Here is a 115,343-nt window from a genome sequence, read left to right as displayed (position 1 = left end):
CACGATGCTGCGCAGTGCGTTGGCAAAGTCCAGGCCGATCTGCGGCTTGGCCTGGATCTGGTTGATGCCCTCGATCTGGTACTCGACCGGATCTTCCACCGTGATGATCTTGACGTCGGCGGTGTTGAGCTGGCTCAGCGCGGTGTACAGCGTGGTGGTCTTGCCCGAACCGGTCGGGCCGGTGACCAGCAGGATGCCGTGCGGTTGTTCCAGCACCTTGCGGAACTGCGGCAGGAACGCATCGGTAAAGCCGAGCCGATGGAAATCGAACACTACCGTTTCGCGGTCGAGCAGGCGCATCACCACGCTCTCGCCGTGCGCGGTCGGCACCGTGCTCACGCGCAGGTCCAGCTCTTTGCCCTGAACGCGCAGCATGATGCGCCCATCCTGCGGCAGGCGGCGCTCGGCGATGTTGAGGCGGGCCATGATCTTGATGCGGCTGATCACCGCGGCAGTGAGGTTGGCCGGCGGGCTTTCGCCCTCCACCAGCACGCCGTCGACGCGGTAACGCACCTTCAGCCGGCTCTCGAACGGCTCGACATGGATGTCCGAAGCGCGCAGCTCCACCGCACGCTGGATCACCAGGTTGACCAGGCGGATCACCGGCGCTTCCGAGGCAAGGTCGCGCAGGTGCTCGATATCGTCGACCGCGCCACCCTCGCCGTCTGCGGTTTCAACGATCGCGCCCATCGCGCTGCGGCCCTGGCCGAACCAGCGCTCGACCAGGTCATCGATCTCCGCACGCATGCCCAACACCGGCGTCACCGGTACGCCCAGCGCCAGCTGCACGGCCTGCTGCGGGTACGGATCGTGGGCGTCCGCCAGCCACAGCCGCACGCCCTGTTCATCCAGCGCCAGCGGGCATACATGGAACTGCTTGAGGAAACGAAGGGACAGCGGCAGGCCCTCGGCCAGGCCCTGGGGCGGTGAATCCGGCAATTGCTTGCCATCCAGCAGCGGCAGACCCAGCACCTCGGCGCTGGCCTGCGCCTGGTCACGTTCGGATACCAGCCCCAGCCGCACCAGCAGGCCGAGCAGGCTGCCGCCCGCCTCCGCGTGCAGCGGCCGAGCCCGTGCAAGATCGCCCTCCTTGAGGCGGCCACGCGCCAGCAACGCATCCAGGATGCGACCTTCGGCGTCGTCAGCGGCGGTTGCAGCAAGCGCGTTCACGTGACCCTCCTGTCAATCGGCTCGACTTTAGCAGTTACGCCGTGATTTCCGTCGCCCCGCCGCCCGCTTTCGTAAAAAGACGAAGCCCGTCACATGCGGGTGACGGGCTTCGGCCATTCAACTACCGCGATGCGCGCTTACTGCGTGGCGAGAATGCTCACGCCGCTGTATGCCGCTTCGCCCACCACCTTGATGTAGTAGGTGCCGGCAGTCGCTGCAGTTACGCGCACCGTTTCCGAGGTGCCCGGGCGGGTCGAGCGCGCATCGTTGTCGGTGGCACTCGGTTCACGGCCCTTGGCCAGGTACACCGATACGTTGCCGGTGCCGCCATAGGTGATGACGCTGAGCTGCTTGCCTGCCGCGGCCTCGAAGCTGTAAAGCACGCTGCTGCCGGCGGCACCACTCAACCCGCCGATGGCCACCTTGTTGGTCAGCGGCTTGGCCACCGGACCGCAGTTCTCGGTGCACGGCTCTTCCAGGGCCTTGTCCAGCGCGGCCTTGGCGTCGACGATGCCGGTGCCGATCGGGGTGGCGGACGGAATGCTGACCGGGAACGGACGTGCCGTTTCCTTCAGCAGGGTCCGCATGCCTGCCGGTGCGAGCGGGTCGCGGTTGGCGGCGATCAGCGCGCTCTGCACCAGCGCGGCGACGGCAGCCACATGCGGTGCCGCCATCGAGGTGCCGGCCTTGCCGCCCAGGGTGTAGCCCTCGGTGGAACCGGCTGCCGGCGGCGACGTCTTGCTGCTGGACACCGCCTGCCAGACATAGCCGTTCGGATTGCCGTCGGTGACGCCACCGCCCGGACCGGACAGATCGATGCGGGTACCGAAGTTGGAGTAGTAGGCCATGGCGCCGGTGATGCCGGTCGCGCCGACCGAGACCACGCCGTCGCAGTTGGCCGGGCGGGCGTTGGCGACATTCATCGAGTCGTTGCCGGCTGCCACCACCACCAGGGTACCGCGGTTGGTGGCACCGGTGATGGCCGCCTGGTAGGCCGGATCACAGCTGCCGGAGCCGCCCAGGCTCATGTTGATGATTTCGGCGGGATTCTGGTTGGCAGGGATGCCGGCCACGGTACCGCCCGAAGCCCAGGTGATGGCGTCGGTGATGTCCGACAGGGTGCCACCGCAGTAGCCGAGCACGCGTACCGGCAGCACCTTGGCCTTGTAGGCCAGGCCGGCGGTATGCAGGCCGTTGTTGGTGGCCTCGGCGATGGTGCCGGTCACATGGGTACCGTGCCAGCTGCTGTCACGTACCGGCGAACCGTCGTAGCAGGCGTTGGCAGTGGGCATCCAGTCACCGTAGTCGAGTGCACCCGGCACGCGGCCATCGGCGGCACGACGCGAGCGGCTGGCCTGGCTGATGAAGTCGTAGCCCTCCAGCAGGGTGCCGGCGGCAAAATCCGGGTGCTCGGGCAGGATGCCGGTATCGAGCACGGCCACCACGATGCCCTCGCCCTGCGAGACGTCCCATGCGGCCGGTGCGTTGACGCCGCCGACCGGGTTGTGGAAGTGCCAGTTGTGGCTCTGGTAGTACGGATCATTGGGCACGAAGTTGGGCGACGCATCGGACTTCGCGACGGCGTCAGCGCGCGGCGACGACGCGGCATCGATCGGATACATGACGGCGTCGGCCACCGCATATTCGACGGTCGGGTCAGCCTTCAGTTCGCCCAGCACCTTGTCCAGCTCGGCGCGCGCGATCCCTCCCTGCAGGCGGATCAGATCGGCACCGATGCCAAGCTTGCGGGCCACCTGCGGGCGCAGCGCGGCACTGCGCGCAGCCGCGCTGGTGCCTGCCGGCACGGCGCGCGCGATGGCCGAGTTGACCACGGCCAGCTTGGCGTTTGCATCGGCAGCTGCGGCGCTGCCAGCGCGGTACTTCACGATGATGCCATCAACCTGCTGCGTCTTCGGGCCGGACAACGGCGCATTTGCTTTCAGGTCGGCGGCCTGTGCCAGGCCAACACCGGTCAGCGACAGCACGGCGGCTGCCAACACATTGATGCGAAGGTTCTGCTTCTTGATCACGTCGAATTCCTCTTCTGGGTCATGGATCGAACCAACACTGCGGCCATCATTCCTTGACGACTCCCGGCCGGCCCAGCCGGGATTGCCGTGACCTCCCCCCAGGCCCTCGTTGCAGGTGCTGCGCCGGCGTGGGTGGCCGCCGGCGCGATGGAGTGGCTTACCAGCCGAAGCCGGCACCGACGCCGACCGAGCTGTCGTCGCTGCTGAAGGCACCGCCGACCGTCACCGTGGCGCGATCGCTGATCGCACGCTGGTAACCCAGCGACAGTGCCGATTCGCCGCCCTGGAAGCCGATGCCGACGCCGACCCGGTTCTGGGTACGGATGCCGGCAGCACTGGTGGCCATGTTGAGCATCGCCGCGCTCATCGCGCCCTGGCGGTCGATGCGGCGATCCATGTGCCGCAGGCGCCCGTCGACCTCGCCCTTGAACACATCGAAGCTGTCGGCGACGGCCTGCACGCGGCTGTCGGTGTAGCTGTTGGCGGTGGCCATGCCACGATCGAGCTGGCCCTTGTTGACCGCATCGGTGGCGGTGGTACCGGCTGCCACGTTGGTGACCTGGCGCTCGTTGCCTTCGCTGCCCACCGACACCGTATTGGCACGATCGGCAACCGAGCCCTGGCCCAGCGCCACCGCGTTGGCAGCGGTGGCACTTGCGCCCTGGCCGATGGCAGTGGACGAGGCGCCGCTGGCCACCGCGCCGTCGCCCATGGCGACCGCGTTGAGCCCCGATGCCGGGGTGCCCACCGGGATGCCCGCACCCGCCGCCGCAGCGGTCGGCGTGCCCTGCACGCGCGCGGTGCTGGCCGGTGCCGCATCGGCCGTCGCCGGGGCTTCGGCAACGCTGGCCAGTGCGCTTTCATCCAGCGAGGCACTCATCGAACGCAGGCTGGCCGTTCCCGAGCGCGTGCCACCGGCGGTGCGGCGGTCGATCTCGCTGACCTTGCGGTCCAGCGCACCCAGCGCATCGCCGACGTTGCTGTAGGTGGCACCCTGGATCACGTAGTTCGGCGCCACGAACACGCCCTGCATGCCGACGCTCGCGCCGCCCCCCAAGAAGCTGGCGGCATCGCTGAGCGACTGGAACAGCTGGCCGCCATTGATCGCCTGGCGGCTGCCGGCGGCGATGCTGCCGGCACCGACGTTGTCGATGGTGGTGCCCTGGAAGCCGGACAGGGTCAGGCGGTCACGGCTGGCGTCGTCGTAGCCGACCGCACTGGCCGCCGTGGTCTCCACCGTGGCGATGCGCGAATCGAAATCACCGACGCGGGTTTCCACTGCGCCCACGCGCTGGTTGGTGACATTGAGCTGGGAGCCGGTCACCGCGTCGCTGCTGCCGGCAGCAATGCGGCCATCGGCCACGTTGACGATGCGGCGCGTGGCCGGGCCATCGGTGGGGTTGCCACTGCCCACCGACACAACATTGGCATCCAGCGCACGTGCTCCGGCACCGATTGCAACCGAGTTGACGCCGACCGCTCCCGCGCCGGCGCCAACGGCCAGTGCACCGGAGGCAGACACCGTGGCATTGGCACCCAGCGCGATGCTGCGTGCGCCCGCCGCATTGGCCACCGAGCCCATCGCTACCGAATCGGTACCGATGGCGTTCGCGGTTCCCGTGCCATTGGCGCGGAAATATCGGTTGGTGGTGTTGGCGGTGAACGCAACGGCGTCCAGCTGCCCGCGATTCACTGCGTCATTGATTTCGGTACCGTTGGCGACATTGGTGACCTGCCGGTTGTTGACGGCACTGCCGACGGACACGGTATTGGCACGATCGGCCACCGAGCCTCCACCCAGTGCGACACTGCCGGCAGCCGAAGCGTTGGCACTGACACCCACCGCCGTGGCATTCAAACCGGTGGCCTTGCTGCCGTAACCGACCGCAGTACCCAGGCGGCCGCTGGCTTCGGCATAGCTGCCCAGCGCCGAAGCGCCATCGGCCGAGGCACTGGCGCGGAAGCCACTGGCCTGCGACTGCGTGCCGGTAGCCGTGGACTGCGCACCGTTGGCCGTGCTGTAGGGCCCCTTGGCCTGGGCCCCGGCGCCAGTGGCGCTGGCGCCGGTTTCGCTGGCGCTGGCGCCGCTGCCCAGCGCAACGCTGTCGACACCACTGGCCTGCGCAGCATTGCCCAGTGCGGCAGCGTTGTTGCCGGTGGCCAGTGCATCGAAGCCGACCGCGGTGGCGTTGGCGGCCATGGCGTTGGCGCCGCTGCCCAGCGCAGTCGCACCGTTGCCGATCGCATTGGCCGCATTGCCGGCCGCCAGCGCATTTTCACCATCGACCAGTGCACCTGCCTCGCCATCGGCATTGCCGCTGGCCTGGAACTGGCGGCTGGTCTTGTCGGCCACGCTGGCAACGGCGTCGAGCTGGCCCTTGTTCACCGCATCGGTGGCTTCGGTACCGGCGGCAACGTTGGTGACCTGGCGTTCGCTGCCGGCCTTGCCAACGGCCACCGTGTTGTCGCGGTCAGCCTTGGAACCGGCACCGAGCGCAACGCTGTTGCTGCCATTGGCGGTGGCGTTTGCACCCAGCGCCGTGGCGTTGGTACCAGCCGACCAGGCATTCCAGCCGATGGCCGTAGCGTAGTCCTCGGTGGCCCACGCACCGGCACCGAACGCCGCCGCACCGGTGCCACTGGCACGCGATGGGATCAGGCCGAAGAAGGTGCTGCCGCCGATCGCCACGCTTTCCGCACCGCTGGCTTCACTCGACTGACCCACCGCAACCGCGCCGGTGCCGGCCGCGGCCGCGCCGAAGCCCACCGCCGTTGTGTTGGCGCCGCTGGCCGCCGAGCCATAGCCCAGTGCGGTGCCGAGGCGACCGGTCGCTTCGGCATAGCCACCCACCGCTGTGGTGCCATCGGCGGAGGCCGCGCTGCGGAAGCCGCTGGCAAGGGACTGTGCGCCACTGGCGTTGGATTCAGTACCGTTGGCGGTGCTGTAGACACCGCTTGCCTGTGCACGCGCGCCCACCGCGCTTGTCCCCACTTCGCTGGCGCTGGCACCACTGCCCAGGGCCAGGCTGTCCTCGCCGGTGGCCTGTGCGGTGCTGCCCAGTGCCGCCGCGTTGGTGCCGGTCGCCAGTGCATCGATGCCGACGGCGGTGGCGTTGGCGGCCAGCGCATTGGCACCACTGCCCAGCGCGGTAGCGCCGTTGCCGATGGCGTTGGCCGCATCACCGGCGGCCAGCGCATTGTCGCCCTCCACCAGCGCGCCGGTTTCACCATCGGCATTGCCGCTGGCCTGGAACTGCCTGCTGGTCTTTTCCGCGGCGGCGGCTACGGCATCGAGCTGGTTCTTGTTGACCGCATCGTTGCCCTGCGTGCCATCGGCCACGTTGGTGATCTGGCGGGTGTTCCCGCCGCCGCCCACCGACACGGTGTTGTCGCGGTCCGCAATCGAATCCGCACCGAGCGCCACGCTGTTGGCCGCGCGCGATTCCGCCGCATTGCCCAGCGCGGTGCTGTTGATGCCTCCCGACCAGGCGCCACCGCCCACCGCCGTGGAGTAGTTGCCCGAGGCTTCGGTGGCCAGCGTGCCGAACAGCGAACCACCAATGGCGACGCTGTTGGTGCCGGTGGCCAGGCTGCCCTGGCCGGTGGCGGTGCTGTAGGCGCCGGACGCCTGCGAATCGCCGCCCAGCGCCACGCTGTTGGAACCGGAGGCATTGGCGAAGTTGCCAAAGGCGGTGGCATTGAAGGCCGAAGCCTGTGCATAGCCGCCGATGGCGGTGCTGTAACCACCGGTGGCTTCGGCACCGATACCGAACGCTGCCGCAGCCGTGCCGCTGGCCACGCTCTCGCTGCCGACCGCGGTGGCACCACTACCACTGGCGTTGCTGAAGTAGCCCACGGCTACGGCTTCTTCGCCGGAGGCTTCGGACAAGGCACCGATGGCGGTGCTGCCCGCGCCGCTGGCGATGCTGGCCGCGCCGAACGCCGCACTCTGCTCACCGCTGGCTTCGCTTTCCGCACCCTGCGCGGTGGCGTATTCGCCGGTGGCCTGTGCATTGGCGCCTACGGCACTGGCATTGGCGGCGGTCGCCAGCGCGTTGAAGCCGATCGCCTGCGCGTTGCCGGCCAGCGCATTGGCACCGCTGCCGAGCGCGGTGGCGCCATTGCCGATGGCGTTGGCCGAATCACCTGCGGCCAGCGCGTTGTCGCCCTCCACCAGCGCACCCGCCACATCGTCGCCGTTACCGTTGGCCTGGAAGAAGCGGCTGGTGGTCGTGGCGGTGCTTGCCACCGCGTCCAGCTGTGCCTTGTTCACCGCATCGGTGGCCTGGGTACCGGCGGCAACGTTGGTGACCTGGCGCTCGTTGCCGCTGCTGCCCACCGACACCGTGCGTGCGCGGTTGGCGACCGAGCCCGCGCCGAGTGCGACGGCGTTGCTGGCAGTGGCATTGCTGCCCGCACCCAGCGCGATCGCACTTTCGCCGCCGGCCACCGTGTTGGTGCCGATGGCGATGCTGTTGATGCTGTTGCCCAGCGCCTGGAAGCCCAGTGCCACGCTGTTGTCGCCATAGCCGAAGGCACCGCGGCCGACGGCGGTGGCGCTGGTGCCGTTGGCCCAGCTGTTGTAGCCGATCGACGTGGCGCCAGCGCCGCTGGCCCACGCCGCGTTGCCGAACGCGGAAGCGTTGGTGGCGGTCGCCCACGCACCGGAACCGAAGGCGCTGGCGCCACTGGCGGTGGCCCAGCTGTAGCCGCCCACCGCGGTACTGTCATCGCTGCTGGCGAACGCACTGTCACCCACCGCCACCGCATACGCGCCGGTTGCGCGCGACTTGCCGCCGGCGGCGAAGCTGTTGTCACCGCTGGCCTTGGCCGCATTGCCGAAGGCGCTGCTGGCAGCACCGGTGGCCTGCGCAGCGCTGCCGACTGCCGTGGCATCGGCCACGGCCGTGGTACCCACCTGCTGCGCCTTGCCATCGGCACCGATGATCGGCTGGTTGAACTCGTCGTAGGCCTGGCCCAGGCCACCAATGGCGACGCCGCCGCTGCCGGTGGCCGTGCTGTTGCGGCCCACCGCCACGCTGTCATCGCCGATTGCCGACGCGGCCGCGCCATGCGCAACCGCGCCAGCACCGATCGCGTTGCTCGACGAACCGGCCGCGATGGCCCCCTCGCCTTCCGCCAGCGCGCCGGCATCGCTGTCGGCTTCCGGCTGGGCCTGGAAGAAGCGCGCGGTGCTGTCGGCGATGTTCGCTACCGCATCCAGCTGCGCCTTGTTCACCGCATCGGTGGCTTCGCTGCCTGCAGCGACGCTGGTGATCTGCCGCTCATTGCCGGCGCTGCCCACCGCAACGCTGTTGGCACGCACCGCTTCGGAGTTCGCGCCCAGCGCGACACTGTTGGCGCCGCGTGCAGTGGCGTAGTAGCCCACCGCAGTGCTCTGCGCACCACTGGCCCAGGTCTGCGCGCCGAGCGCACTGGCGTTCTCGCCCGGCGCATAAGCGAAGTAGCCCAGTGCGGTGGCTTCGGCACCGGAGGCTTCGCTGAGGCTGCCGTTGGCCACGGCACGGTCGCCGCTGGCGATGGCGCCTGCGCCGACCGCAGTCGCCGATTCACCGCTGGCCTGGGTCTGTACGAAGAAGCCCAGGCCGGGAATCAGGTCGGCCGGGCCACCGATGGCAACGCTGCTGGTGCCCGTGGCATTGCTCTGCGTACCCAGTGCCGTGGAGTAATCACCGATGGCATTGGAGACCGCACCGAACGCCGACGCCTGCGCGCCGGAGGCATAGGCCCCCACGCCATAGGACGATGCGGCAAAGCCGCTGGCATCGGCGCTGGCGCCGACGGCCGTGCCACCCACGCCGGCACTGGTGGCGCCGGTGACCACCGGCACGCCACCACTGGTGATCAGCGGATTGCCGTTGGCATCCACCGCAGCGCCACCCACGGCCACGCTGCCCGGTCCGTTGGCCTGCGCGTTGTTGCCGAATGCTGCGCTGTTCGGGCCAGAGGCCAGCGCGTTGTTGCCCACCGCGGTCGCGTTCTGCGCAACGGCGGTGGCACCGGCACCGACCGCCGTGGTGCCGTTGCCGATGGCGTTGGCGGCCTCGCCGGCGGCCAGCGCGTCATCACCTTCAGCCAGTGCGCCGGCATCGCTGTTGCTGCTGCCGGTGGCCTGGAAGCGCTTGGCGGTGGCATCGGCCACCGCGGCAACATCCTTCAACTGGCCGACGTTGACCGCATCGGTGTCCTCGGTGCCGGCGGCAACGCTGGTGATCTGGCGGGTCAGGCCGTATTCGGCGGCACCGACGGATACGGTATCGACACGGTCGGCCAGCGAGCCGGCGCCCAGCGCCACGCTGCCAGTAGCGACCGCGGCGGAATTGGAGCCCAACGCCGTGCTGTACTCACCGACCGCCGTGCTGAACGCACCGACGGCAATCGAGGCTTCGTTGGCGGCGGTGGCGCCGCGACCCAATGCAGTACTGCCGGGACCCATCGCCACGGCACCGCCACCGACGGCGGTCGCACCGTCTGCGGTGGCTTCGGACAATGCACCCAGTGCCGTTGCTGCGCCGTTCTCGCTGGCGGCATACGCACTGGCGCCGATGGCGGTATCGCCAAGGCCGAAGGCTGCCGCGCTCTGCCCGACCACTACGCTGGCATCACCGATCGCCAAGGCGCCCTGGCCGAACGCGCTGGCGCCGATGCCGGCCGCGATGGCCTGGGTGCCGATGGCGGTGGTGGCGTTGGCCAGCGACTGCGCACCGGCACCGGCGGCCAGTGCGCCCTCGCCCTGGATCTTCGCCGCGTCGCTGTCATCGCCTGCGCCGTCGGCCTTGAAATAGCGGTCGCCGTCGGCGGCAACGTCGGCCAGCGCGGCCTGCGTGGCGCGCGCCTGCGCGTCCAGCTGAGCCTTGTTCACTGCGTCGGTCGCCTGCGTGCCTGCGGCGACGTTGGTGACCTGCCGTTCCTTGCCGGCATCACCGACGGAGACGGTGTTGGCACGCGTGGCCCTGGAGCCGGCGCCCAGCGCCACGCTGTTGGCCGCACTGGCACTGCTGTTGCTGCCGATCGCCACCGCATTGCTGCCCTTGGCCGTGGCCGAGCCTTCGATCAGGCACTTTTCGAGCAGCTTGCCGCTGAATGCCACGCAGGTGGCGCTACCGCCGATCTGCACCGACTGTGCGGTGGCAGGGCCACTCATGCCCAATCCCAATACCAGGCCCAGTGCCACCGCCAGCAGTGCGGGCGTGGCCTGTGTCGCATCGCGGCGCTGGTCGACGACCCCACCGCTGCTGCTGTCGGAGGAAGCCAGTTCCGAGGCCACCACCAACTGACCCAATGCTTTGTTCCAGACCTTGCGATAAATCCGATTCATCGGTACGGCTCCTGATTGGACTGGTTTTGGGCAAAGCAACGCCACCGCTGGGCTTTCCGGCCCAACGTCCCCTGGGGGCGTTTATTCGCGTGATTTACTGCGGGGTATTGCCGAACGGCGCGCAGCGACAGAAAACCGAGCGCGTGCGCCAACCGGTTACTGCGAAATGAATGATTCTGAAACGGGGTTCAAGTGTTAACGGCAACTTTGCAGATCGTCAAGACTTTGACACGACAAATCCTATTGCCGTGAAGCAGTTCACTTTTTCGCCTGTTTATAAAAGGATTTTGTTAGCGATGCGTGACGATACTTTGTCGCCTGAAAATCCATGTAACTAGCGGGCGCATCAGGATTTTCACGCGCGCAAAGAAAAAACCCGCCGGTCAACGGCGGGTTTTTCCATACGCGGCGGCATTGATGCGTGCGCGATGTGGTGCGATCAGCCGCACCACACCCGCGCGTTGCGGAACATGCGCATCCACGGCGAATCACCCTGCCACTCGGCCGGGGCCCAGCTCATGTTGAGCGCACGCGGGGTGCGTTCCGGGTGCGGCATCATGATGGTCACGCGGCCGTCGCTGCTGGTCAGGCCGGTGATGCCGTCCGGCGAACCGTTCGGGTTCAGCGGGTACTGGTTGGCAACGTTGCCGTGGCCATCGATGTAGCGCAGCGAAACACGGGCCGCGGCCTGGTCGACCGCGTTGTCGAACACCGCCTGGCCTTCGCCATGCGCCACTGCCACCTGCAGGCGCGAACCGGCCATGCCCCGCAGCAGGATCGATGGAGATTCCACCACTTCCAGCAGCGCGGTGCGGGCCTCGAACTGCTCGCTGGCGTTGCGGCGGAACTGCGGCCAGTGTTCGGCACCGGGAATGATGTCCTTCAGCTGGCTCATCATCTGGCAGCCGTTGCACACGCCCAGGGCAAAGCTGTCCTCGCGCGCGAAGAACGCGGCGAAGGCATCACGCAGCGCGCTGCGCTCCAGGATCGACGTCGCCCAGCCACGGCCGGCACCAAGCACGTCGCCGTAACTGAAGCCGCCGCAGGCGACCAGGCCGGTGAAGTCCTGCAGGGCGACGCGGCCTTCGATCAGGTCGCTCATGTGCACATCGAAGGGACGGAAGCCAGCACGTTCGAAGATATTCGCCATTTCGATCTGGCCGTTGACGCCCTGCTCGCGCAGCACGGCCACGCGCGGACGCGCACCCGTGCTGATGAACGGGGCGGCCACGTCTTCATTGATGTCGAAGCTGAGCTTGGGCTTCAGGCCCGGTGCGTTGAAGGCACGGACGATCTCACGCTCGGCATCGGCGTTGGCCGGGTTGTCGCGGCGCTTCTGCATGGCGTGGGTGACCGACCACCAGGCGTCGAACAACGCTTCCCAGCGCCATTCGGCCAGGTTCTCGCCGGCCAGCGACACGCGCACCACCGGTGCAGTGGTCGGCTTGGCAATGCGCTGTGCGCATTCGGTCAATGCATGGCGCTCGACCAGGTCGGCAAATGCCGCGCGGTCTTCGCGCGCGATCTGCACCACCGCACCCAGTTCTTCGTTGAACAGGCTGCGGAACGGATCATCGCCCCAGGCATCGAGGGTGATGTCCAGGCCCAGCCGCGAGGTGAAGGCCATTTCGCACAGCGCGGCGAAGGCGCCGCCGTCGCTGCGGTCGTGGTAGGCCAGCAGCAGGCCGGCCTGGCGCGCATCGCGGATCAGTTCGAAGAAGCCGCGCAGGCGCTGCGGGTCGTCCAGGTCCGGGGCGGCACCGGCGAAGGCCGGCAGGTCACCGTGGTCGGCATGCACCTGGGCCAGGATCGAACCGCCCAGGCGCTGCTTGCCGGCGCCGAGGCCGATCAGCCACAGCTCGCTTTCGACGTCGCGGTCGAGCAGCGGAGTCAGCTGCTGGCGCACGTCGGCGACCGGTGCGAACGCGGAGATCACCAGCGACACCGGCGACACGCTCTTGTGCGCCTCGCCCTGGTCGTGCCACTGCGCCTGCATCGACAGCGAGTCCTTGCCCACCGGGATGCTGATGTCCAGCTGCGGGCACAGTTCCATGCCCACGGCCTTCACCGCGTCGTACAGCAGCGCGTCTTCGCCCGGGTGGCCGGCCGCGGCCATCCAGTTCGCCGACAGCTTGATCTCATCCAACGCATCGACCGGGGCAGCGCACAGGTTGGTCAGCGCTTCGCCCACCGCCATGCGTGCCGAAGCTGCCGCATCGAGCAGGGCCAGCGGGGTGCGCTCGCCAATCGACATCGCTTCACCGGCCACGCCTTCGAAGTCGGCCACGGTGATGGCTACATCGGCCACCGGCAGCTGCCACGGGCCGACCATCTGTTCGCGTGCGGTCAGGCCGCCGACGCTGCGGTCACCGATGGTGACCAGGAAGTTCTTCGACGCCACCGTCGGGTGCGCAAGCACGCGCAGGCCCGCTTCCTGCAGATCCAGACCCGCGGTCTTCAGCGCCGGCCAGCGCGGTGCCGGCGGATGCGTAGTGTCGCGGTGCATCTTCGGCGGCTTGCCGAACAGCACGTCCATCGGCAGGTCGATCGGCGCATCGGCCGGGGTGTGGCCCGGCACGGCACCGTAAGCCACCACCAGGTGTTCCTCGGCGGTGGCCACGCCGACCGCAGCGAACGGGCAGCGCTCGCGGGCGCACAGCGCGGCGAACTCGGCCAGGCGCTCCTGGGCCACGCCCAGCACGTAACGTTCCTGGGATTCGTTGCACCACAGCTGCATCGGCGACAGCGACGGATCGTCGGTGGGCACCTTGCCCAGGTCGATCACGCCGCCGACGTTGGAGTCGTGCAGCAGTTCGGGGATGGCATTGGACAGGCCACCGGCACCGACGTCGTGGAAGAACTTGATCGGGTTGTTGGCCCCCATCGCCACGCAGCGGTCGATGACCTCCTGGCAGCGACGTTCCATCTCCGGGTTGTCGCGCTGAACGCTCGCGAAGTCCAGGTCCTCGGCACTTTCGCCGGAGGCCACCGAACTGGCGGCACCACCGCCCAGGCCGATCAGCATGGCCGGGCCACCGAGCACGATGACCGCATCACCGGCCTGCAGCTGGATCTTGTCGACCTGGATGCGGTCGATGGCGCCGAGGCCACCGGCCAGCATGATCGGCTTGTCGTAAGCGCGGACCAGATCGGCGCCTTCGGGCAGCTCGAAGCTGCGGAAGTAGCCGAGCAGGTTCGGGCGGCCGAACTCGTTGTTGAATGCGGCGCCGCCGAGCGGGCCGTCGGTCATGATTTCCAGCGCCGGCGCCATGCGCGGGTTCAGCGCGCGCGGCGCTTCCCACGGCTGCGGCAGTTCGGGAATGCGCAGGTGCGAGACCGAGAAGCCGGTCAGGCCGGCCTTGGGCTTGCCACCGCGGCCGGTCGCGCCTTCGTCGCGGATCTCGCCACCGGCACCGGTCGAGGCGCCCGGGAACGGCGCGATCGCGGTCGGGTGGTTGTGCGTTTCCACCTTGATCTGGAACGCGCTGGGCACCTGCGGCTCGCGGCGGTATTCGCCACTGGCCGGGTCCGGGCGATAGCGCGAGGCCGGATGGCCTTCGATCACCGCCGCATTGTCGCTGTACGCGCTGAGCGTGTGCTGCGGGGTCTGCTGGTGGGTGTTCTTGATCATCCGGAACAGCGAGCGGTCCTGCTCCTGGCCGTCGATGGTCCAGCTGGCGTTGAAGATCTTGTGCCGGCAGTGCTCGGAGTTGGCCTGCGCGAACATCATCAGTTCCACGTCCGACGGCGAGCGGCCCAGCGCGGTGAAGCGTTCGCGCAGATAGTCGATCTCATCCTGCGCCATGGCCAGGCCGAGGCGCTGGTTGGCAGCCTCCAACTGGTCCACCGGCACGCGTTCCAGCTCGCCACGGGCCGGCGCCGAGAACAGCGCCTGGCCCTGCTCCACGGTCTCCAGCACCGACTGCGTCATGGGGTCGTGCAGCGCCTTGACCAGCGCCTGCCGGGCATCGGCATCGGCCGGCCAGCCCTGCACATCGATGCGCAGGCCACGCTCGACCCGGCTGACCGGCTGACCGGCACCGCGCACCAGCTCGGTGGCCTTGCTCGACCACGGCGACAGCGTGCCCAGGCGCGGCACCACGATGCGGCTGACCGCACCGTCGGCGAGGGCCTCGGCCTGCGGCGCAGCTTCGAGGATGCGGCACAGGGTGGTCAGGTCGGGTGCGGTGCTGCCTTCGGGCTGCACGAAGTAGACGTGCCAGGCACCGCTGATGCGCAGGGAGGGAGCGATGGACTGCAGGCGGGATTCAAGACGTTCGCGGCGGAACGGCGACAGGGCGGGCGCGCCCTCGAGGACCATCATGTCCGGGGAACCGTAGTTGGGAAACGGGCCCGACATTGTACCGGAAGCGGGGGAAGGGCTTTGGCCGGGCGGCGCCCGGCACCCGCCGAAGCCAGGGCAACGGCAACGGCAACGGCCAGAGCAAAAGCTGGCCTCCCGTGGGATGGCGGGGTGGCTCCGGTTGCGGGGGACGCCGTGAATCCGTCCATGGGGGCTTGGCCGCGGCATCCATGCCGCGGACACCCCCGCCACCGGACCCACCCCGCCTTCGACAGATTTCGCGATCTGCGGTAGATCCACGCCATGCGTGGATGCTCGCCGGTAGTGCCGGCCGCTGGCCGGCAACCAGGGAAATCTCAGAAGTCAGGCATTGAAGAGCGCAGCGACCGGCTTCTGCTTTTGACTTTTTGTTCTGTCTTCCGTGGCTGGCCGCGCAGGAACCTGTCCGTGGCCGGGCGGGTGGGCTGCGCAGGGGCGTAAGCGCCATGGATGGCGCGCCCGAGCCTACAGGGACGTATTCACGGCGTCCCCTGCGCAGCCCACCCACCCGGCCAACCTCCAGAAATCCCCTGTTCGCGGAAAGCCCCAGCCACGAGGGGCTCCGCCGATGGCCGCCGACCGCGCGCAGCGCGCTCTCCGCCTGAATCCCGGAACCATGCGCTTGCTCACGGATTGACCACACAATTGATGACAACGTTGTCCCTACCTGGCGCCGGACTCTCTCCCCGGCCTCCCAGGTACCCCGTCCGCCCCCTCCGTCGCCTTCCCGGGCGACGCCCGGACCTGCGTCACGCGCGGCGCCATCGGGGCCCGCGCGCCCTTTGATCGGAGACTTACCCATGTACGACCCGATTGTGCGCAGTGCCGAACGTGCGACCCGAAGCTGTCGTCCCCGCCGCCTGGCCTGGCTGCTTGCCCTGGCCGCCGGTACCGCCGCCCTGCCCGGCCTGGCGCAGGCCGCCAGCTGTGCCGGCGTGGCCCAGTGGGACCAGGCCAAGATCTACCGGGCCGGCGATACCCTCCAGAAAGGAGGCGTCCTCTATCGGGCGAACCAGGACATCTGGAACGCGCCGCCGGACCATCCGGCCGGCGCGCCCTACTACACCAACCTCGGTGCCTGCGATGGCAGCGGCACCAACCAGCCGCCGGTGGTCAGCCTGACCTCGCCGGCCAACGGCGCCACCTTCAGCGCCGGCAGCACGGTCAACGTGACCGCCAACGCCAGCGACCCGGACGGCAGCGTCGCGAAGGTCGAGTTCTTCCGCGACGGCGCCTCGCTGGGCATCGCCACCAGTGCGCCGTATGCGGCCAGCTGGGCCAATGCCAGCGCCGGCAGCCACACCCTGCGCGCGGTGGCCACCGACAACAACAACGCCACCAGCAGCACGTCGACCATCACCATCACCGTCAACGCCGCCGGTGGGGATACCACCGCGCCGAGCGTGCCCGGTGGGCTGACGGTGGGCACGCGTACCGCCAACAGCATCGCGCTCAGCTGGAGCCCGTCCACCGACAACACCGGTGGCAGCGGCGTGGCCGGCTATGACGTGTACCGCAATGGCAGCCTGGTCGGTTCGCCGTCCAGCGCCAGCTATGTCGATGGTGGCCTGACCGCATCCACCACCTATCGCTACCGCGTGCGTGCCCGCGACAACGCCGGCAACGCGTCCGCCCAAGGCACCGAGATCAGCGCCACCACGCTGGCCGGCGACGGCGGCACCACCGGCAAGCGGGTCATCGGCTACTTCACCCAGTGGGGCATCTACGGCCGCAACTACCGGGTCAAGAACATCGACAGCAGCGGTTCGGCCGCACGCCTGACCCACATCAACTACGCCTTCGGCAACGTGCGCAACAACCGCTGCGAAGTGGGCATCACCCAGCCGTCGGATCCGAACAGTGGTGCCGGTGGCGATGCCTTCGCCGACTACACCAAGGCCTTCAGCGCCGCCGAGAGCGTCAGCGGCAGCGCTGATACCTGGGACCAGCCGCTGCGCGGCAACTGGAACCAGCTCAAGCAGCTCAAGGCCAAGTACCCGGGCATGAAGGTGCTGATCTCGCTGGGTGGCTGGACCTGGTCGCGCGGCTTCTCCAGCGCGGCACGCCCGGAAAACCGCCAGGCCTTCGTCGCCTCGTGCATCGATGCCTACATCAAGGGCAACCTGCCGGTGACCGACGGTGCCGGTGGCGCCGGTGCCGCGCTGGGCGTGTTCGACGGCATCGACATCGACTGGGAATACCCGGTGGCGTGCGGCATCGAGTGCGGCAAGCCGGAAGACAACGCCAACTTCACCGCGCTGATGGCCGAGTTCCGCCGCCAGCTCGATGCAGTGCGTCCGGGCCTGTTGCTGACGGTGGCGGTGGGTGCGGGCATCGACAAGATCCGCGTCACCGATCCGGCCGCGTACCACCCGTACCTGGACTACATCAACGTGATGACCTACGACTTCCACGGCGCGTGGGACGCGAAGACCAATCACCAGTCCGCACTGTTCGATTCGCCGAATGATCCGTCCACCGGCGACCAGAAGCTGTACAACAGCAACGACGCCATCGAGGCCTTCATCAGCCGAGGCGTTCCCGCCGCCAAGCTCAACCTGGGCATCGGCTACTACGGGCGTGGCTGGACCGGCGTGGCCAACGCCAACAACGGCCTGTACCAGACCGCGACCGGCGCCGCCCCGGGTACCTACGAGGCCGGCATCGAGGACTGGAAGGTGCTGAAGAACCTGGCGTGGCCGGGCTACACCGACAACACCGCCGGTGCCACCTGGATCTACAACGGCAGCACGCTGTGGAGCTTCGACACCCCGGCCAACATCACCCGCAAGATGGGTTACGTGAAGACCCAGGGCCTGGGCGGTGCGTTCGTCTGGGAGTTCAGTGGTGACGATGCGCAGGGCACGCTGACCAAGGCGGTCAGTGATGGCCTGAAGTAAGCAGAAAAGCCGGGGATGCGACACGCATTCCCGGCTTCCCACCTGTAGAGCCGAGCCCATGCTCTGCTGATGCTTCCGCAGCCGAGCATGGGCTCGGCTCTACAGGAAAAGGTCGGCGGTGATCAGCGCTTGGCCGACAGCTTTTCCAGCGCCGCACGCAGCTGTGCCGGCGGCAGGTAGCCCCCCAGCTGGGTGCCGTCGGGGGCGAAGATCGCCGGCGTGCCGTTCACGCCCAGCTGCTGGCCCAGTGCGTACTGCATCGCTACCGGGTTGGTGCAGTTCTTGGCCGGCACGCTGCCACCGCGCTTGGCGTTGGTCAGTGCCTGGCGACGATCAGCCGCACACCAGACCGAGATCATGTCGGTGTAGTCCTTGCTGCCCAGGCCCATGCGCGGGAACGCCAGGTACTCGACGGAGATGCCGTTGCGGTTGAGCTCGGCGATGTCCTGGTGCAGCTTGCGGCAGTAACCGCATTCGATGTCGGTGAACACGCTGATGGTGTACTTGGCGTTCGGGGCAGCAAACACGATGCGGTCGCCATGGTTGGCCTTGGCCAGCAGATCGCGGCGGTAGCCGAGCAGGCCTTCGCTGTTGGCCGGGCCCTTGGCGCGGGTGTCATACGGCTGCGACTGGAACAGGTAGCGGCCATCATCGGACACGTACAGCAACTGGCCGGACACGACGACCTCGCGGAAGCCGGGGAACGGCGCAGCGCCGATGTAATCCACCTGGAAACCGGGATTGAGCGCGGTCAGCGCGGCACGCACGGCCTGGTCGGCCGACGCGTTGGCGGCCGGGCTGGCCTTGGCCGCAGTGGTAGCAGGGGCCTTGGCGGCCGGCGGCGCGGGCTGGGCACAGGCCGTCAGGCTGAGCGCGCCGAACACGGCGGCGATGGCAAATCGGAGCATGGAACGGTCCGCGGCAGAAGAAGACCTCGGATTCTGACACAGCCACCGGCACCGGGCCGCGACGCCGCGCACCGCCCGGGGCCAAGGTTCAGGCCACCGCTCATCCACGCGGATGATGCCGGGCGTGCAGTTTCTGCAGGTGCTCGCGCGCCACCAGGGTGTAGATCTGGGTGGTCGACAACGAGCTGTGGCCAAGCAGCATCTGCAGCGCACGCAGATCGGCGCCACGATTGAGCAGGTGGGTGGCGAAGCTGTGGCGCAGGCCATGCGGGCTGATCCGCACCGGGTCGATACCGGCAATCTGCGCGTAGCGCTTGACCAGGTGCCAGAACGCCTGCCGGGTCAGCGCATGCAACGTCGCTTCGACAAACAGCGGGGTCTGCCCATCCGCCAAGGCCTGTACCCTGCCCTTGCCGACCAGCTGCGGCCGGGACTGCTGCAGGTAACGCTCCAGCCAATGCTGGGATTCCTCGCCCAGCGGCACCAGCCGCTCCTTGCTGCCCTTGCCGGTGACCCGCAGCACGCCCTGGCGCAGGTTGACCGCAGTGGCCGGCAGCAGCACCAGTTCGCTCACGCGCAGGCCGGCGGCATACATCAGCTCCAGCATGGCGCGATCGCGCAGGCCCAGCGGGCTGTCGACATCGGGTGCTGCCAGGAGCGCGTCGATCTGGCTCTCGGCCAGTGCCTTGGGCAGCAGCCGAGGCAGCTTGGGTGGGTCCAGCAGCGCGCTGGGGTCTTCGCTGCGGTCGCCCCGGCGCACGCCATCGGCAAAGAACGCGCGCAACGCCGACAACAGGCGGGCATTGCTTCGCGGCGACCAGCCATGCCGGGTGCGCCAGGCCAGGTAGTCGAACAGGCCGGGACGCTCGATGCCGGCCAGGCCACCGTCGCGCCCGTCCATCCAGCGTGCCAACCCTTCCAGGTCGCGCCGGTAGCTGTCGAGGGTGGCGCGGGCCAGGCCGTTCTCGGCCCAGATCGCATCGAGGAAACGCTGGATGCGCACGCTGTCATCGGCGCGCAGTTCCGGCAGTTGCTGCACCAGCTGGCGGCGTTCGGCGGGGGTGGAAACAGAAGCCATGCGTGCAGGATACGAGGGCCACTGCGGATGCGGCCAGCATTGCGTATGCTCGGCTCATGTCCCGTCCCGTCATTGATACGGTCCCTGCGGCCGCTACCGAGCTGCCCCGCCCACGCGCTTTGCTGCTGTGGCGTGCGCTGGCGATGGTCTACGACGCGCTGCCGGTGCTGGCGCTGTGGATGCTGGCCGGCACCCTGTTCACCCTGGCCTACACCTTCAGCGGCCACGCCCAGCGCGAGAACATTGCACCGTTCAGCGCCTGGCAGTGGCTGCTGTGGGCAGTGTGCTGGCTGATCACGGGGGGGTATGCCACGGCCAGCTGGCGCCGCGGCGGACAGACACTGGGCATGCGGCCGTGGCGGTTGAAGCTGGAATCGAGCGATGGCGCGCCCTTGCGACGCACGCAGCTTTGGCTGCGTTTCGCCGTGGGCACGTTGTCACTGCTGCTGGGCGGCCTGGGATTCTGGTGGGCGTGGATCGACCGCCAGCGACTGACCTGGCACGACCGCGCCAGCGGCACCCACCTGATGCGGATACCGAAGCGCTGATGCACGACCTGTAGAGCCGAGCCCATGCTCGGCTGACGAGCGGTGAGCGAAAAGCAGCCGAGCATGGGCTCGGCTCTACAACAATCACGATCAGCCCGATTTCCGCCGGAACAGCAATCCCGATACCGCCAGCATCACGATCGGCGGCAACGCATAGGCAATGCGGAAATCGAACTTCAACGCGCCGGCCATGCGGCCGAAGAACAGCTGCAGCAGCCAGAAGCCCAGCGCGAACAGGATACCGAGGAACAGGCGCTTGCCCATGCCACCACTACGCAGCGAGCCGAACGCGAACGGCACCGCCGCCAGGCACAGCGCCAGCACGTTCACCGGGTAGAACCAGCGGCTCCAGTACACGTCCTCGAAATCGCGCGCATCCAGGCCGTTGCGCTCGCGATAGGCGATGCTGGTGCTCAGTTCCGCCAGGCTGAGATTGCGTGGCTTGGCGATGCCGGTAGCCAGCGCCGCCGGGTCCAGCTTCGAATTCCAGGGCTCACGCGCCACTTCCTGGCGGGTCACCGAGCGCTCGCCGAAGGTGTCGCGGCGCACCCCGGTCAGTATCCAGCCGTCCTTGTCATGCTCGACGGTGTCGGCATGGGTCAACGAGGCGATCCGGCCGTCCTCGGCAATGCGGTACAGGCGCACGTCGCGCAGGATCAGCCGCGTGCCCTTGTCGCCCACCAGCTGCTCTTCGCCTGCGACGGCACTGAGGAAGGTATCGCCTTCGCGCGCCCACAGGCCCGAGTAGCGGCTGCTGGAAATGTCCCGCCCCCATTTGGCGCTGGACTTCAGCGCATCGGCGCGGTCCTGGCCCCAGGGGCCCAATGTCTCGGCGCTGAGCACCATCACTGCGGTCAGCAACGACAGCGCGATGGCCACCGATACGCTCAGGCGCTTCCGCGACAGGCCCAGCGCACGCAGCGCGGTCAGCTCCGAGGTCGCCGCCAGCTGGCCCAGGCCCATCAGTGCCCCGATCACCGCTGCGGTGGGGAACATCGTGTAGGCGCGGCGGGGCACCGTGTACAGCACCCATGCGGCGGCATGGCCCAGGGTGTAGCCGTTCTTGCCGATGTCCTTGAACTCGCCGGAGAACGCCATCACCACGTCCAGGCCGACCAGCACCGCCCAGGTAAGCAGTACGGTGGTGAACACCGACTGGCCCAGGTACAGATCGAAACGCATCGGGCGCAGCCTCATGCGCGGGCTCCCTTCGGGCGGCCCAGGCGGCCATCACGGGCATACATCCAGATCGCCAGCGCCAGCAGCGGCAGAGTCAGCCACCACAGGCCCAGCGCGGGCGGAATCTTGCCGTTGGCAATCCAGCCACTGCCGATGAACATCAGGTTGGTACCGACCATATAGGCCATCAGGGCCAGCATCATCCGGCCGTAGCGCTGCTGGCGCGGCGAGCTGCGGCCCAGCGGCACGGTCAGCAGGGCGAACGCCAGCGCGATCAGCGGTGGTGCCAGGCGACGGTGCAGCTGTGCCTGCGCCTGCGGGCGCTCGTCACCGATAAGCTTCAGCGTCGGCATCAGTTCCGGGTCATCCTCGGTGCGGGTCTGCGCGCCATCAGGCAGGGCCACGTCGTTGCGGGCGAAGGTCGCCAACCGGTAGTCCAGCGCACCGGCCACCGGACCTTCCACCTGGTGGCCGTCATCCAGCTCCAGGAAGCGCTGGCGGGTGCCCTCGAAGAACATGCGGCCGCCGTTGGCCGACACCACCTCCAGCCGGTCATCCTTCTGCCGCTGCAGGAACACCTTGCCCAGCTGGGTGCCATCGGGCGAGATCGAGGACAGGTAGACCACGCCGCCATTGGGCAGCTGGGTGAAGCGGCCCGGCTCCAGGCCGGCCATCAGCACGCTGCGGTTGGCCTCGACGATCATCTGCTCGGCCACCCGGCCGGCCCACGGGCCCAGCCACAGCGAGCAGGCGCCGACCAGCAGCACCACCGGCACCACCAGCATCAGCAGCGGCCGCAGCAGGCGCTTGGGGCCCACGCCAATGGCGGTGATGACCGCCATCTCCGAGTCCCGGTACAGGCGGGCGACCGCCAGCAGCAGGCCAAGCATCAGCGCCAGCGGCAGGATCAGCGGCAGGTAGGCGATGAACTGCAGGCCCAGCTGGGAGAACAGCAGCTTGGCCGGCAGACGCCCGTCGGCGATGTTGCCGAGGATGTCCACCAGCACGCCGCCTACGCTGACGACCAGCAGGACGATCAGGGTAGCCAGGAAACTCTGGACGAAATCGCCCAGCAGGTATCGGTCGAGCTTCAGCATGGGGCGGTGGTTTAAACTCTGGGGTTCGTTCGCGGTGCCGCCCAGTCTACTGTCTGGGCGTAAACGGCCTGCGATTGTACGGACTCGCCAATGGAATCTGCTCAATGGCCCTCGAATTCACCCTGAACCACGTTGCTCCGGCCGCCGCCACCGTCGATTGCCTGGTGGTCGGCGCCTACGCCGACCATACCCTGACCCCGGCCGCACAGGCCCTGGACGCTGCCAGCGGCGGCCGCCTGGCCTCGCTGGCCCAGCGCGGCGACCTGTCCGGCAAGACCGGCGCCACCACCCTGCTGCACGACCTGCCGGGCGTGACCGCCCCGCGCGTGCTGGTGGTCGGCCTGGGCGATGCCGCCCGCTTCGGCGTGCCGCAGTACCTGAAGGCCGTTGGCGACGCCGTGCGCGCGCTGAAGGCCGGCGCTACCCGCAGCGCACTGTTCACCCTGTCCGAAGTGGCCATCAAGGACCGCGACGCGGCCTGGGCGATCCGCCAGGCAGTGATCGCCGCCGATCACGCCGCCTACCGCTACACCGCCACGCTGGGCAAGAAGAAGGCCGACGACGCCGGCCTGGCCCAGCTGGCCATTGCCGGTGACGACGCCCAGGCCCTGGCCCAGGGCCAGGCCATCGCCGCCGGTGTCGAGTTCGCCCGCGAACTGGGCAACCTGCCACCGAACTACTGCACCCCGGCCTACCTGGCCGAAGTGGGCGTGAAGTTTGCCGGCGAGCACGACGGTGCCGAGGCCGAGATCCTGGATGAGACCCAGATGGAAGCGCTGGGCATGGGCTCGCTGCTGGCCGTGGCCCGCGGGTCGGCCAACCGTCCGCGTCTGGTCGTGCTGAAGTGGACCGGTGGCGGCGACGCCAAGCCCTATGTGCTGGTCGGCAAGGGCATCACCTTCGATACCGGTGGCGTCAACCTGAAGACCCAAGGCGGCATCGAGGAGATGAAGTACGACATGTGCGGTGGCGCCAACGTCATCGGCACCTTCGTCGCGGCCGTGAAGGCCAAGCTGCCGCTGAACCTCGTCGTGGTGGTGCCGGCCGTTGAAAACGCGATCGATGGCAACGCCTACCGTCCATCTGACGTGATCACCTCGATGTCGGGCAAGACCATCGAAGTGGGCAACACCGACGCCGAAGGCCGCCTGATCCTGTGCGACGCGCTGACCTACGCACAGCGCTTCGAGCCGGCCGCGCTGGTCGACGTCGCCACCCTGACCGGTGCCTGCATGGTCGCCCTCGGCCACCAGACCGCCGGCCTGATGACCAAGCACGACGACCTGGCCAACGAGCTGCTGGCTGCCGGCGAGCACGTGTTCGACCGCGCCTGGCGCCTGCCGCTGTGGGACGAGTACCAGCCGATGCTGGATTCGACCTTCGCCGACGTCTACAACATCGGCGGCCGCTGGGCCGGTGCGATCACCGCTGGCTGCTTCCTGTCGCGCTTCGCCGAAGGCCAACGCTGGGCGCACCTGGACATCGCCGGCGTGGCCAGCGATGAAGGCAAGCGTGGCATGGCCACCGGCCGCCCGGTCGGCCTGCTGAGCCAGTGGCTGCTGGACCAGGCCGCCCGCGCCTGATGCCGTACCCGACCCTGGCCGGCCCACGCCGGCCAGGGCCTCGCCCGGCACGACCGGGCTTCTGCCTGACCCGGACCCTGCCATGCCCCGCGCCGACTTCTACCTGATCGCCAAGCCCCGCTTCCTGACCGAGCCACTGCGCCTGGTCTGCGAGCTGGCACGCAAGGCCAACGACGCCGGGTTGTTCACCCTGGTGCTGGCCCGCGACCAGGCCCAGGCCGAAGAGCTGGACGAGCTGCTGTGGGCCTTCGACAACGATGCCTACATCCCGCACCAGATCGCCGGCGAAGACATGGACGAGGAAGAGGCCCTGGTGCTGATCGCCGTACCAGGCACCGGCGCGCCGGCACGCCCGCTGGTGATCAACCTGCGCGATGAGCCCTGGCTGGGCCAGTGCGAACGCGTGCTGGAAGTGGTCCCGGCCGATCCGGAAGCGCGCGAACCGCTGCGCGAACGCTGGCGCCAGTACAAGGCCGCCGGTTACGACCTGAACAAGCACGACATGTAAGCGCGCCCCGGCCCCCTTGATGGGCCGCCGCCGCGCCCTGATCCTTCAACGATTACCTCCTGGTTCCCCCGCATGACCCAACTCGCCTCCAGCTACGACCCGAAGTCCTTCGAGACCGACCTCTACGAGGCCTGGGAGAAGGCCGGCCACTTCAAGCCGTCCGGCACGGGCGAGCCGTACACCATCCTGCTGCCGCCACCGAACGTGACCGGCACGCTGCACATGGGCCATGCGTTCCAGCAGACGCTGATGGATGCACTTGTGCGCTACCACCGCATGCGCGGCTACGACACGCTGTGGCAGGTCGGTACCGACCACGCCGGCATCGCCACCGAAATGGTGGTCAGCCGCAACCTGGCGCTGGAAGGCAAGGGCGAGACCCGTGATTCGCTGGGCCGCGAAGGCTTCATCGGCAAGGTCTGGGAGTGGAAGCAGCAGTCCGGCGACACCATCGAACGCCAGATGCGCCGCCTCGGCACCTCCGCCGACTGGTCGCGCAGCACCTTCACCATGGACCCGCAGCCGTCGGCCGCGGTGAACGAAGCCTTCGTGCGCTGGTACGAGCAGGGCCTGATCTACCGCGGCCAGCGCCTGGTCAACTGGGACCCGGTGCTGAAGACCGCCATTTCCGACCTGGAAGTGGAGAGCGCCGAGGAAGATGGCTTCCTGTGGTCGATCGCCTACACGCTGGATGAAGGCCTGAGCTACGAGCACGTCGAGCGCGATGCCGACGGCGTGGAAACCCTGCGCGAAACCCGCGACTACCTGGTGGTCGCCACCACCCGCCCGGAAACCCTGCTGGGCGATACCGCGGTGATGGTCCACCCGGAAGATGAGCGCTACGCCCATCTGATCGGCAAGAGCGTGGTGCTGCCGTTGACCGGCCGCCGCGTGCCGGTGATCGCCGACGACTACGTGGACCGTGCGTTCGGCACCGGCGTGGTCAAGGTCACCCCGGCGCACGATTTCAACGACTATGAAGTGGGCGTGCGCCACGGCCTGCCGATGATCAACCTGTTCACCCCGGTGGCGGCGCTCAACGAGAACGCACCGGAGCGTTTCCAGGGCCTGGACCGCTACGCAGCGCGCAAGGCCGTGCTGGCCGAGCTGGAAGACCTGGGCATCCTGGTCGAGACCAAGGCGCACAAGCTGCAGGTGCCGCGCGGCGACCGTACCGGCCAGGTGATCGAGCCGTACCTGACCGACCAGTGGTTCGTGAAGATGGACGACCTGGCCAAGCGTGGCCTGGAACTGGTCGAGGACGGAAGCATCGCCTTCGTGCCGCCGAACTGGATCAACACCTACCGCCACTGGATGAACAACATCCAGGACTGGTGCATCAGCCGCCAGCTGTGGTGGGGCCATCGCATTCCGGCGTGGTTCGACGAAGCCACCGGCAACTGCTACGTCGGTCGCAGCGAAGACGAAGTGCGCGCGAAGAACAACCTCGGCAGCGACGTGGTGCTGAACCAGGAAAGCGACGTGCTGGAGACCTGGTTCTCCTCGCAGCTGTGGCCGTTCTCCACCCTGGGCTGGCCAAACGAGCAGGCCATGGCCGAGCGTGGCTTCGACCGCTACCTGCCGTCGTCAGTGCTGATCACCGGCTTCGACATCATCTTCTTCTGGGTGGCGCGCATGATCATGGCCACCGACAACCTGGTCGGGAAGATCCCGTTCAAGGACGTCTACTTCACCGGCCTGATCCGCGACGGCCAGGGCCAGAAGATGTCCAAGAGCAAGGGTAACGTGCTTGACCCGCTGGACATCATCGACGGCATCACCATCGACGACCTGGTCGCCAAGCGCACCGGCGGCCTGATGCAGCCGAAGATGGTGGAGAAGATCGAGAAGGCCACCCGCAAGGAATTCCCGGACGGCATCGCCGCCCATGGTGCCGACGCGCTGCGCTTCACCATCGCCGCGCTGGCCACCCACGGCCGCGACATCAAGTTCGACATGAACCGCGCCGAGGGCTACAAGAACTTCTGCAACAAGCTGTGGAACGCCAGCCGCTTCGCCCTGATGAACACTGAAGGCGCGGCCTTCACCGGCGTGCCCAAGCCGCGCACCGATGCCGAGCGCTGGATCCTCGCGCGCCTGGCGGCCACCACCGCCGAAGCGCAGGGCCATTTCGCCGCCTACCGCTTCGACCTGCTGGCGCAGTGCCTGTACGAGTTCGCCTGGAACGCGTTCTGCGACTGGTTCCTGGAACTGAGCAAGCCGGCCCTGAACGGTGCCGACGCCGCCGATGCTGAAAGCACCCGCCACACCCTGCTGTACGTGCTGGAAGCGCTGCTGCGCCTGCTGCACCCGCTGACCCCGTTCATCACCGAACAGCTGTGGCAGCAGCTGGCCCCGCGCCTGGGCCTGGCCGAAACCACGCTGTCGCTGCGCCCGTACCCGACCGCGGCCGAGTTCGAAGGCGATTTCGCCCAGGCCGAGGCCGACGTGGAATGGCTGAAGGCGGTGATCAGTGCGGTGCGCCGCGTGCGCAGCGAACTGAACGTCGCCCCATCCAAGCTGGTGCCGCTGCGCCTGCAGGCCGGCCTGGAACAGGACCGCCTGCGCATTGAACGCTTCAGCGCCTCGCTGTCGTTCCTGCTGAAGCTGGACAGCATCCAGTGGCTGGCCGAAGGTGAAAGCGCACCGCCGGCCGCCGCCGCAATCGTGGGTGAACTGAAGCTGCTGGTGCCGCTGGAAGGCCTGGTCGATCTCGACGCCGAGCGCGTGCGCCTGGACAAGGAAATCGCCCGCGTCGATGCCGAAAAGGAAAAGAGCGAGACCAAGCTGGCCAGGTTCACCGACAAGGTGCCACCGGCGGTGGTCGAGCAGGAACGCGTGCGACTGGCCGACTGGAATACCCAACTGGCCGGCCTGCGCGAGCAGCGCGCGAAGCTGTAAGCGCCGCGCTCTGGTGCGTGCCAGCCAAGGTTGGCAATTACCACGGCGGGAGAGGTTGGCATCTACCGATGCGGAATCGGAAACGCCGGGCAATGCCCGGCGTTTCCATTTTCCCGGCATGGCATCATCGCCCGATGCCTCTTTCCATCTTCCTGCTGGTCCTCGCGGCTGCGGCCCTGCACGCCAGCTGGAATGCGATCGTCAAACGCGGGCCGGACAAGCTCCTCGGCACCGTGCTGGTGACCGGCAGCGCCGCACTGCTGTCGGCGGCCGCCCTGCCCTTCCTGCCGTTCCCGGCCGCGCACAGCTGGCCCTGGCTGGCTGCATCCGTGCTGCTGCAGGTGACCTACTACGGCCTGGTGGCACGCTGCTACCAGCAGGTCGACATGAGCCTGGCCTATCCGCTGATGCGTGGCAGCGCGCCGATCCTGGTTGCACTGGCCGGCACCCTGCTGGGCGAGCAGCTGCCCCCTGCCGCGTGGCTGGGCGTGGTGCTGGTGAGCACCGGCATCCTGTGCATGGCACTGGGTGCACGTGGCGGCCAACTGCGCCTGCCACTGCTGACCGCGGCGATGATCGCCACCTACACCCTGGTCGATGCGCAGGGTGCGCGCCAATCCGGCAGTGCGCTCAGCTACACGCTGTGGTTGTTCCTGCTGTCGGGCATTCCACTGCCACTTTGGGCGTTGTACACCCGCGGTGGCGCGGTGCTGGACTATGCGCGCCAGCATTGGCCGCTGGGACTGGCCGGCGGCGTCGGCACCACCGCGTCCTACGCGATGGCGTTGTGGGCGATGACCCAGGCCCCGGTGGCGATGGTCTCAGCGCTGCGCGAATCGTCCATCCTGTTCGCGCTGTTGATCTCGGTGTTCCTGCTGCGCGAGCGGATCCCGCGTGCGCGCTGGCTGGCAGCGGCACTCATCGTGGGCGGTATATTGGCCTTGCGGCTGGCGTAGAGGTAGTGCCGGCCGCTGGGCGGCACCCCTTCTCCCTTACAACGGCGGCATCGCCTGCAGGTCGCCGTCGACCAGTTCGATGGCCATCACCACCGCATCCTCGCGGCCCTGTGCCGCCGGGTAGTAGCGTGGACGGCGGCCGATCTCGTTGAAACCTTCGCTGTGGTACAGGGCCAGCGCGGGTGTATTGGACGGACGCACTTCCAGGAACACGCGGTGCGCACCCCGGTTGCCCGCCAGCTGCACCAGTGCGCGCAGCAGTTGGCGACCCAGCCCACGCGACTGCGCCAGCGGATCGATGCAGATGTTCAGTACATGTGCCTCGTCGGCGGCAATGCTGAGCACGCCGTAGCCGATCAGCTGGCCATCGCGCTCCATCGCCAGTCCGGGATAACCGGCACGCAGGCAATCAACGAAGATGCCGCGGGTCCATGGGAACGGATAGCCACGCACTTCGATCGCCATCACCGCATTGAGGTCGCTCTCGCGCAATGCGCGCAGGCCGACCGGGCCGGGCTGGCTGACCGCGCTCATGCACTGCCCCGCTTGCGCAGGGCACGCAACTGCGGCCACAAAGCGCGCTTGGCGGCCGGATCCTGGCGCAGCTGGTCCAGCGGCCAACTGTCCATCAGCGCCTGCGTGGCGGGATCGTTGGGATTGCAGCCGGACGCACGCAGCAGTGCGATCTGCAGGCGATCCGGGAGCCGCACCGCCGGTTGCCGTGCATTGCCGCCCGGCAGCGGACGGACCGGTGCCGGCGCGGTATCCGGTGCGGTGATGGGGGTCTCGCGACGCGGCGGTGCCGGGCGTCCCTGATGAGGAGCGGCTGCGGCTTCGGCAGGGTGTTCCCGCATGGAGGCCGAACCCGCCCGCACTGGTTCCGCCGAAGCCGCTGCGGCCGCATCGGCTTCGGCCACGCTCAACTGCAGCGCGGCGTCCAGTTCGGCGGCCAGCTGGCCGTCGTGATACACGGTGTAACCCATGGCCTGCAGCCAGGCCTGCTGGGCCGGTGACCACAGCACGGGCAGGTCCTGGCTCACGCGGCCTCGGGCTTCTTGCGCAGGCGCTGCACGGCCCACATCACCGGGCCGGACAAGGCGTACAGGATGCCCACCGCGAACAGCACGCGCGGCAGATCGATGACCGCGATGGCGATCGCCACCGGTACCAGTGCCAGCACCAGGAACGGCACACGGTCGGAACGCCCCCCCTTGGCAGCACCGCCCTTGAAGCTCCAGAAGCGGATGCGGCTGACCATCAGCAACGCCGCGACGATCGTCACCGCCAGCGCCACATAGCGCAGCTGGTTGCCGTCCCAGCCCAGGTTGCCATCGGCGAAGGCCCAGACGAAGGACATCATCAGGCCGGCCGCAGCCGGGCTGGCCAGGCCGACGAACCAGCGCTTGTCGACCACCGCCACCTGGGTGTTGAAGCGGGCCAGGCGCAGTGCCGCGCAGGCGGCATACAGGAACGCCACCGCCCAGCCGACCCGCCCGAGCAGCGGGTCATCGAACTTCAGCCACGACAGCGACCAGTGGTACATCACCAGCGCCGGGGCCATGCCGAAGCTGACCAGGTCGGCCAGCGAGTCGTACTGCACACCGAATTCGCTGCTGGTACCGGTCAGGCGCGCCACGCGCCCGTCCAGGCCATCCATCACCGCTGCCACGAACACGGCGATGCTGGCATTGACGAAATCCCCGTTGGCCGCGGCGATGATCGCGTAGAAGCCGGCGAACAGGCCGGCGGTGGTGAACAGGTTGGGCAGCAGGTAAATCGTGCGCGAACGCGGCGGCGGTGTGATCGGGTCCATGGAATCCAGTTTAATCGACTTGCCAGTGCTCGGCGCCAATGCTGCAATCGGCGTTCTACGCCCATTCCATGGAGTTTGCCATGCGTGCCCTGTCCTGCCTTGGATGCCTGCTGCTGTTGGCCAGTGCCAACGCCGTGGCCGGCCCGGTCTATAAATGGAAGGACGCCAATGGCGTGACCCAGTACTCGGAGACCCCGCCGGCCGGCAAGAAATTCGAGACCCGCGAGCAGGCCCGCAGCCCTCAGGCCGCGGCCAGCGCCGAGACACCGGCCGCGCCGGTGCCGGAACAGTGCAGCACCGCCCGTGCCAACCTGGCCCTGCTGGAAGGCTCCGGCCAGGTGATGCACGACACCGATGGCGACGGCAAGCCCGATACCGCGTTGACCCCGGAACAGCGCAGCGCGCAGAAGGGGTTGGCGGAAGCGGCCATCAAGGCGTATTGCCCGGCGGAGTGAGGGTATCGGCAGGGCTTGCAGCCCTGCACCTGCTTCAAGCAACGGCAACGTCAACAGCCGGCTACGGGCTTTCTGTGGGTTTGGCGGGGCGGTGTGGGCTGGCAGGACACGCCGTAAACCCTTCCATGGGGGCTCGATGGCGCCATCCATGGCGCCAACGGTCCTGCCAGCCCACACCACCCCACCTCCGACAGGTTCCTGGTGACGGTGGTAGATCCACGCCATGCGTGGATGAATCTCCATGGAAATCGAATATTTCGAGAATTGATCGAAAAGCCGAGCATCGCTCGGCTCTACAAAAGGGCGACAGATCGCGGAAAACCGTCGAAGGCGGGGTGGGTCCGGTTGCGGGGGCGTGAGCGCCATGGATGGCGCGACCGAGCCTACAGGGACGTATTTACGGCGTCCCCCGCAACCGGACCCACCCCGCCATCCCACGGGAAGTCCGCCTTTGCCGTTGCTTCGGCAGTTGCAGTTGACGTTGCTTGAGGCGGGTGCAGGGCGCAGCCCTGCCAGTACCCCCACCCCGGCCGGGCTGGCAGAATAGGCGTCTCTGCCGTTATCCGAAGCCGACGATGCGCCTCTCCCAGTTCCACCTGCACACCACCAAGGAAACTCCCAGCGACGCCGAGCTCACCAGCCACCGGCTGATGCTGCGTGCGGGCATGATCCGCAAGCTTGCATCGGGCCTGTACACCTGGTCGCCGCTGGGCCTGCGCGTGCTGCGCAAGGTCGAGCGCATCGTGCGCGAGGAAATGGACCGTGCCGGTGCCGTGGAATTCCAGATCCCGACCATCCAGCCGAAGGAACTGTGGGAGCAGACCGGTCGCTGGCAGAAGTTCGGCCCGCAGCTGCTGAAGATCAAGGACCGCAAGGACCAGGTCTTCTGCTACAGCCCGACCGCCGAAGAAGCCGCCTGCGACTTCGCGCGCAGCGAGCTGTCCAGCTACAAGCAGCTGCCGGTGAACTTCTACCAGGTGCAGACCAAGTTCCGCGACGAGATCCGCCCGCGCTTCGGCGTGATGCGTTCGCGCGAGTTCCTGATGAAGGACGCCTACTCGTTCCACCTGCATGATGAATGCCTGGTGCGCGAGTACGAGAACATGAAGTCGGCCTACAGCCGCATCTTCACCCGCCTCGGCCTGGATTTCCGCATGGTGCAGGCCGACTCCGGTGCGATCGGCGGCGATGCCTCGCAGGAATTCCACGTGATCGCCGATTCCGGCGAAGACGCGCTGGTGTTCTCCACCGGCTCGGATTACGCGGCCAACATGGAAGCGGCGATCAGCGCCGATCCGGCCCCGCGTGCGGCCGCCGCTGAAGCGATGCGCAAGGTCGACACGCCCACCCAGAAGACCTGCGAGGACGTCGCGGCCCTGCTCGGCATCGACCTGCAGCGCACCGTGAAGTCGGTGGCGCTGGTCGCCGGCGAAGGCGACGCACAGCAGTTCGTGCTGGTGCTGGTGCGCGGCGACCATGAAGTCAACGAGATCAAGCTGGCCAAGGTCGCCGGCCTGGACGAGCAACGCTTTGCCAGCGAAGCAGAGATCGCCGAGTACCTGGGCAGCGTGCCCGGCTTCCTCGGCCCGGTCGCGCCTGCGAAGGCCATCCGCGTGGTCGCCGATCGCGAAGTGGCCGCGATGTCCGACTTCGTCGTCGGCGCCAACGAAGCTGGTTTCCACCTGGCCGGCGTCAACTGGGGCCGTGACCTGCCGGAACCGGAAGTGGCCGACATCCGCAACGTGCGTGCCGGTGACCGCGCGCTGGACGGCGGCGAACTGAAGATCGCCCGCGGCATCGAAGTCGGCCACGTATTCCAGCTCGGCCGCAAGTACGCCGAAGCACTGGATGCCACCGTGCTGGACGAGAACGGCAAGGCCGCGGTGATGGCGATGGGCTGCTACGGCATCGGCATCTCGCGCGTGGTGGCTGCCGCGATCGAACAGAACCATGACGATGCCGGCATCATCTGGCCGGACGCGATGGCGCCGTGGCAGGTGGTGGTGTGCGTGATCAACCCGAAGGGCGACGTTGCCGTCGCCGATGCAGCGTCCAGCCTGCTGCAGGAACTTCGCGACGCCGGCCTCGATGCCGCGCTGGACGACCGTGGCCTGCGCCCGGGCGCGATGTTCGCCGACATGGAACTGATCGGCATCCCGCACCGCGTGGTGGTGAGCGAGCGTGGCCTGGCCGCCGGTACCTACGAGTACCGCTCGCGCCGCGCCAGCGAAGCGGAAAGCCTGGACAAGGCCACCCTGCTGCAGCGACTGCAGGGCTGATCGCAGAAAGGACCGGGGCATGCCCCGGTCTTTTTTTGCGTTTCCGCCACGTCACCGATATTGCAGCGGACATAATCCGGTCAAAATCGACGCAATGCAGCCGGTACGTCGCCAAGCCCTGTCCTGTCTGCATTTGTGCTTGGAATAATTCATCTCTATTCTGTGCTGCGACGCCATGGACTGGCTCGTCCCGTCCACACATTAGTTTCCGGAGTAACCGTAAATGAGCATTGACCTGACCGGCCTGTCGGCACGCGAACTGGGCGCCCTGATCCGCACCGCCAAGAAGCAGCAGACCATCGTCGCCAAGCGCCGGCCAATCACCAAGGTCCGGGCCCAGCTGACCAAGCTGGCCAAGACCGAGGGTTACACCATCGAAGAACTGTTCGGCGGCGCCCCGGCCCCGCGCGCGCGCAAGGCCGCCCCGGCAGCCAAGGCACCGTCCAAGACCGCCGGCCGCAAGCTGGGCAAGGTGGCACCGAAGTACCGCAACCCGGCCAACCCGAAGGAAACCTGGACCGGTCGTGGCAAGCAGCCGCGCTGGATGGCCGAGCTGACCGCCAAGGGCAACAAGAAGCCGGAAGATTTCCTGATCAAGAAGGCCTGAGGCCAGGATCAGATTGCAATGAAAAACGCCGGCGGAAGCCGGCGTTTCTTGTTTGTAGAGCCGAGCCCACGCTCGGCTATCCATATGCAAAGCCGAGCATGGGCTCGGCTCTACAGGGTTTTGCGCGCCGGCATCAGCAGGTTGCCGAACAGCAGGCCGGCCACCAGCGCCATCACCACGTTGAGCACGGTGAGGAACACGCTCTGGCCAGCGCCGACATCCTGCTGCTGGACCAGGGTCAGCACGCCGCGCAGGCTGGTGCTGCCGGGCACCATCATGATGATGCCGGGCAGGCGGATGATCGCGCCCGGTCGGCCCACCAGGCGGCCAAACAGATTGCCACCGGCGGTCAGCAGCATCGCCGACAGGAAGATGCCGGCCGGCGCCCCCCAGGCGTGGCCGCCGAACTTGGAGATCGCATAACCGGCCACCGAGGCGGCGATTACCCAGGGATAGTCGCGGCGGTTGGCCTTGAACAACATCGCGAAGGCGAATGCTGCGGTCAGCAGTGAACCCCACTCCACCCACGGCCCCTGCGGCCGCGTGGCGCGGATCACCGGGTCCAGGCCGAGTACGTCGGCCAGGGTCACCGCGATCATCGCGCCCACGCTGAGCTTCATGATGGTGGTCAACGCGCCGGCGAAGCGCGCGGTACCGGAGACCCAGTGCTGGCTGGCGAGTTCATTGACCGCATTGGTCAGCGACATGCCGGGCAGCAACACCACCAGCGAGGCGATGATCACCGTGTTGAGGTTGAGTGCGCCGACAAAGGACGCGACCAGGGTTGCGACCATGCCGGCCAGCAGCGCCGCCAGCGCCTCGGCCGCTTCGCGGGTGGCCGGGCGACGGTCGGTGACCATGCCGAGCAGGCCGATCATCAGGCCGATGACACCGGCGGTGGCGATGTCCAGCCACGGCAGCTTCCACATGCCGGCCACGCCGGCAGCGCCGAGGGTGAACGAAAGGATGGTGCGCAACTTGCCGCGCCGGCCGGGATCCTTGTCCAGCTGGCGCAGCGCGGTGTGGCCCTGGGCGATGCTCATCCGGCCGTTGGACACTTCCTCGGCGATATGGTCGGCGACGCTGAGCTTGTGCAGGTCGTTCTCGCCAGGCGCCAGGCGGATCACGCGGGTGATGTCGCTGGAGCCGATCGCCTGTGCCGGGTCGCTGAAGCTGAGGATGATACCGGTGGGATTCGACCACGGTTCACAATCCAGATCGAGCTGGCGGGCCAGTGCCACCACTGCCGTTTCCAGGCGCTGGGCCGTGGTGCCGTAGCTGTGCAGGCGTCCGGCGATCTCGGAAACAAAGGCCACGCGCTGCGCGTAGGTGGCCTGGGGCGTGGGGATCGTGTGAGCGTCTGCGGACATGCGCCGTAGTATTACCTACTGCCGGGCCGCACTGGATAAATTCATCCGGGTTCGACGCGATGCCCCAGACAGAACGGTTATGCTGCGACCCGAATGGCCCAAGTGACCCCGAACCACGCCCCCCAGCTCGAACAGGACGCCCATGACCCGGGCCTGATCCGCCTGTCCGGCACCTGGACCTTGAAGACCGCGCTGGCCGCGGCCGAAGTCCTGCGCGGCGTTCCCGACACACTGACCGGCATCGACGCCACCGGCATCGAGAAGATGGATTCGGCCGGCGTGCTGCAGGTGCTGCGGGTGGCCCATCGCGCCGATCTCGGCGAGGACGCGTTGCAGTTCCGCCCGGATCACCAGGCGCTGGTCTGCACCATCGAGGAAGTGGCCGACGACCGGCCCAGGCCCAAGCGCGATTTCGGCGTGCTGGCCGCGCTGGAACGGCTCGGTGTCAGCGTCCATGCCACTGGCCACAATATCAAGGCGCTGTGCAGTTTCCTGGGCGAAAACCTGGTCAAGGCAGCCCGGCTGGTCAAGGAGCCCCGTCGCTTCCGACTGACCGCCACCGTGCACCAGATGGAGCAGGTCGGGCTGGACGCAGTACCGCTGGTGGCGCTGCTGTCGTACCTGGTCGGTGCGGTGATCGCCTTCCTCGGCTCGACCATCCTGCGCGACTTCGGCGCCGAGATCTACGTGGTCGAGCTGGTCAACATCGCCTTCCTGCGCGAGTTCGCGGTACTGCTGACCGCGATCGTGCTGGCCGGCCGCACCGCCAGTGCGTTCACCGCGCAGATCGGTGCGATGAAGGCGCGCGAGGAAATCGATGCCATGCGCACGCTGGGCCTGGACCCGATCGACCTGCTGGTGCTGCCACGGTTGATGGCGCTGCTGGTCACCCTGCCCCTGCTGACCTTCATCGCGATGGTTGCCGGCCTGGCCGGCGGTATCACCGTCGGCGCGTTCGACCTAGACATCCCGCCGCAGATGTACATCGCGCGCATGCACGAAACCATGGAAGTGCGGCACATGCTGGTCGGCCTGTCCAAGGCCCCGGTGTTCGCACTGGTGATCGGCCTGATCGGCTGCCTGGAAGGCCTGAAGGTGGAAGGCACGGCGCAGTCGGTCGGTGAACGCACCACCTCCAGCGTGGTGCAGACCATCTCGCTGGTGATCATCATCGATGCCTTCGCGGCGTTGTGGTTCATGCACATGGACTGGTGACATGAGCACGCATACGACTCCCGAAGAAATCCCCATGCAGGACGGCGAAGGCCACGACCTGGCCATCCGCGTGCGCGGGCTGGTCAACCGCTTCGGCAGCCAGACCGTGCATGAAGACCTGGACCTGGACGTGCGCCGCGGCGAGATCCTGGGCGTGGTCGGTGGCTCGGGCACCGGCAAGTCGGTGCTGATGCGTTCGATCCTCGGCCTGCGCACGCCCGACGCCGGACAGATCGAAGTGCTCGGCCGCGATGCGCGTGCCGACGATGCCGAGAGCCAACTGCACATCGAACGCAACACCGGCGTGCTGTTCCAGGATGGCGCCCTGTTTTCTTCGCTGACCGTGGGCGAGAACGTGCAGGTGCCCTTGAAGGAACACCACCGCGAATTGCCCGAGCGCTGGCACTACGAGCTCGCGCTGCTGAAGGTGAAGCTGGCCGGCCTGCCCGCCGATGCGATCAACAAGCTGCCATCGCAGTTGTCCGGCGGCATGCGCAAGCGTGCGGGCCTGGCCCGGGCGCTGGCGCTGGACCCGCCCCTGCTGTTCCTGGATGAACCCACCGCCGGCCTCGACCCGATTGGTGCGGCGGCATTTGACCGCCTGATCAAGACCCTGCAGGAAGCGCTGGGGCTGACCGTGTTCCTGATCACCCACGACCTGGACACGCTGTACGCGATCTGCGACCGGGTGGCGGTGATCGCCGACCGCAAGGTGGTGGCCAACGCGCCGCTGCCGGACATCGAGAAACTGGATCATCCGTGGATCCAGGAATACTTCCACGGACCGCGTGCGCGTGCCGCGCGCGGCGAACAGATCGAGAGTGCCTGAGCCATGGAAACCAAAGCCAACTACGTGCTGATCGGCGCGTTCACCCTGATCACCGGCCTGGCCCTGCTGGCCTTCGGCCTGTGGGCGGCCAAGTACTCCTCCGACCGTACCTGGCAGGAATACCGCGTGGTGTTCCGTGAGGCGGTGACCGGCCTGTCGGTGGGCAGCCCGGTGCAGTACAACGGCATCGCGGTCGGTTCGATCATCGAACTGAACCTGGTGCCGGACGACCCGCGCCAGGTGGTCGCACGCATCCGTCTGAACTCGACCACCCCGGTCAAGACCGATACCCGTGCCAAGCTGGCGATCACCAGCCTGACCGGCCCATCGATCATCCAGCTCAGCGGCGGCACGCCGCAGTCACCGGCGCTGACCACGGTCAACAAGGATCCGGCCCCGATCATCCCGACCACACCGTCGGCGCTGCAGAACATCACCGACGTCGCCAATCGCATCGTCGAGCGCATGGACCAGATCCTCAGCGACCGCAACGTGGCCTCGATCAATGCGACGCTGGCCAACCTGGAGACGATCAGCGGCGGCCTGGCCGACCGCGACCAGGGTACCCAGGCGCTGCTGCTCAGCGCGCGCGACGCCGCCCGCAGCCTGGACACCACCCTTAAGACCACCAACGGTACGATCGAGCGCCTGGACAAGAACCTGGTGCAGCAGCTGCCGGGCATCATCGACAAGCTGGACGGCACCCTGGCCAAGCTCGACTCGGCCGCCGGCAACGCCGATTCGATCCTGGGCGAGAACCGCGCCGCGATCAACAGCTTCGCCAACGATGGCCTCGGCCAGCTGGGCCCGACGCTGACCGAACTGCGCGGCCTGATCCGCGACCTGCGCCGGGTCAGCGACCGCCTCGAGAATAACCCCGCGCGCTATCTGCTGGGCCGCGACGCACCGAAGGAGTTCGAACCCAAATGAGCCCGATGCCCCTTCCGCGCCTGCTGCTGGCCGCTTCGCTGGCCACCCTGCTGGGCGGCTGCTCCATCCTTGGCAGCAGCGAGAAAACCGCAGTGACGCTGTACTCGCCCGCCGTGCAGGTGAAGGCCGATCCGGCGTGGCCGCAGGCCAGCTGGCAGCTGGTACTGGCCAAGCCCAGCGCCGCGCGCATGGTCGACAGCCCGCGCATCAACGTGCGGCCGACCCCGTCGCAGCTGGAGATCTACAAGGGCGCCAGCTGGGCGCAACCGGCCACCGACATGATAGAGGACACCCTGCTGCGTGGCTTCGAGGACTCCGGCCGCATCCGCGGCGTGGCACGCAGCACCGCCGGCATCCGCGCCGACTACAAGCTGTCCACCGACGTACGCCGCTTCGAGTCGGACTACCAGGGCCGGGCCACGCCGACGGTGGTGATCGAGGTCAACGCCAAGCTGATCCACGTCGCCGACCAGCGCGTGGTGGCCGACCGCACGTTCCGCCAGGCGCAGCCGGTCGGCAGCACCGATGTGCCGGCCGTGACCGCCGCGTTCGAGCGTGGCCTGCAGCAGCTGGCGCAGGACATGGTGGGGTGGACGCTGGTCAGCGGGCAGAACGATCAGCCGGGCGCCCTGCACTGATCAATGGCCGGCGTGCGCGCCACGGAGGGCGGGAGGGTCTCGATGGAGGCATGCGATACTCGACGCATCCTGGCTGCACCTGGCTGCACCGTCTCCCGATGACCTCATCCGTTTCCATCGCCGTCTGCACCTACAACGGCGAGCGCTTCCTGCAGGAGCAGCTGGACAGCCTGCTGGCGCAGACACGCCATCCGGATCAGCTCGTGATCCGTGACGATGCGTCCTCCGACGGTACCCTGGCATTGCTGCGTTCGTTCGTGCCTCGTGCAGAGGCCCTGGGCATCGCGGTGGACCTGCAGGTGAATGCCCGCAACGTCGGCTATCGGCAGAACTTCGACGGCGCGCTCCGCGCCTGTACCGGCGACCTCATTTTCCTGTGCGACCAGGATGACCTCTGGTACCCGGACAAGCTGCAACGTTTCTGCACCGAGTTCGATGCCCGCCCTGAGCTGCTGGCACTGCACAGCGATGCGCAACTGATCGACGGATCCGGCCGGATGTTGTCCAAACGGTTGTTTTCCGCGTTGGGGTACCGGCCTTCGGAGCATGTGCGGATGCATGCAGGCCACGGTTTCGAGCTGCTGCTCAAGCGTCCGCTGATGACAGGGGCGGCAATGGCGCTGCGTCGCCAGGTTCTGGACGATGCATTGCCTCTTCCTGCTTCGGGCTGGGTCCACGACGCCTGGATCAGCACGCTGGCGGCCATGCGAGGGGAGATCGACAGCTTACCCGAGCCGTTGATCGGCTACCGCCTGCACGGCAACAACCAGGTGGGGCTTGGCGACCAGGATGGCGTCTCGCGCGAGGTGAGGCGGGAACGCCAATTGGAGATCGAACGACTGCAGTGCGAGCAGCTGCTGGCCCGCGCACGCGCGCTGGGCCTGCCCGGATCGCGCCTGGAGTGGATTGAACGGAAGCAGCGGCACTTGACGGTACGCACAGGGATGGGCCCTGCACGCCTTCGCCGCATTCCCGCGGTGATGGCAGAGGTGTTCTCCGGCAACTACGGCTACTTCGGGCGTGGCCTGTTGACCGCCGCCATCGATCTGGTCCGGCGCTAGGCTCCGGTACGCGCGCCCGCCGTGCGTGAATGAATCCAGCGGAACGTCAGGTTGATCCGCTCCCCGCGAACCCGCGCCATCTTCGGGAGCGCGTGCTGGTAGAAGCGCTGGGTCTGCCCGCCCATCAACAACAGGTCTCCGTGGCCCAGGACGAACTCGGTCCTGCGCGCCGGCTCATCGCGCCGTCGCAGCAGGAAGCGGCGCGCAGCACCAAGGCTCACCGAAGCAATCACCGGTGCCGGCCCCAGCTCCGGCTCATCGTCACTGTGCCATCCCATGTGATCTCCCCCATCCCGATAGCGGTTCAGCAGCACGCTGTTGAAACGACCGATGTTCCCGTCCTGCAGCTGCTCACGCACGGCCTGCAGCACGGGCGGCCATGAGTACGGCACGAACTCGGCACCGGAGTAACGGTAGCGGGCCTGCGGGTCGCCGATCCAGCAGCTCAGCCGCGGCGACTCCACCCAGTTGCCGAACATGCGGATGCGATGTACCTCCCATGGCACTTCGGCCTGCAGCGCGGCCATCAGCCGGTCGGCGTCGGCCGCAGCCAGCCAGCCCGGCAAGTGCTGGACGTCCGCATCGGGCAGATCGTGGAGGAACAACATGGCGGCCCCTCAAGGAACAGGGCGGCGCTTGGCCGCCCCCGGAACATCAGGCACGCTGGAACGCGACGCCGGTCTTTTCCTTCAGTTCGTCATCGCCGACACCCGGTGCCGCTTCCACCAGCAGCAGCCCCTCGTCGGTAACGTCGAATACGGCCAGGTCGGTGATGATGCGATCAACTACGCCGACGCCGGTCAGCGGCAGCGTGCATTCGGCCAGGATCTTGTGCTCGCCATTCTTGGCGGTGTGCTCCATCAGCACCACCACGCGCTGCACGCCGGCCACCAGGTCCATCGCGCCGCCCATGCCCTTGACCATCTTGCCGGGCACCATCCAGTTGGCCAGGTCACCCTTGTCGGTGACCTGCATGGCGCCGAGAATGGCCAGGTTGACGTGGCCGCCACGGATCATCGCGAAGCTGTCATGGCTGCCGAAATAGCTGGCACCGGCGCGTGCAGTCACGGTCTGCTTGCCGGCATTGATCAGGTCCGCGTCGACTTCAGCGTCGGTCGGGAACGGGCCGATGCCCAGCAGGCCATTTTCCGACTGCAGCCACACGTCCACGCCTTCGGGAATGTGGTTGGCGACCAGGGTCGGCAGGCCGATGCCCAGGTTCACGTAGGCACCATCGGTCAGTTCGCGGGCGGCACGTGCCGCCATCTCATCGCGGGTCCATGCCATGTCAGTTGCCCTCCGCGCGGACGGTGCGCTGCTCGATGCGTTTTTCAGGGTGTGCGTTGTGCACGATACGGTGCACGTAGATACCCGGCAGGTGCACCTGGTCCGGATCGATGGCGCCCACCGGCACGACCTCCTCGACCTCCGCAATGCAGACCTTGCCGGCCATCGCGCAGGCCGGGTTGAAGTTGCGCGCGGTCTTGCGGAACACCAGGTTGCCAGCTTCGTCGGCCTTCCACGCCTTGACCAGCGCCACGTCGGCGCGCAGGGCGGTTTCCATCACGTAGTGCTTGCCGTCGAACTCGCGCGTCTCCTTGCCTTCGGCCACCACCGTGCCGTAGCCGGTGGCAGTGAAGAACGCAGGAATGCCTGCACCGCCAGCACGCAGGCGCTCGGCAAGGGTGCCCTGCGGATTGAATTCGAGCTCCAGTTCGCCAGCCAGGAACTGCCGCTCGAACTCCTTGTTCTCGCCCACGTAGGACGAAATCATCTTCCTGATCTGGCGCGTCTCCAGCAGCTGGCCAAGGCCGAAGCCATCGACACCGGCGTTGTTGGAGATCACCGTCAGGCCCTTGGCCCCGCTGTCACGCAGCGCGGCGATCAGCGCCTCGGGAATGCCGCACAGGCCGAAGCCGCCCACGGCCAGGGTCTGGCCATCGGCGACCACGCCCTCCAGCGCCTGCGCCGCACTGGCGAAGCGCTTGCCGCGCTTGCCGGTGGAAGTCACGTGTTCCATTTCTACAGCCCCACACGGGAAGAATGAGCGCATTCTAGCGCTACACCTGCCTACCGCTGGGATGCGCCGCAGCATGACGCCGCGGCGCGTTCCGGCTCAACGCGCGCGCGGCATCTTCGCCGTGGCGCGATGTTCCAGTGCCAGCAGCACTGCAAACCCCAGCAGCAGTGTCACCGGCATGCGGACACGGTCGACGCTGCTGCGCAGGTGCCAGTCCAGGTCATGTGGTGTTCCCAGGTAGACCAGGAACAGCAGCGTTGCATACGCCAGCGCCGCCAGCACGGCAACCGATGCCGCCGGAACCCGCAGCACCGGGCGCCAGAGCACCGCCAGCACCAGCAGCGGCACCAGCACCCAGACATCCAGCAGCAGGCGCCCGACGATCGGCAGGGTACTGCCCTCGCTGCCAAGCCGCGCCAGCAGCTGCACCTTCATGTCGCTTCCCGCCAGGTCATTGCCAACCCCTGCCTGCCCGACGGCCAGCTTCCATGCCAGCAGTGGCAGCAGGGCCACAACCGCGGCCAGGAGGATGTGCCAGCCCAGGCGACGCTCACGCAGCACACCTTCGCCCAGCACCACGGCCGTCAACAGGGCCGCAAGCACGGCCCCCTCGTTCTTCAACATCGACAGCACGGCCACCAGCAACATGAATGCGACCAGCTCGCGACTACCACCGTGCTTCCCGGACATGCGGTGGCGCATCGCTGTCGCCACGGCAGCGACGGCGTAGACCGCCACCAGCGGATCCATGTAGCCGTTGATCAGCATGTCGCGCGCCAGGCGCAGCAGCAGCACTGCGAACAGCACGCCGCACCAGCGCGAGCGGAAACTCGGGGCGATCAGCAGCAGTGCCGGCAGCAGCAGCAGCGGTGCCACCGCCTTGGGCAGCAGCTCGTTCCAGTGCCCAGCCAAACCTGCTGCACAGGCCATCAACAACGGAACCAGTGCAGGATAGTCGTTGTGGCTCCACGGCGCGTAATCATCCAGCTGGGCGTACAACGTGCCCTCCAGGTAGATCCGCTTGGCATGGAAGAGCCAGATTGAACGCGGGTCCCAGCCATCGCTGGGGCTTCCCAGTGCGATCAACACCAGCACCAGCACGGCCAGGACCAGAGGGGCGGTACGCAGGTCACGCACAGCCGGCAGGGCGAGCAGCGCGCTGAGCACGACCGCGCCAAATGCCACCTGCACCGGCCAGCCCATCAGGCCCACGGCGGCCAGGCCGTAGCAGAGAAGAATGGAGACCAGCATGGCCAGCGCCGCACGGCGCCCTGGTTCAGCGGCAGTCGGCAAGAACGACATCTCCGCTCCTCCCCTGGACGTGGCACTGGTCAACCAACGGATCACCGGCCCTCAGCAGGCGCTGCGGGGTATCGGTATCGCTGAACCGGACCGGATACAGCGCCTCCCACATGCGTTGCTGGATCAATGGGTCGTCCTTCAGCCCCTGCCCGAGTGAAAGCAGCGAGGGAGCGATCGGCTGCGCGCGCACCAGACCACGTGCATCCACCACCTCGCGTGGTACGGATGCCTCGAATCCCGCGTCCTCAGCGAAGGCCTGGCGCAGCAACGATGTCTGATAGTCAGATCGCTTGGCGACCGATACGAGGGAAGCGGCCAACAGCAGCGCCAGGGCCCCGGCAATCGCCAGGTCTCGGCGCGGAGTACGCGGGGGGGGAGAGGTGGAGGTCATGTCATCCATGAAACGTTTCAAGGAACCAACGGAAAAACCAATGCGCCAGCAGCACCCGGGCTATTGGCAACGGTAGTCGGACGGCATCCGGCTGTCGCGGAAAGGATCAGTGAGCGCATCGGTGTACTCCCCCATCAGCAGGCGATGGGTCGGCAGCAGGTTCTGCCGGTAGAAGCGGCCAAACGATGCGAGGCGCTCGCCGCGCGCGGTCAACCGCACACAACCATCATGGATCTGCACGGTTCCAGACTGCAGCTGCTCGGTCAGGCGCACTTCCACCAGGTGGTGCTCGGGGACGTACTCTTCGATGAAGACCTGCCGGAAGGCATCCTCGCGGATGCCGCCACCACGCTGCTGCAGCTTCTCCAGGATGTAGAAGGACAGCGAACGATCGATGACGGTCGGGACCGAAATCGCGAACACGTAGCCTCCCAGCAGCCAGATGGCGGCCAGCTGGATCAGCTCGAGGCGGCTGAAATCCCTGAACCACTTCAACGCGTACAGGCCCGCAAACACCACCACCACGGCGATCACCGCGTCGAGGATGCTGGCATACAGCACCACGTTCACGCGGAACTGGCGCATGTGGACGTAGTAGACCAGCAGCAGGGTGGCAATGAACGCCAGGGTTGCCAGCGCGGCACGCAGATACTTGTTCATTTGAACACCAGGAATTTGTTGGCAACGAAGCTGAAAGCCATCTGCATCCCCGTGGCCAATACGAATCCGATGCGATAGTCCAGACCCCATCGATCGGCCCAGACGTACATCACCAGCGCATGCAGCACGGCGATCGCCGCGTAGATCAGCAGGAACAGCGAGCCCTGCCGCGCCAGGCTGCCCTGCCTGCCATGGAAAACGAAGTAGCGGCTGCCGAGGAACGATACGGTGATGCCGAAGACCGCTGCAATCGCATTGGCCACCGCGGCCAACGGGATGTGCAGCACCTCAATGTTGAAGTGCAGCACTCCATAGTGCACTGCGGTGGCGAGCAGGCCATTGATCACGTAGCGGACGGCCTGTCCGCCCAGCGCATCCTTAGCCACTGCGGCGGCCGGCATGCAGGACCTCGTCGACGAACTCGCGATAGCTGCCCACGCTCATGACACCACCGCCGCGCATCATCCCCGACAACATCAGGATGATCAGCGTCAGTGCCGCGGTCTGCAGGAACACCAGCACCAGGATGCCGAATGCCAGCGAGAACCAGCCCTGCGATGCAAAGCCCAGCATCTTCAGCCCGGTGGCGACGATGCCGCCGATGATCGACAGTGCCGCCACCATGGTGCAGGCGATGCCCACGCGTACCAGCACATCCTCGGCAAACACCATCAGTGCACGGAATCCGTGCAGGGCCAGGCCGACGAAGTTCATCTTGCTGCGGCCGGCATAGCGCGGACCACGATCCAGCGCACAGGTCTGCACGCGCAGCTTAGAGCCCAGTACGCAGGCTGCAACGTGGATCCACAGCTCCTGCATCGATGCCAACCGGCGCACCGCCGGCATCTTCGCCGCCATGAAGTTGCCGAAGCTGATCTGGCGCCCGCTGAGCAGCGAGAACAGCAGCTTGTAGACAATGTAGAACGACTTGAACTTCAGCGATTCGACCCGGCTGCGACGACTGGCCACCACCACGTCGACATCGGCCGAATCCAGGCCCGCCACCAGTTCGGTGATGCTCTCCGGCGTATCCTCGCCATCGGAATCCATCACCACGACAATGTCATTGCCATCGAAGTGTTCGGCCACATAGCCCAGGCCGATGGCGATCGCACGCTGATGCCCGACATTGCGACGCAGGCGGATCACCACGCCCTCCAACCCTGAAGCCTCAATGGCGCTGATCGGCAATGGCTGCCGCACCGAGCCGTCGTCCACGGCCACCAAATAGGTGTCCGGGCCCTGGGTGCGGGCGAGCTCGACAAACAGCTTCGAGGAGGCTTCCAGATCCTCGTAGACCGGCATCACCACGATCTTTCGCATCGTCGCCACCTCAGGCCTGCAAGCGATGGCGGAAATAGGCGATGGTCTCCTTCAGGCCGTCCTCCAGGCCGACCTTGGGCTCCCAGCCCAGATCCGCTTTGGCCAGGCTGATATCCGGCTGGCGTTGGCGTGGATCATCCAAGGGCAGCGGGCGGTACTCGATCTTCGACCTGCCACCGACGAGGCGGAGCACGGTCTCGGCCAGTTCCAGCATGGTGTACTCGGACGGATTGCCGATATTGATCGGACCGGTGAGATCAGCTGGCGAGTCCATCAGCCGCAACATGCCTTCGATCAGGTCATCGACATAGCAGAAGCTGCGCGTCTGGCTGCCATCACCATAGATGGTGATCGGCTCGCCCTTCAGCCCCTGCACGATGAAGTTGCTGACCACCCGGCCATCATTGGGATGCATGCGCGGGCCATACGTATTGAAGATGCGCATGACCTTGATCTCCAGCTGGTGCTGGCGCCAGTAGTCGAAGAACAGCGTTTCGGCGCAACGCTTGCCCTCGTCATAGCAGCTGCGGATGCCGATCGGGTTGACCCGGCCCCAGTAGCCTTCTACCTGCGGATGGATTTCCGGATCGCCGTACACCTCACTGGTGCTGGCCTGCAGGATGCGCGCGCGCAGACGCTTGGCCAGGCCGAGCATGTTGATCGCGCCATGCACGCTGGTCTTGGTGGTCTGCACCGGGTCCTGCTGGTAGTGGATCGGTGACGCCGGGCAGGCCAGGTTGAAGATCCGGTCCACTTCCACATAGAGCGGGAACGTCACGTCATGGCGCATGAGCTCGAACCGTGGGTGGCCCAGCAGCCCATCCACGTTCGCCTTGCTACCGGTGTAGAAGTTGTCCACGCAGAGGACGTCATGGCCGCCCGCGATGAGCCGATCGCACAGATGCGACCCGAGGAAGCCCGCGCCACCGGTCACCAGCACGCGTTTCTGATCGTGAGTGAATTTCAAAGCAAACCTCGATCCTTCTGGAACAGCAGGCCAATCGGCGATGGCCACGCGGGCCATGTCCTCGGTCGTCAGCGCGCAATTGTATGCGAACTGCCTGCTGGCCATGGCCCATCGACGGGGAATCGGCCCGCCCCACTCCCATGTCGGCGCTACCCGCCGGGCGTCCCTGACTCACCGGCCGTTTGCAGACCCTCCCGCTATAATCAGGTTTCTCTATCCGGATGGACTGCTTCGATGCCCCTGCCCGCCTTCAAGGCCTATGACATCCGTGGCCGCGTGCCCGAGGAACTGAACGAAGACCTGGCTCGCCGCATCGGCGTGGCCCTGGCTGCGCAGCTCGCGCCGGGCCCGGTGGTCCTAGGCCACGACGTGCGCCTGACCAGCCCGGCGCTGCAGGACGCGCTGGCGGCCGGCCTGCGCGGTACCGGGCGGGAAGTGATCGACATCGGCCTGTGCGGCACCGAGGAAGTCTATTTCCAGACCGACCACCTGAACGCAGCCGGCGGCGTGATGGTCACCGCCAGCCACAACCCGATGGATTACAACGGCATGAAGCTGGTCAAGGAAAACGCACGGCCGATCAGCTCCGATACCGGCCTGTTCGCGATTTCCGATGCAGTGGCCGCCGACACCGCCGAGGCCCAGCCGCCGCGTTCCGGCCAGGTCGCCCAGCATGACAAGAGCGCCTACATCCAGCACCTGCTGAGCTATGTCGATGCCGGCAAGCTGAAGCCGCTGAAGCTGGTGGTCAATGCGGGCAATGGCGGCGCCGGCGCCATCGTTGACCTGTTGGCACCGCACCTGCCGTTCGAGTTCATCCGCATCTGCCACGAGCCGGACGGCAGCTTCCCCAATGGCATTCCCAATCCGCTGCTGCCGGAGAACCGCGCCGCCACCGCCGACGCCGTACGCGAACATGGCGCCGATTTCGGCATCGCGTGGGACGGTGACTTCGATCGCTGCTTCTTCTTCGACCACAGCGGCCGCTTCATCGAGGGCTACTACCTGGTCGGCCTGCTGGCCAAGGCGATCCTGGCGCGCCATCCCGGCGGCAAGATCGTGCATGACCCGCGCCTGGTCTGGAACACCGTGGACATGGTCGAGCAGGCCGGTGGCGTGCCAGTGCAGTGCAAGAGCGGCCACGCCTTCATCAAGGAAAAGATGCGTGCCGAAGACGCGGTGTACGGCGGCGAGATGAGCGCGCACCACTATTTCCGCGAGTTCGCCTATGCCGACTCGGGCATGATCCCGTGGCTGCTGATCGCCCAGCTGGTTTCCGGGAGCGGCCGTTCGCTGGCCGACTGGGTCGAAGACCGCATGGCAGCCTACCCGTGCAGCGGCGAGATCAACTTCAAGGTGGCCGATGCCAAGGCCGCCGTCGCGCGCGTGATGGAACACTTCGCCGCGCAATCGCCCAGGCTGGACCACACCGACGGCATCAGTGCCGACTTCGGCAACTGGCGCTTCAACCTGCGCAGCTCCAATACCGAGCCGCTGCTGCGCCTGAACGTCGAAGCGCGTGGTGACGCGTCGCTGATGCAGGCGCGTACCGACGAACTCTCCCGTCTCATCCAGCAGTAACCGAGGCCCGCATGAGCAGCATCCAGCCCGTCATCCTGTCCGGCGGATCCGGTACCCGCCTGTGGCCGCTTTCGCGCGAGGCCTACCCGAAGCAGTTCCTGCCACTGGCCGGCGAGCTGACGATGCTGCAGGCCACCTGGCAACGCGTCGCCCCACTGGCGGCGCGTGGTCCGCTGGTGATTGCCAACGAGGAACACCGCTTCGTTGCCGCCGAACAGCTGCAGCAGGTCGGGGCCGAGGCGGCCGCGATCATCCTGGAACCGGTGGGCCGCAACACTGCGCCGGCGATTGCCGTAGCCGCGCTGGAGGCCACCCGTGGCGGTACCGACGCGCTGCTGCTGGTGCTGCCCTCCGACCATGTGATCACCGACGAAGCGGCCTTCCGCAGTGCAGTGCAGGCCGCAGCAAGTGCCGCCGACGCCGGCAAGCTGGTGACCTTTGGCATCGTCCCGACCGGCCCGGAAACCGGTTATGGCTATATCAAGGCCGCTGATGGACAGGGCGTGCGCGCGGTCGAACGTTTCGTCGAGAAGCCCGACCTGGAGACCGCCACCGGCTACGTCAGCAGCGGTCAGTACTACTGGAACAGCGGCATGTTCCTGTTCAAGGCGTCGCGCTATCTGCGGGAGCTGGAACGCTTCCAGCCGGAAATGCTGGCCAGCAGCCGCCAGGCCTGGCAGCAGGCTCGCCGCGATGCGGACTTCACGCGCTTGGACAAGGACGCCTTCACCGCCGTGCCCTCGGACTCGATCGACTACGCGGTGATGGAAAAGACCGCCGACGCGGTGGTGATCCCGCTCGATGCCGGCTGGAACGATGTCGGCTCGTGGACCGCACTGCGCGATGTCTCGCAGCAGGATGGCGACGGCAATGCCCACCAGGGTGATGTGATCGCCATCGATTGCCGCAACACCTATGCCTATGCCCAGCGCCTGGTCGCACTGGTCGGGCTGGATGATGTGGTCGTGGTCGAGACCGACGATGCGGTGCTGGTCGGCAAGGCTGACCGCATGCAGGAGGTCAAGACCGTGGTGGCCAAGCTGAAGGCCGAAGGCCGCAGCGAGGCGACCTGGCACCGCAAGGTGTACCGCCCCTGGGGTGCCTACGACTCGATCGACAACGGCGAGCGCTTTCAGGTCAAGCGGATCACGGTCAAGCCCGGCGGCACGCTCAGCCTGCAGATGCATCACCACCGCGCCGAGCACTGGATCGTGGTCAGCGGCACCGCCGAGGTGACCCGCGGCAACGAGGTGATCCTGCTCAGCGAGAACCAGAGCACCTACATCCCGCTGGGCGTGACCCATCGCCTGCGCAATCCCGGCAAGCTGCCACTGGAGCTGATCGAAGTGCAGTCGGGCAGCTACCTGGGCGAGGATGACATCGTGCGGTTCGAGGACACGTACGGGCGCAACTGACGCGGCGCCCGCTGGTGGGTGCCGACTGTTGGTCGGGGCGGGTGCCGACCGTTGGTCGGCACGTCGCCTACCGGGTCAGGCAATCTCCGCCATCACCCGCTTCAGGCCGTCCTGCCAGGTCGGCAGCACGATGCCGAAATCCTGCTGCAGCTTGCGGTTGTCCAGCACCGACCAGGCTGGACGCTTGGCCGGGGTCGGATACTCGGAACTGGGAATCGCCTCGACGGTCGGCACCTTGACCAGTACGCCGGTGGCCAACGCTTCGGCGAAGATCGCCTCGGCGAACCCATGCCAGCTGGTCTGGCCATTGGCGGTAAGGTGCCAGGTACCAGACAGCTGATCCGGATGCTGCAGCGCCTGCGCGGTAACATCGGCGATCAGCGCGGCCGGGGTCGGCGTACCGATCTGGTCGGCCACTACCCGCAACGCATCACGCTCGGCACCTACGCGCAGCATGGTGCGCAGGAAATTCGCGCCGTGCGAGGCATAGACCCAGGCCGTGCGGAAGATCAGGTGGCGGCCACCGGCCGCGCGTACGGCATCCTCACCATCTCGCTTGCTGGTGCCATATACACCCAGCGGTGCAGTCGACTCATCTTCGCGGTACGGCGCGGAACCCTGACCATCGAACACATAGTCGGTGGAGTAATGCACGAACGGCACGCCATGCGCCGCACACCATCGTGCGATCACACCCGGCGCCTGCGCATTGGCAGCGAAGGCGGCCTCTGCGTCCTGCTCGGCACGATCCACAGCCGTGTAGGCCGCAGCATTGACCACGATCGACGGCTGCAGGCGGTCCAGCAGCGCCGGCAGACTGTCGGGCTGGCTGAAATCGGCCGTTTCGCAGGCACGGCCATCTGGCAACCGGCCACTGCGCGTGGTTGGCAACACCGTACCCAGTGGTGCCAAAGCGCGCAGCAGTTCCTGACCGACCTGGCCGTTGCCGCCGAAGACCAGCACCGTCATGGGGTGTAGACCGGCAGGCGGTCCTCAGCGATGTCCTTCAGGAACGGCGCGTTCTCGTCCTTGGCCGACAACGTCGGTGCACTGACCGGCCAATCCACGGCGATATCGGCATCGTTCCAGCGTACGCCAGCATCGGCCTCCTTTACGTAGACATCGGTGCACAGATAGTTGAACAGCGCCGTATCAGAAAGCACAGCGAAGCCGTGCGCGAACCCTTCTGGAATCCAGAACTGCCGCTTGTTTTCGGCGCTCAGGATCACCGCTTCCCAGCGTCCGAAGGTCGGCGAGCCGCGGCGGATGTCCACCGCGACGTCATAGACTTCACCCTGCAGCACCGAGATCAGCTTGCCCTGCGGGCGCGGCCACTGGTAATGGAGGCCACGCAGCACGCCCTTGCTCGACGACGAAACATTGCTTTGTACGAAGCCGCCCTCCAGCCCCGCCTCAGCGAACCGGTCGGCATTCCATGTTTCAAAGAAAAATCCGCGGGCATCGCCGAACACGTTCGGCTCGATCACTTTGCATCCAGCCAGACTCGTCTCGATGACTTTCACGGCACGACACCACGCTGCAACAGCTTGACCAGATACTGGCCATAGCCATTCTTGCTCAATGGTGCAGCCAGTTCCTCAAGCTTGGCCGCATCGATCCAGCCCTGCCCGAAGGCGATCTCTTCAGGGCAGCACACTTGCAGGCCCTGCCGGGTCTGGATGGTCTCGATGAAGTTCGAGGCTTCCAGCAACGACTGATGGGTACCCGTATCCAGCCAGGCGTAGCCGCGACCCAGTGCTTCAAGGTGCAGGTTGCTCTCTGCCAGATAGCGCTTGTTGAGATCGGTGATTTCCAGCTCGCCGCGCGGCGAAGGCTTCAACTCGGCCGCGTACTCGCTGGCTTTTCCATCATAGAAATACAGGCCGGTCACAGCATAGTTCGAACGCGGATTCTCGGGCTTCTCGACCAGATCGATCACTCTGCCATCCTTGTTGAACTCGGCCACGCCATAGCGTTCCGGATCATTCACCCAGTAACCGAACACCGTGGCACCTGCATCCCGCTGGTCGGCACGCCTGAGCACCTCGCGCAGGCCGGTCCCGTGGAAGATGTTGTCTCCCAGCACCAGGCAGCTCGGCTTGCCGGCCACGAAGTCGCGACCGATCAGATAGGCCTGCGCCAGCCCATCGGGGCTGGGCTGCACTGCGTACTGGATGTCCATGCCCCATTGCGAGCCATCGCCCAGCAGCTGCTGGAACAGAGCCTGTTCATGGGGAGTGTTGATGATCAGCACTTCGCGGATGCCCGCCAGCATCAGCACGCTGAGCGGATAGTAGATCATCGGCTTGTCGTATACCGGCAGCAGCTGCTTGCTGACGCCCTTGGTGATCGGATACAGCCGGGTGCCGGAGCCACCGGCGAGGATGATGCCCTTGCGCTGGGTCATGAGGTCTCCTGGGTTCAGGCCGCAGTGCCGATGCGCTGCAGACGGTAGCTGCCGTCGAGCACGCCGTTGACCCATGCCTGGTTGTCCAGGTACCAGTCGACGGTGAAGGTGATGCCCTGCTCGAAGGTGTAGGCCGGCTCCCAGCCCAGGTCGTTCTTCAGCTTCGACGCATCGATCGCGTAGCGGCGGTCATGACCCGGGCGGTCGGCCACGTAGGTGATCTGGCTGCTGCGCGGCTGGCCATCCTCACGCGGGCGACGCTGGTCCAGAAGCGCGCAGATGGCCTGCACCACTTCGATGTTCTGCTTTTCCGAGTTGCCACCGACGTTGTAGGTCTCGCCAACCTGACCCTTGGCCAGCACGGTACGGATCGCCTCGCAGTGGTCGGACACGAACAGCCAGTCGCGCACCTGCTTGCCATCGCCGTACACCGGCAGCGGCTCGCCGGCCAACGCCTTGGCGATCACCAGCGGGATCAGCTTCTCGGGGAAATGGTACGGGCCGTAATTGTTGGAGCAGTTGGTGGTCAGCACCGGCAGCCCGTAGGTGTGGTGGAACGCACGCACCAGGTGGTCGGAGGCGGCCTTGGACGCCGAATACGGCGAATTCGGCGCATACGGGGTGGTTTCGCTGAACTTGCCGGTCTCACCCAGGGTGCCGTACACCTCGTCGGTGGACACATGCAGGAAGCGAAACGCCGCGCCCTGCTCGGCCGGCAGGGCCTTCCAGTAGTCACGTACCGCTTCCAGCAGGCCCAGGGTGCCAACCACGTTGGTCTGGATGAAGGCGCCAGGACCATCGATCGAACGGTCCACATGGCTTTCTGCAGCGAAGTTCAGCACCGCATCCGGCCGATGTTCGGCCAGCAGGCGGGATACCAGCGCGCTGTCACCGATGTCACCCTGCACAAACACGTGGTGCGGGTTGCCGTCCAAGCTGGACAGCGTCGTCAGGTTGCCGGCATAGGTCAGTGCGTCGAGGTTGATGACCTTGATGCCACGGGCGACCGCTTCGAGAACAAAGTTACCGCCAATGAATCCGGCACCGCCGGTGACAAGCCATGTGGGCACTACCTGTTCTCCTGTTGATGATCCATGTGGGCCGCACCCGGCAGCCCGACTCAGCGCAACAGGATACATCGGGGGCACCTTCACTACTGCCCTCACACCGTGAACAACACGCAGGGCCTCGCGGATTCTGCTGCATCGCAGCAAAACCATACGCATTCGCATGGTGCCCCGTCACCCGCTAGAATCGGGATCCCACCCCCGAACCGGTTGCTGTGCGAGGACCGGACGCTCTCTCCGTTATTGAAGGACCCCGTACCAGATGAAAATCCTCGTCGCGTACAAGCGCGTGGTGGACTACAACGTCCGCATTCAGGTCAAGCCGGACGGTTCCGGCGTGGTCACCGACGGCGTCAAGCTGTCCCCCAACCCCTTCGATGAAATCGCCTTGGAAGAAGCCCTGCGCCTGCGCGACAAGGGCATCGCCAGCGAAGTCGTGGTCGCCACCATTGCTCCGGCCGATGCCCAGGCGCATCTGCGCAACGGCCTGGCCATGGGCGCCAACCGCGCGGTCCATGTGGTCACCGACCAGGCCATCCAGCCGCTGACCGCCGCACGCACCCTGCTCAAGCTGATCGAGAAGGAACAGCCGGACCTGGTGATCCTCGGCAAGCAGGCCATCGACGACGACGCCAACCAGACCGGCCAGATGCTGGCCACGCTGTGGGGCCGTCCGCAGGCGACCTTCGCCAGCAAGCTGGACATTGCCGATGGCAAGGCCACGGTGACCCGCGAAGTCGACGCCGGACTGGAAACGCTGGAAGTGGACCTGCCGGCCGTGGTCACCACCGACCTGCGCCTGAACGAACCGCGCTTCATCAAGCTGCCGGACATCATGAAGGCCAAGGCCAAGCCGCTGGAGACCCTGCAGCTGGCCGATCTCGGCGTTGAAGCCGCCGACACCTTCAAGACCACCCAGTACGCCGCGCCGTCCAAGCGCAGCAAGGGCGTGATGGTCAAGGACGCGGCCGAACTGGTTGCCGCACTCAAGCAGAAGGGGTTGCTGTAATGAGCAAGATTCTCGTCATCGCCGAGCACCACGACGGCAAGCTCAACGCCGCCACCGCCAAGACCGTCAGCGCCGCCGCCGCCATCAGCGGCGCCAGCATCGATGTGGTCGTGCTGGCCGCCGACCCGGCCGCCGTCGCCGCTGAAGCCGCGAAGATCGCCGGCGTTGCCAAGGTCCTGACCGTGGCCAACGCCGCCAACGCGCAGGCCATCGCGCAGGTCCTGGCGCCGCAGATCGCACAGCTGGCCAAGGGCTACAGCCACGTGTTCGGCCCGTCGACCACCTTCGGCAAGGACCTGATGCCGTGCGTGGCCGCCCTGCTCGGCGTCAACCAGGTCTCCGACCTGATGACCGTCGAAGGCAGCCACACCTTCAAGCGCCCGATCTACGCTGGCAACGCGATCATCACCGTGGAAGCCCCGGCCGACCAGATCGTGGTCGCCACCGTGCGCGCCGCGTCGTGGCCGGAAGCCGCCCAGGGCGGCAGTGCCGCCATTGAAGCGGCCAGCGTCGATGCTGCCCTGCCGACCCACACCCGCTTCATCGGCCTGGCCGCCGGTGCCAGCGACCGCCCGGACCTGCAGAGCGCCAAGCGCGTGGTCTCCGGTGGCCGTGGCGTCGGCTCGGAGGAGAACTTCAAGGTCATCTTCCAGCTGGCCGACAAGCTCGGCGCGGCCGTCGGTGCCTCGCGCGCCGCCGTCGATGCCGGCTATGTGCCCAGCGACCTGCAGGTCGGCCAGACCGGCAAGATCATCGCGCCGGAACTGTACGTGGCTGTCGGCATCAGCGGTGCCATCCAGCACCTGACCGGCATCAAGGATGCCGGCACGATCGTGGCGATCAACAAAGACGGCGATGCGCCGATCTTCGAGATTGCCGATATCGGCCTGGTGGGGGATCTGTTCACGATCCTGCCGGAGCTGGAGACATTGCTCTGATGAGGTGCGCTGGCAGTTGGATTCTGCTGGTCGCGGAAGAAGGCGCGCGCGCACGCGCGCCTGCCTTCCTGGCACGGCGGGGAACTGCGCCATGACAAGTACGCCGTTGGCCGGCGTCCGTGCTGGCTTCCGGAATTTACTGAAGCAGTACGCAGGCTTCTTCATCGTTTCAGGCACCGGGCTTGTAATCGCCGTGGGCCTGCTGTGGCTGCTGGTACACCTGGTACACCTGCCGGTGGGATGGGCCAACGCCATCGCAGATACCTCCGCGGCAACCTTCGTGTTTCTGGTTTCCCGCCAGAGGATTTTTGACGGCGCTGGCGGGCACGATGGGCTCAAGTATCTGGCATGGCTGGCCTGGCAGGCGGTTCACATAATGCTGATTTCGCTCGCCTTGGCTTGGCTGACGAGCACGTTCGGTCCTCGCTTGTACGACATTACGTCAGGCAGCCCGGAGACGCTTCTCAAGATTGCCATCACACCATTCACAATGACCCTCAACTTCGTTGTTGCTCGACTTCTTCTCCATTCCGGCAATGCCAAGGAAAATCCCTGATCCAGGCCTGCGAGACTCAATCAGCCGGCCTCCGTCTGGCCTGAGTGAAATGAGCCAACAGCGCTGATAGCTCCTCGGCATCCGGATCCCCGAGCCAAGGCAATCGTCCAACCCGGGGCAGGTGCGATTCCAGGGGAGGCGGGTCGCGCGCCTTCCATGCCAACGGGTCGCCAACCAGGGGCGGAGGATCATGGAGATGCCCTCATGTGATGTTAATATCTCCCGTCCTGTGACGCCATTGACCGCACCTTCGGTTCGCTCCCGCGCGGAACTTCCCTGAACCGTTGCCTGAGAGGTGTCGCCATCTTGCGGGGCGCCATTCAAATACACTGTTGCACGACCTATTCCCGCCGCGATCAGAAAGAGACGCATGAGCAGACACCTTGTCTTCATCCCCGCCTATAACTGTGCGCGACAGATTGCCCGTGTGCTCAGGCAGTTCGAATCGCTCCCGACTGGCTTTGTTGATCGTGTCCTCGTGATCGACAACCGGAGCACCGACGAGACGCTTCAGGTCGCATGCGACGCAGCCCGTCAGTTCACGAGCTGCGAGATTCAGGTCTGCCGCAACGTGGAAAACTATGGATTGGGTGGATCGCAGAAGGTGGGCTTCGCGCATGCCTTGGAGAACGGGTTCGAACGCGTAACGATTCTGCATGGCGACGATCAGGGGTCGATTGCCGATCTTGTCCCGGTGTTGTCCGGGGACAGCGTAAATCTGGATGCGCTGCTGGGCGCACGATTCATGCCCGGTAGCACCCTGCCTGGTTACTCCGCTTTTAGAACCTTCGGCAACGAAGTGTTCAACCTGCTGTTCTCGCTCGTGGCTCGCAAGCGGCTGCATGACCTGGGGTCAGGCCTGAACAGCTACCGTACTGCAATCTTCAGGGGTGGCTTCCATCTGCGCTTCCCGGATGACCTAACTTTCAACTACTGCATGGTGCTGGCTCACAGCCACCTGCGCCACAGCATGACGTTCTTCCCGATCACTTGGCGGGAGGACGACCAGATTTCGAATGTCAGACTTTTCCGCCAGGCATCAAAGGTGCTGGCACTGCTGGGCGCCTTCGCCTTGCGGCCACGCGCCTTTCTATCCAGGGATCACCGACAGCGCGTAACTGCGGATTACAGGACCGAGGTGATCTACCAATCGAGGACGGGGGCGTGAGGATATTTCCCCGCCTCCTCGACCTTGTGCTACCTGCGGCTGCGCTTGGGCTGGCCATCTTCTGGCTGACGACCCGCACCCACCTTGGCCCTGGAATCTGGGTAGCGGTGATCGCATACGCCATCTCTCATTTATTGCGCGTGTCGCGGCTGGTGATGTTTTTCATCTTCGAGAAGCCTTCGCTGGCAAATGTGTCGGCGACCCATGCATGGAGCACCTGGCTCAGTGCGGTGGCTCCATTCAAGCTCGGTGAGCTCACCAGGGCATGGGCCATCATGCGGCTCGCCCGCAAGCCTGCGGCTGGCTTGGCAGCCTATGCCAGCGAAAAGGTGCTCGATGCCTCGGTCCTGTTGTTGGCCATTCTGGCTCTGACTTCGAGCGGATACAGCGATGCAGCAATCGGCCTGCTCGCTGCGGTGCTTCTAACCGTGCTTCTGTTTGCACTTGCCGCCTATCTCACCAGTCGCGCAACTTCCACAGAACTTCGTCAGCTCATCCTGGTTGGCTCCAGCAGCGTGCGTGGACTGCATGCATTGACCTTGCTTAATACATTCGAGGCAGCCTTCAGCGCATTCCGGCAGATGATGGGCGGCCGCGTCCTTCTTCTGCTCCTGGTGACCATTGGAATCTGGATCCTTGATTTCACTGCGTTCTACCTTATCGCCATGAACGTCGACCCTGCACCTGGTCAGCTCGCGGGCTTCATCGATATGTTCGAATCCGTCCTGCTGCAGTCGGCATTCTCACCTTGGCACGCAGGCTACTGGAACGTAGTCACCCTGACTCTCGCCACGGCAACCATTCCATCGAGCATCTATTGCCTTTACAGCTCGCTGGCACGGCGCCGCTCCAGGCAGACCAGCTACCGCATTGAGCATAGGCAGAAGCGCTATTCCGGAGAACAAGCATGACGTTGCACCTTGTCATTGACGATCGCCAGACGGCATCACCCCCCGTCAGTGACCTGATCGGGCATCGGCGGTTCGGCGAGGTCAACTACCGCCGGAGTGCCCTGCTTGGCTGGATGAAGGCTCGAGCAATGGAGGTGGGCTGCAGCGATATCCACGTTGTCCGTTCCGATGGCGACCTCACACAGGCAATAGAACAAGCGAATCTGAACGAGTGCAGGACACTCATGGTTCCAGCGTGCGTTTGGATCCGTGATATCGGCAGCGGTTCCGCGCTGATAAAGCGCCTGGTACTTGCTGCCATCGACGCGCACATTCGTGTTGGAAACCAAGCAGTGCTGTATAGCGCTTCGGGGATATCCCTGGGAAGGCTGATAAAAGGTCTGGACCAGCCGCCGCTTCCTGGCTTGGTGGTCATGGATGGCTCGGATGCGTTCGTCGACCTGAATGACTACCGGAACTGCTTGTCGCTTCTGTCAGGGGCATTCGAGGCCCGCCATTTCAATGACATCCGCGCCGATGAGCTCACCATCAGCAAGCGCTCTTCCAACGCCCGCAAAATTACTGCCGAGCATGATTACTGGTACCTGCTTCCTCAAGCGATGCGGCGATGGTTTGTCATGCCCTATGACCTGCGCGTGGAAGCCAGCGGCGCAGAATATCGGATGGAAAGACTGCAGGTTGCTGACGTAGCCCTGCAATGGGTTCATGGCGCCATATCCGGCCCCGAACTACAGCAAGTGCTTTCCCTGCTGCGCGCGTTCCTTCAAGAACGTCCAAGCCGTCAGGTAGATGTCGAGGTCTGCAGCGCCACACAGCGTGAGCTCTATCTGAACAAGCTCATGCGCCGGATGGAGGAATTGCGCGCACTGCCGGAGGGCCGCGAGCTGGAGAACTGGCTTGCCATCGGCACGCCATACACGTCGTTCGATGAACTGACAGCCCGCTACACCGACCTGTACAACAAGGTCACCCAAAGCGTCCCAGTAGCCACGTCTCGAGAGTGCATCGGGCACGGAGACCTATGCTTCTCAAACATGCTGTATGAGCGTCACGGCAGGCTTCTTAAACTAATTGACCCCAAGGGCGCCATCACAGAAGCCGAACTGTGGACCGACCCCAGTTACGACGTCGCCAAACTCTCGCATTCGATCCTCGGCGACTATGACTTCATCAACCAGGATCTATATCGACTTGAAGTTGACCAAGATGGGCGGCTGAGCTTGATCGTCAATGCACACGCGGGCATTGATGACGCAAAGAATAGATTCCTTGAGTGGCTCACCGATAACGGTTACGACCCCCTGCTTGTCCGCCTCCACGAATTGTCTTTGTTCCTGTCAATGCTGCCATTGCACATTGACAGAAAGCACAAAGTTCTCGCATTCCTGATCAACGCAACGGATATCCTTCATGACATCGAGCAAAACTATCAGCAACGATTCAACACTGGTCATTGATGTCGATGGCACGCTCTGTCCGATCAAGAAGGACGGCGAGAGCTACTCGGATCTCGTGCCTTATCCGGAGATAATTTCCCGAATGCGCGAATATCGTGAGCTGGGCTTCCGGATCGCGCTCAGCACTTCCCGCAACATGCGGACGTTCGATGGCAACCTCGGGCGCATCAATGCAGTCACTGCGCCACAGATGGTGGAGTGGTTGCAGCGCTGGGATATCCCTTACGACGAGCTCTACTTTGCCAAACCGTGGCCAGGAAAGGACGGGTTCTACGTCGACGACCGCACGGTCAGGCCCGATGAGTTCCGCGACTTGTCCTTTGATCAGATCCGGAACTTGCTGAATGGCGACAGGGACACGGATTAATCCATGACGACTCTGCTGATAACCATGGCTGGGCTGGGTTCGCGCTTCGCTGCGGCCGGATACACCGTGCCGAAGTACATGATAGAAGCAAAAGGCTCCACCCTTTTCGCTTGGTCAATGATTAGCTTGAAAGGCTACATGCCCGCTCGTTGCGTCTTCGTCGTTCGGCGGGAAGACCATGCACGCGACTTCATCATCAACCAATGCAAAGCATTGGGCATCGATGATGTTGAGATCGTCGAGATCGACGGCTTGACCAATGGACAAGCAACAACGGCCCTGCTTGCCATTGATCACTGCCAGGCTAATGCACCGATTGCGATCTTCAATATAGACACACACATCTCGCCCGGCAGCATGCAGCCCCCAGGCGGGAATGTCGACGGTCATATTCCCTGCTTCTTGGCTCCCGGCACACACTGGAGCTTCGTTCGCCTGGGCGAGGACGGACTCGCGTTGGAGGTTCGCGAGAAACATCGCATTTCGGAGCTGGCGACAGTTGGACTCTATTGGTTCCGCTCTCCGGAACTGTATCGCCGCACCTACGAGCAACACTTCGGCGCAAGCGGTTCGGGGCTTGAGCGCGGAGAAGCTTACATCGCCCCCATGTACAACACGATGATCAAGCAGAACGCTCGGGTCAGCGTTTCGGTCCTGGAATTCTGCGATGTCGTCCCACTCGGAACTCCCGCCGAACTGGACGCATTCCTTTCCCTGCAGCAGTAGAAGAGCCATGTCGATCTCACAGCCGTCAGCACGCCAGCTCGGTGCAGCTGCAGTTTCTTTCGCCCTCTACCTGGCCGTAGCGTGGTCAGCGGACTGGTTTGGAATGAATGGGCGCGGCACGGAAGTGCTTTTTCTTCGCCTAGCTGGCGCTGGAACGGCGTCCATTGCGCTGCTGCTGTCTTTCCGACTTTTCCTACTCGCCGATACCGCGTCGCGACTGGTCTTCCTGGCCTGGGCCATGTGGCTCGGTGCCGCACTGGCACTGGTCTGGCCAGGAATCTTGATGTCGGATACCTATTCGGCTTACTTGTATGGACTCAACTTCCCCATCGATAGCTGGCTTGGGTTCATGACCCCGGTCGGCTATCAATTTGTCCTGCAAGTGATTCCGAAATACTGGGCGATCAGCTTGGTTCAAGTTCTCATGGCCGCGATGTTGCTAGCCTATGCCGACTGGACTGTCCGGCGCTTGGGTGGCGGACTTATCGCCAGGATCGTCCTGCATCTTCCATTGGCTGCATCGGTTGCATTCGTATCCACGAGCCTGCTGCTGAGTCGAGACGTGCCTTTCGCGATGATCCAGGTCGCACTGGCATTGGTGCTGCTCAACTACCTGCTTGATCGGCACTGGACATCTACGCGCTACATAGTCGCGCTGAGCCTGCTGTCCGCCCTGGGCCTAGTGGTCCGGACCGATGGATTGCTCCCGGCATTCATTGCCATGGCCATCGTTCTGATCAAGGTACTCCACAGTCCGCGCTCCACAGCGCTGCTGTTTTCTGCATTCGCTGCTCCATTGCTGGTCTGCAGTCTTCTGCTGCCATCGGTTCTGGGTGAATGGCAGAACCGCTGGGGATATCAACTGACATTGGCTCTTAACCCGCTCGGCCAGCTAGTACAGGGCCCCTATTACGAAAGCACGCCTGGCGCCGCTCGTACTGCCGTTGACCCCATCATTCCATATGACCGTGTCGTCGAACGATCAATTCCACAGGAGATCCCGCTGTACTGGGACCAGGCGATGAATCCCAATGCGACAGAAGAACAGAAGCAGGGCTTCCTGGCTGCGGTGACTACTTTGATTGTCGAAAACCCGGCGAAGTTCGTCTCTGCAAAGCTGATGACAGCAGGGTATGCCTCTGGCCTCGGCCCAAGGACGCTCACATTTGTCGAGGGTGACATCGCAGGGAACTGGTCAACCTTGAACGCCTCCAATCCCTACTATTCCGACGGCCGACCGATGTCGCATGTGCGCAGTCTGTTCGGGACTCTTGGGCCTTCCCGCGAATCTGTTATGGCGGCCCTAAGTTCGACCACGCAATACCAGGGTATGCACCTTAAGGGGTCGTTCCTGTGGTGGAATTTCATTCCGGAACTGGTACTGCTTCTTTTGGTGGTACTGGCCTACCGATGGGCACCCGCAAGCAGCCTGGCGGCTGTGCTGATTCTTTCCAGGATTCCAGCAATGGTACTTTTCGCTCCAGGATCGCATTTCAAGTACTACTTCACGGTCGAAATAGCCGGTTCAGTACTCCTGATTACAGCTTTTCTGGAAGCTCGCCTGCATCTGCAGGGAACCAGCTGGTCAACTCGACTGCTAACCGGAGCTCAGAGAGTTCGCAGCAACTGGTCGGCCGGGACGGCCCGAAACACTTGAATCATTTCGTGGGACTCGCCTAGGACCAAATACCGGTTGTGGGAATTGATGGAAGCCAGCGCCGGTCCGGCGCTACGGGACTCTGCGTGCGGACTGATACTCCAAGTCCGCCCTCCTAGTGACAGGCGCACGAAGCGTGCTCCTGCGGACTCGGCGTCTCCTTGAATCTGCGCCGAGACGGCGTTGGGAGCAACCCGCCGTATGGGTATCGATGCGACGCGAGAATGACGAGCACCCGATACCACCGTCGTCAATCAACGGAGCTCTATCGCCGCGGCCCCTGGGCCAGGATATTCCAGCACCGGACTACGCACTCTCACCAATCTCAATCTTGGGGAAGGCAACTGAGGCTGCTCTGAAAGCTGCTCTCCAGCTCTTCGGCGGGCGAGGCCTCGAGCAATCAGCCCCGCCCTCGCAACAGACGACGCAGAACGCGATCAGTCAAGCAGCCTGTTACGGAAGCACCACGTTCATTGCAGGCATTGCCTATCGTGGTGCTGGCGCCGATCCCGAAACTGCTTCAGCCAAGAGTCCATTGGTTTTTGTAGCTGTGGCCAGGGTGACGAAGCCGGTCTCGCCAGAGCACAGCCTCTTCGCCTGGCGCTTGAACTCTTGGGCAAGAGGCCCGATCTGAAGGATCAGCAGCGGCTACTGCGTGGCCGACTCAACGAAAACTCTGTTGAAAGATCTAGCGGACGTGGCGATCAGCCTCGAACCAGCCCGGCGTCCGGACTGCGACCGGGCGGGGCTCCAACTGCATTGCGGAAACACCCGTGAAATCGCGCCGAGAGCGCGGCCAAGCGCTCTCTTCACGTCACGATCTCAACCACGCGCCACGTGCACCGCGTTGATCTCTCTTTCCGTTCCTGCCGACGCATTTCTCTTCCGGGCAGTCAGGTAACCATCGAGGGCTTCGAGCGATGCGGTGAAGTCCTCCCAGCGGCGATTCCGGCGAAGCGATTCAAGCTGTCGCTGGACGCGCTCGCTGCGAAGTTGAGCAGAGGACTGCAGTAGTCTTAGCTGCGAAACGAATGCATCCACGTCGTCATAACGCTCGACCATATCCTCCTCTGCGAGGAAGTCCACGATCCCCCCCACCTGCGGTGCGAGGATCGGCAGTCTCGCCGCGGCTACATCGAACAGGATGGTCGGCGTCCCTTCCCACGCCGTCGTGTGCAGATAGGCAAAGTGATCAGGGGTTGCCACGTCCTCAAGCCTCTGGAATTCGCCGTGGAGAGTAACGTTGTGCAGAGACCGTAGCTGGGAGAGATCCTGCACCGCTGCGCCAGACATCACTTGTGCACCGTACACATCGAAGTGCACGTCAGGCATCCGCGTAGCGATCGCTGCCAGGATGTCCGGGCGCTTCTGCCGGTCGAGACGGCCGGCCCACAACACGCGCCTGGCACCGTCCGCAGAGATCGCCTGTCCGCACGATTCGGCCACCCGACCGTCATATGGGAACGGGATGAAGGTGAAGGAACCACGAGGAATGCCCAGCTCACGCGACCATATCTGCGGATAACGCGAGTTGTCGCAGATTACCGTGGAAAGGTGCGGGTAGCAGTAGCGCAGATAGTCACGCGCGTAACCGACCGGATTCATCCGCTGGTCGTAGTCATCGCAGAACAGCGAAGCAAACAATCGCGAGTGCTGGGTCAGCGCCAGCCCGTGGCGCAGGATTGCATCCCAACCAACACGGGAGTTCACAAGATGAACCGTCGGCGCGCGCAACTGCAGCAGTACACGCACCATTACATTGACTTGCTGGTTGAAATCCAGGGAAGCCGCAATGTTCCCGAAATCGACGCATTGGGCCTGCGCCGGCAGCCTGGAGGCCCATGGCGACGAAGCGGGCTCAGTCGTAAGAACAAGAATCCGTGCCAACGGATCGCTCTGCGCGATGGCGCTTGCGTGATAAAGGATTCCCCGATCCGCCCCACCTGGCTTCAGCCATGGCACAAGCAATGCATGCGTATACGGCTCTCCACCAATGGCATCGGATAGTGCGGCATACACCTCCCCCTGCCGGGTATCCATCGGAACCGAATAGAAGGCGTAGCGCTCCACGCCGGATCCTGGCGGCAGCAACTCTGGTTCTATCGAAGCAAGTGCACGCATCTCATCCTGCAGCCAGACCGGCATCGTAGGTGCCGATGCGATGCCATACGTTGACGCATTCGAATCTGTCGACTTTGCGGACAGCATGGCAAGCACACGGCGGACCCAGTGTGCCACCCGGCGCGTGTACCGATTGCGGACCCAGCGATTATGAGTGAGTTGATCAAACATGGCCTTGTCCTTTGCCGCGCTTGCGCCCAAGGGCAAACAGCGAGGTGCAGGGAATGACGGTTTTCAATGCGTGGCTGGCTTCGTTGAGAGAACCATGCCATTTGCGCCGGTAGAAGTAAGCCGATCCCCAGGCGAGCCGGTGGACCACTCCGCGGGCAATCGTCTCCGCATTCCAGTACCAGTCTTCGTACCCGAAGCCAGTTCGCTTCGGGTAGCAGGCCACGTAGGGAATGCTCTCGAACAGCTCGCGGGTGGAGAACGCTGCACTGATCCAGGGGTTCACAGTGAGCAATGCGTTCTCATCGTAGTAACCTCCCTCCTGATCCACCTGCCAGTTGAACGCACTGTACATGCCGAAGCTCAGGACCATCTCAGGATGCAGAACGAAGCGCCCTTGCTGGCGAGCGGCCTCCTTCATGTGCACCAGGAAGTAGCCGGTGGAGACAAGATCATCACCGTCCAGAGTGCACACATAGTCTGCCCGGCACGCTGCCACACCCGCATTGCGTGCAAGTGCCGCATCCCCGAGCCGGGTCTCGACAAGAATTTCAGTCCCATCCAGATCGGGGTGCTCGGTCACGAACATGCGGGTCTGGTGGTCCGCGTTGTCCAGCACCAAGACCAGTTCAACCTCGACCCCATGCTCCCGCGCCACTTTGCGGGACAGCGCGTACGAGCGCAGCGAGGTGTGCGCAAGGATTCCTTCTCCATGGAAAGTGACGATGGCGCTCAGCGCTGGCCTGGTCATTTGCCGCTCCTGCGGCTCGACGGCACTACAGCTCGCCGCGTCCTCTTCGCATTCATTTGCGCCCCAATCTACTGAATTCTAAGCGTACTTAACGATCTTCATGATACTAGGGGACCTGTCCTGACGCGAATGGCCATTCCTCCTAGATTCGAACCCTCTTGGCGACGCCATAGTACTTCTCCACGAGCTGCTCCAGGTATCCTGGGCCAAAGTGAATACCGCAAGCCCTGGCGGCCCTAAGGCAGTCCGTGGTATCAATCGGAAACGCGGCACCGCGCTCAAGAATGCTGTAGTTCCCGCGCTTCGCGAGCGCACGTTCCATGCAATGAACAATGTCAGGCATACGGGTCGACTGGGCATCTGCGAGCGGCATCATCCGCGGGAACTGCTCGGGGTGACAGAGCACATGGGTCACCAGGGTCACCACATCTTCGACATCGATCAGATTGCGCTCAGAGCGTACCCACACCTCGAAGTGCTCACCAGACTGAATGCGTTGGCTGAGAAAATTGGTGAGCGTATGTGGATTGCCTCCTTCGCCAACCACCTGTGGAAGCCGGAACACCCTGCCACGCTCATCGGCCAGCACCCGAGACTCCATCCAAGTCTTGTGCCGCAGGTAGGGAGTCCTCGGCTCGTCCGGATTGCCAACTGCGCAGCTTCCGAAATAGACAACCCGGCGCGCTTGCGGATAAGTGAACACCTCATCCAGCAGACGCTTCTCACGATCAAATGCAGCCTGCTCCCGCTCGTCGGAGTTGGACACCCCTGCAGCAACGATCACAGTCGCCCCGTCCTGCGGCCACTTGCCGGCGAAGGCCTTGGCAACCAGGCCTCGTCCAATAATCACTGAATTCTTCCTTGCTCGATAGATATGTCAGGCGCTGCCGGCAGTTCCGGCAGGTAGAACGGTATGTCTTGCAGTGTCTTGACGAAGGTGCTCCAGTCCCGACCATCTGATAGCGAGGCGTACTGCTCGATCCGACGCTGTTCACGCAGCGCCTGATCATGTCCCAGGTCCTTCAACCTCGCCACGAATCCAGCAACGTCATCGGGATCATCAACCAACCAAGCAGCATCGAGGAGATCGCCGATCCCCCCGACTGCTGGCGCCACGATCGGCAGACCCGCGGCCGCAGCATCAAGCAGCAGTGTCGGCAATCCTTCCCATGATGTGGTGAAAAGCAGCGCCGCATGCGTGGGACGCACGATGTCGTCGAACCGTTCGAATGAACCGTTCAGGACTACGTTGGGCAATCCTCTGATCTCCTTGACTGCAGGATCCGGACGGCCCAGTTCGGATACCCCATGCACGTCGAATCCTACTGATGGCATTGACTTTGCGACCTGGAGGAGAATGTCAAGCCGCTTCTGGCGATCAAAACGCCCTGCCCAGAGTACTCGAGCAGGACCTTCGATCAGATACGGCCCCTCCTTCCGGACAACCTTCTGGTCATAAGGGAAGCGCAGCACGCTGAACAGCTGTCGAGGAACACCAAGCTCCCTGGACCAGATGTTCGGATAGACACTATTGTCGCAAAAAACCGTCACCAGGTTTGCATAGCTGTCGCGCAGGTGACTTCGGGCAAATCCGGTTGGAACCCCCTCCTCATCGCGGTCATCGCAGAACAGGGAAGCAAACAGCCCTGACTTCTGGCGCAGCGCCAGCCCGTGCTGCGCGAACGCCTGCCAGGCAACCCTTGAATTGATGTTGTGAATCACCGCCGGTTGCATCTGCAGCAACAGCCGGGTCAGAAGTTGCACGCGACCGGGCAATGCCATGCCGCCCACAATCCGGCCAAATGGGAGCACCCTGACCGCCGCTGGGACTCGCTCAAGCCAAGGAGAGGCAACGTCCTCGGTAAGAACAAGCAATGCTTTGCCTGCGGGCAGCGCCTCTGCCCAGACCCGAAGGTGATGCAGCGCCCCCCGATCAGCCCCTCCCCGCACCAACCATGGCAAGATGAGAACGTGGCTGGCTGACTGAGTGCCGACAGACTCCACCAGTTCCCGATAGATCTCGCCCGGGCGGTTGGTGAGCGGGATCGAAGCGTGGCCAAAGCGCCTGGGCTCGTCACCCTCCCTCAACAGCTCCGGCTCGATCGCCGCCAGCGCCACCATTTCCTCATGCAGCCAGTCCGGCATTGGTCTGTGCCCGCTGCCGGTATTCCGACCCACGCGTTCAATGCGTCGACCCAGCCAGACCATGATGCGGCCCAGTTCCATTCGTGGATTACGCAGCAGCTGGCGAACATCGACACGACGCGCCAAAGCGAACAGACGCCGCATCAACAATGCTCCCATCGACCGAACAGATCACTCGGTGGCAAGACGGCGCGCATGGCGGCGCTGCTCGCATTGACCGAGCCTGTGTGCTTGAGCCTGTAGAAATAGGCCGTGCGTGGCACGATCAGATGCTCGTAGCCCGCCGCCACGGTCTGGCAACTCCAATGCCAATCTTCATAGCCATATCCGGTCTTTTCTGGCCGGCAGGCGACGTAGGGGATCTGACTGAAGACTTCACGGCGCGCGAACACGGCACTTATCCAAGGATTCGCGTGGAGCAGCACGTCCGGCGAAAATGGCATGCTGCGCTGATCAAGCTGCAGACTGATTCCATTTTCCCTGCCGAAGCTGGCAACCACCTCGGCGTGAAGAACGGACCGAACTGGAGCTGCCGCAGCAAAGGCCAAGTGTCGCTGAAAGTAATCCCGGCTGATCAGGTCATCGCCATCGAGGATGCAGACAAAGGTGCTTCTGGCCTGCTCGATACCCAGGTTGCGCGCCAGCGCCGGATCTCCTGCTGAAGTGACGAGGATCAGCTCATCTCCCTCCAGGTCAGGATGCCCGCGCACAATTGCGCTGGTTTTCTCATCTGCATTGTCCAATACCAGCACGAACTTCACCTGCGATCCGGCGGCAGACGCATGCTGGCGCGACCGCATGTAGCTTCGCAGCGCAGCATATGCAAACAATCCCTCGCGATGGAAAGTCACTACGACGGTAAGTTCAGCCATCATCGCGGATGTCTCCAATCGAGCAGCTTGGTAAGCAAACGCAATGCCGTGCGTACCACGGACTTCAGCGGCATGCGTTGAAGTGCTGACGCGAGCGAGGTCATCTCTTCTGCGATGGCCTCGGCCGGGAATCGCAGCTGAGGTGAGTTGCCGATGATCAGCCCGGTTGCTGCGGCGAGATCACGCGCTGCCTCCTCCAGCTTCCGGTGTGCTGCGATCTTGTCGTCCAGTGCAGCTGATTGGCGCTGATACGCGTTGTGCACCTGCGCCAGCTCCTCCCGCCTCCGCTGGAGCTCATCCTGCAGCCCCGCCCATTCAGCTTCCGCATGCAGATGCGCAAAGCGGAATGCGGCCCGGAGGCCCACGATCTCTGCCGCCCTGGCTTCATTCTCGGACTGCGATGCCTGAAGCTCTTCGGTACGCAGTGCCAACTCCTCATGCAGCCGGTAGTACTGCTGCTCCAACCAGTCTTTGCCTTCTTGCAGCTGGCGCTGCCACGTCAGGCGCTGGTCGAGCTCAAGACTCAGACTCTGGTACTGGGCATCCAGCCAGTTTTTCGCAGACGAGAGCTCCTCGTGCTGCGCCATCAGTCGCCTTAGCTCGGTGGCGAGACGTGCAGTGTGCCCGTCCAGCCATGCCTTTCCTTCCTGCAGCGTTTCACTTTCGATTCGATGCCTCTGAAGATCCGAACGCAGTTCGTCCATATCTTCAGCGAGCACAAGCAACTGTGACTCGAGTACGCGCTCCACCCCCTCCCGCCGCTCCAACTCGGCGTTGAGGTGGCGGTACTGACCGTCGAGCCAGTCCTTGGCAACCTGCAATTTGCCGATCCACTCCTGTTGAAGCCGCAGTTCCGTGCGCGCCTCCTGCAATTGTGCTTTCCAGGTATGGTTTCCCCCTTGCCAAGCAATCCCCGGCCGCAGTGGAGACTCAGCAGTTACCCGCAACGCAGTCGCCAGGCCACCGGCTTCATCCATGACCACGGCCAATTCCGGCATCGAGAATGTCTCCGGCGCCGCAGGATCAGCCACGACTTCGGACCAGTCCGCCTGAGCGGACAGCCGCCGCGCCTCGTCCAGACCGCGGGACCATGCCATGCGCGCAGCATCGACGTTGCCTTGGCCGAACCTGATCCAGCCCAACCTTGCGGCGGCGGCGGTGGTCTTGGTACCCAGCAGCGGGCTGAAGGCCAGCACATCGAATGCCAGGACACGCTGATAGAGCTCAGCCGCCTCTTCCAGCCTGCCATCGGCCTGGTAGAGCTGAGCGGCGGCAAAGGCGAGGGAAACCTGCCAGCGCAGCACCGTAGGATTGGCAGCCGGCTCGGTGATGTAGTGCCAGACGGCAGCGAGCAACACCTCACGCTTGTCTCCGGCGGCTGCTTCCGCGTCATAGAGCAGTACGCACAGGGCAGCACCGTGATCGGCGGAAGTCGGTGACGACGAGTCGAGTACGCTGCGGGCAAGCTGCCGGCGTAGCACCGGTGATTCGATCCGCTCCCCCATGGAAACGATCAAGCGGACAACGCTTGCGTCCTGATAGTCGCGATGGAATGCGATGATGTTGGGAACCTGCGCGGAAGGGTCCTGCGTGACCCCTCGCCCGCCAGTTTTCACCGCGAGCAGCACAATTGCGTCGGCGCTCTCCCCGCGCGCAGTGGCGAGCGGAGTCTCGCGGTCAATTTCGTGGAACTGCTCAAGACCAGTCCGGCCGGCAGTACGCTGATACCACGCGCGATCCACCACCAGCTCCAACTCTTCCAAGCAAGTCACCAAATGTGACAGCGGATCGAGTCCATGCGCCAACGGCACGCGCAGGACAAGCCGCCCGCTTCGCCGCAGTGGAGCATGTGCATTCCGCAGCAGCCCGTGCCAGTCCGCGGCATCGACGGCCATCTGCGTGATCACCACATCCAGCAAATCGGAGAACTCCGGCCAGCGCGCAGGGTTGATCCATTCGAGGCCGGGCTGCGACGGGGCGGGTGGTCGCGATGCCAGCACGCCCAACCAGCGGCAGCGTGATTGCTGCTGCACGATCCGCCATACGCCGTCCCCAGCGGCTTCGGTCGCCATGACTGCATCACCAGGACGTACGAGGGCGGCCGCTAAACCGTGAAAGCTGGCATGCGGAATCGTATCGGCGGAGGTCGATCTGACCCCGCTCCGAGCAAGCACCAACAAGGCAGCGCTGCCAAGAACGCCAGGCATGGTGAAGATCGCGGGGTGAAGATCCCATCCACGCTCACAGGCTTGCTCCCGCCAGGCGGGCATGTCTGCGCCTGCACCGCCCACCAGCACCAACGTGGAAACGTCAGATCCGAGCGCCTCGGACCGCAATGCATCGGTCTGCGCCCAAGCGACCATCCATTCCGGGCGCTCGCCATCCGCCTCAATCTGAGTCGTGGAAACTTCGCAGCCTGCCCTGCGCAACGGCGCGGTCAGCATCGTCATCTCGGCGCCGAACAGGACTACCCGGCCCGGCCCGCAGATCCGCAGACAGAATTCCGCCAATCCGTCGGGTAACAGAGTAGTCGCCGGCTGCGCGGAGGACATTGATGAATCTGGCGCGCTCATGGCGATTGCTACCTGCTATCGCCGGACGCAGCAGCAGACGCTTGTCCGAGGCGCTGTACCTCTGCCGTCAGTGAGTGGTACTGCGCGTCCAGCCATCTGCGAGCAGCCTCGAGTTCGACGTTGTACTGCTCCAGTTCGGCAATATGCTTCTGCTGCTCGTGGTACTTGCCATCAAGCCATCGCTTGGCATCCACAAGCTGCTGTACATCGCCAGCACTCAGGCTCGACTGCCCATTGCCATCCCCGATGCCCGCGGACACGGCGCGATCATCGTTGTCGCCCAGCAATGCGGGCTCCGGGCCGAGCAGATCGCAGATGATCGGGGCTCGGATCCGAATCAGAAGTTTCAATCGAGCAAAGCGTAGATGCGTTGGCAATGCCAGCTGGGCCGCGGCAAGATGCAGAAGCGCGGCCGCCTCGGCCTCGATGGATGGCTCGACCAATGCTTCACGGGCCGCTGTCCGGCAATGCTCCCAATGCGCAGCAGCGGACTCCAGCGTCCCAGTGGTTGTCGCAAGCACAGCCGCCGCCGCACGCGAGCGGGCCTGGAGCAGCGGTTCTCCCGTTTCGAAATGGGCCTCAAGTTCATGCAATGCGGCGTCAGTTTGTCCGTTGGCGAGCATTTCGCGGAACGGACGCAGCGGATCGTCCCCCGTTTCCATTGCCGCATCGGTCTTGCGGGCGAGCACCAGCAGCCATTCACCATCGCAGCTTGGACCTGCGTGCGGATCGATCTCAAGCATGGAGCGCACCGACAGATGCCGCTTCTGGCCACCTCCGGCATCCTGCAACCACGCCCTCTCGATAACGAAACCATTCCGATGGAACTGGTTGATGAGTCGCGGCCAGTCGTATACATGGAAATGAAATGGATTCGGGTCCTCGCCAGTTTCGTCCGACCAGTCATTAGGCACGCTTGCATACAAGCGCCCTTCCGGCGAGAGCACCCGATGCAGCTCCGCCAGCAGTCGATCAGGCTCAGGAAGATGTTCCAGCGTCTCCACAGATACCGCGAAGTCCGCGGAACCATCAGCCATTCCCGACAGATCCTGCGCATCGCCGACAACGAAGCTCATCTCTACCGGGGCATCAGGGGCAAAACAGGTACTGGCGTAGTCCACCGCATAGTCACTGGCATCAAGTCCAATGAACGAGGCCGCCTGGCTATTGTGGGCAAGCTGGTAGGAGCCGTACCCCAAGCCGCATGCGACGTCGATGACGCGATCCCCAGGTCGAATGAACTGCGCAGCCTGTGCATAGCGGGCCATGTGCGCATCGGATCGTCGCCCAGCCTCGCGAGTCATGTCCGTATGCAGATCGCGCTCTTCCACAAGCGCGCTCAGAGGATAGGCAGCAATGGCTGCGTCGGGCACGCGTTCGAACGCCATCAACAGCAACCCATTGACACGATCCAACTCACCGTATGGCGCTACGCGCTCGTTCTGCGGATGTTTGCGCCACTCTTGGCGGATGGCCGCTGCCTCCCACTGGGCACGCGCTACGTTGGTTGCCGCCCCCCCCCCGACCAGAAGGCATACGGGTATACGGATATCCGCCAGCAATGACTGCAGGCACTCATCGGCGGAGCCAACATCTGCATGATCAACAACGAGGACCGCAGACGCTGCGCCTTCCACTCCATCAAGCACCTCATATCCGCACTGCCGCAGGCCGCGCGCCAATGCCGGCTCGGAATTTCCGAGCAGCGCAACCGGACCCGCAGCCAACCAGTCATACAGTCTTCGAACTCCAACGCGCAACGCCGCGGGGGACAACGCGGAACGGGGAACATTCGTGCTTGTTTGCATCACAGTTTCTCCGTATTTCGCTGAATTCCGGCCACTTCCGCGTGCATGCGGAGATCGCAGACACCACCGAATGTGTATTCCTTCTGCCTCATGCCCACTTGGAAGAAGGCCGCCTCGTCACGCCAATGCAGCATGCGCTGTGCTCCGCCAAATTGCTCGATTTCTTCTGAAACAGAAACCTGGACTTCATAGAAGTTCATGCCAAGGGCGCAATCGAAGGTAAACCGCACCACGAAAGGAACGTCCGCCGGGAACATCATGTTCCACACCCCTGAATCATCCCGTCCGCGCTCGGCCCACGCATTAACATCCTGGTTCAAAGTACCCCACGAGTAGAGCTTCACCCCTTCCTTGTTGCGAAGCCGGACATTGATGTTGAGTCGGTCCATGTCACGCTTCGGGCGCCCGGTCACTTCAATGACCACCTTGTCCTGCGGCAGGAAGTAGGCGCACTCCTCGTCGCGCTGGTCGAGCACGCGCACCCGCTCGATCACGCAGTCATAGTCGCCGAAGGACAACTTGTCGCTGCGGGCACCCAAGATCGCAGAACCTTCATGGCCCTCCACATCCGCGGCCCCTTCGCCAGCCACCTGCGCGTCAACAATTTTCTGGGCAAACTGCAGGTGCTGCGCACTGACCGAAGCGTAATAGTCGCGCTCATCCTCATGCAGCTGCTTCCTGTATTCGAGGACCACGTCCGATGACGGCCCCGCAACCCGCACGGTGCCGTCCCTCAGGAGGATCGAATGATCGGTCAACGTCCTGATCGACTCCTGGTCATGGGAGACGAGGAGCAGGGTGCAACCGTTGGCCCGCAGCGCCTCCATCTGCTGGAAACAGCGCTTCTGGAAGAGCGCGTCGCCCACAGCCAGGGCCTCATCCACGATGAGGATGTCCGGCTCGACCTGGGTCTGCACTGCAAATGCCAGCCGCAGCATCATGCCGCTGGAGTAAGTGCGCACGGGCTGATCGATGAAGCTGCCGATGTCGGCGAAGGCGGCAATAGCATCGAAGCGTTGCATCACCTCACGCTCCGTCAGGCCAAGAATCATGCCATTGAGCACGACATTCTCGCGCCCGGTGAAATCCGGATTGAACCCGCTTCCCAGCTCAAGCAGCGCAGCGATCCGTCCATTGACCTTGGCCTTGCCCCTTGTCGGTGCAAGTGTGCCGGCGATGATCTGCAGCAGCGTCGATTTTCCTGAACCGTTGCGACCGATGATGCCGACCGCGTCGCCCCGTTTCACTTTCAAACTGACATCACGCAGCGCCCAGAACTCACGCCCACGTTGACGCGAAGTCCACGAGCTACCAACAGGCAGAACACGCCCCAGCCGTGGCAACAGCATCTGCAGCAGTCGATCAGAAGGCTTCTCAAAAATGTTGAACACCTTGCTGACGTTCTCGATATCGATCACGAGATCTTCAGACGACATCGGCAAACGCCCTCCGGGTCCGCTGGAACCACCAGAAACCAATGAAGAAAATGGCCAATGACCAAGCGACGGCCCAGCCATAGGAAGGCCAATCCGGCAATGTGCCACTCACGATCAGCGCGCGGGTCTGCTCGACATAGACAGCCAGCGGACTCAGCCGCATCCACTTGCCGATCACATCGGGAAAAATGATCGATGGATAAAGCACAGGTGTCAGGTACTGGAGCACCCGCGCCAGCAATCCGGCAATCTGATCTACATCGCGGAAGAACACCCCGAGAGACGCGAACAGATAGGCCACGCCCATCGTAAGCATGAGCAACGGCAGAATCAGGACCGGCAGGAGGATAATCTGCCAATGGAGGCCAAAGCTGCTGAAGGCCAGGAACACCGCGAGCGCGACCGTGGCCACACCAGCGTTGTACAGCGATGACAACACCACCACGGGCGGCAGTACCTCCAACGGGAAGACTACCTTCTTGACCAGGTTGGGATTGCTGAGAACCGCCGTAGGTGCTCGCGTCAATGATTCTGCAAAGAAGTTGTAGACGATCAAGCCAATGAACAGCAACACGGCGTAGTCGACCTTGCTGTGCACTTCAATGCCTTTCCACTTGGCACTGAAGATGGTGGCGAAGATCACTGTATAGATGCCAAGCATGATCAACGGCACAAGCACGCCCCATAGCGCGCCCAGCAGCGAATGCTTGTACTTCGTCTTGATGTCGCGGCCGGCCAGGCTCAACATCAGTTCGATGCGGCGTCCCATCATACAGAGGCAACCCTCAGCGCCCGCTCCAGATCCACCTGCAGATCCCCCAGATCCTCAACACCCACGCTCAGCCGCACCAGCGCATCGCTGATGCCCAGCTGCTCGCGGCGCGCAACCGGGATCGACGCATGCGTCATCACCGCCGGGTGGTTGACCAGGCTTTCAACGCCGCCCAGCGATTCGGCCAGGGTGAACAGCTCGGTCTTCTCGCAGAAACGCTTGGCCGCCTCGAAACCGCCCTTGAGCACGATCGAGACGATGCCGCCGTACCCAGCCATCTGCTTGCCGGCCAGTTCATGCTGCGGGTGCGACGGCAGGCCCGGGTAGATCACCTTCTCCACCGCCGGGTGCTTTTCCAGCCACTGGGCCAGGGCCAGCGCGTTGGCGCAGTGGGCCTTCATGCGCAGCGGCAGGGTCTTCAGGCCGCGCAGGGCCAGGAAGCTGTCGAACGGGCCCTGCACGCCACCCACCGAGTTCTGCAGGAAGGCCATCTGCTCGGCCAGTTCGGCGTTGTCGCCAACCACCACCATGCCACCGACCATGTCCGAGTGGCCGTTGAGGTACTTGGTGGCCGAATGCAGGACCAGGTCCGCGCCCAGCTCCAGCGGGCGCTGCAGCATCGGCGAGGCGAAGGTGTTGTCGACCACCACGATCAGGCCATGGCGCTTGGCAATGGCGGCCACAGCGGCGATGTCCACGATCTTCAGCATCGGGTTGGTCGGGGTCTCGATCCACACCATCTTCGTCTTCGGCGTGATGGACGCTTCAAACGCAGCCAGGTCGGTCAGGTCGACGAAGCTGAAATCCAGCCCGGCGGTGCGGCGGCGCACGCGCTCGAACAGGCGGAAGCTGCCGCCGTAGATGTCATCCATCGCCACCACGTGGCTGCCGGCGTCCAGCAGCTCGATCACGGTCGAGCTGGCCGCCATGCCCGAAGCGAAGGCAAAACCGCGGGTGCCGCCTTCCAGCGACGCCACGCAGCGCTCGTAGGCGAAGCGGGTCGGGTTGTGGGTACGCGAGTACTCGAAGCCCTGGTGCGCGCCCGGGCTGGACTGCGCATAGGTCGAGGTGGCGTAGATCGGCGGCATCACCGCGCCGGTGCTGGGGTCGGGCGACTGGCCGCCGTGGATGGCCAGCGTGGCCAGGGCCAGGGCGCGATCCTGGGAAGTAGCGTTGGACATGTTCTTTCCTGAGGGGCGCCGAAGCTCGGCGCCGTCGAAGGTGCGGAAGTCTATCAGCGCGGCCTTAACGACCTTTGACGCGGATAAACCGGGATTCAGCAGCGAACGTCTGCGATCAACGGCTTACTGCACGCGACGGCGCAGATAGTTCAGGAGGTCGATACGGGTGATCAGGCCCAGGAAGGCATTGCCGTCCATCACGATCGCCACCTGGCCGCGGTCGAACACCGGCAGCAGCGCCTCGATCGGCGACTTCACGTCCAGCCGGTCCAGCTTGCTGACCATCGCCGTGGCGACGGTGTCGCGGAAGCGTGCTTCGTCACCATAGACGTGCAGCAGCACGTCGCTTTCGTCGACGATGCCGACCAGCTGGTCACCGTCCATCACCGGCAGCTGCGACACGTCATACAGCTTCATGCGCTGGTAGGCGGTGGTCAGCAGATCGTTCGGTCCGATCACGACAGTGTCGCGCTGGCCATACGGGCGCAGGATCAGGTCGCGCAGGTCGCCGTGCTGCGGGCGCTGCAGGAAGCCGTTGTCCAGCATCCAGTAGTCGTTGTACATCTTCGACAGGTACTTGTTGCCGGTATCGCAGACCAGCACCAGCACCTTCTTCGGCGTGGTCTGCTCCTTGCAGTACTTCAGCGCAGCGGCCAGCAGGGTGCCGGTGGACGAGCCACCGAGGATACCCTCCTTGCCCAGCAGTTCGCGCGCGGTGTGGAAGCTCTCGGCGTCGCTGATGGCATAGGCCTTCTTGACGCGGCTGAAGTCGGAGATCGACGGCAGGAAGTCCTCGCCGATGCCTTCCACCAGCCAGCTGCCCGACTTGTCGTTCAGATTGCCGTCGTTGATGTACTCGGCCAGGATCGAACCGACCGGATCGGCCAGCACCAGCTCGGTCTTCGGCGACAGCCTGGCGAAGGCACGCGACAGGCCGGTCATGGTGCCGGAGCTGCCGCAGCCGAACACGATGGCGTCGAGATCGCCGCCCATCTGCTCCAGGATCTCCGGGCCGGTACCGAATTCATGCGCGGCCGGGTTGTCCGGGTTGCCGAACTGGTTGATGAAGTAGGCACCCGGGGTCTGCTCGGCGATGGTCTTGGCCAGATCCTGGTAGTACTCCGGATGGCCCTTGGCCACGTCCGAGCGGGTCAGGCGGACTTCGGCGCCCATCGCCTTCAGGTTGAAGATCTTCTCGCGGCTCATCTTGTCGGGAACGACCAGGATCAGCTTGTAGCCCTTCTGCTGCGCGACCAGGGCCAGGCCCAGGCCGGTGTTGCCGGCGGTACCTTCCACCAGGGTCGCACCCGGCTTCAGGTCGCCACGCTGCTCCGCCGCCTCGATCATCGACAGGCCGATGCGATCCTTGATCGATCCGCCCGGGTTGGCGCTTTCGAGCTTCAGGTAGAGCTCGCAGACGCCGCTGTCCAGGCGCTGGGCCTTGACGATCGGGGTCTGGCCGATGAGTTCGAGGACGGAAGAATGAATGGGCATTCGGAGGACTTTCGGTTCGCGCCGCGGAGGGCCGGACCGGTGATTATCCGTCGGATGGCGATGAATGTCAGGTCGGCGCGGAGACGGGCCACAAGCCCGCAAAAAGAGATGCGGACGGCCCCGGATCGACGAGGAGACCGGTACCGCCCGCATCGGTGAGTGGTGCCTGCAGGCCAAGGCACCACCGCCTGTGGTGCCTTGGCGCGGCCGCCTCATCGGCGGTGCCGCGATGCCGGGGCAGGAGCGCCCGGCGGGGCCATCGATGGCCGGGTCACGCCGTTCCGGGCGTGACGGGGTGCGTCAAAGCGTGGGGGACGTCGTTGGGAGCGGTGTTTCGTACATTCGCAGAAGTCGTTGCTTGGCCAGCAGCTTCTCGCGCTTCATGCGACCCAGGGTGACATCATCGATCGGGAGTACACCCAACTCCGCGTCCATGCACTTCTTGTTCAACTTGCGGTGCTGGTCATGGAGTGCCCTGAACTCCGGATCACGCGCGCGACGTGCGTCGATCTCGCTCTGGGGCTGATCTTCAAACATGATGGACCTCCTTCGACAGATACACGAACGCCCCGGCCGCAAGGCACGGGGCGTTGTTCATGGAGGAGCGCCGGTCGATGGCCACCTGGACGCCTGCAACGACCTGCGGCACTGGCCTGCGCACGTCGATCTGCTGCGGTTCGCGCCCTGCTTGCATCGGCCCGGCCCTCCCATCGTCCGGTCCGCGGCATTGCGTCCCGGACGATTGACCCTACGCCTGCTCAAGGCGGGGTACAAGACCCCTGCGTCAAAAAGACCGAACCCCGCCGGGGCGGGGTTCAGGCTGAATGCTCATCACAACGAAAAACAAACGATATCAAGCAATTACGGGGCGATGATGACCTCGGCCGAACGTGCCTGGGTGGAGGCCGCCTTCTTGCCGGCGAGCTGGATCCGGTTGCTCGCGACCCCCGCAGCAACCAGCGCGTCACGCAGGGCCTCGGCACGCTTCTGGCCCACGCCATTGGCACTGTCGTACGCCTCGATGCGCAGGCGGCCCTTCTTGCCGATGTTCAGGTATTCGGCCAACGCCTTGGCCTGGTTGCGGGCGCCGCCGGACAGGCTGGAGGCGCCGGCGGCAAACGCATCGCCACGGAAGGTGAAGACCTCGCCACGGCCATCGAACTTCGAACCCGGCAGTTTCTGCCCGGACACCAGTTCGGCTTCCTCGCGGGCCAGCTTGGCGGCGTTCTGCTGGGCGGCGCTGAGGCGCTGCTGCTGCTTGCCGGCCACGCTGGTCAGGGCGTTCTCGGCATCCTGGCGGGCCAGGGTCTCGGCCTCGGCAGCCTGGCGCAGGCGTTCAGCCTCCTCGGCCTGCATCTGTGCCTGCATGCGCAGCTGTTCGGCTTCCTGGCGGGCGCGCGCGGCGTCGCGGCGGCTGGCCTCGATCAGCAGGTCGCTGCGGGTCCGCTCCAGGCGGTCGACCTCGCGGGCGGCCAGCGCGGTACGCACGGCCGTCTCGGCGATCTCCACACGGCGCTCGGCCAGGTAGGTGGCCAGTTCCTGGTCGCGGCGCTTGGCCTTGTCCAGGGTGGCGATGGCCTGCTGGGCCTGCATGCGCTCGAAGGCGCCCAGCTCAGCGGTATCCGGGTTGGCCTGGATGGCCATCAGGCGCTGGCTCAGCTGCGCCACCATCGGGTTGTCAGCGGCCACGGCCAGCGTAGGCAGCGCCAGCAGCGCGGCCAGGGTTGCGGCAGTCATCGGCTTCACCGGCGATCCTCCCCGGTCGACAGCTGGCGTTGCAGCTGGTTGACCTCGTTGCGGCGCAGCTGCAGCTGGGCGGTCACGGTGGCTTCCTCGCTGCGCACGCGGGCCAGGTCGGCATCGGCGGCGGCACGCAGGGCCATTGCCGGGGCGTTCTTGCGCTCGCGGCGGTCGCCGGCGGCGCGCTGGGCCTGCTCCAGCCCCTGCCGGGCCAGCCCGATCAGGTCCGGGGCGTACTGGTCGGCATCGGCCTGGGTGGCCTTGTCGACCGCCTGCCGGGCCTGGGCCAGTTCCATCGCGCCATCCTGCGCCCAGGCGGGGGCAGACAGTGCGAATGCAAACGCCATCACATACAGGCTGTGGCGCATTCGTGCGAAGCTAAGTCGTTTCATTGGGGAGGCCGTACCGGTTGTCGGTTCACGGCCATTGTCGTCAAGCCGACACCGTGCTGGCAACGGGCGTCGGCCGTTTCGTTGGGGAAAATTCGCAATGGATATCGGCTACTTCCTGAAGCTGATGACCGAAAAGAACGCTTCGGACATGTTTCTGACCACCGGGGCACCGGTCTACATCAAGATCGAGGGGAAGCTCTATCCGCTGGGCAACACCGGCCTGCCGCCGGGCATGGTCAAGAAGATCGCCTACTCGCTGATGGACGAAGGCCAGGTACCGCAGTTCGAGCGCGAGCTGGAACTCAACATGGCCATCGCCCTGCCCGATGCCGGTCGTTTCCGCGTCAATGTGTTCAAGCAGCGCGGTGAAGTCGGCATGGTCATCCGCGCCATCCGCAGCCGGATTCCGAGCATCGAAGAGCTGAACCTGCCGCAGGTGCTGAAGGACGTCATCATGACCCCGCGTGGGCTGGTGCTGGTGGTGGGGTCCACCGGCTCGGGCAAGTCCACCTCGCTGGCATCGATGATCGACCACCGCAACAGCACCACCACCGGTCACATCCTCACCATCGAGGACCCGATCGAGTACCTGCACAAGCACAAGATGTCGATCGTCAACCAGCGCGAGGTCGGGCTGGACACCCATGCCTTCCACAACGCGCTGAAGAACGCGATGCGTGAAGCGCCGGACGTGATCCTGATCGGCGAGATCCTGGACGCGGAAACAATGGAGGCGGCGATCGCCTTCGCCGAGACCGGCCACCTGTGCCTGGCCACCCTGCACTCCAACAACGCCGACCAGACCATCGAGCGCATCCTCAACTTCTTCCCGGAAAGCGCGCACAAGAACGTGCTGATGAACCTGGCGCTGAACCTGCGCGCGGTGATCAGCCAGCGCCTGGTGAAGAACAAGGAAGGCCGTCGCCTGCCGGCCACCGAAGTGCTGCTCAACACGCCGATGATCCGCGACCTGCTGCGTCGCGGCCAGGTGCACGAGATCAAGGCGGCGATGGAAGCATCCCTGGAAGAGGGCATGGAGAGTTTCGACCAGTGCCTGTTCCGGCTGGCCAAGGCCGGCACCATCGAGCAGGAGGAAGCGCTGCGCGCCGCCGACTCGCGCGACGGCCTGGCGCTGAAGTTCCGCCTGTCCGAAGGCAGCAGCGGCGAGCACGATCCCTACGCGGATTTCTCTGCGGGCGCGCCAAGCATCACCCACGGGTTCTGATCCGCGCAGCTCTTTCGACACCGGTAGCGCCGGGCCATGCCCGGCGCAAGCCTGAAGGATTCAGGGCCGATCTCATCCATTGAGACCGCTCATCCGTAGGTTTCCGCAATGGAAACCATCCGCAAGCTTGCCATCCTGGCTGACGCCGCCAAGTACGATGCCTCCTGCGCCTCCAGCGGCTCGGGCAAGCGCGACTCACGCGCCAGCGGCGGCATCGGCAGCACCGAAGGCATGGGCATCTGCCACAGCTACACGCCGGATGGCCGCTGCGTATCGCTGCTGAAGATCCTGCTGACCAACTTCTGCGTCTACGACTGCGCCTATTGCGTCAATCGCGTGTCCAGCAATGTGGCCCGCGCGCGTTTCAGCGTGGACGAGGTGGTCGCGCTGACCCTGGATTTCTACAAACGCAACTACATCGAAGGCCTGTTCCTCTCCAGCGGCATCATCCGCAATGCGGACTACACGATGGAGCAGATGGTGGAGGTCGCCCGGCGCCTGCGCGAGGAACACCGCTTTGCCGGCTACATCCACCTCAAGACCATTCCCGAAGCGTCGCCGGAACTGCTGGCCAGCGCCGGGTGCTACGCCGACCGGCTGTCGATCAACGTGGAGCTGCCCACCGAAGCCGGGCTGAGCGCGCTGGCACCGGAGAAAACCGTACAGTCGATCCGCGGTGCGATGGGCGAGCTGCGCTGGCGCATCGAGGAAGCCAAGGAGGCACGCAAGGCCCCCGCCGCGGTGGCGCCGACTGCAAGCCGCGTCGCACGCCCGCGCCCTCCCCGTTTCGCCCCGGCCGGGCAGAGCACGCAGATGATCGTCGGCGCGGACGGGGCGAACGACCAGCAGATCCTGGCAAGCGCCGAGAGTCTGTACGGCAACTACCGCATGCGCCGGGTCTACTACTCCGCGTTCAGCCCGATTCCGGACGCCAGCCGGCAGCTGCCACTGCAGCCGCCACCGCTGCAGCGCGAACATCGCCTTTACCAGGCTGACTGGCTGCTGCGCTTCTACGGCTACGGCGTGGATGAGATTACCGACACCACCCAGGACGGCATGCTCGACCTGGATATCGACCCCAAGATGGCCTGGGCGATCCGCCACCCAGAACGCTTCCCCGTGGATCTCAACCGCGCGCCGAAGGAAATGCTGCTGCGCGTACCCGGGCTGGGCGTGCGCAATGCAGAGCGCGTGCTGATGGCGCGCCGGCACGGGCGCCTGCGCGTGGCGGACATCGCCCGCCTGAAGGCGCCGATGAGCAAACTGCTACCGTTCGTGCTGCTGGCCGACCACCACCCGCGCAGGGCGCTGGACGATCCGGCTGCGCTGCGCGCCCAATTGGCCCCACCGCCCCGTCAGGGATCGCTGTTCGATGCCCTACCGTCAGCCTGACCCGCAGCGCTGGTCGCTGCGGGTGGACCCGCCGTGGTCGCTGGAGGCCTGGCGCAACGGCGCGCGCGATGCCCTGTTGCGCGGCATCGCACCGGAACAGCTGGACTGGCTGGAGGGCAGCGACGCATCACTGCTGGATGCGCCGGCGGTCAGCTCCGCGCCCGTGCTGGCCGATGCCGGCGTGCCGAACGTACCGCGCGACTTCCTTGAACTGGCGGCCACCTGCCTGTGCCACCGCGATATGCAGCGCATGGCCCTGTTGTACCGGCTGCTGTGGCGCATCACCCATGGCGAGCGCTCGGTGCTGTCCAATCCCGCCGATGCCGACGTGCTGCGCGCAACCGCGCTCGCCCAGGCCGTTCGCCGCGATACCCACAAGATGAAGGCGTTCGTGCGCTTCCGCGAAGTCCCCGGCCAGCCCGAGGCGTTCATCGCGTGGTTCGAACCACAGCATCACATCGTCGATCGGGTGGCGCCGTTCTTCGCGCGCCGCTTCACCGGCATGCGCTGGGCTATCCTGACACCGTCATGCAGCGTGGCATGGGATGGGCAGGCACTGGCGTTCGGCCCCGGCGCACGGCGCGAGGACGCCCCGGCCGAGGATGCGCGCGAGGCCCTGTGGCAGACCTATTACGCCAGCATCTTCAATCCCGCGCGGCTCAACACCCGGATGATGATGCAGGAGATGCCGGTCAAGTACTGGCGCCACCTGCCCGAGGCGCAGCTGCTGCCGCGTCTGGTGCGCGATGCGGGCGATCGCGTGCAGGAAATGCATGACCGGCCAGCGCAGGCACCGCAGCGCAGGATTCCCATGCGTGGGGATGCTGCGTCGGCGCCCCCCGATACCGGCAGCCTTCAGACGCTGCGACAGCAGGCCAGCGCCTGCCGCCAGTGCCCGCTGTGGGAGACCGCCACGCAGGCGGTGTTCGGCCAAGGGCCGGCCAATGCGCGGGTGATGGTGATCGGCGAGCAGCCGGGTGATACCGAGGATCTGCGCGGCCAGCCGTTCGCCGGCCCGGCTGGCCAGCTGCTGGACCGTGCCCTGGCTGAGCTGGGAATCGATCGCGCCGCGCTGTACCTGACCAATGCGGTAAAGCACTTCCACCATGAGCGCCGCGGCAGGATCCGGCTGCACAAGCGTCCGGAAAGCCGCCACATCCAGGCCTGCCGGCCGTGGCTGATGGGCGAGATCGCGCGGGTGCGGCCGCAGATCATCGTCTGCCTGGGCGCAACCGCGGCAGCCTCGGTCTTTGGCCGGGATTTCAATCTGTCGCACGACCGTGGACGCTGGCTTACGCTGGAGGACGGCACCCGCGGCTATGCCACCGTTCATCCGGCGTGGGTGCTCCGGCAGGGCGATGATGCCCGCCGCGAGGCCGGCTATCGGCTGTTCCGGGAGGACCTTCGGCAGATGCTGCGAGGGGATGGGGAATCCGCCGGGCATGGCCCGGCGCTTCCACGGGCCGGGGACCGGTAGCGCCTGGCCGCGCCCGGCGAGCGAAGCGGCCCGTCAGGCGGTGTCGAGCTGGTTCTCCGGGCGCGCGCGCTCGAAGGCCTCCAGTGCCTGGCAGGCGGCCTCGATGCGGCGCAGGGTCGGGTACGGCGCCAGGTCGAGGCCGAAGCGGTGGGCGTTGTAGAGCTGCGGCAGCAGGCAAAGATCGGCCAGGCCGGGGCGGTCGCCGTGGCAGAAGGTGCCGGTGTCGCGGCTGTTGGCCAGCATCGCTTCCATCGCGGCAAAGCCTTCGGCGATCCAGTGCAGGGTCCATTGCGTGCGGGCGTCGGCCCGCAGTTGCAGGTCGCGTTCCAGGTACTGCATCACCCGCAGGTTGTTGATCGGATGGATATCGCAGGCCACCAGCTGGGCCAGCGCCCGCACCCGCGCGCGGCCGGCGGCGTCGGCCGGCAGCAGCGGCACCTGCGGGAAGCGCTCTTCCAGGTACTCGACGATCGCCAGTGACTGGGTCAGCGTGTGCCCATCGTGCAGCAGGGTCGGCACCAGCTGCTGCGGATTGAGCGCGCGATAGGCGTCAAGGTGCTGCTCGCCACCGTCGCGGACCAGGTGCACCGGCCGGGCCTCCCAGGCCAGGCCCTTCAGCTCCAGGCCGATGCGCACGCGGTAGGCGGCGCTGGATCGCCAGTAGGTGTACAGCACGATGCCGTCGTCGACCGGGCCGTCGTCAACCAGGATGTCCATCGCCGCCTCCATGCTCAGGGCTTGGCCGCCTGTTCGATGCGCTGTTCGATCGCACCGAAGATGCTGTTGCCGGCGGCGTCGAGCATCTCGATGCGGACCACATCGCCGAACGACATGAACGGCGTGCTCGGCTTGCCATCGCGCAGGGTTTCCACCACGCGCTGCTCGGCGAAGCACGACGCACCCTTGCTGGTGTCTTCGTTGGCGATGGTGCCGGAGCCGACGATGGTGCCAGCACCCAGCGGGCGGGTCTTGGCCGCATGCGCGACCAGCTGGGCGAAGTTGAACTGCATGTCCACGCCCGCTTCCGGCGCACCGAACCACTGGCCGTTGATGTGGGTCAGCAGCGGCAGGTGCACCTTGCTGTCCTGCCAGGCATCACCCAGCTCGTCGGGGGTGACGAACACCGGTGACAACGCCGAGCGCGGCTTGGACTGCAGGAAACCGAAACCCTTGGCCAGCTCACCCGGGATCAGGTTGCGGAGCGAAACATCATTGACCAGGCCGACCAGCTGGATGTGGCCTGCGGCCTGCTCCGGGGTGGCGGCCATCGGCACGTCGTCGGTGATCACCACGATCTCCGCTTCCAGGTCGATGCCATAGTCCTCGCTGACCACCTTGACCGCATCACGCGGGCCGTAGAAACCTGCGCTGGTGGCCTGGTACATCAGCGGGTCGGTGTAGAAGCTCTCCGGCACCTCGGCACCACGCGCCCGGCGCACGCGCTCGACGTGCGGCAGGTAGGCGCTGCCGTCGACGAATTCATAGGCGCGCGGCATCGGCGCGGCAAGTGCCTGCACATCCAGATCGAACACGCCGTCGGCGTCGCCGGCATTGAGCGATTCGGACAGCGCGTTCAGGCGCGGCGCGATGTGGCTCCAGTCCTCCAGGGCCTGCTGCAGGGTGGCGGCAATGCCGGTGGCGCGCACGCCGTGGCGCAGGTCACGCGAGACGACGATCAGGGTGCCGTCGCGGCCGCCTTCCTTCAAAGAACCAAGCTTCATGGTGGGTGTCCGGAGTCGTGGGCAAACAAGTTTCAAGTGTAATCAAATATGCGCTGGCGCCAAGCTGCAGCGCGGCATCGGGCCACACTACCGTAGTGGGGGGGTCGGCAGGGTTGCACCCTGCACCTGCTTCAAGCCAAGGCAACGGCCGAAGCAACAGCAACAACGGGCATTCCGTGGGATGGCGGGACACTGTGGGTTTGCGGGGACGCCGTAAACCCGTCCCTGGGGGCTTGGTCGCGGCATCCATGCCGCTCACACCCCGCAAACCCACAGTGCCCCGCCTTCGACAGTAGGCCGGTGGCCAGTAGATCCACGCCATGCGTGGATGAATCTCCATTGAAATCGAATATTTCGACAATTGAACGAAGAGCATCCACGCACGGCGTGGATCTACCGCAGATCGCGGGAAACTGTCGAAGGCGGGATGGGTCCGGTGGCGGGAGTGTCCGCGGCATGGATGCCGCGGCCAAGCCCCCATGGACGGGTTTACGGCGTCTCCCGCCACCGGACCCACCCCGCCATCCCTCAGGAAACCCGCTTTTGACGTTGACGTTGACGTTGCTTCGGCCTCTGCGGGTGCAGGGCGCAGCCCTGCAGAGAGCCCCCTACCTGAACGGGGCTTTTTGCGTGAGGTCTCAGCCATCGGTTAGACTAGGCGGGTCTGCAGCGGCCGTCCGTTTCCCTTCGGGATCGCCGGCGTCCGGGGTCCGCCCCGTCGCCCGCCCCCACTCCGACACCGTTCGTCACGCATTCCAGCCTGCGCTCCGCGCCGGCTGCACCCAACTTCTCGCAGCGCGGTTCACGGGAACGCTCCGAGTCAGCCGATCAGTTTGATCTGCCCCCGTCTGTCCGTTCGGACAGGCGTTTCTTGTACTTGGAGCAAACTCAATGTCTTTTGAATCGCTGGGCCTGGCGCCCTTCCTGCTGCGTGCGCTTGCCGAGCAGGGCTACGAAAACCCGACCCCGATCCAGCAGCAGGCGATCCCGCTGGCGCTGGCCGGTCGCGACCTGCTGGCCGGTGCACAGACCGGTACCGGCAAGACCGCTGCCTTCGGCCTGCCGCTGCTGCAGCACCTGGGCACCGCTTCGCAGGAAGTGCGCAGCGGCCCGCGCAAGCCGCGCGCGCTGATCCTGGCCCCGACCCGCGAACTGGCCACCCAGGTGCATGACAGCCTGCGCGGCTACAGCAAGTACCTGCGCATTCCCAGCGCCTGCATCTACGGCGGCGTCGGCATGGGCAACCAGCTGGACATCCTGCGCCGTGGCGTGGACCTGCTGGTGGCCTGCCCGGGCCGCCTGATCGACCACCTGGAGCGTCGCAGCATCGACCTGTCCGGCATTGAACTGCTGGTGCTGGACGAAGCCGACCGCATGCTCGACATGGGCTTCCTGCCGTCGATCAAGCGCATCCTGGCCAAGCTGCCGAAGCAGAACCGCCAGACCCTGCTGTTCTCGGCCACCTTCGAGGACAACATCCGCCAGCTGGCGCTGGAGTTCATGCGCAACCCGGAACAGATCCAGGTGACGCCGAAGAACACCGTGGCCGAAACCATCACCCATCGCGTGCACCCGGTCGATGCCGGCCGCAAGCGTGACCTGCTGCTGCACCTGCTGGCGCAGGACAGCCGCGAGCAGACGCTGGTATTCGCCCGCACCAAGCACGGCAGCGACAAGCTGGCGACGTTCCTGGAAAAGTCGGGCATCAAGACCGCGGCGATCCATGGCAACAAGAGCCAGGGCCAGCGCCTGCGTGCGCTGGGCGACTTCAAGGCCGGCCGCGTGACCGTGCTGGTGGCCACCGATATCGCCGCGCGTGGCATCGACATCAACGAGCTGCCGAAGGTGATCAACTTCGACCTGCCGATGGTGGCCGAGGACTACGTGCACCGCATCGGTCGTACCGGCCGCAATGGCGCGACAGGCCAGGCGATTTCGCTGGTGGCGCAGGATGAAGTGAAGCTGCTGCGCGCGATCGTGCGCCTGCTGGGCCGCGACATGGACATCCGTGATGTGCCGGGCTTCGAGTTGCAGGTGCCGATCCGCTGGGGCAACAGTGCACCGGGCAAGGCCGAGCACGATACCGGCGAGCGCGCACCGCGCAAGAGCCATGCACGCCGTCCGCACGGTGATGCACCGCGCCATGCGCATGCGGGCCCGAAAAAGGCCGGTGGCGGCCGTCGCGAGGGCGGTGGCAACGGCCAGCAGCGTGCAGGCGCCGGTGCCGGCCAGGGCCAGCGTCGTGGTGGCGGCGGCAATGGTGGCGGCCGTGGCCGCGGCCAGGGTGGCAACGGCGGCGGTCGCGCCGGCTGATCCCAGCTGACATGGTTGGTGCTTCCCGCTGCGCGGGGGGCTTATCGAGGGACGGCGCTGACGCGCCGTCCTTTTTTTTGTTGCGGGCTACCGGGTGATAAAGCACGCGGTGGCAGTACCGAGGGCGAATGGGCATGGGGGCAGCGCAGAACACGCTGTAAATACGTCCATGTAAGCTCGATGGCGCCATCCATGGCGCCAACGGTTCTGCGCTGCCCCCATGCCCATCCGCTTCAAGCATTGCCTGCGCCTTCTTCTCCCGCCGGGTAGCCGGGAGAAGAAAGATCAAATTCAAATTCAAAGTCAGAAGCCGAAGCCGCAATTCCTGGCTTTGCCTTTGCTTTTGCTTTTGCCCTTGCTCCCGCCTTGGGGTCTGATGCGTCCGCGCCCGCAGCACCCGGTCCTGGGAGGCCGGGGGCCCCTGCCAGGACCTGTGGCGCCAAGGATGGCGCCATCGAGCCCCCATGGATGGGTTCACGGCGTGTCCTGGCTGAGGCCCCCTGCCTCCCAAGCACAACAACAACTCGGCGCCAAACGCCTCAACCCCGCGCTTTACTCGGATTCACCAGATTCCCGAAGAAGATCGCGTTGATCAGCAGCCGATCCGTCCCGTGCCAGTACTTGCGGTGCGCCGGATCATCGGCAAACAGCACCACGTTGCCTTGCCCCTGCGCCGACACCAGCAGCCACGCACTACCCGCCACCCGCGTGCGGTTACGCTCGGACAGGTAGCCGTTCACCCGCGGCGGCGTGTCGATGCGCACCACCGTCGAGAACGGATTCGCGCTCGGCTGCAGCGTCACCGTGTTCTCCTTGTTGATCGCCAGCTGCCGGCGCGGCACGCCGAACGCCAACGGATGGCTGGTATCGACATCGGCACTGAGGATGTTGCCGCTGACCCGCTCGATCGCAGCGATGTCGCGCTGGTCGCCGAACGCACGGCGGCTCTCATCAGCAGCCTCTTCTTCCTTGCCAAGCTTTTCGCCGTCGGCAAGCTTCTGTTCGATCGCCCACTTCGATGCACTGCCGTAGGTCACCAGCGAGCCACCGGCCTGTACCCAGCGCTTCAAGGCAGTCACCGCCGATGCGTCAACGGCGGCATAGCTGCCGCCAGACAGCACGATCGTGGTGTAACGGTCCAGCGACACCTTGCCCAACTGCTGCGGATCCAGCTTGCTGGCCGGCAGGCGCAACTGCTGGTCAAGCAGGAACCAGGCCGAGCCGATCTCGGTGGCCGCCACGCCCTCGCCCATCACCAGTGCCACCGCAGGCTTGCGCAGCGCCTTGACGCCATCGCTGCCGAGGTCGATGCCCTCGCGGCTGCGGCCGCTGGACAACGCATGCACCTGCACGCCGGCATCGCGTGCGGCAGCACTCACTGCATCCAGCAACGCCGTGCCCTGCAGTGGTTGCCCGGCCACCGGAACAACGATGCTGCCAGCGGCGAAGCCGGCCTCGCCCTGTGCGGTGGAAGCGGTGAACGGCTGGAACGTTGCGCGCGTGCTCAGGCCTTTGGCCTGCAGTACGGCCAGTGCACGCCCGGCGTTGTAGTCGCGCCAGTCGATGACATAGGCGAAGCCAGCCTGGCCACCCAGCACTGCGCCCTGCTCCGCTGGCAGCGCGGCCACGGGGGCGCCACCATTGATGCGGCTGCGGCTGCCCGCAAAGGCCACACCATACGCCGGCGCGATCGCGTAACTGGTGCTGCCGTAGAACACGTCGCCCTTGATCGGCGGTGTCTCTGCGAAGATCGAATGCACCAGGCGGAACTGCGCCTGCTGCACTGGCACCACATAGGCACTGCCCACCTCGAAGCGTCGCCCATCGATGGTCACCGCACGATCCAGCGCGCGCACCTCAATGCGATGCAGCAGCAACAGTTCCAGCAGGCGGCGGGTCAACGCCGGATCATGCGCATCTCCAAACACGAAGCTTTTCACCGGCTGCTGCGCGGCCTGCTTCAGCGCGCTCTGGAAGAACTGCTTCTGCAGGTCGAACAGCCCAGTGCGCTCGGCCACCGCGCCACGCACGGTGCCCAGCCCGGTGGCGACCTGGTTGCGGATGGTGAACGGGAAGGTCAGCAGGCCATTCACCGATTCCTGCACGCGGCCACGCGAACTGGCCTGCTCGACGGTCACACCGACCGCGCCGTGGAAGTCCGGATAGGTGGAGCCGTACACCGGCGAGAAGTTGTCGAAGTTCTCGCCCGTGTAGTACAGCGAACCCAGCGCATCCAGCGCCTGTGCGTGGTACTTGGCCAGGGTCTTGTTGAATTCATACGATGCCGCCGGAATCAACGGGCTGTGCATGCTCTTCGGCGAAGGCTCGAAGTAGTACGTGCTGTCCTTGCCCATTTCGTGGAAGTCGATCTGCACGTTTGGATGCCACTGATGGAACACCTCCACCTTCGGCCGCGAGTCCTGCTGGGTCAGCGCAAGCCAGTCGCGGTTGAGATCGGTGAAGTAGTGGTTGGTGCGGCCCTGCGGGAATGGCTCGACGTGTTCCTTGTCGGCGGGGTCGGCCGAGGCTGGATCGGACGCCCAGGCGTTGTGCCAGTTGGCGGCGCGGTCGCGGCCGTCAGGATTCTGCGCCGGATCGAACAGCACCACCGCCTGCTGCAGCCATTGCTGGGTTTCCGCGCTGCGGTTGGCCACCAGGTAGTAAGCGGTCAGCATCGCCGCTTCGGCGCTGGAGGTTTCGTTGCCGTGCACGCTGTAGCCCAGCCACACCACCACCGGGCTGTCGCCGGCTGCGCTGCGCGGCTGAGCCGGATCGACCAGGGTCGCGTGCTGCTGGCGGAGCTGTTCCAGCCGCGCGTGGTTGCCCGCCGTGGTGACGGTGGCGATCAGCAGCGGGCGGCCCTCATAACTGCGACCGATCTCGCGCACGCTGACTTTATCGGAACGCTTCGCGAGTTCCTGGAAGTACGCCACCAACTGGTCGTGCCGGGTGTAACGACTGCCGATCGGATAGCCAAGGAACTGTTCCGGCGTGGGAATGGACGTATCGAACGCGGCCGCGTCGGTGGCCTGCGGGAAGAAGTACGCGCTCTGTGCCTGCACCGGCAGCGGCGAGGACAGTGCGGTGGCGGCGGCAAGCAGCAACGGAAGAACGGCACGGCGATGCAAGGACACGGTGACTCCCCTGGAACACAACGGCAGACAGTCACGCGGCCGGTCCCTTCAGGTGACCGGCCGCGGCGGATGGATCAGAAGCGGTAATCGAAGCCCAACGTGAAGTAGCGGCCACGCAGGTCGTACTGGCTGAAGTCGTACGGCGCGCGGATGCCCGGGAACGAGGCGTCGTATGGCGGCGTCCTGTCGGCCAGGTTCTGCACTTTTGCGTACACGGTCAGCTTGTCCACGCCGGTGTAGGCCAGGTAGAGGTCGTACTGGCTGTAGCTGCCGACGCGCGTCTGCACGGCCTTGGCCGCGGTGCTCGCTTCCTGGCGGTAGCTGCTGGTGTAGTACCAGGTCACGGCTGCGTTGAAATCGCCATGCTTCCAGTCCAGCGTGGTGGTGGCCTTGTCCTTGGGCAGGGTCGCGCCCAGGTTGCTGCCGGCGTAGTCCACCAGCGGCCCACCGACCACGGTCGGGCGACGGTAGTCGCGCACGTGGGTGTAGGCCGAGGATACGGTGAAGTCGCCGAGCGCAGCGGTCGGAATGCGCTGGCGCAGTTCAACGTCGATGCCCGAGGTCTTCAGCTCGCTCAGGTTCTGGTAGCGGTTGTAGACCGCCTGCAGCTTGCCGCGCTCATCGCGCTGCACGGCACCGGCCACGTTGTCGTTGACCAGGGTCTGGGTGTTGTTGGTGCCGACCAGGTTGTCCAGCTGGATACGGTAGTAGTCCACGCTCAGGTTGGTGTTGGCCCACGGCGACAGCACCACGCCGAAGTTCACGCTTTTGGTGCGTTCGGGCTTCAGTTCGTTGTTGCCGACGGTGAAGAAGGTCGGGTTCTGGCGCGAGCCCGGCACGTCCGGATCACGCGGATCGACCACGCTGCCGTAGGCGATGCTGGTGCTGTTGGAGTTCTCCGACAGCGACGGTGCACGGAAGCCCTTCGAGGCCGACGCACGCACCAGCAGGAAGTCCAGCGGCTGCCAGCGCAGGCCGATCTTCGGCGAGAAGGCATCGCCGAAATCATCGTAATGGTCGGCACGCGCGGCGGCGGACAGCTCCAGCGTCGAAGCCAGTGGCACGTTCACTTCGGCATAGGCCGCACTGACCTGGCGCTTGCCGTGCACTTCGGCGATGGCCGGGCGCACCTGCAGGCCGGCGTCGATCTGCCACGGGTTGTTGGAATCGAGCTTCTCGCGGCGCCACTCGGCACCGGCGGCGAAGCCGATCTCGCCGGCCCAGGTGTGGCCCAGGCTGCCGGAAATCTTCGCATCGATGCCCTGCAGCTTGGATTCGGCCGGACGCAGCGTGGCGATGTTGATCGAGTCGCGCACCGACTGCGGCGTCGCCGCCGGGTTGAGCAGATTGTAGCTGCCCGAGGCCAGTGCATCGGCCAGCGCCCAGCGGTTGGCGAAGCCACCAGAGACGCTCTCGCGCTCGCTGCTGCGTGCACGGAACGCAGCCACTTCCCAGTCCCACGACGCGGTGGTGCCACGCAGGCCGAACACGCCGCGGTAGGCGGTGGAGCGGTTGGTCTTGATCGTGCCGCCGAGGTCGAAGAAGGTGTACTCGATCGGGATCGCACGGCCGTACGGGTTGTAAGGATTGTTGGCCGGCAGCAGCGACGACACCGGCTCCGCCAGGCCGGTGTTCGCGTTCAGTGCGAAGCGGCCACTCTCCAGGGTGAAGAACGGGCTGCTGCCGAACCACGCGGCACTCTTGATCTGGCTGTACAGCACTTCGCCGAAGGCTTCGACGCTGTCGCTCAGGCGGAAGGTGCCGTTGGCATAGGCCTGGTAGCGCTTGGTCGAGGGGATCAGCGTGGTGAACGGTGCCTGGTTGAAGCCGCAGGTATCACCAGCCAGGCCGTCGATCGGCGCGCTGGCGACGCGGGTGGTACCGGCCGGGCAGTTGCCGCTGGCATCGAGCATCGGTACCGACACACCGTTGACCAGGTAGCGCGCGCCCTTGGCCGACCAGCCGTTCCAGCGGCCACCGGGCTTGTCGGTGTAGATGCCGCTACTGGTCAGGTTGCGCTCGTCCTGATCGAGGCGCTCGCGGTTGTAGCCCTGCAAACTGAAGAGGATGTTGTAGCCATCGGTGTCGAGGTCGCCGAGGCCACCGACGAACTTCAGGTTCTGCTCGTGCAGGCCGCCCTGGTCGGCGCCGCCGAAGCTGCCGCCGATCTCGGCGCCTTCGAAGTTCTGCCGGGTGATGATGTTGACCACGCCGGCCACGGCGTCGGAGCCGTACACCGCCGAGGCGCCGTCCTTGAGCACTTCGATGCGCTCGACCGCGACCAGCGGCAGCGCGTTGAGATCGACGAAGGTGTCGGACAGGCCTCCGGCCGGGAAACCATAGTTGGCCAGGCGGCGGCCGTTGAGCAGCACCAGCGTGTTCTTCTGCGACAGGCCGCGCAGGCCGATGCCGGCCGAGCCGGACGCCCAACCATTGTTGGTGGTTTCGTTGCTGGCGTTGCCGGTGTTGGCCGAGATCGAACGCAGCACGTCAGCCACGGTGGCCTTGCCGGTCTGTTCCAGCTGCTGGCGGCCGATCACCTGTACCGGGTTGGAGGCCTCGGTATCGGTGCGCTTGATGTTGGAACCGGTGACGCGCACAGCGGCCAGGGTGCTGGCTTCGCCACTGGCATCGGCGGAGTTTTCGGCGGCGGCGGACAAAGGCGCGGCCAGAGCGACGGCCAGGGCCGCCACGAGCAGGGTGTGCTTGGGCATGACGATGTGGGGGAGGTGGTAAGGGCGATGAAGTTCCGCAGTAGTCCATGCCTGGCCGGGGTCCGGCCAATAACATCTCTTCATACGGATATAAGAGAAACTATCATCTCTTCATCCGGATGAAAAGACTTTCTTCACGAAAGACCAACATCCACTCAGGCTGCGCGGCTGCCCGCGGCGTACAATCGCGCCATGGAAATCTTCAAAGTCTTCATGCTCGAGGCGGCGCACCGCCTCCCCAACGTGCCGCCGGGGCACAAGTGCGCGCGCCTGCACGGCCACTCGTTCCGGGTGGAACTGAAGGTCGAGGGCAAGCCCGGTGCGCAGACCGGCTGGATCATGGACTTCGGCGACGTGAAGGCGGCCTTCCAGCCGATCTACGACCGCCTGGACCACCACTACCTCAATGACATTCCCGGCCTGGAGAACCCCACCAGCGAGAACCTGGCAGTGTGGATCTGGAATGAACTCAAGCCCAGCCTGCCGGCGCTGAGCGAGATCACCGTGCACGAAACCTGCACCTCGGGCTGCCGCTACCGCGGCCCTACCGTCTGATCAAGCCATTGATCTGAAAGGTTTTTCAAAGGCGCCCTGGGCGCCTTTGTTATTTTTGTTGCAATGCGGCATCAAGGGCGTATGCTGCAATGCATCAAGCCACTTCCTGATGCCCCATGGCCGCCGCCTTCAGCGATCGCTTCAGTGATGCCACCCGCCAGCTCGCAGCCGCGGCAACGCGCGCGAACCGGTTGGCGTTGGAGAACGCGGAAAGCATGTTCGGCGTGCAGCTGAAGGTGATGGAGCGCAACCTGACCGCGACCGGCGGCTGGCTGGGTGAACTGGCCCGCGGCGAAGATGCGGCCGGGACGCTCTCCAAGGGCGCGCAACTGTGGCAGGACAACCTGCAACGACTGGGCCAGGCCCAGCAGGACATGGTCGGTCTCGGCCTGCAGGCCAGCAAGGCCTGGTCCGAACTGGCGCAGGGTTACAACGCATCAACCGCGGACGCGAACAGTCACTGACGCGACGCAACGCTCATTGCATGGGTCCCTCCCCCCATGCAATCCGGACCCGGCAGATCCCTCCCTCTGCCGGGTCTTTTTTTGCCTGGCGTCCTGATTGCAGAGCACTTCTTCGTCTCACTTCTCTGCGAACTGATTGGCCCCGCCGGGGCGGGCAGGGGCCTGGGCAAATGTCCCCCGGCGCCGGCCGTTGGCCGTCACCTCCTCCTTTACTTTGCCCAAACCCCTGCCCGCCCCGACGAGGCTCGGCGTGCGGTGGGTAGAGCGCAGTGCTCGCGGCAGCCTTTCAAGGAGGCGCCGGAGGACATTCGTACGCAAGGGCCTCCGCCCTGCGCTACGCACAACACACCGCGAGGGAACCTCAGCGCCCGCGATTACCGTGCCAATGCTGGTGCCACGCCTGGAACATCAGCACGTTCCACAGGTGCGTGTGCCACTTGCGCTCACCGCGCAGGAACGCCTCCCAGATACCGCGCACCCGCGCCGCATCGAAGCAGCCCTGGTTGCGCAGCAGCTGCGGGTCCAGCAGCGCCTCCGCCCAATCGCGCAGCGGGCCGGCCAACCAGCGCGCCATCGGCGGCCCGAAGCCGCGCTTGGGGCGATACACCAGCGGTTCGGGCAGGTAGCGCGCCAGCAGGTGCTTGAGGATCAGCTTGTGCTCGCCATCGTGGTACTTCAGGTGCTGCGGCAGGCGCCAGGCCAACCGCACCACCTCCATGTCCAGCAGCGGTGCACGCGTTTCCACACCCGCCGCCATGCCGGCACGATCGACCTTGGCGAGAATGCCTTCGGCCAGGTCCATGCGGAAATCCAGCAGCTGGATGCGCGCCTCGGCCGGCAGCGCGGTGTCCTGCTGCTGGAAGATCGTCATCGGCTCGCGTGCGCCCAGCACCACCTGCGCCGGCTGCCGCCAGCGCGTCACGCGCTGCAGGTAGTGGCCTTCCACGTCGTTGGCAGCGACCTCGGCCACCAGCGCACGCCAGCCGCCGAGGCGGCCACGCTCCACGTTCATGCGGTTGCCGCTGCGCCGTGCCAGGTCACGCACCCAGTCCGGCAGGCCACCGCACAGGCGTGCATTGCGCAGCGCGCGGCCGTAGCTGGGGTGACCGAAGAACAGTTCATCGCCGCCATCACCGGTCAGTGCAACCGGCTTGCGAGCGCCCAGCAGTTCGCTGGCGAGCAGGGTCGGCAGCTGCGAGGCATCGGCGAACGGCTCGCACCAGACCTGCGGCAGGCGCTGCAGCAGGTCCAGGCCCTGGCGCGCGTCCATGCGGTGCAGGTGATGCTGCACGCCCAAGTGGCGCGCGACCTGCGAGGCCCAGTCGCTTTCATCATGGCCGGGATCGTCGAAACCGACCGTCCAGGCTTCGATCGGCAGGGTCGACTGCGCCTGCATCATTGCAGTTACCAATGAAGAATCGGTGCCACCGGACAGGAACGCGCCGCAGGCCAGCGGCGAGTGCATGCGTGCGGCAATGGCCTTCTGCAGTACCGCTTCCAGCTGGTCGGTGGCCTGCTCCAGGCTGGGTTCCGGCTGCAGTGGTTCCTGCAGTGCGCTCTGCATCGCTTCGCGTGCGCACCAGTAGCGTGAGCCGCCCTGTGCGGCCTGGCTGGAACCGCCAGCCGCATGGTCATTCAGATCGATGCGCAGCATCGCGCCTGCCACCAGCTTGTGGATGCCGCGGTAGATGGTGTGTGGTGCCGGCACATAGTCATGGCGCAGCAGCAGGCTCAGCGCATCCTGGTCGATGCTCGGCGCGAAACCGGCGAAGGCCTGCAGCGCCTTCAGCTCGGAGGCGAACAGGAACTGGCCCTGGTACCAGCCGTAATACAGCGGTCGCTCGCCGACCGGGTCGCGGACCAGCCACAGTTCGCGCGACTCGCGGTCCCATACGCTGAAACCGAATGCGCCCTCGATGCGGGAGAGCGCCCGCTCCACGCCCCATTCGACGATCGCCTGCAGCAGCAGCCGGGCATCGCTGCAGCTGCGCGGCAGATCGCGCAGCTGCGACTGCAGGTCGGCCCGGTTGTACAACCGGCCATCCAGGCACAGCACGTAACGGCCACAGTCCGAACTCAAGGGCTGCAACGGCGTATCGGTGGGCGCCCGGCAATGGCCCAGCGCCAGGCCGGCCTCGGCGTCGGTCCAGTAGCCGATGCGACCCCGGCCGCGCTGCTGCAGGGCGCGCAGCATCGGTGCCAGCTGCTGCAGCAGGTGTTCGTCCTCGGCGGGCGGCAGCCAGGCCCCGACCACGCCGCTCATCGGGCACCTCCGCAGCGGCAGCGGCGGGAAGGGTTCAGCAGGCAGGCGGCGGCGGGCGACATGGGAACGGCACGCGGAGCGGAGGAGACTCCATGCTCGGCCCGCCCCCGGCCCCGCGTCAGTCGCTTTGCTGTCAGCGATGGTCACCGCATGTATCACGAAGGTAACGTTTTGTAACAGCAACAGGCTATGCTGGACGCCAAGTTGTTGCCGGGCCTGAGGCTCGGCCCGTGCGCCAGCAACCCCGGCTGAATGGCGCCCGCCCCCGGGACCCGGGCGGCCCGAAGGCTGGGATAGCATCGCCGCGCTCGTGCCGTGGCGGTACGTTTGCGTCCACGGAGGCCTTGAAAATGCTGGATATCGTACTGGTCGAAGACGATGCCCGCCTGGGTACGATGGTCAGCGACTATCTGCAGCGGCATGGCTACCAGGTGGCCCACGAGCGCAGCGGTGAGCGTGCGGTGACCCGGATCCTGGCCGAGAAGCCGGCTCTGGTCCTGCTCGATGTCGGCCTGCCCGACCAGGATGGTTTCGAAGTGTGTCGGCAGATCCGGCCCCACTATGACGGCATCATCTGCGTGCTGACCGCCCGCACCGACAACATCGACCAGGTACTGGGACTGGAACTGGGCGCCGACGATTACATCGGCAAGCCGATCGAACCACGGGTGCTGCTGGCCCGCCTGCGCGCCCACCTGCGCCGCCACCGCCGGGTCGAGCCGCGCGACGGCAGCCTGCGCTTCGGCGAGCTGAACATCGACCCGTCCACCCGCAACGTGCACCTGCAGGGCGCCCTGCTGGAACTGACCACCGCCGAGTTCGACCTGCTGTTCCTGCTGGCCAGCAACGCGGGGCAGATCCTCGACCGCGACGCGCTGCTGCGCGGCCTGCGCGGGATCGCTTTCGACGGCCTGGACCGCTCGATCGATGCCCGCATCTCGCGCCTGCGCCGCAAGCTGGGCGACAACCCGGAGCAGCCGGAACGGATCAAGACCGTGCGGGGCCGCGGCTACCTGTTCAGCCGATCGGCATGGGGATGAAGCGTACGCCCTCGGCGATGCGCGGCCACGCCTTCCACTTCCTGCGCTACGGCATCGGCTTCCTGGTCGCCCATCTGCTGCTGATCGTGCTCGGCCTGTGGGCCTGGGACGCGCTGCTGGAAGACCGCACCGAAGCCGGGCTCCAGGCCGAAATGCGTGGCACCCATGCCCTGCTGCAGCACCGCTTCGCCGAAACCCCGCGCGAGCAGTGGCCGACGCTGGCGCGCGAACTGGACGCCGACTTCGCCTATGCCCTGCGCATGGTGCCGTTGGCCGAGGCGATGAAGGAGCTGCCGGCCAGCCAGCGCCCCCCCTTCAACAACGGCCGCGTGCAGATCGACCTGGAGCACATGCGCAGCCTTCAGCGGATCGGCGACAGCGACTATGCAGTGATGCTGGGGCCGTTGGACGAAGCGCTGCCCGACGAGGGCTGGCAGGACAGCGAAGTGTCCGGCGTGGCCATCCTGCTGCTGATCCTGATGGTGGCCGTGGCACTGCCGATGTACGTGATGGTCTACCGCCTGTGGCGCGACGTCTCGCAGTTGGCGCAGGCGGCACGGCAGATGCGCGACGGACAGCTGGACACGCGTGCGCCACGCGCCGGCACCGCGCTGGTGCGGCCGCTGGCCAATGCCTTCAACCATATGGCCGAGCAGCTGCAGCAGCTGCTGGAAAGCCAGCGCGTACTGGCGCAGGCGGTGGCACATGAAGTGCGCACCCCACTGGCACGGATGCGCTTCGGCCTGGCCGACCTGGAGGACACCGCGCTGGACGAGATCCAGCGTGATGCCCTGGGCGGCCTGCGCACCGATGTCGATCGGCTGCAGCACCTCACCGATGCCGGCGTCGAGTACGCCGCACTCGGCCGCTGCCATCAGCTGACCCGGCAGCGCCTGCAGCTGGCGGCACTGGTACGCGGTGTGGTCGCCCAGTTCGCGCCGTTGCCGATGCCCGTGCAGCAGGCGCTGTCGCCGGTCGGCCTGGTCAACGTCAACCGGCACATGCTGGAACTGGCATTGCGCAACCTGCTCGGCAATGCCCTGCGCTACGCACGACGCCAGATCCGCATCGCCAGCACCGTCAACGACGGCTGGCTGTGCCTGCAGGTGGAGGACGATGGCCCCGGCATCGCGCCCGAGCTGCGCGGCCAGGTACTGCAACCCTATGTGCGCCTTGACCCGGGCAGCCCCGGTTTCGGCCTCGGCCTGGCCCTGGTGCAGGTGGTGGCCGACAAGCACGGCGGCCACGTGGAGGTGACCGATTCGGAGCTGGGCGGTGCCTGCATCCGCCTGCACCTGCCGCTGGAAAGCGGCGGCGTGGTGGAGTGCGAGGCGACCTGCTAGGCCGCCGGTTCCGCGCGCGGCAACGCAAACACGAACAGCGCGCCGCGCTCGCTGTCATGCAGTTCGATGCGACGGCCGTGCAGCTGCACGATGCGCTGCACGATCAGCAGGCCCAACCCGCCGTTCTCGCCACGTCGCGCGCCGAGCGCGGCCGGTGCCTGGAACAGCTGCGTGCGCAGTGCAGGGGCAACACCTGGACCATCATCGGCCACGCTCACCTCCACGCTGTCCGGCGTCGCGCACAGGCGCACCTCGATCCGGCCCCCCTCGGGCGCATGCCGCAGCGCGTTGTCGAGCAGGTTGGTCAGCACCCGCTCGACCAGGCCCAGATCGGCGCGCACCGGCGGCAGGCCTGGCGGGAAATCCGCGTGCAGGCGCTGGTTGCGCGCCTGCGCAGCCAGTTCGAATTTCTGCAGCACGTCCTGCAGCAGTTCCGGCAGCGCGAACACCTCCCACTCCAGCCGCACTTCGCCGTGCTCCAGCCGTGCCAGCTCGAACAGCGCGCGTGCCAGCCGACCGACCTTGGCACTCTGGGCCAGAGCGATACCGAGATAGCGGCGGCGCTCGTCCGGTGACAGCGTGGCATCCTTCAATGCCAGCGTTTCCAGGTAGCCGTGCAGCGACGACAGCGGCGTGCGCAGGTCGTGCGAGATGTTGGCGACCAGCTCGCGCCGCTGCAGGTCCTGCTGGCGCAGCTGCTGCCATTGCTCACCCAGCCGCTGCGCCATCTGCGCGTGCGCGTGTTCCAGGATCACCAGTTCGTCGCGCTCACCGGGGCGCAGCGGCTCGGGCGGCGGCAGCGGCGTCGGCGCATCGATATCGAAGGCCTGGATGCGCCGGGTCAGCCGCCGCAACGGGCGGGTCACCCAATAGAACGCTACCAGCCCGGCCAGCAGGCCCAGGCTGCCGACCAGCATCACCGACCACAGCGTGGTGTTCCACTGGCTGCCGGCGGCAAGGTCGTCGGACAACATCTGACGGTGTTCGCCGACCAGCACCACGTACACATAACCGGCCTGGCGACCCTGCACGATCAGCGGCGCGGCACTGAACACCTTGCGGCCATCCGCGCTGCGCGGGTCATCGCCGAGGATCGGCAACGGTGCACCGGCCAGCAGCCGGCGCAGCGGTGCCACGTCCACCCGGTTGCGCACCAGATGGCCTGTGGGCGCATCGTGGCCGAGGATGCGCCCCTGGTCGTCCAGCAGGTAGACCTCGACGCTGGGATTGACCGCCATCAGCTGGCCGAACAACGCGCGCACCGCGGCATCGCGCATGCCGCTGGTGTCCATCAGTTCGCTGCGCTGGGCGATGTGCTCGGCAAGGCCCAGCGACAACCGCTGCACCACTTCCTGCTCGTGGCGTGTATTGGCGCGCATCTGCAGCGCCAGCAACGCCATGCAGCACATCAGCATCAGCGCGGCGATCACCGCCGCCAGCTTCTGCCACAGGTTCGGCTTGATCATGCCGCCGCCCCGGCCGGATCGACCAGCTTGTAGCCGCGCCCCCACACCGTCAGCAGCCGCCGCGGGTTGGCCGGGTCCGGCTCGATCTTGCTGCGCAGCCGATTGATGTGGGTGTTGACCGTGTGCTCGTAACCGTCGTGCTGGTAGCCCCACACCTGGTTGAGCAGCTCCATGCGCGCGAACACCTGGTCCGGATGACGGGCAAAGAACAACAGCAGGTCGAACTCACGCGGGGTCAGCTCCAGCGCGTTGCCATCCACCGAAGCGGTGCGCGCGACCGGGTCCAGCTGCAGCCCGCCCAGCTCGATCGCACCGGCATCGATGCGCGCGCTCTGCGCCATCGCCTCGGCCCGGCGCAGCAGCGCACGTACGCGGGCCACCAGTTCCGGCATCGAGAAGGGCTTTGCCAGGTAGTCATCCGCACCCAGTTCCAGGCCAACGATGCGCTGCGTTTCGCTGCCACGCGCGCTGATGATGATGATCGGCACATAGCGCGCCATCGCGCGTGCACGCTGACAGACCTGCAGGCCGTCCACGCCGGGCAGCATCACGTCCAGCACCAGCGCATCCCATGGCCCTTCCTGCTCAAGCAGGCGCAGGCCGGCGTCGCCGCTGGCGGCATGGGCGACGTCGTAGCCCTCATCGCCCAGGTGCATGCGCAGCAGGTCGGCGATGTGGGCGTCGTCTTCAACGATCAGCACGCGTTTGGTGGACATCGGCAGCTCGGGGCCAGTGGGGAGGCTGCCCGCATTGTGGCGCGGGACGGCCGTCGATACCTCACGAAAAATTGAATCCTGCGTGAGGATTCGTTGACCCGGGCGGGCGCAGCATGGCCCCGTCGCCCCATCCCGGAGTCCGCCATGTCCCTCACCCGCCGCCACCTGCTGGGCTTGGGCGGTGTTGCCACCGCCGCCGGCCTGCTCGGCCTGGGGGCCTGCAGCCGTGCCGCCCCAGCCGCCGCTGAAGCACGTCCGGCACGACAGTTCGAGGTCATGCACAGCGATGCCGACTGGCGCCAGCGCCTGACCCCGGCGCAGTACGCGGTGCTGCGCCAGCAGGCCACCGAGCGCCCGTACAGCAGCCCGCTCAACAAGGAGCACCGGCAGGGCACGTTTGCCTGCGCCGGCTGTGCGCTGCCCCTGTTCTCCTCCTCCACCAAGTTCGAGAGCGGCACCGGCTGGCCCAGCTTCTGGGCGCCGCTGCACAACGCCATCGGCGAAGACCGCGACGTCACCTTCGGCATGCTGCGGGTGGAAGTGCACTGCCGCCGCTGCGGCGGCCATCTCGGCCACGTGTTCAACGACGGCCCGCGCCCGACCGGGCTGCGCTACTGCATGAACGGTGCGGCCATGGTGTTCGTTCCCGGTGCCGGAGAGGGCACCGCTGACGGCTGGCGCGTGCCGGTCGGTTCTTCCACCACTTCCGGAGCCTGACCATGCTGCTGTTGCTGCTTGCCTATCTGGGGGGCGCGCTGACCCTGCTCAGCCCGTGCATCCTGCCGGTACTACCGTTCGTGTTCGCACGTGCCGACCGCCCCTTCCTGCGTAGCACGCTGCCGCTGCTGCTGGGCATGGCAATCACCTTCACCGTGGTCGCCAGCCTGGCCGCGGTGGGCAGCCAATGGGTGGCACAGGCCAACCAGATCGGACGCTGGATCGCCTTGCTGCTGATGGCGCTATTCGCGCTGGCATTGCTGTGGCCGCGGCTGGCCGACCATCTGCTGGCGCCGTTCCAGCGCGTGGGTGCGCGGCTGAGCGCGCGTGCAGATGCCGCCGATGCCGCAGGTCATGGCGGCGCATGGACCTCGCTGCTGATCGGCATCGCCACTGGCCTGCTGTGGGCACCCTGCGCCGGGCCCATCCTCGGCCTGGTGCTGACCGGTGCCGCGCTGCACGGCGCCAGCGTCGGCACCAGCACGCTGCTGCTGGCCTACGCGCTGGGCGCCATCACCGCGCTGGCGCTGGCGGTATGGGTGGGTGGCCGCGTGTTCCGCGCGCTGCAGGCGCGGCTTGGCCTCGGCGACGTACTGCGCAAGGTGCTGGGCGTGGCCGCGCTGCTGGCGGTGGTGGCGATCGGGCTTGGCTGGGATACCGGCCTGCTGACCCGCCTGTCCACGGTCAGCACCGCGCGCATCGAACAGGGCCTGCTGGATGCCGTTCCTGGTGCGCAGCCGGCAGCATCGCCGATGATGATGATGGCGGGTCCCGATGCGGGTGCCGATGCACCGCTACCGGTCGAAGGCACCCTGCCCGCGCTGGACGGTGCCACAGGCTGGCTCAACAGTCCGCCGCTGACGGCCCAGCAACTGCGCGGCAAGGTGGTGCTGGTCGATTTCTGGACGTACTCCTGCATCAACTGCCTGCGCGCGATGCCGTTCGTGCACGAATGGGAACGCCGCTACCGCGACCACGGGCTGGTGGTGATCGGCGTGCATACGCCCGAGTTCGCCTTCGAGCGTGACCCGCGCAACGTCATGAAGGCGGTGCAGCAGCTGAAGGTCGAGTACCCGGTGGCGCTCGACAACCAGTACACGATCTGGCGCGCGTTCAACAACCGCTACTGGCCGGCGCAGTACTTCGTTGATGCGCAGGGCAACATCCGCGGCCACCAGTTCGGCGAAGGCAACTACGCACGCTCGGAACAGGTGATCCGCCGCCTGCTGACAGAGGCCGGCCAGACGAATCTGCCGCCGCCAGCCGATCCCGCCGCCGCGGACCTGCAGGGCGTGGCCGTGCAGGCCGACATGGGCAATCTGCGCTCGCCGGAAACCTACCTCGGCCACGCCCGTGCCGAGCAGTTCGCCTCACCCGGTGGGCAACGCGGCGACACCGCGTTCGACTACACATTGCCGGCCACCCTGGCGTTGAACCAGTGGGGCCTGTCCGGACGCTGGACCGTTACCGACGAGGCTGCGCAACTACAGCAGGCCGGTGGCCGCATCGCCTTCCAGTTCCATGCGCGCGACCTGCACCTGGTGCTGGCGCCGGGCCAGGAAGGAAAGCCAGTGCGCTTCCGCGTCCTGCTGGATGGCAAGCCGCTGCCCGCTGCCGATGCCGGCAGTGATGTCGGCGCCGATGGCAGCGGCGTGGTCAACGAGCACCGTTTGTACCAGCTGGTGCGCCAACGCGGCACGGTCGGCCCGCACCGCTTCGAGATCGAATTCCTCGATGCGGGCGTGCAGGCCTATGCCTTCACCTTCGGTTGAACCGGGAGCACACGATGAAACTCTCCTTTGAACAGGGCGTTGCTGCTGGCGTTGCCGGATTAGTGGCCGCGGCACTCATCGCCGGTGTGTTGCTGGTTGACCACGGCGCCATCGCGGCACCGGTCGACGCCAGCGCGCAGGCCAAGGCGCTGCCTGCCCCCAGCGGCGATGCCGCCTTCCGCGATGACGCCACCCACGCCAGCGTGGTGTTTGCCGGTGGCTGCTTCTGGGGTGTGCAGGGTGTGTTCCAGCACGTCAAGGGTGTGAGCAATGCGGTCTCCGGCTACATCGGTGGCAGCGCTGCCAACGCGCGTTACGAACGGGTCAGCAGCGGCCAGACCGGCCACGCCGAGGCGGTGAAGATCGACTACGACCCGCGCCAGGTCAGCTACGGGCAGCTGATGCAGGTGTTCTTCTCGGTGGCGCACGACCCGACCCAGCTCAACCGCCAGGGGCCCGACCACGGCAGCCAGTACCGTTCGGCGATCTTCACTGACGATGCCCGCCAGCAGGCCGCCAGCCGCGCCTACATCGCCCAGCTCGGCCAGGCCGGCAGCTACCGCGCACCGATCGTCACCCAGCTGGTCAGCGGCCAGCGTTTCTATCCGGCCGAGAGCTACCACCAGAACTACATGACCAACTACCCGCAGGCGGCCTACATCCGCTACTACGACGCGCCGAAGCTGGCCGCCCTGGGCAAGCAGTTTCCGGCGCTGTACCGGCGCGATGCGGTGCTGGTGCCGATGCGCTGACGGCATTTCCCCTGGGGCTGATCGGTGCTTGGCGCTGCTCTTCTGTAGAGCCGAGCCCACGCTCGGCTGCTGTTGGCGGAAAAGCAGCCGAGCATGGGCTCGGCTCTACACAAAAAAAGACGCACGGCCATCCAGCCGTGCGCTTGGAAAGTACCGGCCGTGCCCCGATCAGGCCCGGCCGACACCGACATGCTAGGCTCGCCATCATCATGGGTACAGCACCAGATGGCGGGATATTCGATGGATACAGATGACCACAGCGCGATGATCCCTCCCCGCTACCAGCGGCTGTCCGATGAACTGGCCGAGGCCATCCACGGCGGCCGGCTTCCAGTAGGCAGCCGCCTGCCGTCGCTCCGGCAGATGGCGTTGCAGCGCCGGCTCAGCCTGAACACGGTGATCGCCGCCTACCGCCAGCTGGAAGACGCCGGCCTGGTGATTCCCCGGCCCAAGGCTGGCTTCGAGGTCGCGCCACGGCTGTCGGTGCCGGAACGGTCGTTGCGCGATGTGCCCTCGGCGCCCACCGCACCGCTGCAGCAGGTGCTGATGGCGCGCGTGCTTGAGGCGCAGCGCCGCCCGGGCGTGATCGATCTGGCCTTCGCCGGCCCGCGCGGTCGCCAGTTCTACCCCGGCGCGCAGCTGGCCAAGCACACCGCGCAGGTACTGCGCCATGGCCAACAGACGGTGGAGACCTACGCGCGCCCGAATGGTTCACCGCGGCTGCTGGCGCAGATCGTGCGCCGTGGTCCGCGCATGGGCCTGCACACCCACGCCGAGCGCCTGCTGCTGACCCACGGTGCAATGGAAGCGCTGCAGCTGGCGTTGCGTGCAGTGACCCAGCCCGGCGACGCGGTCGGCATCGAAGCACCGTCCTACTTCAATCTGTACCCGTTGCTGGCCAACCTCGGCCTGCAGGCCATCGAACTACCCACCCACCCGCAGCACGGCCTGGACGTCGACGCGCTGGATGCGATGCTGGAGCACACGCCGCTGGCCGCGCTGGTGGTGATGCCCACGGTGCACAACCCGCTGGGCTGCACCATGCAGACCGCAGACAAACAGCGCCTGGCCGAGCTGGTCAACGCGCGCCAGCTGCCGTTGATCGAAGATGCGGTGTACGCCGAGCTGCAGTTCTGCGAGCCGCCGGCGCCACTGCTGAAGGCGTTTGATCGCGACGGCTGGGTGATGGTCGTCGGCGGCTTCTCCAAGACGCTGGCGCCGGATTACCGCATCGGCTGGCTGGATGGCGGTCGCTTCGCCGAACGCATCGCGCTGCTGAAGTTCCAGTCCACCGGTGGCGAGCCACAGCTGCTGGGTGATGCGGTGGCGGCCTATCTGGAAGCGGGCAGCTACGAACACCACCTGCATCGCATGCGTCGCCTGTACCGTGAACAGGTTGGACGACTACGCCAACTGGTGGCCGAGCACTTCCCGGCCGGCACCCGCGCCACTGAACCGCAGGGCGGTTTCCTGCTGTGGCTGGAACTGCCGGGCGTGGATACGCGCGAGCTGTTCGAGCGTGCATTGAACGAGGACATCGTGTTCATGCCCGGCCAGGTGTATTCGCGTGGCGCGCGGTATCGCCATTGCCTGCGGTTGTCGTGCTGCCAGACGCTGGATGCGCGCTTCATCGGCGCGGTGGAGCGGCTGGGTGCGATCGCGCGGGAACTGGCAGTGCGCCAGCTCCTGTAGAGCCGAGCCTACGCTCGGCTGCCCTTCGCTGACGGTCCCCGCTGAGCCGAGCATGGGCTCGGCTCTACAGGAAGCAGCTCAGTCGAGCAGGTGCGTACTCAGGATCTGACCATCCGCCCCCGGCAGGTACGGCAAGCGCGCCCAGGACGGCATCGGCAGGCGCTGCCGCAGCGTGGCGATGTTCTCATCCTGGCGTTGCATCGCCGGGTCGATGTGGCTGCCGATCCAGCCCAGGCAGTCCACGCCGCTGGCCTGCAGCGATTGCGCAGTCAACCGCGCGTGGTTCACGCAGCCCAGCCGCATGCCCACCACCAGCAGCACCGGCAACTTCAGCGCGCGCACCAGATCGAGCTGATCCAGCGTGGCCGATACCGGCGCCAGCCAACCACCAACACCCTCCACCACCACGACATCGGCCTGCGCACGCAGTCGTTCGAACGCAGCCACGATCGGCGCCAACTCCACCTGCACGCCATCCTCGGCAGCGGCCAGCTCCGGTGCCAACGGCTGCCGCAGCGCATAGGGGTTCAGGTCCGCGTAGTCCGGCACCGGCCAGCTGGCCGCCTGCAGCGCCAGCGCGTCCTCGTTGCGCAGGCCCTGCCCCAGGTCCTCACTGCCGCTGGCCACCGGCTTCATCCCGACCGCGCGCAGGCCGCGCCGGCGCAACGCATGCAGCAGGGCGGTACTGGTGGCGGTCTTGCCGATCCCGGTATCGGTGCCGGTGACGAACAGGGCGGGCGGCAGCGTGGCGGGCAACGGCATCGAAGGGCTCCAACAGGGCAACAGTGTGTGCATTATCGCCGGCCCGGCGCGCTTGCTAGACTGCAACCATGTTCGCCAATGCCTCGCTCACCGGCAGCAAGCCGGAACAATACGCCCAGCTGCTGGAACAGGCCCGTGGCCTGGTCTACGGCGAGTCCGACCGCATCGCCAACGCGGCCAACCTCTCTGCGCTGGTCTACCACGCCCTGCCCGACCTGAACTGGGTGGGCTTCTACCTGTACGACGGCAAGGAGCTGGTGGTCGGCCCGTTCCAGGGCCTGCCGGCCTGCGTGCGCATCCCGCTGGACAAGGGCGTGTGCGGCGCCGCCGCCAGCCAGCGCGTGACCCAGCGCGTGGAGGACGTCGATGCTTTCCCAGGCCACATCGCCTGCGATTCGGCCTCGCGCTCGGAACTGGTGGTGCCGCTGCTGCGCGGTGATGAACTGATCGGCGTGTTCGATATCGACAGCCCGAAGGTCGGCCGCTTCGACGCCGAGGATCAGGCCGGGCTGGAAGCCATCGCCCGCGTGTTCGTCGAGGCGTTGGGATGAGCGCACCGAAGCTGCGCAACATCGGCCCGAAAAGTGCGGCGTGGCTGCGCCAGGTCGGCCTGCGCAGCCGCGACGACCTGGTCGCGATCGGAGCCGTCGGCGCCTTCGTCAAGGTCAAGCGCGCTGGCTTCAAGCCCAGCCTGAACCTGCTTTACTCGCTGGAAGGCGCGTTGCTGGACTGCCATTGGCAGGAGCTGAGCGAGCCACAGCGCGAGGCACTGGTGCAGGATTACGAAGCGCGCATCGCTGCGCATCCGCTGAAGGCAGCCGGCCCGGCCTCGGGCCCGGTGCATGAGCAGCGCTTCGATGCCGATGATGACGCTGAGGACAGCCTGACCCAAGGCGCGGACGAGGATTGAGCCGCGCCCTTCTGTAGAGCCGGGCCCCCGCTCGGCTGGCCTTTCTGATCGAAGTGCAGCCGAGCATGGCTCGGCTCTACAAGAGCAGATCAGGGCTGCTGCAGCTCCAGCAGCTCGCCCACCAGTCCGACCTCGCCACGCTCCAGCCACACCCGCAGGCGGGTGCCGTGGTCGATTCGCAAGGCCCAGCACAGCGACATCGGCAGGCCGCAGACCTGCGACAGCACCATGCGCAACGGGCCACCATGGCTGACCACCAGCGTCGGCACCGGGTCATCGTCATCAAGCAGGCGATCCAGCGCGCGCGCGATGCGCCGCTCGAAATGTCCCCAGCTCTCGCCGTTCGGCGGCGGGAACGCATGCGGATCGGCGTGGAAGGCCGCCAGTGCGTCCTCCGGCAGATCGAACAGCGACTGCCCGTCCCAATCGCCGAAATCCAGCTCTTCCCATTCCTCATCCGCTTCCACATCCAGCCCGCGCGGCGTGGCCAGCGCCATGGCCGTGTGCAGCGCGCGCAACCGCGGCGAACTGATCACCCGCTCCCAGGGCTGCGCGGCATAGGCCTCGATCAGTTCCTGCGGCAGGCCGGCCAGCTGCGGTGGGTCGCTGCGGCCATCGAGGTATTCATCACGGCCATTGCCGGCATGGCGGACCAGGTCGAGGATCATGCGTGCGTCCCGGACGGGCGACACAGGTACAGCGGAAAACGGGCGGACATCGGCAACGGCACCACGGGATCGAGCAACCATTCTAAAGGCACGGCCGAGGCAGTCGAGCAGGCGTAACGCAACGGGAGTGCCTGCGATGCCGTAGACTGCGCCCACTTCCAGGTGACCTGCGGCCATGGCCGGCAGGTTGAAACGGGAAGCCGGTGACGCGTGATTCCACGCCAGGCCGGCGCTGCCCCCGCAACGGTAAGCACGTCAGTTCCAGGCAACAACGCCACTGTGCCACGGGCATGGGAAGGCGCCTGGACGGTGGCCTCGCGCCACCCGGCGGCAAGCCCGGAGACCGGCCCGGAAGCCTCAGGTCGCGATGCGGTGGGCATGGCGCTGGATGACCGCAGCGTCCGCTGCGGCGTCGGCGCATGCCTGCCTTCGCGGCTCCTCCCCTTCGCCACGCGGGCGTGCGTGGCACCTGGAGTCCCCCATGAAGCTGCAGTCCCGAATGCTGTCCCTGGCCGTGCTGGCCGCCCTGCCCGCGCTGGCCCAGGCCGCCGATGACACCACTGCGCTCGACCAGATCCTGGTCACCGCCACCCGTACCCCGATTGCCCTGCAGGACAGCATCGCGCCGGCACAGGTGATCGATCGCGCGCAGATCGAATCCAGCCAGGCCACCTCGCTGCAGGAACTGCTGCGCGGCCGCGCCGGCATCAACCTCACCAATGCCGGCGGGCTCGGCAAGCAGAGCTCTCTGTTCCTGCGCGGCACCAACTCGGGCCACACCGTGGTGCTGGTCGATGGCGTGCGCATCAACAGCGCCGACCTCGGCCTGGCCATGTACCAGGACCTGCCGCTGGCGCAGATCGAGCGCGTGGAAATCGTGCGTGGCCCGCAGTCGAGCCTGTACGGCGCTGACGCCATTGGTGGCGTGATCCAGATCTTCACCCGCCGCAACCAGGGCGACTTCGCCCCGCATTTCCAGCTTGGCGGCGGCAGCAACGGCCTGCGTGAAGCCAGCGGTGGCATCGGTGGCGGCACCGAACGCGGCTGGTTCGGCGCCGATATCGCCTACCAGCACTCCGATGGCATCGATGCCTGCCGCGGTTCTTCCTCGGTGTTCACTGCCGGCTGCTTTGCCGACGAACACGACCGCGACGGCTACCGCAACCTGTCCAAGAGCCTGCGCGGCGGCTACAGCTTCAACGACCAGTGGAACGTGGAAGGCAGCGCACTGCGCGCCGACGGCAAGAACCATTACGACGGTTACTACAACTATTCGGAAACCCGCCAGCAGGTGCTGGCCGGCAAGGTGCGCTACACCCCGTCCGAGCGCCTGGCATTCACCGCCAACGTCGGCCGCAGCGACAACGAGTCGGACAACCTCGGTGATTCCGGCGCGCGTGGCAACGCGCAGACCCACCGCGACAGCGCCTCGCTGCAGGGCGACTTCGGCGTGGCCGAGGGCCAGCTGCTGAGCGCAGGCGTGGACTGGAGCGAAGACAACCTGGATGGCAGCAGCGCGGGTTACCTCGTCGACAGCCGCCGCAACACCGGCGTATTCGTGCAGTACCAGGGCCGCTTCGGCCGCCACCAGCTGCAGGCCAGCGCGCGCAACGACGACAACCAGCAGTTCGGCAACCACGCCACCGGCAGCGTTGGCTGGGCGATGGGACTGGGCCATGGCCTGCGCGTCAATGCCAGCTACGGCACCGCGTTCAAGGCACCGACCTTCAGCGATCTGTACGACCCGTGGAGCGGCGTGTCGACGTTGAAACCGGAGAAGTCCAAGAGTGCCAACCTGGGTGTTTCGCAGCAGGGCCAGGGCTGGCATTGGGGCCTGGACGTGTATGAAACCCGCATCGATGATCTGATCACCTACGATGCGCTCACGATGAAGATGCAGCAGGTGGAGAAGGCGCGCATTCGCGGTGCCGAGCTGACTGGTGGCCTGCTGTTGGCCGGCTTCGACATCAACGCCCAGCTGAGCTACACCGACCCGCGCAACCGCACCGGCGGCAGCACCCAGTTCGACAACTGGCTGCCGCGCCGCGCGCAGCAGACCGCGCGCCTGGACATCGACCGCCGCTTCGGCAACCTCCGCGCCGGCCTGACCGTGCAAGGTGCCGGCAAGCGCTATGACAACGCCAGCAACTCGGTGAAGGTCGGCGGCTACGGCACCCTGGATCTGCGTGCCGAGTACGCGCTGACGCCGTCGTGGTCGCTGCTGGCGCGTGCCGCCAACGTGTTCGACCGCAGGTATGAGACGGTGGCGTGGTTCAACCAGCCGGGCCGTGAGTACCAGTTGAGCGTGCGTTACCAGCCGAAGTGAAAGAAGGCGCCGGGCATTGCCCTGCGCTTCTCTGTAGAGCCGAGCCCATGCTCGGCTCAGGCAGCAAAGCAGCCGAGCATGGGCTCGGCTCTACACCGGGACGCCGGCGGCCAATCCCGGCAGTTCACGCAGGTCATCGATCACCGCCACCGCATGCGCGGTGGCCAGGTCCAGGCCGCGCGGATAGCCGTAGCGCACCAGTGCGATCGGCATGCCGGCGTCTTCGGCGGCGCGGTAATCGGTCAACGAATCGCCCACCATCAGGCAGGACTCCACCGGCAGCCCGAAGTGCGCGGCGATGTGCCGCAGTGGCTCACCGCTGGGCTTGCGCTGCGGCAGCGAATCCCCCCCCAGTACCAGCGCGAATACATCACCGATACCCAGGTGCTGCAGCAGCGGCGGCACCAGTGCTTCGGGCTTGTTGGTGCAGATCGCCAGCGGCACGTTGCGCGCACGCAGTTGCGCCAGCGCTTCGCCCACGCCATCGAACAGGCGCGGGCTGCGCAGCAGGCACTCACGGTAGTGCACCATGAACACCGGCATCACCTCGGCCAGGTCCACCTCGCGGCCAGCGGCCTGCGCCGCCTGTTCGACCAGGCGGCGCACACCGTCGCCGATCCAGCCCAGCACGGTGGCTTCCGGCACGCGTGCCATGCCGATGGCTTCCAGCGTGCGGTTCAGCGCTTCGGCGATGTCAGCTGCGCTGTCGACCAGCGTGCCATCGAGATCGAATACGACCAGCGGATAGGGATACGACAAGGGACGACGCCTGTACAACGTGGGGCCGTCCATTGTACGCCGCGCTTTTCCCCGGGATCCGCCTCAGCCGATCCTGCGTGCGCGGGTGGCCAGAAAGGTGGGCAGGTAACGGTCGATCAGGAAGCGCGGCGGCGGCTGCCAGTCTTCCATGAACCGATCAATCACGAAGCCTGCATCCAGCTGCCCGCCGATCAGTTCGGTCAGGCTGTGGCCAAAGGTCAGGGCATCCCCGCGGGCGAGTTTCGCCTCACGCTCTGCGGCGGGCAGGTCTTCCAGGTCCGAATAGGGAATGGCGTACTGCGGCCGGATCAAACCCTGTGCATCCAGCTGCGGATCACGTGCACCGACGAACAGCACCGGGTTGTAGAAGCTGGCCATCAACATGCCATCGCGCGCCAGCACGCGGCGGCATTCGGTCCACACCGGGCGCACGTCGGGTACGTACAGGTTGGAGATCGGGTGGAACACCACGTCGAAGCTGTCGTTGGCGAAGGCGTGCAGATCGCGCATGTCACCCTGCACCGTGCGCAGCTGCAGCCCATCACGCGCCGCGACCCTGCGGTCCTGCTCGAGCTGGCCATCGGACAGGTCGAACACGGTCACCTCCGCACCGGCCGCCGCCAGCACCGGGGCCTGCTGGCCACCGCCCGAGGCCAGGCAGAGGATGCGGCGGCCGCGCACATCACCCAGCCAGTCCAGCGGCAGCGCGCGCGGGGTCAGGTGCACCTGCCAGCGGCCATCGCGCGCGGCGGCAATCGTTGAGCTTTCCACCGGGCGCGACCATTCGCGCACTTCGCTGGCCTGGCGGTCCCAGGCAGCACGGTTGTAGTCGATCAAGGCCTGTCCATGGTTCATGTGTTCTCCTTGCCCGGTGGGCGCCAATCCAGATCCTGGAAGGCCGGGCTGGCGAAACACTCGGCCAGGTAGTCCAGGAATCGCCGCATGATAGCGGGCTGCTGGCGCCGCGACGCGTACACGGCATGAATGCCGAGTTCGTCCAGACTGAACTCGGGCAACAACTCGATCAGCTCGCCACTGCGCAGCAGCGGCGCCACCTGGTAGGTCGGCAGCATGGCGATGCCGGCACCGGCACGCACTGCTTCCAGCAACAGCGAGGCCTCGTTGGCGCTGATGTTGCCGCCCACCGCCACCGACAGTGAACGGCCATCGCGGTGCAGCTGCCACAGGCTCTTGCCCACGTAGTGATGGGTGAGGCAGTTGTGCGCGGCCAGGTGTTCCGGTGCGGTGGGCGTACCGCGTGCCTGCAGGTAGGACGGCGTCGCGCACAGCACCGAGCGACAGGTGGCCATTCGTCGCGCAATCAGGCTGGGGTCAATCTGGCGGGCGATGCGCACGGCCAGGTCCACGCGCTCTTCCACCAGGTTCACCATGCGGTCGACCAGCAGCAGTTCGATGCGCGCCGCCGGGTGGCGTGCGACGAAACCTGCCACCGCCCGCGCCAGGTGGGCCTGCCCGAACGACACGCTGGCGGTCACCCGCAGCGTGCCGTGCGGCTCGGGATCGTCGCTGGCCAGTTCGCCCTGCAGCGCCTCGCCGATGGCCAGCATCTGCCGGAAGCGCGCCAGCGCCGCCTCGCCGGGGCCGGTCAGGCTGACCCGACGCGTGGTCCGGTGCAGCAGGCGCGCGCCCAGCCAGCCCTCGACCTCGGCCAGGTAGCGGGTGACCATCGCCCGCGACATGTCCAGCACCTCGGCGGCGGCGGTGAGGCTGCCGCGCTCGGCCACCTCGACGAACACGGTCATGGCGGTCAATCGGTCCATATGCTCGATCCATGCAACAAACAAGCGCGTTATACGCTGTTTTTCGAGCGACTGCAGCGGCCTAGAGTGGCCCCATTCCCCCCCACACCGCCCCACGGAGTCCTGCCATGAAGATCGCCCTCGTTGGTTCCACCGGCAACATCGGCCGCCAGATCGCCCGCCACGCGCTGGCCAACGGCCACGAACTCACCGTCATCGTGCGCAGCGCGCAGGACCTTCCGGTCGAACTGGCCGGTGCCCATCCGGTGATCGCCTCGCTGGATGACCAGGACGCGCTGGTCGCCGCCATCGCCGGCCACGACGTGCTGGCCAGTGCCTATGGCCCGCGTCCGGGCGATGACATCGGCCGCGTCGGCGAAGTGGCCGCGCAGCTGGCCGCCGCCGCCCGCAAGGCCGGTGTACCGCGCCTGGTGGTGGTGGGTGGCGCCGGCAGCCTGGAAGTCGCGCCGGGCGTGCAATTGGTCGATACCCCCAACTTCCCGGAGGCCTACAAGCCGTACGCGCTGGCCCATCGTGAAGCCTTCAATCGCCTGCAGGCGGTGGACGACCTGGACTGGACCTTCTTCTCGCCGGCCGCCGAAATCGGCCCGGGCGAAGAGCGCGGCCAGTACCGCGTGCAGCCCAAGAGCTTCCTTGCCGACGCCAGCGGCCACAGCCGCATCAGCTACGCCGACTACGGCGCTGCGTTCGTCGCCGAGCTGGAAGCGCACCAGTACCCGAAACAGATCATCACCGCGGCGTACTGATCACGGCGCCCGCCGGGCATGACCCGGCGCTACCTACCTGTAGAGCCGAAGGCAACGGCAGGAGCCGTTGCCAACGTCGCTTGCGACGGCCCGTAGGGGGCCGCGCAAGGACGCTCGGCATAGCCCACGCTCGACTCCGCATCCGACACAAGGAATTGCCCATGCGCACCGCTGCCCTGCTGCTTCCCCTCGCCTTGGCCGCAAGTTTCACCAGTACTCCGCTGATGGCCGCACCGGCCACCCCGGCACCGGCCACGGCAACGAAATCCCAGCTGTACCTGCAGACCTTCCATCCCGGCCCGCAGGCGCTGTTCTCGGTGTCTTCAGTACTGATCGAAGGCCGCCACGACGCGATCCTGGTCGATGCGCAGTTCGGCGCCAGCGACGCGCGCAAGCTGGTCGAGCTGATCCGCGCCAGCGGCAAGCAGCTGACGACGATCTATATCAGCCACGGCGATCCGGACTACTACTTCGGCCTGGCCACGCTGCAGGACGCCTTCCCGCAAGCGCGCATCATCGCCACCGCGCAGACCGTTGCCCACATCCAGCAGACCCAGGCCGGCAAGCTGGCTTACTGGGGGCCCAAAATGGGTGCCGACGTGCCGGCACGCATCGTGGTGCCGCAGGTGCTGGATGGCGATGCCCTGCAGCTGGAAGGCCAGCGCCTGCCGCTGATCGGCCTGGATGGCCCGACCCCGGACCGCACGGTGCTGTCGGTGCCGTCGCTGCGCGCGATCGTCGGCGGCATTCCGGTGGTGGCCGGTGAACACGTGTGGATGGCCGACACGCAGACGCCGAAATCGCACGCCGACTGGCTGCAGACCCTGCAGCGGCTGCAGGCGCTGAAGCCGAAGGTGGTGGTGCCGGGGCATTACGCGCCGGGTGCCGCGCTGGATGCGAGTGCGCTGGCGTTCACGGCGGACTACATCCGCGCGTTCGATGCCGAGGCGGCCAAGACCAAGGACAGTGCTGCGCTGGTGAAGGCGATGCAGGCGCGCTACCCGAAGCTGGCGGGCGTGGAGTCGCTGGAGTTGAGTGCGAAGGTGGCCAAGGGCGAGATGCAGTGGCCATGAGGTAGGGGGTCTTTTGCAGGGCTGCGCCCTGCACCTGCTCAATGCAACGGCAACAGCCGAAGCAACAGCAACAGTTGGCTATCCGTGGGATGGCGAGGTGGGTCCGGTTGCGGGGGACGCCGTAAACCCATCCCTGGGGGCTTGGCCGCGGCATCCATGCCGCGGACACCCCCGTGCGATCTGTCTGGATGGCATGTCTCCGCAACCTGTCTGGATGGAATGACCTGCTCCTGGTGGGTGTCGACCCTGGTCGACACGTAGATCCACGCCATGCGTGGATTAACGATCAGGGGGGATCGGTCTGGGTGTGCTCGAACAGTTCCCCCTGCACCACCGGCTCCTTTTCGCGGAAACCACCCAGGCCGACGCCGACCAGGCGGTAACGCGTCTCGGCCGGCAGATCCACCCTCGCGCGCAGCGACAGGGCGATGTCACGCAGCTCTTCCATCGA

The 115,343-nt window shown here is 66.0% G+C and carries 93 protein-coding genes, 1 pseudogene and 1 riboswitch (1 of these 95 running past the window's edge); of the genes and pseudogenes, 42 read left to right on the top strand and 52 right to left on the bottom strand.

Annotated features, from left to right (window positions below):
* From gspE to purL, 4 genes are all read right to left on the bottom strand, one after another.
* Nucleotides 1-1,170, bottom strand: the 5' portion of a protein-coding gene (gspE, locus tag V3B41_RS15350; protein ID WP_049428792.1) for a type II secretion system ATPase GspE. The gene continues 552 nt to the left of window position 1, outside the view; 1,170 of the gene's 1,722 nt are visible here — the first part of the coding sequence; it begins with the start codon at nucleotides 1,168-1,170; the stop codon falls past the left edge of the window.
* Nucleotides 1,171-1,307: 137 nt separating this feature from the next.
* Complete coding sequence (locus V3B41_RS15345) at nucleotides 1,308-3,200, bottom strand: S8 family serine peptidase (RefSeq protein ID WP_049428789.1); 1,893 nt, start codon at nucleotides 3,198-3,200, stop codon at nucleotides 1,308-1,310.
* Between the two features lie 157 nt (nucleotides 3,201-3,357).
* Nucleotides 3,358-10,539, bottom strand: coding sequence for an ESPR-type extended signal peptide-containing protein (locus tag V3B41_RS15340; RefSeq protein ID WP_329861658.1), 7,182 nt, complete (start codon nucleotides 10,537-10,539; stop codon nucleotides 3,358-3,360).
* A gap of 439 nt (nucleotides 10,540-10,978) precedes the next feature.
* Nucleotides 10,979-14,863 (bottom strand): phosphoribosylformylglycinamidine synthase, encoded by a 3,885-nt coding sequence (gene purL, locus V3B41_RS15335; RefSeq protein ID WP_180848829.1) that lies wholly within the window; start codon nucleotides 14,861-14,863, stop codon nucleotides 10,979-10,981.
* 818 nt (nucleotides 14,864-15,681) lie between these two features.
* Here purL and V3B41_RS15330 point away from each other — a divergent pair.
* Nucleotides 15,682-17,781: a glycosyl hydrolase family 18 protein gene (locus V3B41_RS15330; RefSeq protein WP_197633050.1), complete on the top strand. Its 2,100-nt coding sequence runs from the start codon at nucleotides 15,682-15,684 to the stop codon at nucleotides 17,779-17,781.
* 122 nt (nucleotides 17,782-17,903) lie between these two features.
* Here the strand turns inward: V3B41_RS15330 and V3B41_RS15325 are convergent, their stop codons facing one another.
* On the bottom strand, nucleotides 17,904-18,689 hold the full coding sequence (locus tag V3B41_RS15325; RefSeq protein ID WP_049427368.1) for a DsbC family protein: 786 nt from the start codon (nucleotides 18,687-18,689) through the stop codon (nucleotides 17,904-17,906).
* Nucleotides 18,690-18,789: 100 nt separating this feature from the next.
* On the bottom strand, nucleotides 18,790-19,767 hold the full coding sequence (gene xerD, locus V3B41_RS15320; protein WP_049427369.1) for a site-specific tyrosine recombinase XerD: 978 nt from the start codon (nucleotides 19,765-19,767) through the stop codon (nucleotides 18,790-18,792).
* 56 nt (nucleotides 19,768-19,823) lie between these two features.
* Between xerD and V3B41_RS15315 the strand changes: the two genes are divergently transcribed.
* Nucleotides 19,824-20,315: an RDD family protein gene (locus tag V3B41_RS15315; RefSeq protein WP_049427371.1), complete on the top strand. Its 492-nt coding sequence runs from the start codon at nucleotides 19,824-19,826 to the stop codon at nucleotides 20,313-20,315.
* Nucleotides 20,316-20,405: 90 nt separating this feature from the next.
* On the opposite strand, the gene lptG is transcribed toward V3B41_RS15315, so the two are convergent.
* Both lptG and lptF read right to left on the bottom strand, forming a co-directional pair.
* Nucleotides 20,406-21,512, bottom strand: a complete 1,107-nt coding sequence (lptG, locus tag V3B41_RS15310) for an LPS export ABC transporter permease LptG (protein ID WP_049427372.1) — start codon at nucleotides 21,510-21,512, stop codon at nucleotides 20,406-20,408.
* Nucleotides 21,509-22,591, bottom strand: coding sequence for an LPS export ABC transporter permease LptF (lptF, locus tag V3B41_RS15305; protein ID WP_049427375.1), 1,083 nt, complete (start codon nucleotides 22,589-22,591; stop codon nucleotides 21,509-21,511). The genes lptG and lptF overlap by 4 nt, the downstream gene beginning before the upstream one ends.
* A gap of 104 nt (nucleotides 22,592-22,695) precedes the next feature.
* Here lptF and V3B41_RS15300 point away from each other — a divergent pair, with 104 nt between their 5' ends.
* The 4 genes from V3B41_RS15300 to V3B41_RS15285 all read left to right on the top strand — a co-directional run bounded on the left by V3B41_RS15300 (nucleotide 22,696) and on the right by V3B41_RS15285 (nucleotide 28,539).
* Entirely contained in the window at nucleotides 22,696-24,174 is a 1,479-nt protein-coding gene (locus V3B41_RS15300) for a leucyl aminopeptidase (protein WP_049427377.1), read from the top strand.
* Nucleotides 24,175-24,256: 82 nt separating this feature from the next.
* A complete protein-coding gene (locus V3B41_RS15295; protein WP_049427379.1) occupies nucleotides 24,257-24,682 on the top strand; it encodes a DNA polymerase III subunit chi in 426 nt (141 codons plus the stop codon).
* A gap of 72 nt (nucleotides 24,683-24,754) precedes the next feature.
* The gene (locus V3B41_RS15290) at nucleotides 24,755-27,583 is read left to right on the top strand and encodes a valine--tRNA ligase (RefSeq protein WP_049427382.1); all 2,829 of its coding nucleotides are present in this window, start codon (nucleotides 24,755-24,757) and stop codon (nucleotides 27,581-27,583) included.
* A gap of 134 nt (nucleotides 27,584-27,717) precedes the next feature.
* On the top strand, nucleotides 27,718-28,539 hold the full coding sequence (locus V3B41_RS15285) for an EamA family transporter (RefSeq protein ID WP_049427384.1): 822 nt from the start codon (nucleotides 27,718-27,720) through the stop codon (nucleotides 28,537-28,539).
* A 36-nt stretch (nucleotides 28,540-28,575) separates the two neighbouring features.
* Here V3B41_RS15285 and rimI read toward each other — a convergent pair whose 3' ends face one another.
* The 3 genes from rimI to pssA are packed head-to-tail and all read right to left on the bottom strand — an operon-like array spanning nucleotide 28,576 to nucleotide 30,352.
* The gene (rimI, locus tag V3B41_RS15280; RefSeq protein WP_049427388.1) at nucleotides 28,576-29,073 is read right to left on the bottom strand and encodes a ribosomal protein S18-alanine N-acetyltransferase; all 498 of its coding nucleotides are present in this window, start codon (nucleotides 29,071-29,073) and stop codon (nucleotides 28,576-28,578) included.
* The gene (locus tag V3B41_RS15275; RefSeq protein WP_049427392.1) at nucleotides 29,070-29,579 is read right to left on the bottom strand and encodes a hypothetical protein; all 510 of its coding nucleotides are present in this window, start codon (nucleotides 29,577-29,579) and stop codon (nucleotides 29,070-29,072) included. The genes rimI and V3B41_RS15275 overlap by 4 nt, the downstream gene beginning before the upstream one ends.
* Nucleotides 29,576-30,352 carry a CDP-diacylglycerol--serine O-phosphatidyltransferase gene (gene pssA / locus V3B41_RS15270; RefSeq protein WP_046983850.1) on the bottom strand — a complete coding sequence of 259 codons (777 nt, stop codon included), beginning with the start codon at nucleotides 30,350-30,352 and terminating at the stop codon, nucleotides 29,576-29,578. The genes V3B41_RS15275 and pssA overlap by 4 nt, the downstream gene beginning before the upstream one ends.
* A gap of 80 nt (nucleotides 30,353-30,432) precedes the next feature.
* Between pssA and V3B41_RS15265 the strand changes: the two genes are divergently transcribed.
* The 3 genes from V3B41_RS15265 (at nucleotide 30,433) to V3B41_RS15255 (ending at nucleotide 33,693) form a co-directional block, all read left to right on the top strand.
* Nucleotides 30,433-30,807 carry a DUF4124 domain-containing protein gene (locus tag V3B41_RS15265; RefSeq protein ID WP_049427395.1) on the top strand — a complete coding sequence of 125 codons (375 nt, stop codon included), beginning with the start codon at nucleotides 30,433-30,435 and terminating at the stop codon, nucleotides 30,805-30,807.
* A 575-nt stretch (nucleotides 30,808-31,382) separates the two neighbouring features.
* Nucleotides 31,383-33,086 carry a proline--tRNA ligase gene (locus V3B41_RS15260; RefSeq protein ID WP_049427911.1) on the top strand — a complete coding sequence of 568 codons (1,704 nt, stop codon included), beginning with the start codon at nucleotides 31,383-31,385 and terminating at the stop codon, nucleotides 33,084-33,086.
* Between the two features lie 223 nt (nucleotides 33,087-33,309).
* A complete protein-coding gene (locus tag V3B41_RS15255; RefSeq protein ID WP_005408004.1) occupies nucleotides 33,310-33,693 on the top strand; it encodes an H-NS histone family protein in 384 nt (127 codons plus the stop codon).
* A 110-nt stretch (nucleotides 33,694-33,803) separates the two neighbouring features.
* On the opposite strand, the gene V3B41_RS15250 is transcribed toward V3B41_RS15255, so the two are convergent.
* Nucleotides 33,804-35,063 (bottom strand): threonine/serine exporter family protein, encoded by a 1,260-nt coding sequence (locus V3B41_RS15250; protein ID WP_049427914.1) that lies wholly within the window; start codon nucleotides 35,061-35,063, stop codon nucleotides 33,804-33,806.
* A 93-nt stretch (nucleotides 35,064-35,156) separates the two neighbouring features.
* On the opposite strand from V3B41_RS15250, the gene V3B41_RS15245 reads away from it, so the two are divergent.
* The 5 genes from V3B41_RS15245 (at nucleotide 35,157) to V3B41_RS15225 (ending at nucleotide 39,736) form a co-directional block, all read left to right on the top strand.
* Nucleotides 35,157-36,278, top strand: coding sequence for an ABC transporter permease (locus V3B41_RS15245; protein WP_049427915.1), 1,122 nt, complete (start codon nucleotides 35,157-35,159; stop codon nucleotides 36,276-36,278).
* 1 nt (nucleotide 36,279) lies between these two features.
* Nucleotides 36,280-37,107: an ABC transporter ATP-binding protein gene (locus V3B41_RS15240; RefSeq protein ID WP_329861657.1), complete on the top strand. Its 828-nt coding sequence runs from the start codon at nucleotides 36,280-36,282 to the stop codon at nucleotides 37,105-37,107.
* A 3-nt stretch (nucleotides 37,108-37,110) separates the two neighbouring features.
* Entirely contained in the window at nucleotides 37,111-38,037 is a 927-nt protein-coding gene (locus V3B41_RS15235; RefSeq protein WP_033835489.1) for an MlaD family protein, read from the top strand.
* Nucleotides 38,034-38,675, top strand: coding sequence for an ABC-type transport auxiliary lipoprotein family protein (locus V3B41_RS15230; RefSeq protein ID WP_329861656.1), 642 nt, complete (start codon nucleotides 38,034-38,036; stop codon nucleotides 38,673-38,675). The genes V3B41_RS15235 and V3B41_RS15230 overlap by 4 nt, the downstream gene beginning before the upstream one ends.
* 98 nt (nucleotides 38,676-38,773) lie before the next feature.
* Nucleotides 38,774-39,736, top strand: coding sequence for a glycosyltransferase family 2 protein (locus V3B41_RS15225; protein ID WP_049427920.1), 963 nt, complete (start codon nucleotides 38,774-38,776; stop codon nucleotides 39,734-39,736).
* Here V3B41_RS15225 and V3B41_RS15220 read toward each other — a convergent pair.
* The 9 genes from V3B41_RS15220 to V3B41_RS15180 form a co-directional block, all read right to left on the bottom strand.
* Entirely contained in the window at nucleotides 39,733-40,344 is a 612-nt protein-coding gene (locus V3B41_RS15220) for an alpha-ketoglutarate-dependent dioxygenase AlkB (RefSeq protein WP_197620103.1), read from the bottom strand. The genes V3B41_RS15225 and V3B41_RS15220 overlap by 4 nt on opposite strands.
* Nucleotides 40,345-40,390: 46 nt before the next feature.
* Nucleotides 40,391-41,023, bottom strand: a complete 633-nt coding sequence (locus V3B41_RS15215) for a CoA transferase subunit B (RefSeq protein WP_049427924.1) — start codon at nucleotides 41,021-41,023, stop codon at nucleotides 40,391-40,393.
* A gap of 1 nt (nucleotide 41,024) precedes the next feature.
* The gene (locus tag V3B41_RS15210) at nucleotides 41,025-41,756 is read right to left on the bottom strand and encodes a CoA transferase subunit A (RefSeq protein ID WP_049427926.1); all 732 of its coding nucleotides are present in this window, start codon (nucleotides 41,754-41,756) and stop codon (nucleotides 41,025-41,027) included.
* Nucleotides 41,757-41,852: 96 nt separating this feature from the next.
* Nucleotides 41,853-43,058, bottom strand: a complete 1,206-nt coding sequence (locus V3B41_RS15205) for a hypothetical protein (protein ID WP_049427927.1) — start codon at nucleotides 43,056-43,058, stop codon at nucleotides 41,853-41,855.
* Nucleotides 43,033-43,458, bottom strand: coding sequence for a hypothetical protein (locus V3B41_RS15200; RefSeq protein ID WP_049427930.1), 426 nt, complete (start codon nucleotides 43,456-43,458; stop codon nucleotides 43,033-43,035). The genes V3B41_RS15205 and V3B41_RS15200 overlap by 26 nt, the downstream gene beginning before the upstream one ends.
* Nucleotides 43,459-43,509: 51 nt before the next feature.
* Nucleotides 43,510-44,109 (bottom strand): hypothetical protein, encoded by a 600-nt coding sequence (locus tag V3B41_RS15195; RefSeq protein ID WP_049427931.1) that lies wholly within the window; start codon nucleotides 44,107-44,109, stop codon nucleotides 43,510-43,512.
* The gene (locus V3B41_RS15190) at nucleotides 44,106-44,510 is read right to left on the bottom strand and encodes a GtrA family protein (RefSeq protein ID WP_049427932.1); all 405 of its coding nucleotides are present in this window, start codon (nucleotides 44,508-44,510) and stop codon (nucleotides 44,106-44,108) included. The genes V3B41_RS15195 and V3B41_RS15190 overlap by 4 nt, the downstream gene beginning before the upstream one ends.
* Complete coding sequence (locus V3B41_RS15185) at nucleotides 44,488-45,432, bottom strand: glycosyltransferase (protein ID WP_197620102.1); 945 nt, start codon at nucleotides 45,430-45,432, stop codon at nucleotides 44,488-44,490. Before V3B41_RS15185 ends, V3B41_RS15190 begins: the two co-directional genes overlap by 23 nt.
* A 10-nt stretch (nucleotides 45,433-45,442) precedes the next feature.
* On the bottom strand, nucleotides 45,443-46,399 hold the full coding sequence (locus V3B41_RS15180) for a UDP-glucuronic acid decarboxylase family protein (protein ID WP_049427977.1): 957 nt from the start codon (nucleotides 46,397-46,399) through the stop codon (nucleotides 45,443-45,445).
* A gap of 234 nt (nucleotides 46,400-46,633) precedes the next feature.
* Here V3B41_RS15180 and V3B41_RS15175 point away from each other — a divergent pair, with 234 nt between their 5' ends.
* Together V3B41_RS15175 and V3B41_RS15170 are read left to right on the top strand one after the other, a co-directional pair.
* Nucleotides 46,634-47,980, top strand: coding sequence for a phosphomannomutase (locus V3B41_RS15175; protein ID WP_329861655.1), 1,347 nt, complete (start codon nucleotides 46,634-46,636; stop codon nucleotides 47,978-47,980).
* Between the two features lie 11 nt (nucleotides 47,981-47,991).
* Nucleotides 47,992-49,395, top strand: coding sequence for a mannose-1-phosphate guanylyltransferase/mannose-6-phosphate isomerase (locus V3B41_RS15170; RefSeq protein WP_049427934.1), 1,404 nt, complete (start codon nucleotides 47,992-47,994; stop codon nucleotides 49,393-49,395).
* Between the two features lie 75 nt (nucleotides 49,396-49,470).
* Here V3B41_RS15170 and rfbD read toward each other — a convergent pair whose 3' ends face one another.
* Genes rfbD through rfbB form a run of 4 tightly spaced genes read right to left on the bottom strand, consistent with a single transcriptional unit; the run spans nucleotide 49,471 to nucleotide 52,872 of the window.
* Nucleotides 49,471-50,364 carry a dTDP-4-dehydrorhamnose reductase gene (rfbD, locus tag V3B41_RS15165; protein WP_197620101.1) on the bottom strand — a complete coding sequence of 298 codons (894 nt, stop codon included), beginning with the start codon at nucleotides 50,362-50,364 and terminating at the stop codon, nucleotides 49,471-49,473.
* Nucleotides 50,361-50,918 carry a dTDP-4-dehydrorhamnose 3,5-epimerase gene (gene rfbC / locus V3B41_RS15160; protein WP_049427936.1) on the bottom strand — a complete coding sequence of 186 codons (558 nt, stop codon included), beginning with the start codon at nucleotides 50,916-50,918 and terminating at the stop codon, nucleotides 50,361-50,363. Before rfbC ends, rfbD begins: the two co-directional genes overlap by 4 nt.
* A complete protein-coding gene (gene rfbA, locus V3B41_RS15155; RefSeq protein WP_049427937.1) occupies nucleotides 50,915-51,802 on the bottom strand; it encodes a glucose-1-phosphate thymidylyltransferase RfbA in 888 nt (295 codons plus the stop codon). Before rfbA ends, rfbC begins: the two co-directional genes overlap by 4 nt.
* 14 nt (nucleotides 51,803-51,816) lie before the next feature.
* On the bottom strand, nucleotides 51,817-52,872 hold the full coding sequence (gene rfbB, locus V3B41_RS15150; RefSeq protein WP_049427939.1) for a dTDP-glucose 4,6-dehydratase: 1,056 nt from the start codon (nucleotides 52,870-52,872) through the stop codon (nucleotides 51,817-51,819).
* 259 nt (nucleotides 52,873-53,131) lie between these two features.
* Between rfbB and V3B41_RS15145 the strand changes: the two genes are divergently transcribed.
* The 9 genes from V3B41_RS15145 (at nucleotide 53,132) to V3B41_RS15105 (ending at nucleotide 61,658) form a co-directional block, all read left to right on the top strand.
* Nucleotides 53,132-53,878, top strand: coding sequence for an electron transfer flavoprotein subunit beta/FixA family protein (locus tag V3B41_RS15145; RefSeq protein ID WP_014035896.1), 747 nt, complete (start codon nucleotides 53,132-53,134; stop codon nucleotides 53,876-53,878).
* Entirely contained in the window at nucleotides 53,878-54,816 is a 939-nt protein-coding gene (locus tag V3B41_RS15140; protein ID WP_197632505.1) for an electron transfer flavoprotein subunit alpha/FixB family protein, read from the top strand. Before V3B41_RS15145 ends, V3B41_RS15140 begins: the two co-directional genes overlap by 1 nt.
* Before the next feature lie 91 nt (nucleotides 54,817-54,907).
* Nucleotides 54,908-55,372, top strand: a complete 465-nt coding sequence (locus tag V3B41_RS15135; RefSeq protein ID WP_049427941.1) for a GtrA family protein — start codon at nucleotides 54,908-54,910, stop codon at nucleotides 55,370-55,372.
* 370 nt (nucleotides 55,373-55,742) lie between these two features.
* Nucleotides 55,743-56,540, top strand: a complete 798-nt coding sequence (locus V3B41_RS15130; RefSeq protein ID WP_049427943.1) for a glycosyltransferase family 2 protein — start codon at nucleotides 55,743-55,745, stop codon at nucleotides 56,538-56,540.
* Nucleotides 56,537-57,451 (top strand): hypothetical protein, encoded by a 915-nt coding sequence (locus V3B41_RS15125; protein WP_049427945.1) that lies wholly within the window; start codon nucleotides 56,537-56,539, stop codon nucleotides 57,449-57,451. Before V3B41_RS15130 ends, V3B41_RS15125 begins: the two co-directional genes overlap by 4 nt.
* Nucleotides 57,448-58,908 (top strand): hypothetical protein, encoded by a 1,461-nt coding sequence (locus V3B41_RS15120; protein ID WP_049427946.1) that lies wholly within the window; start codon nucleotides 57,448-57,450, stop codon nucleotides 58,906-58,908. The genes V3B41_RS15125 and V3B41_RS15120 overlap by 4 nt, the downstream gene beginning before the upstream one ends.
* Nucleotides 58,862-59,275 (top strand): capsular biosynthesis protein, encoded by a 414-nt coding sequence (locus V3B41_RS15115; protein ID WP_049427947.1) that lies wholly within the window; start codon nucleotides 58,862-58,864, stop codon nucleotides 59,273-59,275. Before V3B41_RS15120 ends, V3B41_RS15115 begins: the two co-directional genes overlap by 47 nt.
* Nucleotides 59,276-59,278: 3 nt before the next feature.
* Nucleotides 59,279-60,001, top strand: a complete 723-nt coding sequence (locus V3B41_RS15110; RefSeq protein WP_049427949.1) for a glycosyltransferase family 2 protein — start codon at nucleotides 59,279-59,281, stop codon at nucleotides 59,999-60,001.
* Nucleotides 60,002-60,008: 7 nt separating this feature from the next.
* A complete protein-coding gene (locus tag V3B41_RS15105; protein WP_100451143.1) occupies nucleotides 60,009-61,658 on the top strand; it encodes a hypothetical protein in 1,650 nt (549 codons plus the stop codon).
* A gap of 822 nt (nucleotides 61,659-62,480) precedes the next feature.
* On the opposite strand, the gene V3B41_RS15100 is transcribed toward V3B41_RS15105, so the two are convergent.
* The 14 genes from V3B41_RS15100 to V3B41_RS15035 all read right to left on the bottom strand — a co-directional run bounded on the left by V3B41_RS15100 (nucleotide 62,481) and on the right by V3B41_RS15035 (nucleotide 79,087).
* Nucleotides 62,481-63,950 carry a glycosyltransferase gene (locus V3B41_RS15100; RefSeq protein ID WP_152906553.1) on the bottom strand — a complete coding sequence of 490 codons (1,470 nt, stop codon included), beginning with the start codon at nucleotides 63,948-63,950 and terminating at the stop codon, nucleotides 62,481-62,483.
* Complete coding sequence (locus tag V3B41_RS15095; RefSeq protein ID WP_197620095.1) at nucleotides 63,943-64,698, bottom strand: glycosyltransferase family A protein; 756 nt, start codon at nucleotides 64,696-64,698, stop codon at nucleotides 63,943-63,945. Before V3B41_RS15095 ends, V3B41_RS15100 begins: the two co-directional genes overlap by 8 nt.
* A 142-nt stretch (nucleotides 64,699-64,840) precedes the next feature.
* On the bottom strand, nucleotides 64,841-65,548 hold the full coding sequence (locus tag V3B41_RS15090; RefSeq protein WP_049427955.1) for an NAD-dependent epimerase/dehydratase family protein: 708 nt from the start codon (nucleotides 65,546-65,548) through the stop codon (nucleotides 64,841-64,843).
* On the bottom strand, nucleotides 65,545-66,987 hold the full coding sequence (locus V3B41_RS15085; protein ID WP_157804765.1) for a glycosyltransferase: 1,443 nt from the start codon (nucleotides 66,985-66,987) through the stop codon (nucleotides 65,545-65,547). The genes V3B41_RS15090 and V3B41_RS15085 overlap by 4 nt, the downstream gene beginning before the upstream one ends.
* Complete coding sequence (locus V3B41_RS15080) at nucleotides 66,987-67,718, bottom strand: glycosyltransferase family 2 protein (protein WP_049427958.1); 732 nt, start codon at nucleotides 67,716-67,718, stop codon at nucleotides 66,987-66,989. Before V3B41_RS15080 ends, V3B41_RS15085 begins: the two co-directional genes overlap by 1 nt.
* Entirely contained in the window at nucleotides 67,715-70,288 is a 2,574-nt protein-coding gene (locus V3B41_RS15075; RefSeq protein WP_329861654.1) for a hypothetical protein, read from the bottom strand. Before V3B41_RS15075 ends, V3B41_RS15080 begins: the two co-directional genes overlap by 4 nt.
* Nucleotides 70,289-70,296: 8 nt before the next feature.
* Nucleotides 70,297-72,096: a methyltransferase domain-containing protein gene (locus tag V3B41_RS15070; RefSeq protein ID WP_053091928.1), complete on the bottom strand. Its 1,800-nt coding sequence runs from the start codon at nucleotides 72,094-72,096 to the stop codon at nucleotides 70,297-70,299.
* Nucleotides 72,096-73,532 (bottom strand): ABC transporter ATP-binding protein, encoded by a 1,437-nt coding sequence (locus V3B41_RS15065; RefSeq protein ID WP_049427961.1) that lies wholly within the window; start codon nucleotides 73,530-73,532, stop codon nucleotides 72,096-72,098. Before V3B41_RS15065 ends, V3B41_RS15070 begins: the two co-directional genes overlap by 1 nt.
* Nucleotides 73,522-74,304, bottom strand: a complete 783-nt coding sequence (locus V3B41_RS15060) for an ABC transporter permease (protein WP_329861653.1) — start codon at nucleotides 74,302-74,304, stop codon at nucleotides 73,522-73,524. Before V3B41_RS15060 ends, V3B41_RS15065 begins: the two co-directional genes overlap by 11 nt.
* Nucleotides 74,301-75,485, bottom strand: a complete 1,185-nt coding sequence (locus V3B41_RS15055) for a cystathionine gamma-synthase (protein ID WP_049427963.1) — start codon at nucleotides 75,483-75,485, stop codon at nucleotides 74,301-74,303. Before V3B41_RS15055 ends, V3B41_RS15060 begins: the two co-directional genes overlap by 4 nt.
* Nucleotides 75,486-75,608: 123 nt before the next feature.
* Nucleotides 75,609-76,979, bottom strand: coding sequence for a pyridoxal-phosphate dependent enzyme (locus V3B41_RS15050; protein ID WP_329861652.1), 1,371 nt, complete (start codon nucleotides 76,977-76,979; stop codon nucleotides 75,609-75,611).
* A gap of 300 nt (nucleotides 76,980-77,279) precedes the next feature.
* The gene (locus V3B41_RS15045) at nucleotides 77,280-77,516 is read right to left on the bottom strand and encodes a YdcH family protein (protein WP_005407964.1); all 237 of its coding nucleotides are present in this window, start codon (nucleotides 77,514-77,516) and stop codon (nucleotides 77,280-77,282) included.
* 324 nt (nucleotides 77,517-77,840) lie between these two features.
* The gene (locus V3B41_RS15040) at nucleotides 77,841-78,725 is read right to left on the bottom strand and encodes a hypothetical protein (protein ID WP_005407962.1); all 885 of its coding nucleotides are present in this window, start codon (nucleotides 78,723-78,725) and stop codon (nucleotides 77,841-77,843) included.
* Nucleotides 78,722-79,087, bottom strand: coding sequence for a DUF4398 domain-containing protein (locus V3B41_RS15035; protein ID WP_005407961.1), 366 nt, complete (start codon nucleotides 79,085-79,087; stop codon nucleotides 78,722-78,724). Before V3B41_RS15035 ends, V3B41_RS15040 begins: the two co-directional genes overlap by 4 nt.
* Before the next feature lie 121 nt (nucleotides 79,088-79,208).
* Between V3B41_RS15035 and V3B41_RS15030 the strand changes: the two genes are divergently transcribed.
* The 3 genes from V3B41_RS15030 to V3B41_RS15020 all read left to right on the top strand — a co-directional run bounded on the left by V3B41_RS15030 (nucleotide 79,209) and on the right by V3B41_RS15020 (nucleotide 83,205).
* Nucleotides 79,209-80,336, top strand: a complete 1,128-nt coding sequence (locus V3B41_RS15030) for a PilT/PilU family type 4a pilus ATPase (RefSeq protein ID WP_004141526.1) — start codon at nucleotides 79,209-79,211, stop codon at nucleotides 80,334-80,336.
* Between the two features lie 108 nt (nucleotides 80,337-80,444).
* Entirely contained in the window at nucleotides 80,445-81,728 is a 1,284-nt protein-coding gene (locus V3B41_RS15025) for a putative DNA modification/repair radical SAM protein (protein WP_329861651.1), read from the top strand.
* Complete coding sequence (locus tag V3B41_RS15020; RefSeq protein WP_329861650.1) at nucleotides 81,709-83,205, top strand: UdgX family uracil-DNA binding protein; 1,497 nt, start codon at nucleotides 81,709-81,711, stop codon at nucleotides 83,203-83,205. Before V3B41_RS15025 ends, V3B41_RS15020 begins: the two co-directional genes overlap by 20 nt.
* 33 nt (nucleotides 83,206-83,238) lie before the next feature.
* Here the strand turns inward: V3B41_RS15020 and maiA are convergent, their stop codons facing one another.
* Nucleotides 83,239-83,922: a maleylacetoacetate isomerase gene (maiA, locus tag V3B41_RS15015; protein WP_329861649.1), complete on the bottom strand. Its 684-nt coding sequence runs from the start codon at nucleotides 83,920-83,922 to the stop codon at nucleotides 83,239-83,241.
* A gap of 14 nt (nucleotides 83,923-83,936) precedes the next feature.
* A complete protein-coding gene (locus tag V3B41_RS15010) occupies nucleotides 83,937-84,926 on the bottom strand; it encodes a fumarylacetoacetate hydrolase family protein (RefSeq protein ID WP_049427974.1) in 990 nt (329 codons plus the stop codon).
* A gap of 891 nt (nucleotides 84,927-85,817) precedes the next feature.
* On the opposite strand from V3B41_RS15010, the gene V3B41_RS15005 reads away from it, so the two are divergent.
* Nucleotides 85,818-87,239: a DEAD/DEAH box helicase gene (locus V3B41_RS15005; RefSeq protein WP_049432238.1), complete on the top strand. Its 1,422-nt coding sequence runs from the start codon at nucleotides 85,818-85,820 to the stop codon at nucleotides 87,237-87,239.
* 539 nt (nucleotides 87,240-87,778) lie between these two features.
* Here the strand turns inward: V3B41_RS15005 and V3B41_RS15000 are convergent.
* Both V3B41_RS15000 and V3B41_RS14995 read right to left on the bottom strand, forming a co-directional pair.
* Nucleotides 87,779-90,373 carry a M14 family metallopeptidase gene (locus V3B41_RS15000; RefSeq protein WP_329861648.1) on the bottom strand — a complete coding sequence of 865 codons (2,595 nt, stop codon included), beginning with the start codon at nucleotides 90,371-90,373 and terminating at the stop codon, nucleotides 87,779-87,781.
* 74 nt (nucleotides 90,374-90,447) lie between these two features.
* Nucleotides 90,448-93,087: a TonB-dependent receptor gene (locus V3B41_RS14995; protein ID WP_329861647.1), complete on the bottom strand. Its 2,640-nt coding sequence runs from the start codon at nucleotides 93,085-93,087 to the stop codon at nucleotides 90,448-90,450.
* Between the two features lie 192 nt (nucleotides 93,088-93,279).
* Between V3B41_RS14995 and queD the strand changes: the two genes are divergently transcribed.
* Nucleotides 93,280-93,642: a 6-carboxytetrahydropterin synthase QueD gene (gene queD, locus V3B41_RS14990; protein WP_049432246.1), complete on the top strand. Its 363-nt coding sequence runs from the start codon at nucleotides 93,280-93,282 to the stop codon at nucleotides 93,640-93,642.
* 116 nt (nucleotides 93,643-93,758) lie between these two features.
* Complete coding sequence (locus tag V3B41_RS14985) at nucleotides 93,759-94,106, top strand: phasin family protein (RefSeq protein ID WP_049432249.1); 348 nt, start codon at nucleotides 93,759-93,761, stop codon at nucleotides 94,104-94,106.
* 361 nt (nucleotides 94,107-94,467) lie between these two features.
* Here the strand turns inward: V3B41_RS14985 and asnB are convergent, their stop codons facing one another.
* Nucleotides 94,468-96,369 (bottom strand): asparagine synthase (glutamine-hydrolyzing), encoded by a 1,902-nt coding sequence (asnB, locus tag V3B41_RS14980; RefSeq protein WP_329861646.1) that lies wholly within the window; start codon nucleotides 96,367-96,369, stop codon nucleotides 94,468-94,470.
* A 350-nt stretch (nucleotides 96,370-96,719) separates the two neighbouring features.
* Between asnB and V3B41_RS14975 the strand changes: the two genes are divergently transcribed.
* Together V3B41_RS14975 and V3B41_RS14970 are read left to right on the top strand one after the other, a co-directional pair.
* Nucleotides 96,720-97,409 carry a winged helix-turn-helix domain-containing protein gene (locus tag V3B41_RS14975; protein ID WP_004154050.1) on the top strand — a complete coding sequence of 230 codons (690 nt, stop codon included), beginning with the start codon at nucleotides 96,720-96,722 and terminating at the stop codon, nucleotides 97,407-97,409.
* Nucleotides 97,406-98,752, top strand: a complete 1,347-nt coding sequence (locus V3B41_RS14970; RefSeq protein ID WP_197620157.1) for an ATP-binding protein — start codon at nucleotides 97,406-97,408, stop codon at nucleotides 98,750-98,752. The genes V3B41_RS14975 and V3B41_RS14970 overlap by 4 nt, the downstream gene beginning before the upstream one ends.
* Here V3B41_RS14970 and V3B41_RS14965 read toward each other — a convergent pair.
* Together V3B41_RS14965 and V3B41_RS14960 are read right to left on the bottom strand one after the other, a co-directional pair.
* Nucleotides 98,749-100,218, bottom strand: coding sequence for a HAMP domain-containing sensor histidine kinase (locus tag V3B41_RS14965; RefSeq protein ID WP_049432256.1), 1,470 nt, complete (start codon nucleotides 100,216-100,218; stop codon nucleotides 98,749-98,751). The genes V3B41_RS14970 and V3B41_RS14965 overlap by 4 nt on opposite strands.
* Complete coding sequence (locus V3B41_RS14960; protein WP_005407947.1) at nucleotides 100,215-100,934, bottom strand: response regulator transcription factor; 720 nt, start codon at nucleotides 100,932-100,934, stop codon at nucleotides 100,215-100,217. The genes V3B41_RS14965 and V3B41_RS14960 overlap by 4 nt, the downstream gene beginning before the upstream one ends.
* Before the next feature lie 144 nt (nucleotides 100,935-101,078).
* Between V3B41_RS14960 and msrB the strand changes: the two genes are divergently transcribed.
* The 4 genes from msrB (at nucleotide 101,079) to V3B41_RS14940 (ending at nucleotide 105,867) form a co-directional block, all read left to right on the top strand.
* On the top strand, nucleotides 101,079-101,651 hold the full coding sequence (gene msrB / locus V3B41_RS14955) for a peptide-methionine (R)-S-oxide reductase MsrB (protein WP_049432259.1): 573 nt from the start codon (nucleotides 101,079-101,081) through the stop codon (nucleotides 101,649-101,651).
* A gap of 2 nt (nucleotides 101,652-101,653) precedes the next feature.
* Nucleotides 101,654-103,423: a cytochrome c biogenesis protein DipZ gene (locus V3B41_RS14950; RefSeq protein WP_197650822.1), complete on the top strand. Its 1,770-nt coding sequence runs from the start codon at nucleotides 101,654-101,656 to the stop codon at nucleotides 103,421-103,423.
* A 14-nt stretch (nucleotides 103,424-103,437) separates the two neighbouring features.
* Nucleotides 103,438-104,175: a peptide-methionine (S)-S-oxide reductase MsrA gene (gene msrA / locus V3B41_RS14945; protein WP_049432264.1), complete on the top strand. Its 738-nt coding sequence runs from the start codon at nucleotides 103,438-103,440 to the stop codon at nucleotides 104,173-104,175.
* Nucleotides 104,176-104,415: 240 nt separating this feature from the next.
* The gene (locus V3B41_RS14940) at nucleotides 104,416-105,867 is read left to right on the top strand and encodes a PLP-dependent aminotransferase family protein (protein ID WP_329861645.1); all 1,452 of its coding nucleotides are present in this window, start codon (nucleotides 104,416-104,418) and stop codon (nucleotides 105,865-105,867) included.
* Nucleotides 105,868-105,945: 78 nt separating this feature from the next.
* Here the strand turns inward: V3B41_RS14940 and bioD are convergent, their stop codons facing one another.
* A complete protein-coding gene (gene bioD / locus V3B41_RS14935) occupies nucleotides 105,946-106,629 on the bottom strand; it encodes a dethiobiotin synthase (protein ID WP_197632516.1) in 684 nt (227 codons plus the stop codon).
* A gap of 68 nt (nucleotides 106,630-106,697) precedes the next feature.
* Here bioD and V3B41_RS14930 point away from each other — a divergent pair, with 68 nt between their 5' ends.
* Together V3B41_RS14930 and V3B41_RS14925 are read left to right on the top strand one after the other, a co-directional pair.
* The gene (locus tag V3B41_RS14930) at nucleotides 106,698-107,180 is read left to right on the top strand and encodes a GAF domain-containing protein (protein WP_099552586.1); all 483 of its coding nucleotides are present in this window, start codon (nucleotides 106,698-106,700) and stop codon (nucleotides 107,178-107,180) included.
* Nucleotides 107,177-107,539 (top strand): TfoX/Sxy family protein, encoded by a 363-nt coding sequence (locus V3B41_RS14925; RefSeq protein ID WP_049432277.1) that lies wholly within the window; start codon nucleotides 107,177-107,179, stop codon nucleotides 107,537-107,539. Before V3B41_RS14930 ends, V3B41_RS14925 begins: the two co-directional genes overlap by 4 nt.
* 89 nt (nucleotides 107,540-107,628) lie before the next feature.
* Here V3B41_RS14925 and V3B41_RS14920 read toward each other — a convergent pair whose 3' ends face one another.
* On the bottom strand, nucleotides 107,629-108,207 hold the full coding sequence (locus V3B41_RS14920; protein WP_049432279.1) for a histidine phosphatase family protein: 579 nt from the start codon (nucleotides 108,205-108,207) through the stop codon (nucleotides 107,629-107,631).
* 143 nt (nucleotides 108,208-108,350) lie between these two features.
* Nucleotides 108,351-108,574: riboswitch (cobalamin riboswitch) on the top strand.
* A 114-nt stretch (nucleotides 108,575-108,688) separates the two neighbouring features.
* Here V3B41_RS14920 and btuB point away from each other — a divergent pair.
* Complete coding sequence (btuB, locus tag V3B41_RS14915; RefSeq protein ID WP_100443759.1) at nucleotides 108,689-110,533, top strand: TonB-dependent vitamin B12 receptor; 1,845 nt, start codon at nucleotides 108,689-108,691, stop codon at nucleotides 110,531-110,533.
* Between the two features lie 90 nt (nucleotides 110,534-110,623).
* Here btuB and gph read toward each other — a convergent pair whose 3' ends face one another.
* From gph to V3B41_RS14900, 3 genes are all read right to left on the bottom strand, one after another.
* Nucleotides 110,624-111,292 carry a phosphoglycolate phosphatase gene (gph, locus tag V3B41_RS14910; protein ID WP_329861644.1) on the bottom strand — a complete coding sequence of 223 codons (669 nt, stop codon included), beginning with the start codon at nucleotides 111,290-111,292 and terminating at the stop codon, nucleotides 110,624-110,626.
* 63 nt (nucleotides 111,293-111,355) lie between these two features.
* The gene (locus V3B41_RS14905) at nucleotides 111,356-112,147 is read right to left on the bottom strand and encodes a class I SAM-dependent methyltransferase (protein ID WP_329861643.1); all 792 of its coding nucleotides are present in this window, start codon (nucleotides 112,145-112,147) and stop codon (nucleotides 111,356-111,358) included.
* On the bottom strand, nucleotides 112,144-113,073 hold the full coding sequence (locus tag V3B41_RS14900; RefSeq protein WP_049432285.1) for a LysR family transcriptional regulator: 930 nt from the start codon (nucleotides 113,071-113,073) through the stop codon (nucleotides 112,144-112,146). Before V3B41_RS14900 ends, V3B41_RS14905 begins: the two co-directional genes overlap by 4 nt.
* 107 nt (nucleotides 113,074-113,180) lie before the next feature.
* Between V3B41_RS14900 and V3B41_RS14895 the strand changes: the two genes are divergently transcribed.
* Both V3B41_RS14895 and V3B41_RS14890 read left to right on the top strand, forming a co-directional pair.
* Nucleotides 113,181-113,819 carry an NAD(P)H-binding protein gene (locus V3B41_RS14895; protein ID WP_049432288.1) on the top strand — a complete coding sequence of 213 codons (639 nt, stop codon included), beginning with the start codon at nucleotides 113,181-113,183 and terminating at the stop codon, nucleotides 113,817-113,819.
* A 161-nt stretch (nucleotides 113,820-113,980) separates the two neighbouring features.
* On the top strand, nucleotides 113,981-114,892 hold the full coding sequence (locus V3B41_RS14890) for an MBL fold metallo-hydrolase (RefSeq protein WP_049432290.1): 912 nt from the start codon (nucleotides 113,981-113,983) through the stop codon (nucleotides 114,890-114,892).
* Nucleotides 114,893-115,178: 286 nt separating this feature from the next.
* On the opposite strand, the pseudogene V3B41_RS14885 reads toward V3B41_RS14890, so the two are convergent.
* Nucleotides 115,179-115,343, bottom strand: a pseudogene (locus V3B41_RS14885) (DNA polymerase IV); the annotation flags it as partial.

The sequence above is a fragment of the Stenotrophomonas sp. SMYL89 genome (assembly GCF_036319985.1).
Lineage (GTDB): Bacteria > Pseudomonadota > Gammaproteobacteria > Xanthomonadales > Xanthomonadaceae > Stenotrophomonas > Stenotrophomonas maltophilia_Q.
Note: the sequence above shows the minus strand (reverse complement) of the source record. Positions and strands in the feature narration are given on the sequence as shown.

Coding starts and splice junctions, on each gene's coding strand:
- V3B41_RS15340 (WP_329861658.1), bottom strand. CDS start 10,539: ATGAATCGGATTTATCGCAAGGTCTGGAACAAAGCATTGGGTCAGTTG.
- purL (WP_180848829.1), bottom strand. CDS start 14,863: ATGATGGTCCTCGAGGGCGCGCCCGCCCTGTCGCCGTTCCGCCGCGAA.
- V3B41_RS15330 (WP_197633050.1), top strand. CDS start 15,682: ATGTACGACCCGATTGTGCGCAGTGCCGAACGTGCGACCCGAAGCTGT.
- V3B41_RS15325 (WP_049427368.1), bottom strand. CDS start 18,689: ATGCTCCGATTTGCCATCGCCGCCGTGTTCGGCGCGCTCAGCCTGACG.
- xerD (WP_049427369.1), bottom strand. CDS start 19,767: ATGGCTTCTGTTTCCACCCCCGCCGAACGCCGCCAGCTGGTGCAGCAA.
- V3B41_RS15315 (WP_049427371.1), top strand. CDS start 19,824: ATGTCCCGTCCCGTCATTGATACGGTCCCTGCGGCCGCTACCGAGCTG.
- lptG (WP_049427372.1), bottom strand. CDS start 21,512: ATGAGGCTGCGCCCGATGCGTTTCGATCTGTACCTGGGCCAGTCGGTG.
- lptF (WP_049427375.1), bottom strand. CDS start 22,591: ATGCTGAAGCTCGACCGATACCTGCTGGGCGATTTCGTCCAGAGTTTC.
- V3B41_RS15300 (WP_049427377.1), top strand. CDS start 22,696: ATGGCCCTCGAATTCACCCTGAACCACGTTGCTCCGGCCGCCGCCACC.
- V3B41_RS15295 (WP_049427379.1), top strand. CDS start 24,257: ATGCCCCGCGCCGACTTCTACCTGATCGCCAAGCCCCGCTTCCTGACC.
- V3B41_RS15290 (WP_049427382.1), top strand. CDS start 24,755: ATGACCCAACTCGCCTCCAGCTACGACCCGAAGTCCTTCGAGACCGAC.
- V3B41_RS15285 (WP_049427384.1), top strand. CDS start 27,718: ATGCCTCTTTCCATCTTCCTGCTGGTCCTCGCGGCTGCGGCCCTGCAC.
- rimI (WP_049427388.1), bottom strand. CDS start 29,073: ATGAGCGCGGTCAGCCAGCCCGGCCCGGTCGGCCTGCGCGCATTGCGC.
- pssA (WP_046983850.1), bottom strand. CDS start 30,352: ATGGACCCGATCACACCGCCGCCGCGTTCGCGCACGATTTACCTGCTG.
- V3B41_RS15265 (WP_049427395.1), top strand. CDS start 30,433: ATGCGTGCCCTGTCCTGCCTTGGATGCCTGCTGCTGTTGGCCAGTGCC.
- V3B41_RS15260 (WP_049427911.1), top strand. CDS start 31,383: ATGCGCCTCTCCCAGTTCCACCTGCACACCACCAAGGAAACTCCCAGC.
- V3B41_RS15255 (WP_005408004.1), top strand. CDS start 33,310: ATGAGCATTGACCTGACCGGCCTGTCGGCACGCGAACTGGGCGCCCTG.
- V3B41_RS15250 (WP_049427914.1), bottom strand. CDS start 35,063: ATGTCCGCAGACGCTCACACGATCCCCACGCCCCAGGCCACCTACGCG.
- V3B41_RS15245 (WP_049427915.1), top strand. CDS start 35,157: ATGGCCCAAGTGACCCCGAACCACGCCCCCCAGCTCGAACAGGACGCC.
- V3B41_RS15240 (WP_329861657.1), top strand. CDS start 36,280: ATGAGCACGCATACGACTCCCGAAGAAATCCCCATGCAGGACGGCGAA.
- V3B41_RS15235 (WP_033835489.1), top strand. CDS start 37,111: ATGGAAACCAAAGCCAACTACGTGCTGATCGGCGCGTTCACCCTGATC.
- V3B41_RS15230 (WP_329861656.1), top strand. CDS start 38,034: ATGAGCCCGATGCCCCTTCCGCGCCTGCTGCTGGCCGCTTCGCTGGCC.
- V3B41_RS15225 (WP_049427920.1), top strand. CDS start 38,774: ATGACCTCATCCGTTTCCATCGCCGTCTGCACCTACAACGGCGAGCGC.
- V3B41_RS15220 (WP_197620103.1), bottom strand. CDS start 40,344: ATGTTGTTCCTCCACGATCTGCCCGATGCGGACGTCCAGCACTTGCCG.
- V3B41_RS15215 (WP_049427924.1), bottom strand. CDS start 41,023: ATGGCATGGACCCGCGATGAGATGGCGGCACGTGCCGCCCGCGAACTG.
- V3B41_RS15210 (WP_049427926.1), bottom strand. CDS start 41,756: ATGGAACACGTGACTTCCACCGGCAAGCGCGGCAAGCGCTTCGCCAGT.
- V3B41_RS15205 (WP_049427927.1), bottom strand. CDS start 43,058: ATGTCGTTCTTGCCGACTGCCGCTGAACCAGGGCGCCGTGCGGCGCTG.
- V3B41_RS15200 (WP_049427930.1), bottom strand. CDS start 43,458: ATGGATGACATGACCTCCACCTCTCCCCCCCCGCGTACTCCGCGCCGA.
- V3B41_RS15195 (WP_049427931.1), bottom strand. CDS start 44,109: ATGAACAAGTATCTGCGTGCCGCGCTGGCAACCCTGGCGTTCATTGCC.
- V3B41_RS15190 (WP_049427932.1), bottom strand. CDS start 44,510: ATGCCGGCCGCCGCAGTGGCTAAGGATGCGCTGGGCGGACAGGCCGTC.
- V3B41_RS15185 (WP_197620102.1), bottom strand. CDS start 45,432: ATGCGAAAGATCGTGGTGATGCCGGTCTACGAGGATCTGGAAGCCTCC.
- V3B41_RS15175 (WP_329861655.1), top strand. CDS start 46,634: ATGCCCCTGCCCGCCTTCAAGGCCTATGACATCCGTGGCCGCGTGCCC.
- V3B41_RS15170 (WP_049427934.1), top strand. CDS start 47,992: ATGAGCAGCATCCAGCCCGTCATCCTGTCCGGCGGATCCGGTACCCGC.
- rfbD (WP_197620101.1), bottom strand. CDS start 50,364: ATGACGGTGCTGGTCTTCGGCGGCAACGGCCAGGTCGGTCAGGAACTG.
- rfbA (WP_049427937.1), bottom strand. CDS start 51,802: ATGACCCAGCGCAAGGGCATCATCCTCGCCGGTGGCTCCGGCACCCGG.
- V3B41_RS15145 (WP_014035896.1), top strand. CDS start 53,132: ATGAAAATCCTCGTCGCGTACAAGCGCGTGGTGGACTACAACGTCCGC.
- V3B41_RS15140 (WP_197632505.1), top strand. CDS start 53,878: ATGAGCAAGATTCTCGTCATCGCCGAGCACCACGACGGCAAGCTCAAC.
- V3B41_RS15135 (WP_049427941.1), top strand. CDS start 54,908: ATGACAAGTACGCCGTTGGCCGGCGTCCGTGCTGGCTTCCGGAATTTA.
- V3B41_RS15130 (WP_049427943.1), top strand. CDS start 55,743: ATGAGCAGACACCTTGTCTTCATCCCCGCCTATAACTGTGCGCGACAG.
- V3B41_RS15120 (WP_049427946.1), top strand. CDS start 57,448: ATGACGTTGCACCTTGTCATTGACGATCGCCAGACGGCATCACCCCCC.
- V3B41_RS15115 (WP_049427947.1), top strand. CDS start 58,862: ATGACATCGAGCAAAACTATCAGCAACGATTCAACACTGGTCATTGAT.
- V3B41_RS15110 (WP_049427949.1), top strand. CDS start 59,279: ATGACGACTCTGCTGATAACCATGGCTGGGCTGGGTTCGCGCTTCGCT.
- V3B41_RS15105 (WP_100451143.1), top strand. CDS start 60,009: ATGTCGATCTCACAGCCGTCAGCACGCCAGCTCGGTGCAGCTGCAGTT.
- V3B41_RS15100 (WP_152906553.1), bottom strand. CDS start 63,950: ATGTTTGATCAACTCACTCATAATCGCTGGGTCCGCAATCGGTACACG.
- V3B41_RS15095 (WP_197620095.1), bottom strand. CDS start 64,698: ATGACCAGGCCAGCGCTGAGCGCCATCGTCACTTTCCATGGAGAAGGA.
- V3B41_RS15085 (WP_157804765.1), bottom strand. CDS start 66,987: ATGCGGCGTCTGTTCGCTTTGGCGCGTCGTGTCGATGTTCGCCAGCTG.
- V3B41_RS15080 (WP_049427958.1), bottom strand. CDS start 67,718: ATGATGGCTGAACTTACCGTCGTAGTGACTTTCCATCGCGAGGGATTG.
- V3B41_RS15075 (WP_329861654.1), bottom strand. CDS start 70,288: ATGAGCGCGCCAGATTCATCAATGTCCTCCGCGCAGCCGGCGACTACT.
- V3B41_RS15070 (WP_053091928.1), bottom strand. CDS start 72,096: ATGCAAACAAGCACGAATGTTCCCCGTTCCGCGTTGTCCCCCGCGGCG.
- V3B41_RS15065 (WP_049427961.1), bottom strand. CDS start 73,532: ATGTCGTCTGAAGATCTCGTGATCGATATCGAGAACGTCAGCAAGGTG.
- V3B41_RS15060 (WP_329861653.1), bottom strand. CDS start 74,304: ATGATGGGACGCCGCATCGAACTGATGTTGAGCCTGGCCGGCCGCGAC.
- V3B41_RS15055 (WP_049427963.1), bottom strand. CDS start 75,485: ATGTCCAACGCTACTTCCCAGGATCGCGCCCTGGCCCTGGCCACGCTG.
- V3B41_RS15050 (WP_329861652.1), bottom strand. CDS start 76,979: ATGCCCATTCATTCTTCCGTCCTCGAACTCATCGGCCAGACCCCGATC.
- V3B41_RS15045 (WP_005407964.1), bottom strand. CDS start 77,516: ATGTTTGAAGATCAGCCCCAGAGCGAGATCGACGCACGTCGCGCGCGT.
- V3B41_RS15035 (WP_005407961.1), bottom strand. CDS start 79,087: ATGCGCCACAGCCTGTATGTGATGGCGTTTGCATTCGCACTGTCTGCC.
- V3B41_RS15030 (WP_004141526.1), top strand. CDS start 79,209: ATGGATATCGGCTACTTCCTGAAGCTGATGACCGAAAAGAACGCTTCG.
- V3B41_RS15025 (WP_329861651.1), top strand. CDS start 80,445: ATGGAAACCATCCGCAAGCTTGCCATCCTGGCTGACGCCGCCAAGTAC.
- V3B41_RS15020 (WP_329861650.1), top strand. CDS start 81,709: ATGCCCTACCGTCAGCCTGACCCGCAGCGCTGGTCGCTGCGGGTGGAC.
- maiA (WP_329861649.1), bottom strand. CDS start 83,922: ATGGACATCCTGGTTGACGACGGCCCGGTCGACGACGGCATCGTGCTG.
- V3B41_RS15010 (WP_049427974.1), bottom strand. CDS start 84,926: ATGAAGCTTGGTTCTTTGAAGGAAGGCGGCCGCGACGGCACCCTGATC.
- V3B41_RS15005 (WP_049432238.1), top strand. CDS start 85,818: ATGTCTTTTGAATCGCTGGGCCTGGCGCCCTTCCTGCTGCGTGCGCTT.
- V3B41_RS14995 (WP_329861647.1), bottom strand. CDS start 93,087: ATGCCCAAGCACACCCTGCTCGTGGCGGCCCTGGCCGTCGCTCTGGCC.
- queD (WP_049432246.1), top strand. CDS start 93,280: ATGGAAATCTTCAAAGTCTTCATGCTCGAGGCGGCGCACCGCCTCCCC.
- V3B41_RS14985 (WP_049432249.1), top strand. CDS start 93,759: ATGGCCGCCGCCTTCAGCGATCGCTTCAGTGATGCCACCCGCCAGCTC.
- asnB (WP_329861646.1), bottom strand. CDS start 96,369: ATGAGCGGCGTGGTCGGGGCCTGGCTGCCGCCCGCCGAGGACGAACAC.
- V3B41_RS14975 (WP_004154050.1), top strand. CDS start 96,720: ATGCTGGATATCGTACTGGTCGAAGACGATGCCCGCCTGGGTACGATG.
- V3B41_RS14970 (WP_197620157.1), top strand. CDS start 97,406: ATGAAGCGTACGCCCTCGGCGATGCGCGGCCACGCCTTCCACTTCCTG.
- V3B41_RS14965 (WP_049432256.1), bottom strand. CDS start 100,218: ATGATCAAGCCGAACCTGTGGCAGAAGCTGGCGGCGGTGATCGCCGCG.
- V3B41_RS14960 (WP_005407947.1), bottom strand. CDS start 100,934: ATGTCCACCAAACGCGTGCTGATCGTTGAAGACGACGCCCACATCGCC.
- msrB (WP_049432259.1), top strand. CDS start 101,079: ATGTCCCTCACCCGCCGCCACCTGCTGGGCTTGGGCGGTGTTGCCACC.
- V3B41_RS14950 (WP_197650822.1), top strand. CDS start 101,654: ATGCTGCTGTTGCTGCTTGCCTATCTGGGGGGCGCGCTGACCCTGCTC.
- msrA (WP_049432264.1), top strand. CDS start 103,438: ATGAAACTCTCCTTTGAACAGGGCGTTGCTGCTGGCGTTGCCGGATTA.
- V3B41_RS14940 (WP_329861645.1), top strand. CDS start 104,416: ATGGATACAGATGACCACAGCGCGATGATCCCTCCCCGCTACCAGCGG.
- bioD (WP_197632516.1), bottom strand. CDS start 106,629: ATGCCGTTGCCCGCCACGCTGCCGCCCGCCCTGTTCGTCACCGGCACC.
- V3B41_RS14930 (WP_099552586.1), top strand. CDS start 106,698: ATGTTCGCCAATGCCTCGCTCACCGGCAGCAAGCCGGAACAATACGCC.
- V3B41_RS14925 (WP_049432277.1), top strand. CDS start 107,177: ATGAGCGCACCGAAGCTGCGCAACATCGGCCCGAAAAGTGCGGCGTGG.
- V3B41_RS14920 (WP_049432279.1), bottom strand. CDS start 108,207: ATGATCCTCGACCTGGTCCGCCATGCCGGCAATGGCCGTGATGAATAC.
- btuB (WP_100443759.1), top strand. CDS start 108,689: ATGAAGCTGCAGTCCCGAATGCTGTCCCTGGCCGTGCTGGCCGCCCTG.
- V3B41_RS14905 (WP_329861643.1), bottom strand. CDS start 112,147: ATGAACCATGGACAGGCCTTGATCGACTACAACCGTGCTGCCTGGGAC.
- V3B41_RS14900 (WP_049432285.1), bottom strand. CDS start 113,073: ATGGACCGATTGACCGCCATGACCGTGTTCGTCGAGGTGGCCGAGCGC.
- V3B41_RS14895 (WP_049432288.1), top strand. CDS start 113,181: ATGAAGATCGCCCTCGTTGGTTCCACCGGCAACATCGGCCGCCAGATC.
- V3B41_RS14890 (WP_049432290.1), top strand. CDS start 113,981: ATGCGCACCGCTGCCCTGCTGCTTCCCCTCGCCTTGGCCGCAAGTTTC.